General features: G+C 71.2%; 79 protein-coding genes and 6 pseudogenes. 33 read left to right on the top strand and 52 right to left on the bottom strand.

Annotation, left to right across the window (positions count from 1 at the left end; all coding sequences use genetic code 11):
• Positions 1-60: 60 nt before the first annotated feature.
• The 4 genes from ACH5AF_RS16130 to ACH5AF_RS16115 are packed head-to-tail and all read right to left on the bottom strand — an operon-like array spanning position 61 to position 4,788.
• Complete coding sequence (locus ACH5AF_RS16130) at positions 61-1,593, bottom strand: hypothetical protein (RefSeq protein WP_398902273.1); 1,533 nt, start codon at positions 1,591-1,593, stop codon at positions 61-63.
• Positions 1,594-1,638: 45 nt separating this feature from the next.
• Positions 1,639-2,781, bottom strand: a complete 1,143-nt coding sequence (locus ACH5AF_RS16125; protein ID WP_398902272.1) for a glycosyltransferase family protein — start codon at positions 2,779-2,781, stop codon at positions 1,639-1,641.
• A gap of 13 nt (positions 2,782-2,794) precedes the next feature.
• Positions 2,795-4,111 carry a N,N-dimethylformamidase beta subunit family domain-containing protein gene (locus ACH5AF_RS16120; protein ID WP_398902271.1) on the bottom strand — a complete coding sequence of 439 codons (1,317 nt, stop codon included), beginning with the start codon at positions 4,109-4,111 and terminating at the stop codon, positions 2,795-2,797.
• Positions 4,108-4,788: a class I SAM-dependent methyltransferase gene (locus tag ACH5AF_RS16115; protein ID WP_398902270.1), complete on the bottom strand. Its 681-nt coding sequence runs from the start codon at positions 4,786-4,788 to the stop codon at positions 4,108-4,110. The genes ACH5AF_RS16120 and ACH5AF_RS16115 overlap by 4 nt, the downstream gene beginning before the upstream one ends.
• A 304-nt stretch (positions 4,789-5,092) precedes the next feature.
• On the opposite strand from ACH5AF_RS16115, the gene ACH5AF_RS16110 reads away from it, so the two are divergent.
• Together ACH5AF_RS16110 and ACH5AF_RS16105 are read left to right on the top strand one after the other, a co-directional pair.
• Complete coding sequence (locus ACH5AF_RS16110) at positions 5,093-5,866, top strand: aminotransferase class IV family protein (protein WP_398902269.1); 774 nt, start codon at positions 5,093-5,095, stop codon at positions 5,864-5,866.
• A gap of 21 nt (positions 5,867-5,887) precedes the next feature.
• Complete coding sequence (locus ACH5AF_RS16105) at positions 5,888-6,874, top strand: SUMF1/EgtB/PvdO family nonheme iron enzyme (protein WP_398902268.1); 987 nt, start codon at positions 5,888-5,890, stop codon at positions 6,872-6,874.
• Positions 6,875-6,910: 36 nt separating this feature from the next.
• Here ACH5AF_RS16105 and ACH5AF_RS16100 read toward each other — a convergent pair whose 3' ends face one another.
• The 9 genes from ACH5AF_RS16100 to ACH5AF_RS16060 form a co-directional block, all read right to left on the bottom strand.
• On the bottom strand, positions 6,911-7,531 hold the full coding sequence (locus ACH5AF_RS16100; protein ID WP_398902267.1) for a hypothetical protein: 621 nt from the start codon (positions 7,529-7,531) through the stop codon (positions 6,911-6,913).
• Positions 7,528-8,160 carry an MAB_1171c family putative transporter gene (locus ACH5AF_RS16095; RefSeq protein ID WP_398902266.1) on the bottom strand — a complete coding sequence of 211 codons (633 nt, stop codon included), beginning with the start codon at positions 8,158-8,160 and terminating at the stop codon, positions 7,528-7,530. Before ACH5AF_RS16095 ends, ACH5AF_RS16100 begins: the two co-directional genes overlap by 4 nt.
• Positions 8,161-8,656: 496 nt before the next feature.
• Entirely contained in the window at positions 8,657-9,589 is a 933-nt protein-coding gene (locus ACH5AF_RS16090) for a hypothetical protein (protein WP_398902265.1), read from the bottom strand.
• Entirely contained in the window at positions 9,586-10,527 is a 942-nt protein-coding gene (locus tag ACH5AF_RS16085; protein ID WP_398902264.1) for an alpha/beta hydrolase, read from the bottom strand. Before ACH5AF_RS16085 ends, ACH5AF_RS16090 begins: the two co-directional genes overlap by 4 nt.
• Positions 10,524-12,797: a molybdopterin oxidoreductase family protein gene (locus tag ACH5AF_RS16080; RefSeq protein ID WP_398902263.1), complete on the bottom strand. Its 2,274-nt coding sequence runs from the start codon at positions 12,795-12,797 to the stop codon at positions 10,524-10,526. The genes ACH5AF_RS16085 and ACH5AF_RS16080 overlap by 4 nt, the downstream gene beginning before the upstream one ends.
• The gene (locus ACH5AF_RS16075; RefSeq protein ID WP_398902262.1) at positions 12,790-13,533 is read right to left on the bottom strand and encodes an SDR family NAD(P)-dependent oxidoreductase; all 744 of its coding nucleotides are present in this window, start codon (positions 13,531-13,533) and stop codon (positions 12,790-12,792) included. Before ACH5AF_RS16075 ends, ACH5AF_RS16080 begins: the two co-directional genes overlap by 8 nt.
• Positions 13,530-14,891, bottom strand: a complete 1,362-nt coding sequence (locus tag ACH5AF_RS16070) for a B12-binding domain-containing radical SAM protein (RefSeq protein WP_398902261.1) — start codon at positions 14,889-14,891, stop codon at positions 13,530-13,532. The genes ACH5AF_RS16075 and ACH5AF_RS16070 overlap by 4 nt, the downstream gene beginning before the upstream one ends.
• Positions 14,892-14,923: 32 nt before the next feature.
• The gene (locus tag ACH5AF_RS16065) at positions 14,924-15,193 is read right to left on the bottom strand and encodes an acyl carrier protein (RefSeq protein ID WP_398902260.1); all 270 of its coding nucleotides are present in this window, start codon (positions 15,191-15,193) and stop codon (positions 14,924-14,926) included.
• On the bottom strand, positions 15,190-17,262 hold the full coding sequence (locus tag ACH5AF_RS16060; RefSeq protein ID WP_398902259.1) for an AMP-binding protein: 2,073 nt from the start codon (positions 17,260-17,262) through the stop codon (positions 15,190-15,192). The genes ACH5AF_RS16065 and ACH5AF_RS16060 overlap by 4 nt, the downstream gene beginning before the upstream one ends.
• A 485-nt stretch (positions 17,263-17,747) precedes the next feature.
• Between ACH5AF_RS16060 and ACH5AF_RS16055 the strand changes: the two genes are divergently transcribed.
• Both ACH5AF_RS16055 and ACH5AF_RS16050 read left to right on the top strand, forming a co-directional pair.
• A complete protein-coding gene (locus ACH5AF_RS16055; protein ID WP_398902258.1) occupies positions 17,748-18,377 on the top strand; it encodes a phytanoyl-CoA dioxygenase family protein in 630 nt (209 codons plus the stop codon).
• A gap of 579 nt (positions 18,378-18,956) precedes the next feature.
• Positions 18,957-19,280, top strand: coding sequence for a nuclear transport factor 2 family protein (locus ACH5AF_RS16050; RefSeq protein WP_398902257.1), 324 nt, complete (start codon positions 18,957-18,959; stop codon positions 19,278-19,280).
• Positions 19,281-19,410: 130 nt separating this feature from the next.
• Here the strand turns inward: ACH5AF_RS16050 and ACH5AF_RS16045 are convergent, their stop codons facing one another.
• On the bottom strand, positions 19,411-20,169 hold the full coding sequence (locus tag ACH5AF_RS16045) for an SDR family oxidoreductase (protein ID WP_398902256.1): 759 nt from the start codon (positions 20,167-20,169) through the stop codon (positions 19,411-19,413).
• Between the two features lie 126 nt (positions 20,170-20,295).
• On the opposite strand from ACH5AF_RS16045, the pseudogene ACH5AF_RS16040 reads away from it, so the two are divergent.
• The 3 genes and pseudogenes from ACH5AF_RS16040 (at position 20,296) to ACH5AF_RS16030 (ending at position 24,591) form a co-directional block, all read left to right on the top strand.
• Positions 20,296-21,959: pseudogene (locus tag ACH5AF_RS16040) on the top strand (alkaline phosphatase D family protein).
• Between the two features lie 277 nt (positions 21,960-22,236).
• The gene (locus ACH5AF_RS16035; protein ID WP_398902255.1) at positions 22,237-23,550 is read left to right on the top strand and encodes a multidrug effflux MFS transporter; all 1,314 of its coding nucleotides are present in this window, start codon (positions 22,237-22,239) and stop codon (positions 23,548-23,550) included.
• A gap of 189 nt (positions 23,551-23,739) precedes the next feature.
• Entirely contained in the window at positions 23,740-24,591 is an 852-nt protein-coding gene (locus ACH5AF_RS16030) for an MBL fold metallo-hydrolase (RefSeq protein ID WP_398902254.1), read from the top strand.
• A gap of 119 nt (positions 24,592-24,710) precedes the next feature.
• Here ACH5AF_RS16030 and ACH5AF_RS16025 read toward each other — a convergent pair.
• A pseudogene (locus ACH5AF_RS16025) lies at positions 24,711-24,914 on the bottom strand (hypothetical protein); the annotation flags it as partial.
• Between the two features lie 421 nt (positions 24,915-25,335).
• Here ACH5AF_RS16025 and ACH5AF_RS16020 point away from each other — a divergent pair.
• The 3 genes from ACH5AF_RS16020 (at position 25,336) to ACH5AF_RS16010 (ending at position 28,077) form a co-directional block, all read left to right on the top strand.
• Positions 25,336-25,578 carry a Ku protein gene (locus tag ACH5AF_RS16020; protein WP_398902253.1) on the top strand — a complete coding sequence of 81 codons (243 nt, stop codon included), beginning with the start codon at positions 25,336-25,338 and terminating at the stop codon, positions 25,576-25,578.
• A complete protein-coding gene (locus ACH5AF_RS16015; RefSeq protein ID WP_398902252.1) occupies positions 25,575-26,240 on the top strand; it encodes a DUF6420 family protein in 666 nt (221 codons plus the stop codon). The genes ACH5AF_RS16020 and ACH5AF_RS16015 overlap by 4 nt, the downstream gene beginning before the upstream one ends.
• Positions 26,241-26,835: 595 nt before the next feature.
• On the top strand, positions 26,836-28,077 hold the full coding sequence (locus ACH5AF_RS16010) for a S8 family serine peptidase (protein ID WP_398902251.1): 1,242 nt from the start codon (positions 26,836-26,838) through the stop codon (positions 28,075-28,077).
• On the opposite strand, the gene ACH5AF_RS16005 is transcribed toward ACH5AF_RS16010, so the two are convergent.
• On the bottom strand, positions 27,992-28,567 hold the full coding sequence (locus ACH5AF_RS16005; protein ID WP_398902250.1) for a hypothetical protein: 576 nt from the start codon (positions 28,565-28,567) through the stop codon (positions 27,992-27,994). The two genes, ACH5AF_RS16010 and ACH5AF_RS16005, sit on opposite strands and share 86 nt — an antisense overlap.
• Before the next feature lie 27 nt (positions 28,568-28,594).
• Here ACH5AF_RS16005 and ACH5AF_RS16000 point away from each other — a divergent pair, with 27 nt between their 5' ends.
• The 3 genes from ACH5AF_RS16000 (at position 28,595) to ACH5AF_RS15990 (ending at position 31,314) form a co-directional block, all read left to right on the top strand.
• The gene (locus ACH5AF_RS16000) at positions 28,595-29,587 is read left to right on the top strand and encodes a small ribosomal subunit Rsm22 family protein (RefSeq protein WP_398902249.1); all 993 of its coding nucleotides are present in this window, start codon (positions 28,595-28,597) and stop codon (positions 29,585-29,587) included.
• A gap of 90 nt (positions 29,588-29,677) precedes the next feature.
• Complete coding sequence (locus ACH5AF_RS15995) at positions 29,678-30,295, top strand: TetR/AcrR family transcriptional regulator (protein ID WP_398902248.1); 618 nt, start codon at positions 29,678-29,680, stop codon at positions 30,293-30,295.
• A gap of 248 nt (positions 30,296-30,543) precedes the next feature.
• Entirely contained in the window at positions 30,544-31,314 is a 771-nt protein-coding gene (locus tag ACH5AF_RS15990) for a bifunctional DNA primase/polymerase (RefSeq protein WP_398902247.1), read from the top strand.
• A gap of 420 nt (positions 31,315-31,734) precedes the next feature.
• Here the strand turns inward: ACH5AF_RS15990 and ACH5AF_RS15985 are convergent, their stop codons facing one another.
• A complete protein-coding gene (locus ACH5AF_RS15985; RefSeq protein ID WP_398902290.1) occupies positions 31,735-32,682 on the bottom strand; it encodes a hypothetical protein in 948 nt (315 codons plus the stop codon).
• Complete coding sequence (gene efeU, locus ACH5AF_RS15980; RefSeq protein WP_398902246.1) at positions 32,603-33,571, bottom strand: iron uptake transporter permease EfeU; 969 nt, start codon at positions 33,569-33,571, stop codon at positions 32,603-32,605. The genes ACH5AF_RS15985 and efeU overlap by 80 nt, the downstream gene beginning before the upstream one ends.
• A gap of 351 nt (positions 33,572-33,922) precedes the next feature.
• Between efeU and ACH5AF_RS15975 the strand changes: the two genes are divergently transcribed.
• On the top strand, positions 33,923-34,717 hold the full coding sequence (locus tag ACH5AF_RS15975; protein ID WP_398902245.1) for a PhzF family phenazine biosynthesis protein: 795 nt from the start codon (positions 33,923-33,925) through the stop codon (positions 34,715-34,717).
• 508 nt (positions 34,718-35,225) lie between these two features.
• Here ACH5AF_RS15975 and ACH5AF_RS15970 read toward each other — a convergent pair.
• Together ACH5AF_RS15970 and map are read right to left on the bottom strand one after the other, a co-directional pair.
• Positions 35,226-35,885, bottom strand: a complete 660-nt coding sequence (locus ACH5AF_RS15970) for a heme oxygenase (biliverdin-producing) (protein WP_398902244.1) — start codon at positions 35,883-35,885, stop codon at positions 35,226-35,228.
• Positions 35,886-36,012: 127 nt separating this feature from the next.
• Entirely contained in the window at positions 36,013-36,870 is an 858-nt protein-coding gene (gene map, locus ACH5AF_RS15965; protein WP_398902243.1) for a type I methionyl aminopeptidase, read from the bottom strand.
• A gap of 89 nt (positions 36,871-36,959) precedes the next feature.
• On the opposite strand from map, the gene ACH5AF_RS15960 reads away from it, so the two are divergent.
• Entirely contained in the window at positions 36,960-37,187 is a 228-nt protein-coding gene (locus ACH5AF_RS15960; protein WP_398902242.1) for a hypothetical protein, read from the top strand.
• Positions 37,188-37,212: 25 nt separating this feature from the next.
• On the opposite strand, the gene ACH5AF_RS15955 is transcribed toward ACH5AF_RS15960, so the two are convergent.
• On the bottom strand, positions 37,213-38,490 hold the full coding sequence (locus ACH5AF_RS15955) for an MFS transporter (protein WP_398902241.1): 1,278 nt from the start codon (positions 38,488-38,490) through the stop codon (positions 37,213-37,215).
• Positions 38,491-39,078: 588 nt separating this feature from the next.
• Positions 39,079-39,699, bottom strand: a complete 621-nt coding sequence (locus tag ACH5AF_RS15950; RefSeq protein WP_398902240.1) for a hypothetical protein — start codon at positions 39,697-39,699, stop codon at positions 39,079-39,081.
• Positions 39,700-39,794: 95 nt separating this feature from the next.
• Here ACH5AF_RS15950 and npdG point away from each other — a divergent pair, with 95 nt between their 5' ends.
• Entirely contained in the window at positions 39,795-40,508 is a 714-nt protein-coding gene (gene npdG / locus ACH5AF_RS15945; RefSeq protein ID WP_398902239.1) for an NADPH-dependent F420 reductase, read from the top strand.
• 100 nt (positions 40,509-40,608) lie between these two features.
• Positions 40,609-40,797 carry a hypothetical protein gene (locus ACH5AF_RS15940; RefSeq protein ID WP_398902238.1) on the top strand — a complete coding sequence of 63 codons (189 nt, stop codon included), beginning with the start codon at positions 40,609-40,611 and terminating at the stop codon, positions 40,795-40,797.
• A 13-nt stretch (positions 40,798-40,810) separates the two neighbouring features.
• Here ACH5AF_RS15940 and ACH5AF_RS15935 read toward each other — a convergent pair whose 3' ends face one another.
• From ACH5AF_RS15935 to panB, 4 genes and pseudogenes are all read right to left on the bottom strand, one after another.
• Positions 40,811-41,608 carry a site-2 protease family protein gene (locus ACH5AF_RS15935; protein ID WP_398902237.1) on the bottom strand — a complete coding sequence of 266 codons (798 nt, stop codon included), beginning with the start codon at positions 41,606-41,608 and terminating at the stop codon, positions 40,811-40,813.
• A 908-nt stretch (positions 41,609-42,516) separates the two neighbouring features.
• Positions 42,517-42,690: pseudogene (locus tag ACH5AF_RS15930) on the bottom strand (daunorubicin/doxorubicin resistance ABC transporter ATP-binding protein DrrA); the annotation flags it as partial.
• A 238-nt stretch (positions 42,691-42,928) separates the two neighbouring features.
• Positions 42,929-43,297, bottom strand: coding sequence for a cupin domain-containing protein (locus ACH5AF_RS15925; protein ID WP_398902236.1), 369 nt, complete (start codon positions 43,295-43,297; stop codon positions 42,929-42,931).
• 123 nt (positions 43,298-43,420) lie between these two features.
• Positions 43,421-44,308 (bottom strand): 3-methyl-2-oxobutanoate hydroxymethyltransferase, encoded by an 888-nt coding sequence (gene panB, locus ACH5AF_RS15920; RefSeq protein ID WP_398902235.1) that lies wholly within the window; start codon positions 44,306-44,308, stop codon positions 43,421-43,423.
• 160 nt (positions 44,309-44,468) lie between these two features.
• Here panB and ACH5AF_RS15915 point away from each other — a divergent pair, with 160 nt between their 5' ends.
• The 4 genes and pseudogenes from ACH5AF_RS15915 to ACH5AF_RS15900 all read left to right on the top strand — a co-directional run.
• Positions 44,469-46,073 (top strand): MFS transporter, encoded by a 1,605-nt coding sequence (locus ACH5AF_RS15915; protein WP_398902234.1) that lies wholly within the window; start codon positions 44,469-44,471, stop codon positions 46,071-46,073.
• 227 nt (positions 46,074-46,300) lie between these two features.
• On the top strand, positions 46,301-47,077 hold the full coding sequence (locus ACH5AF_RS15910) for a TetR/AcrR family transcriptional regulator (RefSeq protein WP_398902233.1): 777 nt from the start codon (positions 46,301-46,303) through the stop codon (positions 47,075-47,077).
• Between the two features lie 286 nt (positions 47,078-47,363).
• On the top strand, positions 47,364-48,389 hold the full coding sequence (locus ACH5AF_RS15905; protein ID WP_398902232.1) for an endonuclease/exonuclease/phosphatase family protein: 1,026 nt from the start codon (positions 47,364-47,366) through the stop codon (positions 48,387-48,389).
• A gap of 208 nt (positions 48,390-48,597) precedes the next feature.
• A pseudogene (locus ACH5AF_RS15900) lies at positions 48,598-48,879 on the top strand (MFS transporter); the annotation flags it as partial.
• Here ACH5AF_RS15900 and ACH5AF_RS15895 read toward each other — a convergent pair.
• Positions 48,869-50,626 carry an NAD+ synthase gene (locus ACH5AF_RS15895; protein ID WP_398902231.1) on the bottom strand — a complete coding sequence of 586 codons (1,758 nt, stop codon included), beginning with the start codon at positions 50,624-50,626 and terminating at the stop codon, positions 48,869-48,871. The pseudogene ACH5AF_RS15900 and the gene ACH5AF_RS15895 overlap by 11 nt on opposite strands.
• 463 nt (positions 50,627-51,089) lie before the next feature.
• Between ACH5AF_RS15895 and ACH5AF_RS15890 the strand changes: the two genes are divergently transcribed.
• Positions 51,090-51,752 carry a GPP34 family phosphoprotein gene (locus tag ACH5AF_RS15890; RefSeq protein ID WP_398902230.1) on the top strand — a complete coding sequence of 221 codons (663 nt, stop codon included), beginning with the start codon at positions 51,090-51,092 and terminating at the stop codon, positions 51,750-51,752.
• A gap of 223 nt (positions 51,753-51,975) precedes the next feature.
• Here ACH5AF_RS15890 and ACH5AF_RS15885 read toward each other — a convergent pair whose 3' ends face one another.
• The 3 genes from ACH5AF_RS15885 to ACH5AF_RS15875 form a co-directional block, all read right to left on the bottom strand.
• Positions 51,976-52,647 (bottom strand): DUF305 domain-containing protein, encoded by a 672-nt coding sequence (locus tag ACH5AF_RS15885; RefSeq protein ID WP_398902229.1) that lies wholly within the window; start codon positions 52,645-52,647, stop codon positions 51,976-51,978.
• Between the two features lie 5 nt (positions 52,648-52,652).
• On the bottom strand, positions 52,653-53,300 hold the full coding sequence (locus ACH5AF_RS15880; RefSeq protein ID WP_398902228.1) for a DUF3105 domain-containing protein: 648 nt from the start codon (positions 53,298-53,300) through the stop codon (positions 52,653-52,655).
• Positions 53,301-53,364: 64 nt separating this feature from the next.
• The gene (locus ACH5AF_RS15875) at positions 53,365-53,778 is read right to left on the bottom strand and encodes a hypothetical protein (RefSeq protein WP_398902227.1); all 414 of its coding nucleotides are present in this window, start codon (positions 53,776-53,778) and stop codon (positions 53,365-53,367) included.
• A gap of 497 nt (positions 53,779-54,275) precedes the next feature.
• Between ACH5AF_RS15875 and ACH5AF_RS15870 the strand changes: the two genes are divergently transcribed.
• Positions 54,276-55,637, top strand: coding sequence for a glutamine synthetase family protein (locus tag ACH5AF_RS15870; RefSeq protein WP_398902226.1), 1,362 nt, complete (start codon positions 54,276-54,278; stop codon positions 55,635-55,637).
• A 75-nt stretch (positions 55,638-55,712) separates the two neighbouring features.
• Here the strand turns inward: ACH5AF_RS15870 and ACH5AF_RS15865 are convergent, their stop codons facing one another.
• From ACH5AF_RS15865 to ACH5AF_RS15855, 3 genes and pseudogenes are all read right to left on the bottom strand, one after another.
• The gene (locus ACH5AF_RS15865) at positions 55,713-56,090 is read right to left on the bottom strand and encodes a tyrosine-type recombinase/integrase (protein ID WP_398902225.1); all 378 of its coding nucleotides are present in this window, start codon (positions 56,088-56,090) and stop codon (positions 55,713-55,715) included.
• A gap of 304 nt (positions 56,091-56,394) precedes the next feature.
• Positions 56,395-56,738, bottom strand: a pseudogene (locus tag ACH5AF_RS15860) (transposase family protein); the annotation flags it as partial.
• Between the two features lie 85 nt (positions 56,739-56,823).
• A complete protein-coding gene (locus tag ACH5AF_RS15855; RefSeq protein WP_398902224.1) occupies positions 56,824-57,423 on the bottom strand; it encodes a hypothetical protein in 600 nt (199 codons plus the stop codon).
• Between the two features lie 726 nt (positions 57,424-58,149).
• On the opposite strand from ACH5AF_RS15855, the pseudogene ACH5AF_RS15850 reads away from it, so the two are divergent.
• Both ACH5AF_RS15850 and ACH5AF_RS15845 read left to right on the top strand, forming a co-directional pair.
• A pseudogene (locus tag ACH5AF_RS15850) lies at positions 58,150-58,236 on the top strand (glutamine synthetase); the annotation flags it as partial.
• Positions 58,237-58,431: 195 nt separating this feature from the next.
• Positions 58,432-58,650, top strand: coding sequence for an antitoxin (locus ACH5AF_RS15845; RefSeq protein WP_398902223.1), 219 nt, complete (start codon positions 58,432-58,434; stop codon positions 58,648-58,650).
• 189 nt (positions 58,651-58,839) lie between these two features.
• On the opposite strand, the gene ACH5AF_RS15840 is transcribed toward ACH5AF_RS15845, so the two are convergent.
• The 5 genes from ACH5AF_RS15840 to ACH5AF_RS15820 all read right to left on the bottom strand — a co-directional run bounded on the left by ACH5AF_RS15840 (position 58,840) and on the right by ACH5AF_RS15820 (position 63,892).
• Complete coding sequence (locus ACH5AF_RS15840; RefSeq protein ID WP_398902222.1) at positions 58,840-59,481, bottom strand: class I SAM-dependent methyltransferase; 642 nt, start codon at positions 59,479-59,481, stop codon at positions 58,840-58,842.
• The gene (locus ACH5AF_RS15835; RefSeq protein ID WP_398902221.1) at positions 59,478-60,257 is read right to left on the bottom strand and encodes a class I SAM-dependent methyltransferase; all 780 of its coding nucleotides are present in this window, start codon (positions 60,255-60,257) and stop codon (positions 59,478-59,480) included. The genes ACH5AF_RS15840 and ACH5AF_RS15835 overlap by 4 nt, the downstream gene beginning before the upstream one ends.
• Before the next feature lie 488 nt (positions 60,258-60,745).
• Positions 60,746-61,177 carry a VOC family protein gene (locus tag ACH5AF_RS15830; RefSeq protein ID WP_398902220.1) on the bottom strand — a complete coding sequence of 144 codons (432 nt, stop codon included), beginning with the start codon at positions 61,175-61,177 and terminating at the stop codon, positions 60,746-60,748.
• 23 nt (positions 61,178-61,200) lie between these two features.
• On the bottom strand, positions 61,201-61,716 hold the full coding sequence (locus ACH5AF_RS15825) for a pyridoxamine 5'-phosphate oxidase family protein (RefSeq protein WP_398902219.1): 516 nt from the start codon (positions 61,714-61,716) through the stop codon (positions 61,201-61,203).
• A gap of 79 nt (positions 61,717-61,795) precedes the next feature.
• Positions 61,796-63,892, bottom strand: a complete 2,097-nt coding sequence (locus tag ACH5AF_RS15820) for a PIG-L family deacetylase (RefSeq protein ID WP_398902218.1) — start codon at positions 63,890-63,892, stop codon at positions 61,796-61,798.
• A gap of 827 nt (positions 63,893-64,719) precedes the next feature.
• Between ACH5AF_RS15820 and ACH5AF_RS15815 the strand changes: the two genes are divergently transcribed.
• The gene (locus tag ACH5AF_RS15815) at positions 64,720-67,713 is read left to right on the top strand and encodes a bifunctional [glutamine synthetase] adenylyltransferase/[glutamine synthetase]-adenylyl-L-tyrosine phosphorylase (protein WP_398902217.1); all 2,994 of its coding nucleotides are present in this window, start codon (positions 64,720-64,722) and stop codon (positions 67,711-67,713) included.
• A gap of 36 nt (positions 67,714-67,749) precedes the next feature.
• Here the strand turns inward: ACH5AF_RS15815 and ACH5AF_RS15810 are convergent, their stop codons facing one another.
• The 6 genes from ACH5AF_RS15810 to ACH5AF_RS15785 form a co-directional block, all read right to left on the bottom strand.
• Entirely contained in the window at positions 67,750-68,643 is an 894-nt protein-coding gene (locus ACH5AF_RS15810; RefSeq protein WP_398902216.1) for a phosphatase PAP2 family protein, read from the bottom strand.
• Between the two features lie 114 nt (positions 68,644-68,757).
• Positions 68,758-69,288 (bottom strand): GNAT family N-acetyltransferase, encoded by a 531-nt coding sequence (locus ACH5AF_RS15805; RefSeq protein ID WP_398902215.1) that lies wholly within the window; start codon positions 69,286-69,288, stop codon positions 68,758-68,760.
• A 190-nt stretch (positions 69,289-69,478) separates the two neighbouring features.
• Entirely contained in the window at positions 69,479-70,213 is a 735-nt protein-coding gene (locus ACH5AF_RS15800) for a TetR/AcrR family transcriptional regulator (protein ID WP_398902214.1), read from the bottom strand.
• A 152-nt stretch (positions 70,214-70,365) separates the two neighbouring features.
• Positions 70,366-72,327, bottom strand: a complete 1,962-nt coding sequence (locus ACH5AF_RS15795) for a hypothetical protein (RefSeq protein WP_398902213.1) — start codon at positions 72,325-72,327, stop codon at positions 70,366-70,368.
• 236 nt (positions 72,328-72,563) lie between these two features.
• On the bottom strand, positions 72,564-73,364 hold the full coding sequence (locus ACH5AF_RS15790) for a tyrosine-protein phosphatase (protein WP_398902212.1): 801 nt from the start codon (positions 73,362-73,364) through the stop codon (positions 72,564-72,566).
• A gap of 25 nt (positions 73,365-73,389) precedes the next feature.
• Positions 73,390-76,548 carry an alpha-N-acetylglucosaminidase gene (locus tag ACH5AF_RS15785; protein WP_398902211.1) on the bottom strand — a complete coding sequence of 1,053 codons (3,159 nt, stop codon included), beginning with the start codon at positions 76,546-76,548 and terminating at the stop codon, positions 73,390-73,392.
• A 102-nt stretch (positions 76,549-76,650) separates the two neighbouring features.
• Here ACH5AF_RS15785 and ACH5AF_RS15780 point away from each other — a divergent pair, with 102 nt between their 5' ends.
• A complete protein-coding gene (locus ACH5AF_RS15780; RefSeq protein WP_398902210.1) occupies positions 76,651-77,157 on the top strand; it encodes a hypothetical protein in 507 nt (168 codons plus the stop codon).
• A 145-nt stretch (positions 77,158-77,302) separates the two neighbouring features.
• Here ACH5AF_RS15780 and ACH5AF_RS15775 read toward each other — a convergent pair whose 3' ends face one another.
• On the bottom strand, positions 77,303-78,862 hold the full coding sequence (locus ACH5AF_RS15775; RefSeq protein ID WP_398902209.1) for a DUF1996 domain-containing protein: 1,560 nt from the start codon (positions 78,860-78,862) through the stop codon (positions 77,303-77,305).
• Positions 78,863-79,065: 203 nt separating this feature from the next.
• Here ACH5AF_RS15775 and ACH5AF_RS15770 point away from each other — a divergent pair, with 203 nt between their 5' ends.
• On the top strand, positions 79,066-79,599 hold the full coding sequence (locus ACH5AF_RS15770; RefSeq protein WP_398902208.1) for a GNAT family N-acetyltransferase: 534 nt from the start codon (positions 79,066-79,068) through the stop codon (positions 79,597-79,599).
• Between the two features lie 72 nt (positions 79,600-79,671).
• Here ACH5AF_RS15770 and ACH5AF_RS15765 read toward each other — a convergent pair whose 3' ends face one another.
• Complete coding sequence (locus ACH5AF_RS15765) at positions 79,672-80,679, bottom strand: NAD-dependent epimerase/dehydratase family protein (protein ID WP_398902207.1); 1,008 nt, start codon at positions 80,677-80,679, stop codon at positions 79,672-79,674.
• A gap of 128 nt (positions 80,680-80,807) precedes the next feature.
• Here ACH5AF_RS15765 and ACH5AF_RS15760 point away from each other — a divergent pair, with 128 nt between their 5' ends.
• Both ACH5AF_RS15760 and ACH5AF_RS15755 read left to right on the top strand, forming a co-directional pair.
• Positions 80,808-81,455 carry a hypothetical protein gene (locus ACH5AF_RS15760; protein WP_398902206.1) on the top strand — a complete coding sequence of 216 codons (648 nt, stop codon included), beginning with the start codon at positions 80,808-80,810 and terminating at the stop codon, positions 81,453-81,455.
• 47 nt (positions 81,456-81,502) lie between these two features.
• A complete protein-coding gene (locus ACH5AF_RS15755) occupies positions 81,503-82,930 on the top strand; it encodes a PepSY-associated TM helix domain-containing protein (RefSeq protein ID WP_398902205.1) in 1,428 nt (475 codons plus the stop codon).
• 161 nt (positions 82,931-83,091) lie between these two features.
• Here ACH5AF_RS15755 and ACH5AF_RS15750 read toward each other — a convergent pair whose 3' ends face one another.
• Both ACH5AF_RS15750 and glnII read right to left on the bottom strand, forming a co-directional pair.
• Positions 83,092-83,676: a winged helix-turn-helix domain-containing protein gene (locus ACH5AF_RS15750; protein ID WP_398902204.1), complete on the bottom strand. Its 585-nt coding sequence runs from the start codon at positions 83,674-83,676 to the stop codon at positions 83,092-83,094.
• 507 nt (positions 83,677-84,183) lie between these two features.
• Positions 84,184-85,215, bottom strand: a complete 1,032-nt coding sequence (gene glnII, locus ACH5AF_RS15745; RefSeq protein WP_398902203.1) for a glutamine synthetase — start codon at positions 85,213-85,215, stop codon at positions 84,184-84,186.
• A 654-nt stretch (positions 85,216-85,869) separates the two neighbouring features.
• Between glnII and ACH5AF_RS15740 the strand changes: the two genes are divergently transcribed.
• Entirely contained in the window at positions 85,870-86,781 is a 912-nt protein-coding gene (locus ACH5AF_RS15740) for a Gfo/Idh/MocA family protein (protein WP_398902202.1), read from the top strand.
• Between the two features lie 231 nt (positions 86,782-87,012).
• Here ACH5AF_RS15740 and ACH5AF_RS15735 read toward each other — a convergent pair whose 3' ends face one another.
• Both ACH5AF_RS15735 and ACH5AF_RS15730 read right to left on the bottom strand, forming a co-directional pair.
• Positions 87,013-87,696 (bottom strand): hypothetical protein, encoded by a 684-nt coding sequence (locus tag ACH5AF_RS15735; protein ID WP_398902201.1) that lies wholly within the window; start codon positions 87,694-87,696, stop codon positions 87,013-87,015.
• A gap of 652 nt (positions 87,697-88,348) precedes the next feature.
• Complete coding sequence (locus ACH5AF_RS15730; protein WP_398902200.1) at positions 88,349-88,711, bottom strand: arsenate reductase family protein; 363 nt, start codon at positions 88,709-88,711, stop codon at positions 88,349-88,351.
• A 119-nt stretch (positions 88,712-88,830) separates the two neighbouring features.
• Here ACH5AF_RS15730 and ACH5AF_RS15725 point away from each other — a divergent pair, with 119 nt between their 5' ends.
• The gene (locus ACH5AF_RS15725; protein WP_398902199.1) at positions 88,831-89,097 is read left to right on the top strand and encodes a hypothetical protein; all 267 of its coding nucleotides are present in this window, start codon (positions 88,831-88,833) and stop codon (positions 89,095-89,097) included.
• Between the two features lie 35 nt (positions 89,098-89,132).
• On the opposite strand, the gene ACH5AF_RS15720 is transcribed toward ACH5AF_RS15725, so the two are convergent.
• Both ACH5AF_RS15720 and glnA read right to left on the bottom strand, forming a co-directional pair.
• Positions 89,133-89,996, bottom strand: a complete 864-nt coding sequence (locus ACH5AF_RS15720; protein WP_398902198.1) for an MOSC domain-containing protein — start codon at positions 89,994-89,996, stop codon at positions 89,133-89,135.
• A 364-nt stretch (positions 89,997-90,360) separates the two neighbouring features.
• A complete protein-coding gene (glnA, locus tag ACH5AF_RS15715) occupies positions 90,361-91,770 on the bottom strand; it encodes a type I glutamate--ammonia ligase (RefSeq protein WP_398902197.1) in 1,410 nt (469 codons plus the stop codon).
• Positions 91,771-91,990: 220 nt separating this feature from the next.
• Here glnA and ACH5AF_RS15710 point away from each other — a divergent pair, with 220 nt between their 5' ends.
• Entirely contained in the window at positions 91,991-92,458 is a 468-nt protein-coding gene (locus ACH5AF_RS15710) for an RDD family protein (RefSeq protein ID WP_398902196.1), read from the top strand.
• The last annotated feature ends 158 nt before the right edge of the window (positions 92,459-92,616 follow it).

The following is a 92,616-nucleotide window of genomic DNA, read 5'->3' as shown; positions in this document are numbered from 1 at the left end:
GAGCGAGCGTTCTGTGGGCACTTCTGCGTGACGGACGGGTCTTCACCTCCGCCCCGCCGGTCACGCAGGCGGCTTGACTTCGTCATTGAGACTCCCGTGGTCTGGGTTGGGTGTGAGGAGTTCGATCTCCTGCACGGTGTGATCGGTGAGCAGGACGAAGTCACCAGTGCGCGGGCGGTAGCAGCGTTCCTGGTAGCGGATGGTGATGCGGCGGACCGGCTCCTCGCCGCGGTAGGGAGGTAGGTCGCCCCATTGGTAGAGCTGGCCGCCGGGGGCCTTGAGGCGGCGCAGTGATCGAGGTAATGGGCCCTTCGGGGTGCCGGTGTTGAGGTGGGTGAACATCGAGGTCAGGAATGCGATGTGGTCGCGCGCCTGCTCCTCGTCCGCCTGCACCTGGCCGTAGGTCTGCTTGAGGGTGCGCAGTTCGTCGCGGTTGCCGTCCGCCTGGACGAGGCGATCACGTAGCTGTCGGTCCCATACGATGCCGAGGTGGCCGTGAAGGATGGGCTCCGCGGTGAGGAAGTAGCCCAGGACGCGGCCGAACTCGCGCTCGTACGGGCACATGAAGTCGTTGTAGAGACCCAGCTTCGTGCCGGAGACGGTCTCTACCTGCCAGTGCATGCGGGCGGTGAAGGGGGAGTCCCACCAGCCCAGGTGCCAGGGCTGCCACAGAAGGTCGGCGGCACTGAGCAGGAGCACCACCAGCGCGACGAAAGCAGCGGGCCAGCCGAACGCCACGTCGTAGCTCGTGTCCGGAAGCAGCGTCACAGTGATCGCCAGGGCGGTGTTGGTGATGATGTTCTCCCAGAAGAGGATCCCTGAGGCGAGCGCGACGGCGATGTTGAAGAGGACGTTCGCCATCAGGACGGCGATCAGGAGCCGGCGGTCGAGGAAGGCGATCAGTCCGGCAGACTCGACGGCCATCGTGACGAAGTTGACTGGTCGGTCGACGACCTGCGCCCTGCGCAGCAGGCGGGCCATGGTCTCGGCGGGCAGGAACCGTGCCCAGCCCCACGAGTATGCAGAGGCGATGAGGTAGTGGGTACGGTTGTGCCAGGCCCACGACCACGGGCGCGGCCCCAGGCGGACCTTGCTCCAGGCCGGTTTGACGTAGTGCGAGAGCGAGACGCAGCCGAGCACCAGCAGCAACGCTGGCACGGAGATCCGGGGGCCGAGGAGCAGCGTGGCGAGGAACCACGCTAGGTATGCCTTGAGCAGGCGTAGGGGCATCATTGAGTGATGCCTCCAGCCACGCAGTGTGCCGCAGTACACGGCGAGCCATGGCAGCAGGGCAGGCGTCCACAAGCACGAGGCGGCCGCGAGGAGCAGCAGCAGCCGCTTGTCGCGGCGCTGTGGCCCGATGGGCTGGGTCGCGTCGTAGTCGCTGGTGGTGCCCTGCCATGTGAGTAGCACGACCACGAAGACCGTGAACCAGCGGAACGGGCCGGGCTCAGGAAGCGGGCGGAACGCGAGGAACACCGCGGGCACCATGGCAGAGATCGCAGCTCGCAGAACCCTTGGCTGCTGTGTGAGGGCTCGTACGGCGGGTGAGACGACGAAGCGGTAGCAGGCGATGACTGCGACTACGGCCACCGCAGTGTCGATAGACGTATTGAGCGGAGCGATCTCCATGACCGCCTACCGGGCGGACGGGGTGAGGAGCCGCCCACTCGCCACGGGCAGACTCTCCATGTAGGAGGCGATCCGCACCCGGGGGTCGGACGTGAGGTGCTGGTCCCGGTGGCGTACGACGTTGTTGCGAAGCTCCCGGCTGCGGTTCAGGAAGTCGAGTATCGCTTCGCGGTCGATACGCGGTGCGGTGGTGCCGAGTTCTGCCTCGTGGACGACCTTGGCGCACCAGTGCTGGTCGTACGTGGGCAGTGGCACCAGATGCACCGGCTTGCCGAGGACGAAGGCTTCGCTGATGAGGTTGAAGCCGGCGTTGGAGAAGACTGCCTCGGATCGCGCCATGTCGGCGATGAATGCCTCGCGGTCGAAGGCACAGATCTCGATCTTTCCGTCGGCGTACTGACGCAGGCTCTCGATCTCGTCGGAGTGCGCGTAGATACGCAGCGCACGCTCGGGAACGTACTGACGGAAGACCTCAGCGAGGGTACGGACGGACTCCTCCGGGCCGTGGTCGAAGTAGCGCGAGAAGTAGGCTGTGGCGAGGGGCTCGGTGGTGACCGGCGTGGAGCGGACCAGGTCAGGGACGACTGGAGCGATGAACTCCAGCGTGCCGTCGTCGGCCTCCAGGGGAACGTAGGAGCAGATGAAGGATCGTTGGGCGTGGGGCGTGAAGTAGCGCAGTCGCTGCTCGTCGGCGGTGCGGGCGTATCGGCCGACGGTCGGCAGGTTGAGGTGCCGGTATTTGCTCTGCTGGTCGACGGAGATCAGCGGTTTGCCGAAGTGGTAGGCGAGGCGTGGGGTGTTGGGCTCGTAGTCGGTGATGAACACGTCCGGGATACCGGTGCGCCGGATAATCCGGCGCAGGCGCAGGTGTTGGGCGATGCCCGCGGGCGTCTGCCGGATGTTGGAGCGTACGGCGTCGCTGCCGTTTATGCGGTCGCCGCGGGCAATGAGGGTCGGCATCCACCCGTCCCACGCGGGGAAGCCGAGGTCCCGGAAGTATTCGACCCGGGCGGAGCCGTTGGTGACGATCCGCACCTGGTGCCCACGGTCGCGGAGGTACTGGGCAATCACGCTCTGTCTGACGGAGTGCCCCATACCGATGCCATTGACGCCGATGATCACGTTGAGCGGCTGTACGTACTTAGACACGACGATCCCTTCGTCAGGAGAGTCGGGTGATGACGTTGCGGGTGATGGCCTCGACCTGGGGGTCAGTGGCAAGCAGGCGAGGCCAGTCGGTGGTGGCAGCGGTGAAGACCGTGCCGGCCGCGGTGTAGAGGCCAAGGGTGGCCGCGCGACGGCAGGTCATCGGCTCCCGTGCCGCGAAGTTCCAGTCGGATGGCAGCGGGGCGATGCCGAGGATCTCGAAGTCCTTCGGTGTTCCGTCCTGGCCCGTCGGGCGGGGGCGTCCCCGCGCGTCGATCTCATAGGCGGCGCCGTCGCACTCGTAGCCGACCAGGGCACGCTCGCGGCCGAGTACGTCGCCGGTCTTCAGGCCGGTTCCGGAAAACACCCAGTGGCCCGCGTCTGTGACCGTAAAACCAAGCGGCGTGCGCGGACCGTCCCAGTGACCACCGCCGCCTCGGTAGCTCACGCCGAGCAGGGCGTTCTCAGGCTCTTGCTCCCACCAGTGGTCCGGGCAGTCGTACGAGCTGTCCGGATCAGTTCCGGCGGGGGCTCCAGGAGGGAACTTCGTGCAGTCCAGTCCGCCGCCGTCCGGGGCGACCCTCACCCGCCACCAGCAGGTATTCGCACCGAAGTTGGCGATGTTGCCACCGGCGTCCCGGAACGCGGTGACGTTCCGGCGCGTTTCAGCGCTCCAGTACTCGTCGTGTCCCGCGGAGACCAGAAGGCGGTAACCGTCGTCCAGGTGCCGGCCTTCGTGGAGGTCCAGGTCCGTGCAGTAGTCGCCCTCGATGCCGTTCCCCTCCATCCACGAGATGAAGGGCGCGTCCCAGTGCGCAAACGTCTGCCGGGGGGACGAGCTGTCGTACGGGTCGGGCAGGCCCTTGACCGGGCCTCCGACACCGCCTCCGGGGCGGCGCAGTGTCACGCGGGAGGCGCTGTAGAGGCTGCCTCCGCCTGCCGTGGTGTACGCCTGGTAGGTGAAGGTCGGGATCTTGTAGAGGACGCTTCGGCCCGAAGGAACGGCCGGTGTGACGACCAGCAGCATCCTGGCCTCACGCGAGTCCAGGGCCGGTGAGTCGGACGTCGGCTCCACGCTCAGGACCGCGATGTAGACCCCGGACTGCCAGTCGCGCGGTACGCGGAACTCGTGTACGGGCCACTGCCAGTCCGCGTCGAACCGCCCCGGCGTAGCTGCTTGTCCGGGCCACTCGACATGTCCGGTGTGTCGCGGAGTCGTTCCCCAGCGGTAGAAGTCGACGTGGAACCGGGGGGCCGATGTGGCGACATGCAGCCGGATTACTTCGCCGGCGCGGACGCTCGGTCGCGCGGGATATCCGTTGATGGCGGTCACTCGCTCTCCCTGGGGCGAGCTATGCCGCTGAAGTGGTACGGATCGACCTGCTCGATGTGGGCTTCCCAGCCCAGGTTGTTCAGCTGCTTGGTGAGACTGGCAGCGTCGTAGAGCACCTTTACGGTGAGGTGCTGAGATCCGTCGGAGAGCCTGCGGCGCACGGTGGGTACCTGAGCTTCGACCACCAGCTCTTCGATCTCCGCCTTCGCATGGGAGTCGTCGAGGAAGACCACGCAGCCACCTGGGGCCAGCGCCCACCTCAGTAGATCCCAGAACGCTTCCATCTCAGCCGGCGGCACGTGGCTGAGCCAGAAGGCGAAGAAGACGGTGTCGTACTGGCGGTCCGGCTCCCAGCTGAAGATGTCTGTCTCGATGAAGCGCGTCGTCGTGCCCTGCATTCGGCCGCGGGCGATATCCAGCATCTCCGGTGCGGCGTCCAGCGCTGTCAGGCTGCTCGCGCGGTCGGAGAGCAGCATGGTCCACTGCCCGGTACCGCACGCCATCTCCAGGACGCGGCCGGTCACGGGCAGCGTGTCGAGGACCTTCGCGAGTTGCGGTAGGTGCATCCGCTCCGCATACGAGGTGTCGTACTCGATGGCCCGTGCGCGGTAGTAGGCGATCTGGCGCCGCGACCAATCGGACTGCTCGGAGTCATGCTCTCTGGTGGTGCTGTGCATCGTGGCCTCTCTTGCGTCGCGCAGGCCGTAGACGGTCGGCGGAGAACGCGATGGAGATTTGGGGGAGGTACGCCAGCGATAGACTGATGGCCTGCGGAGCAGCTCGCTCACCGTCAGCAGGCGGTGCAGTCACCGGGCAGTGAACGCCGGCATGGGTCTCAGTGGCGCGTCACAAGACTGACCGCTTGGGTGGGGCGTGAGGAATGTCCTCTGACCGCCCCAGGACCGAACTTTCACCGAACTTAGGGGCCACACCAGGCCCTTCGTTCTTGGTGGCTCGCCCTGCGATGCCATGCTGACGGGCATGGCAGAACTGAATGGAAAACCAGTCGAGGTCGACCAGCTCAAGAACCTGGCCCTGACCAACTACGGGCACTTCACTTCGATGCGCGTCGACGACGGGCGCGTGCGTGGGCTGTCGCTGCACATGGAGCGACTCACGCGTGACTGCCAGGCACTCTTTGGGACTGAGCTGGACGTTGAGCGTGTTCGGGACCTGGCCCGGCGAGCCGTGCCATCCGGTGGATCGATCACCGTCCGAGTGACGGTCTTCGATCCGGGCCTGGACCTGGGGCATCCCAGCTCAGCCAACGACCCTCATGTGCTGGTGACTTCCAGGTCGGCGGCCCGCCTCCCGTTGCCTGCGCTCCGGGCTCAGTCGACGACGTACGTTCGAGACGTGCCGAGCGTGAAGAGCGTCGGCCTCTTCGCAAGTCTCCACCATCGCCGCACCGCGCAGCTCAACGGATTCGATGACGCGCTCTTCACCGATGCGCAGGGAGTCATCTCGGAGGGAGGCACCTGGAACATCGGCTTTTTCGACGGTGACCACGTGGTCTGGCCTGAGGCCGACTGCCTCGTCGGGGTGACGATGCAACTGCTCAAGCAAGCCCACGAGCACGACACACGGCCCGTCAGGCTCGCCGACATCCCGAGCATGAAGGCCATCTTCGCGACCAACGCTGCCGTTGGAGTCCGGGCAGTCAGCTGTGTTGACGAAAACACCATCCCCGAAACCCACACGATCGTTGACGCTCTTCGCAAGCAGTACATGGATGTGCCCGGAGAACTGCTGTAACCGCCGCGGGACCACCGCTCGGTGGATAGGCTGGCCAGCACGGATTCAGTTACGGGGAGTCGTGGGTTGGCAACAGTCGAGCAGTGGTCCGGGCTGGAGGTTCGGGCCTTACGTGAAGCGTCACGTATGAGCACCGCGGAGTTTGCTGCCCGCCTGGGCGTGAGCGACCGAATGGTCTCGAAGTGGGAGCAGCGTAAGGACACCATCAAGCTCCGTCCGGTGAACCAAGCGGCGCTGGACACCTTCCTCGCCGGATGCGCCCCGGACATCCATGAGAGATTCGCCAGCCTTGCCAGTTCGCTGGGTACCGTCCTGCCGGCGCAAGGGGCTGCGGGGCAGGGGCTGCAGCCCACGCAGGACCAAGTGCGGCATCCCAGCGATGGTAAAAAGATGGCCTTGGTGGAGGCAGGCACCTTTCTGTCCGGTGAGCAGAACAAGCCGATCTGGCTGCCCGCCTTCTACATGGATGTGTATCCGGTAACCAACAATGATTACGCCCGTTTCGTCACTGCCACTGGGCATCAGCCACCGCAGCACTGGCGCAGGGGCAGGTGTCCGGAGAGCATCCTCGACCACCCAGTCGTCTTCGTCACCTGGCACGACGCGGCGGCCTACGCTTCGTGGGCGGGCAAGGAACTCCCCAGCGCGCAGCAGTGGGAGAAGGCCGCCCGTGGCACGCGCGGCAACACGTACCCGTGGGGGAATCAGCCGACTCCGGCCAAGTGCAACTCTCGTGAGAGCGGTATCGGTTCAACGACACCGGCCAGCCGGTATCACAGCGGCGTCTCGCCCTACGGCGTCTACGATCTCTGCGGAAACACCTGGGAATGGTGCGCAACGAGATCCGGGCCGGGACGCTATGAGTTGAAGGCAGGAGCCTGGACCAGCCCCTTCTCTCGGGCCACCCCTGCCGTATTCAACGACGCCGCAGCCGAGATGCTCGACGACGACACCGGTTTTCGGTGCTGCGTAGCTGAGGCCACGGTCCGAGCGCTAGTGGGTGGCTGAGGCCGGGCGTGAAGCAGCTGGCGGTCGCGGCCACTGTCAGCGGAGCAGGGTGAAGACAACGGCGGCGACGGCGCCCAACCCCGTGCCGCAGCAGAGCTGGGCCAGGGTGTGGGCCTTGAGGACCCGACGGGACCAGCCGACGGCCAGCACGATCAGGATCGCGGGCAGCACCGCCGGGCCGAAGACCAGCAGCAGGATCATGACGGTGCCGCCAGCGACGGCGTTGTGCGCGGAGATCTGCCACCAGACGGTCACCGCGAGGGTGGACGCGAGGCCCACGAGCATGGCGACGACGAGCGCTGAGACCTCGCTGGGTGCGCCGAGGACGTACAGCAGCACGATGCCGACGACGACGGACACCAGGCTGGCGGCGAGCGGCACGATGCGCTGCTTGCGCACGCGGACGTGCTTGTCGGTCAGGCGGCCACGCCTTACACCGAGCTGCACGATGGTGATGGGGATGATGCCGCAGAACAGCGCGCCGAAGAGACCCCAGGCGACCCCGGCGAAGTTGTTGGTGCTGTGCCACCCGACGAGGAGCAGGAGTGCTATCACCAGGTTGGCGGGCGCGAGCACGTCCGTGATCAGCTTCGCTGCCTTCACCAACGTGGAGGCTTCGGAGTATTTGGGCGGGGCGGGGGGCGTGAACGTGCTCATGGCTGCGTCTCCAGCGTACGGGTGCGATCCGTCGCTTCGGCGAAGGAGTGGGTGAGGTCGGAGTGGTAGGCGGCGGACAGTTGGCTGAGGGCGCTGATCTCGCTGGCGAGATCGCGGCCGCCGCCGGCGGGCCGGTGGTGCTTGTTGGTGGGGTCCTCGCCGCGTAGCCGGGAGCGGCGGGCCACCTCCAGCCAGCAGGCTTCGACGGCGGTGTCGGCCTGGGTGCCGATCAGTCCGCTTGCGACCACGTACGACTGGGCCTGCGCCCGGATCTCCGCGGGGGCATGGTCGCTGAGGGCGAGAGCGGCGTCGCGGATCTCGATGGTGCGGCGGTAGAGGCGACCATGGGGGTTGCGGGGGTCGAGCCGTTCCACGGTTCGGCTGCGGGGCGGATCGAGTCGTACGGAGGGGACCGCGTCGGTGAGGCGGTGCCACAGCGGGTAGAGCCGGAGCAGGTTTCGGCGGTCCGCGGACCAGTTGCGGATCTTGGTCAGCGCCGGGAGAGTGCTGCCGGCCAGGATGAGCAATACAGAGACGACGAGGAAGAGCGTGCTCGTGGTGTGGTCAAGGCTCTCGCCAAGGATTGTGTGGCCGAAGTAGCGCGTACAGCCCGACTCGTCTGCCGCCACCTGCGGCTTTGCCTCGGAAAGGGCCTCTGACCTGCGTCGGAGGCCCTTTCCGATCTTTCGCGGGCTTGCTGCGTCAGGCGGCGAAAAGTCCCTCCGAAGTCCCTCAGACAGCGCTGAAAGTCCCTGAAAAGGTCCCTGGAGCGGAGGGGCGGGCGATGCCTCCGGCTGGTTCGGATGGATGAGGAACGCCCATGGGCAGCGGGCGCAGCACACAACCAGCCGCACCGCCTCCGGCGTGGCACTGCTGGGCGGAGCCGGGTTCGTCGGCGCGGCCATCCGCAGCGGCAACCAGGGCGAAAGCCGGTGCGGTGCGGAGCTGCCCCCTCCACGACAAGCCGCCGCCTGCGAATCTCCCGGGCACGCGTTCGTGGCCAGCCGGACCGTCTTCGGCGACCAGTGTCCGGTCACCTTCGCCAGCTTCTCGGCGATGTTGACGCGAGTGCCGGGCTTGGCCATGTTCTCTCCTCATCGCTCGTGCCGTGGGGGGACCGCACTCTCAGCATGCCCCTTCGACCCGTCCGAAGACGGCCGGCCGCTGCCGTGGCCCGTCGGGCCCGGCGAAGTGGATACCGACGAGGGTGACGGTCCGCTCGCCGTCGTGGAACAGGCGGCCCCGTACGACGTAGCTGTCCCCGGCGGAGAAGGGTGCCTTGAACACCGCGGCGATCCGGTCGATGGCGTGACGATCGGCCGGCAGGCCCGCGTCGGCCGCCAGCCGGGTCGCCATGTCCTCCATGGCGGCCGTGTACTCGCCGGTGTAGACGTACTGGTTCACATCAGTGTGCTGGAGCCCGAACCGGCCCTGGACCTCGGTCGGCGCGCCGGCCGCCTCGACGAAGCCGGGGTTCCGCTCGCTCAGCGACTCGACCGTCGGGTGCGGCTCCTTCAGCACGTGCAGCCGCAGGTGGCCGAGCTCCGCCTGCGGCTCACGGACGAGGCGCTCGGCGGGTGGCGCGTCAGGGTTCAGCAGGGTGAGCACGACGCGCCCCGCACCACAGTCGAGGGGCTCCGCCGACAGCTGCTCGCGGTACCGGCGCGGCTCACCCGCCCCCGGCGGCGTGGCGAAGGAGTACCGGATGTCGAAGCCCAGGCGGGTGGCGGGCCGGTCCAGCCCCACGCCCGCCAGCTCGCTGTGCCGTGTCTCGACGGTGGCGTGCACCGGCGCGGCCACCGCCGCCGCGAGGTCGCCGCGGCGGAAGTCCAGGTAGGTCACCACCGAGACCATGCCCCGGCCGCGCAGCGCCGCCACATCCACCCGGCGGCTGAAGCCCTCGTACATCAAGGGGGTGAACCAGGCGACCAGGGAGCGGACTTTGAGGCGGAACCGGGCATCGAGGTCGGGTACCTCAAGAGCCCTGGTGCTCCGGGTGACGACCGAGTCGGCCTGTTCGGCCGTCGTGTCCGTTCCGGCGGGCTGGGCGGCTGTCATCGTGGCTCCTGCGTGTTGGTGGCCCGGAGCTCGGACGGGCCGGTTCCGGTGAAGGCCGAGCGGAGAAACGTAACTATCCTGTCTCCGTAACCCTCGGGATCCACAAGGTGGTTGGTGAGGTGCCGACCCCGCCGGACGCGCCAGACCTCACGGTGCCCGGCGTAGTGCCGGTCGAGGAACCGGCAGCCCTCCTCGATGTCGAAGAACGTGTCGCGCTCACCGACGATGAGCAGCAGGTCGGTCCGGCCGAGGTTGCGCGCGGAGCGCTGGGCCTGCCGGTACAGGGCCTCGGCGCGGGTGCGCAGCACCACCGCGTGGATGACCGCGTGGTCCAGGGCGGCCCGCAGCCGGGGTGCCCGGCTGCCGCGGCGTTCGTCGCGCAGCAGCGTGCGCAGCATGTCCTGCCAGCGGACCAGCGGCGTGGAGTCGAGGATCACGGCGGGGTAGTGACGGCCGGCCGTCCCGGCGTGCGCGATCGCCATGTTGCCCCCGAAGGAGCAGCCCATGAGGGCGATCCGGTGCCGCAGCACCTCGTCGTCCCCATGCTCGCGCAGCACGTGGCGGGCGACGGCCTCCAGGTCGTGCAGCGGGGCCCGCAGACTGATCCCGGACGCCCGGGGCGGCGGATCGCTCTCCCCGCAGCCACGGAAGTCGAAGGTGACGACCGTCAGCCCGCGCGTGTGCAGCAGCGCGGCCTGCCTCAGCACTCGGGACTTGCCGGCACTGCGCGCGTGGCAGAGGATGACGACACCCCAGGGCGCGTCGGGCTCGAAGGCCCACCCCCTGATGGTCACCCGGTCCGCCGTCTCGACCTGGAACGGCCGCGGGGTCAGCCGGTGGTCCTCCGGCCGTTCGAACTCCGGCGCCCGCGCGGGCGTACGGAAGCGGCGGTAGAGGCGGAACGGGTAGCCGGGGCCCGTGGTGTGCTCCTGGTTCATGGGGCGAGGCACTCCAGATCGACCTGGGTGTCCTTGAGCAGGGGCTGCCAGGTGTGCGGGTCGCACTCCTCCGAGCTGGTCAGCAGATTCGGGTGGGTACCCGCCCGATCCGGATGAAAGGTCAGGTAGAGATGGCCCGCGGGGACGTCGGCGCTCAGCTCCGCCGGGCAGATGAGGGAGCCGATGTCATTGGTGAGCCGGACCTGCTGCGCGGTCGTGACACCAAGCCGGTCGGCATCGGCTGGGTTGACGTACACGCTGTTGGCCCTGGGCCACAGTGACTCTCCCGTGGCGGTGGCGGAGTTGAACATCGCCACATCGCGGCGGTGGGACCTCGACCCCATGCCGCCACGGCCCGTGATCAGCACGAACTCCCGGTCGTTGCGCTCGCTGAACGGGATGAGCCGCTCGGCCGGCGGGAGGTGGAACCGTGCCCGGTGGCGATCGGCGGCGAACACCCCCGGGAAGGACACCTCGTCGTCGGGGTCGGTACGGACGTAGCGGCGCTCACCGCCCCACTGGACCCCCTCGCCGGACCGGATGTCCGCCAGGGAGATCGGCCGGCCGTCGCCGTCGGCGAACTCGTTGTAGAAGCCGCGTGAGGCCGTCCGGATCTCCTCCCACACCGGCTCGCTGAGCACTTCGCCGTACTCGTCCACCGGGTAGTCGAACTCCTCGTCCAGCGCCCGGGCGGACAGGTCGCGGTTGCCCCGTGCCACGAGGTCGTCGAGCTGGTCCGCGGACAGCTCGGTGACGTCCGGCGGCTCGGCTCCGTCCAGGCGTTCGGCGATCCGGCGGGCCACGGCGGACACGATCCGCACGTCGCTCCACGCCTCGAACGGCGGCTCATCGATGCTCTCCATGTACTGCAGCCGGCGCTCCCCGTTGAGGAAGATGCCCGAGGTTTCGTGCTTGGTGCGGCACGGCAGCACGATGTCGGCGTACTCCAGCATCTCCGGGTTGTAGTACGAGTCGACGTAGATCACGCACAGGTCCATCATGCGTTCGCGCCACTGCGCGAGGTTGGGGAAGTTCCGCGCCGGGTTGGTGCCGAAGACGAAGATCGTCCGCAGCCGCTCGGACGTGGCGAATGAGGCGACCGGCAGCCCCTGCGCCGGGTTGATCTTCCAAGCGGGCAGCTTCCACAGCTCGGCCATCCTCCCGCGGTGCTTCGGATCCGACAGCCTCATCCGGAACGGCAGGAGCCGACCCGAGTAGCCCATGGCGAGCTCCGCCGAGGCGTTGGACTGTCCGGCGAGCCGTACGTGCCCCCGGCCCGGTGCGCCGAGCTGGCCGGTCAGCAGATGAAGGTTGAGGATGGAGGCCACGCCGCTGCTGCCGACCGTCTGGTTGATCCCGACCGAGCTGGTGGTGACGACCCGGTCGCTCTCCCAGAGCAGGCACGCGCGCAGCACGCGGGAGTGCATCTCCTCGAACGGCATGCCGGCGGGGGTGATGCGGGGGAGGACCTCGTCGAGGGAGAAGGGCCCGTCCGCGACCATCCGCAGGAACGCGTCGACGCTGTCGCGGTCCACCGCGCGGGAGATGTAGTCGCGGTCCACGGCGTGCCGGTCGAGCAGGTGGCGGGCGAACAGCAGGTTCAGCAGGACGTCGCTGCCGCTGCGGATCGGCAGGTGGATGTTGTCGGGGTTGTCCGCCTGGAGCTTTTCGACGGTGGCGGTGCGGCGCGGATCGATGACGACCTTCACGGCGTCGCGGTTACGCCGTACGTACCGCTGGAAGACCGTGGGGTGGTTGATCGCCGGGTTGTGCCCGTAGAAGAAGATGGCGTCGGCGCTGCGGTAGTCGTCGTAGCAGGCGAAGGGGCCTTCGTTGCCGAAGACGAGTTCATGACCGCCGGCGTTGTTCGCCAGGCACTGCTCGGCGTTGGAGCAGATGTTGTTGGTGCCCAGGTGCCCTTGGAAGAACTTCTTGGCGACCCACAGCGATTCCAGGGTCATCTGGCCCACGCCGTAGCAGGCGAGGGCGTCCCGGCCGAACTCCTGGCGGTCCGCCAGCACCGTGTCCGCCACCATGTCGATGGCGTAGTCCCAGGAGATCTGCTCCCAGCCGTACGGCGTGCGCAGCAGCGGGCTGGTGAAGCGGGCGACCTCGGTGGTGTCGGCGCTCAGGTGCTTCTGGAAGTAGTGCGCGCCCTTGACGCACACCCCGAGGCTGCCGGTCGCCTTGACCCGTCCGCCGCCGTCGATGGTGACCTGGTCCACGACTCCGCAGAAGGTGCACAGGGTCTTCCTCGCCGTCTCAGCCACGGTCCGCCTCCAGGAGGTCCCTGGCCAGGGTGGCGGAGCCCAGGGTCCAGCCGCCGTCGACGACGAACTCCTGGCCGGTGACGTACGACATGGCGGGCGAGACCAGGGCGGTGACCAGGGCGGCGACATCCGCGGGCGTTCCGAGTCGGCCGAGCGGGATGTGCTCGGCCACCGTTCGTTTCCAGGCGTCGGACCGCTGTGCCGTGGGGCCGCTGTCGATGAAGCCGGGCAGCACGGTGTTGCAGGTGATGCGGTAGCGGGCAAGCTCCGCCGCGAGAGCGCGGCCGTAGCTGGACAGCGCCCCCTTGGAGGCGGCGTACCCGCTCAGGCCCGGGACTCCGGCCCGGGACACCGCCGAGCCGACGTTGACGATGGTCCCCCCGCCGTTCTTCATCAGCCGGAAGGCGGCCGCGCGGCACACATGGGCGACGCCCTCCACGTTGACCTTGAGGAGGCGCTCGAGGTGCTCGGGCGAGGAGCCCACGAGCGGGGCCTCCTCGATCGTGCCGAAGCAGTTCACGATGGCCGAGCAGGGGCCGACGTCCTTCCAGACGGCCGCCATGAACTCCTTGCACGACCGGGAGTCGGTCACATCGACCCGGTGGCTCTTGACGCCGAGCCCGGGCAGCGCGTCCGGATCGCCCCGCAGGCCGACCACCACCTCGTGGCCCGCATCGGTCAGGGCCCGGACGACCTCCATGCCCAGGCCGCCGGGCCCGATGACGATCGCCCTCACACCATCCTCCGGCCGGCGGTGGCCAGCGCCGATTCGCGCTCGCTCTTCTTACGGACGAGGTTGCGGTAGATCGACTTGAAGTGCCGGGTCTTGGCGAGCGAGAACTCGCGGCTGTAGAAGTCCCGGTAGACGCTGAGCGTGCCCTCCTCGAGCTCCTCCGCCGTCATGTTGCGTGGCTGGAAGCAGGCGTCGAAGACGGTGTAGTACGACCAGGACTTGTCCGACAGTATCCGGCCCTCCGCCTCCATGTCGTCGCGCAGTGGAGTCCCTGGGAACGGGGTCACACAGGAGATCTGGACGCCGGCCAGGTAGTTGTCCTTGATGAACCGTGACGTCTGCTCGAAGGAGTCCTTGGTGTCCGTGTCCAGGCCGAGGGAGAAGGCGCCGTACACCCCGATCCCGTGGTCCTGAACGGTCTTGGTGGCCTCGACGTACTTGCCGAGTGCCCGGTACTTCCAGTTGCGTTCGTCGATTCCGTCGAGGGTGTCCTGGGAGACGCTCTCGAAACCGATGAGCATCGTCATGCAGCCGCTCTCGTGCATGAGGTCGAGGATCTCCGGGTCCTTGTAGAACGACACGTCGGACTGTCCGCTCCACTTGATCCCGAGTGGCTTGAGCCGCGTGAGGAGCTCCCGGGTGCGGTTGCGGTCCACAACGAAGTTGTCGTCGGAGAAGAGCACGTACGGGCTGTCCCAGCGCTCGCGGACCCCCTCGACCTCGGCGATGACCTGGTCGATCGACTTGTAGCCCAGCTTGTCGCGGTAGCGGATGGTCGCGGCGCAGAACCGGCAGCTGTGCGGGCAGCCCCGGGAGGTCTCCACCCAGATGCTGGGGTAGTAGCGCTCGTGGGCGAGCTCATACCGCGGCTGTGGCGCTGCCTGCATGTCGGTGCGCTTCGTCTGCCGGTACATGGGCTTGAGCTGCCGCTGTTCGAAGTCGTGCAGCACCTCGGGCCACACCGCCTCCGCCTCGCCGACGCACACCGCGTCGACGTGCCGCATGACCTCGTGCGGCAGCAGGTTGGCGTGCAGGCCGCCGGCGACGACGGGGATGTCCCGGGCTCGGAACTCGGCCGCTATCTCGTACATCCGGTCCGCCTGCGCGGTCATCCCGGTCAGGGCGACGAGATCGGCGTCGGCGTCGAAGTCGACCGGTTCGATGTTCTCGTCGACATAGCGGACCTCGTATGAAGGCGGGGTGAGTGCCCCGACGATCAGCAGGCCGGTGGCGAATCCCGTCCAGGTGTAGTCGAAGAACTGGAACTCGCGACACTCCCGCTTGAATTTCTGGTGGTTTGCGTTCCGGCCGAAGAAGGAGGCCGTCGGTGATATGAGGAGCAGTTTGCGCTTGCGTGCCATGAGACCACTCCGGTATCGGCTGTGTCAGTCGGTCAGGCGGTGGCCTTGCGGCAGAATGCCGCGAAGTCCCGAACGGTGTTGATGTCGAACAGGTCCTGCTCGTCGATCTCGATGCCCAGCTCCATCTCGGTCCTGACCAGGATTTCCAGCAGGAGGATGGAGTCCACGTTCCGCAGTCCGGTGACCGGACTGTCGAGTTGGATCTCGGCCGGCTCGATCTTGGCCACCTCGGAGATGACCTTCTGGATGGCGAGCAGCACCTGGTCCGGAGTTTCCGGCCGCGCGTGCGATTCCGTTGTCATGATTCCCGTCCCTCCTCGCTCCTGCCCATTTCCTGAACCGCGGGGGTCGGCTTTCTGACCGGCCGGACGGCGAACGACTTGCCGACACCGCCGCGCAGCCCGCCGAGCCCGCGGGGCATCGGCAGATAGTCCGGCTGGGGGATGTCGATCTCCATGCCGACCGCCAGCCGGGCCGCCTTGAAGCCGGGAACGTCCTTGTTGTGCAGGGCCAGCTCCTGGTGGCGCCGGGCGTCGCCGTACGCGATGAACGCGATCTCCGTGATGGTGTCGCCTGGCCGGACGACGTAGCGGCTGCCGATGGCCGGCACCGGCGAGACTCCGGCGGCCGGGACGGACCGCCTCTGCGGCGCGGCGGCGGGCCGCTCCTGCGGCGCGGCGGCCGACCGCTTCTGCGGTGCGGTGGCGGGCCGCGGCGCCGGGGTGACCTCACCCAGGGTGCCCGCTTCGAGCAGGACCGCGGTCTGTTGGCGCTGCTTCTTGCCCGAACTCGTCTTGGGCAGCGTGCCCTTGCGGACGATGGTGACATCGTGGACAGGGATGCCGAACTGCTCCCGCACCCGTCCGGCCACCCGGTCGACGAGTCCCTCGGGCGGCGGGTAGCTCCTCGCCTCGGCCACGATGCGCAGGGCCTCGGTGTCGCCGTGCCGAACCGCGACGGCGACCGATCCGTTGGGCCGTATCCCGGGGACCGATTCGACCTGCTGCTCGATGTCGTGGGGCTGGTGGTTGCGGCCGTTGACGATGATCAGGTCCCTGAGCCGACCGGTCACATGGAGTTCGCCGGCCAGCAGGAACCCGAGGTCGCCGGTGTGCAGCCGACCGTACTTCCAGGTCTGCCCGGTCAGCTCCGCGTCGGCGTAGTACCCGAGCGCCATGTGGCTGCTGCGTACCGTGACCTCACCCTCGTGGCCCTCGGGCAGCTCCTGTCCGTCCTCCGACACGATCCGCAGTTCGGTGCCCTGAAGCGGGCGCCCGCTGGAGGCGAGTTCGATGCCCTCACCCGCGGTGGCGGTGACGGGGACGGCCCTGCGCTCCTCCGCCAGGAGACGGGCGTCCACCACCGTGGTGGTGAGCCCGGTCGACGCGGGGGCGAGGGACACCGCGAGGGTGGCCTCGGCCATGCCGTAGCAGGGCCGCAGTGCCTCGGGCCGGAAGCCGCTGCTCTCGTAGGCGGCGGCGAAGCGCTTCAGCGTCTCGACGGACACCGGCTCCGCCCCGCAGCCGGCGATCCGCCAGGCCGAGAGGTCCAGACCCTGCGGCGGCGTCTTGGCGGCCTTGGCGGCGAGCAGCCCGTAGGCGAAGTTCGGGGCGAAGGAGATGGTGCCGCGCACGTCGCTCATCAGCCGTAGGAAGCCCACGGGGTCGCGGACGAAGTTCAGGGGAGGCAGGTACCAGGTGCTGGTCTGGGTGAGCATGGGGGTGAAGATCTTTCCGATCAGCCCCATGTCGTGGTGGAAGGGCAGCCACGACACGCCCCGGTCGGTGTTCGTGTCCACGGCGAGCGCTGCGGACAGGGCCCGGACGTGCGCCAGCAGTCGGCCGTGCTCGACCGCGACTCCCTTGGGCCTGCCCGTGCTGCCGCTGGTGAACTGGATCAGCGTGAGGTCCTCGGGGGCAGGCAGCGGCATCGTCGGTCCGGGCCGGGCGTCGGCCAGCGCCTCGAAGGGCAGGACTCGGCAGGGCAGCGGAAGCTCCCGCAGGAAGCTGGTGAAGACATCGCCGGTCAGGCACAGGGCAGCGCCGGACGCCCGGCAGATCTGGCGCAGGCCCTCTCGGTAGGCGTCCCCGCGACTGGTGAGCGAGGGCGGCGCGGCCGGTACGGTCACCAGCCCGGTGCGCAGCGCCGCCCCGAGAGCGAGGATGAACTGCCGGGCATCGGCCATGACCAGGACGACCCGGTCACCGGGAGAGAGGCCGAGCGAGGTCCAGCGAGACGCGAGCGCCTCCGTGCGGTCGGCCAGGTCGGCGAAGGAGATCGCCTCCTCCTGGCTGTCCCCGGGGAAATGCAGCGCACGGTCCTCGCGTGTCCATGATGCGAAGACTTCCGCGAAAGTCGAGCTTTCGGCCAACGAAATTCGCCCCCTGTCATGTGTGTGCCGTAAGGACTTTCGCCGATCAGTGAGTACTTTCTCCTGTTCACCCCGATCAATGAGTGAAGAAGGAGCATGAAGCCCCCAAGAGGCATTGCGAAGAATTTCAGTCAGCGATGAGTGGGATGGGCCCGTGGGCCCGCACCGCGAATGCCGCCAGCATCGACGCTCGATGACGGGCTGTCAACCCGCTTCCAGGCGAGGTGGATTGTTGGCGCAAAAGGTCGCGTTGCCCCACGGGGAGCCCTGTGAACCCCCGGGAAACGCCGCGAGGACACGGCGAGGACCAGGCGAGGACCGTCCCACCGAGGATAGTTCGCGGAAGGCACCAGAAGTTCCTGCAGCACTGGTCGATTCCATGATGACGCATCGGCCTCCCCCGCGTGTTCGGGCCATCTACGGCCGTGTGGCACAACGACTTCGACGAGCCTGTTCAGCAATCATTGAAAGGACGTGACGCCACGATGACCGAGACTGAGATCGGGCCGGCGGGCTCTGGTGCGGCACTTGCCGAGGGAGTGATTGTCCCCGAGGACGTCAAGGACGACATCACGCGTTTCGAGCGGGACGGATTCATCGGCCCGGTCAAGCTCTACGCGCCGGAGGAGGCCGCCGAAATCCTGCGCGAGGTACGCGTCAAGAATCAGGACACCAGCCACTCGGTGTTCCACAACAGCATGAACTACGACCGCCACCTGGACATCCCGGAGCCGTCGCGGCACGTCACGCACCCGACGATCCTCAAGTACCTGAACGCCATCCTCGGGCCGGACGTGCTGTCGTGGCGCACCGAGTTCTTCGCCAAGTTCCCCGGTTCCCGAGGCACCGAATGGCACCAGGTCCGCGACTACAGCTACGCCACGGGCAAGCCCCAGCGGCTGCCGACGGAGACGGACTGGAACGCGTACATCGACATCACAGTGTGGACGACCTTCACCCCGGCGACCAAGCGGACCGGCTGCATGAAGTTCGTCCGCGGCTCGCACCGGGAGCGCATCTTCGACGAGGCCGTCGGCCTTCCACCGCCCCGACGGTCGCCGGACCCGCGGGCTCGGATCCGCACCCTCACACAGATGGAGACCCCCTACGTATAAGTGGAGGCCTGTACTTTGCCGGCCCGCCCCGAGCCGGCGCGGCTGCCGTCGAATCCGCCCCCAGCGGATGTCCGGCTGCCACGGCGTAGCCCCGGACGGCGACATCGGTCGCGCTCACCGTCTTCTGCGGCTGACGACCTCATCGATCTCTCCGTGCCGGAGGGGCTCGGAGAGCAGTGGAGCACTGATCGTTGGGCCGCGTGTTGGAACCAGGACCGGATTCGGCTGCGTACCCTGTGGCTTGCCCGTATCGCCCTACAGACGTGGCCGAGACCGGACCGGCACCGACTGATTCGGGCAGACGGGCGTGCGGAGTGCGCGTCCCACCGGCCAGGGCCTGCTCGCCGAGTGGTCCCCTTCCGCCGAGCGGCGAGGATCTCCGCCTGAGGCGCGTCCGGCTCATGGCGGGCTTCGCCCATGCAGGCGGCGTACGTCCGGGACCACGCCGGCACCGCAGGTACGGCGATCACCGGCCCGGACCGCGTCGCCGCCCCGAGTGGCCGATGCCGGAAGGTGCCGCGCGGCGGGGCGGTGTACGGATGGAGCGACCCTCATCCCGAGCGGGAAGGACCGCCCCTCATGCCCATCGCAGTGAACAAGCTCACCGACCCCGCCGTACGTGCCTTCGTCGGTGCCCTCAACGCGCACGACCGCGAGAGCTTTAAGGCCGCGCTCGCGCCCGGCGCCACCATGTCCGACGACGGCAGCGAGCGGGACATCGGCGACTGGACCGAGCGCGAGATCTTCTCGTCGAACGGTCACATGGACGTCGAGAGGCAGACGGCCGACGGGCTCGGTCTCGTCGCCCGCTACCGCAACGACGCCTGGGGCGAGATGCGCACCGCGTGGCGGTTCACCGTGCAGGACGGCAAGGTCGAGCGTTTCGAGACCGGCCAGGCCTGAGCCGGCGCCAGGCGGCGGACAGCGGGCCCGGCCAGCGACCAGGCGTGAGCCCGCACCGGTTGGTCGGCCAGGCGTGAGCCCGCACCGGTTGGTCGGCCGGGCCCGAGACCGCACCGGCCACCGGCCCCGCTCAGCCGCGCCCGATGAACGGCATGTTCGTCGCCAGCACCGTCGCGAACTGCACGTTCGCCTCCAACGGCAGTTCCGCCATGTGCCGTACGGTCCGTGCCACATCGGCCGCGTCCATCACCGGCTCGGCCGCCAGCTCGCCGTTCGCCTGGAGCACGCCCGACTGCATGGCCCGCGTCATCTCCGTCGCCGCGTTGCCGATGTCGATCTGGCCGCAGGCGATCGAGTACGGCCGCCCGTCCAGCGAGATCGACTTCGTCAGCCCGGTCAGCGCATGCTTCGTCGCCGTGTACGGCGCCGAGTGAGGGCGCGGCACATGCGCCGAGATCGAGCCGTTGTTGATGATCCGGCCGCCCTGCGGAGTCTGCTCCTTCATCTGGCGGAACGCCGCCTGCGCGCACAGGAAGGCGCCCGTCAGATTGACGTCCACCACCTTGGTCCACGCGGAGTGGGGCAGGTCCTCGAAGGGGACGCCCCCGGGGCCGAAGGTGCCCGCGTTGTTGAAGAGCAGGTCCACCCGGCCGTAGTGCTCGCGGACCGTCGTGAACAGCGCGGCCACGGCGTCCGGGTCGGTCACGTCCGTCGGCACGGGCACCAGGTCCGCGTCCGGTCCGGCCAGGTCCGCCGTCTCCTCCAGCGCCTCCGCGCGACGGCCGGCCGACGCCACCGCCCATCCGGCGGCGGCCAACTCCAGTGCCACGCTGCGGCCGATGCCCGAGCCCGCGCCCGTCACCACCGCGATCCTCCGTGCAGCGTTCATGGGGCGCAGCGTACGTGCCGTACACGGAACTCATCCGACCGCCATGCGGACGTTGTGTCTCCGACAACGCTGATTCGTCACCGGCCACTCCAATGCGACTGACAACAGCCGTAAGGGGAGGGCCACATGACACGCGCGTCGCATCCCGACCACGCACCCGAGCTCAGAGCGGCGGCCGCACGGCACCTGGGCCGTCGCACCTTCCTCACCGTCACTTCCGCGGCAGCCGCGCTGCTTTCAGCATCGGCCTGCCCGGCACCGCGCACGCCGCCGAGGGCGACACCCGGAAGATCACCGCGGACCCGTTCACCCTGGGCGTCGCCTCCGGTGACCCCGAGCCCTCGTCCGTCGTGCTGTGGACGCGGCTCGCGGCCAGCCCGTACGAGCCCGGCAGCGGTCTGCCGCAGGTCCGCTTCCCCGTGCTGTGGGAACTCGCGCACGACGCCCGCTTCACCCGCATCGTCAAGCGCGGCAGCGCCACCGCCCACCCGGAGTTCCACCACAGCGTCCATGTGGAGGCCACCGGCCTCGACCCCGACCGCGTCTACCACTACCGCTTCCGCGCCGGGCACTGGATCAGCCCGGCGGACGCACCCGCACCGCGCCCGCCCGCGGCGCCCGGATCAGTGAGCTGAAGCTGGCCGCCGTGTCCTGCCAGGCGTACCACGACGGCTACTTCACCGCCTACCGCCACCTCGCCGACGAGGACCTCGACGTGGTCCTCCACCTCGGCGACTACCTCTACGAGTACGCCGTCAACGCCGTCGGCGGCGCCCGCAACTACACCGACCGCCGCCTGCCCGCCCACTTCAACCGCGAGACGGTCACGCTGGAGGACCACCGGCTGCGCCACGGCCTCTACAAGTCCGACCCCGACCTGATGGCCGCGCACGCGGCCCACCCGTTCGTCGTCACCTGGGACGACCACGAGACCGAGAACAACTACGCGGACGAGACGCCCGAGAACGACGTGCCGCCGGAGGAGTTCCTGCTGCGCAGGGCAGCCGCCTACCGCGCGTACTGGGAGAACCAGCCGTTGCGCGCACCTCAGCGATCCACCGGCCCCGGCATGACGCTCTACCGTCGGCTGCACTTCGGGCGGCTCGCGCAGTTCGACGTCCTCGACACCCGCCAGTACCGCTCGGACTGGGGGTACCTCCCACGCCCGCCAGGGCGTAGGGGGAAGTACGACGACAAGGCGCACGTGCCCGGACCCGAGTCCGAGGACCCGTCGCGCACCATGCTCGGCGGGACGCAGGAGCGCTGGCTCATCGACGGCTGGCGCGCCTCCGACGCCGTGTGGAACGTCGTGCCGCAGCAGGTCAACTTCGCGCAGCGCAAGCTGGATCTGAGCGAGCCGGCCAGGGTCAGCATGGACGCCTGGGACGGCTACCCGGCCTCCCGCGACCGAGTCCTCGACGGCACCGCGTCCGCCGGCATCGAGAACCTGATGGTCCTCACCGGCGACGTCCATGTCGCGTACGCCTACGACATCAAGCGCGACTACGAGACGCCCGGGGCGAAGCCCGGCGGCACCGAGATCGTCGCCACATCCGTCTCCAGCGGCAAGGACGGCGCGGACCGGCCGGCCACCTCGGAGACCTACACCAGGGACAACCCGCACATGAGGTTGCAACGGGCGGCGCGGCTATGTGACCGTCGTCCTCGGCGAGGAGCATGCCCGCGCCGACTTCCGCTCGATGGAACGCGTCACCGTGCCCGGCGGTGCGATCACCACGTCCGCGTCGTTCGTGACCGAGGCCGGCAACCCCGGCCTCCAACAGGTCTGACACTCATCCACCAGGGACATGACGGACATTGGGGACATCCGGGGTGGTGGACGCTGATGCGGTCCCGTACCGCGTCGAGCGTCCGCAGCACGGCGAGCGTGCCCGCCGGTCACCGGCACGCCCCACCGCACGGTCCCGTTCATCGCAAGCCACTCCTGTGTCATGACGCACATTCCGCGGTACCGGAAGCGGCCCAGTGACGAAGTCCACGGTCTGGGGTCTCGCCCGAACGGACGGGCTGAGAGCATAGTTCGTTGAATCCAGGAACGGAGTGGTGATGTCGGAGAGCGGTCAGAGCGAACGAGGACCCGTCCCCCGAACCGATCCGGCACCGTCTTCCCTGGCAACGCAGCCCCGTGCCGCCGCCGCCCCGGCCCGCCGGGCCGGACTCGTGATCACCCTCGTGCTGGGCGGGCTCACCGCACTGCCGCCGCTGTCCATGGACATGTACCTCCCGGCGCTGCCCGAGGTCACCGACTCCCTGCACGCACCCGCGGCGACCGTGCAGCTCACGCTGACCGCGTGCCTCGCGGGCATGGCGATGGGTCAGCTCGTCGTCGGCCCGATGAGCGACAAATGGGGACGCCGGCGTCCGCTGCTGATCGGCATGGTCGTGTACGTCGTCGCCACCGCGATCTGCGCACTCGCCCCCACCACCGAACTCCTCATCGGAGTCCGGCTGTTGCAGGGTCTCGCCGGCGCCGCCGGCATCGTCATCGCCCGCGCCGTGGTCCGCGACCTCTACGACGGCATCGAGATGGCCCGGTTCTTCTCCACCCTCATGCTGATCTCGGGGGCGGCGCCGATCATCGCACCGCTGATCGGCGGGCAGGTGCTGCGACTGACCGACTGGCGCGGCATCTTCGTCGTGCTCGCCGCCGTCGGTCTGGTGCTCACCCTCGTCGCGGTGAAGTGGCTGGGCGAGACGCTGCCTGTCGAACGGCGCCACGAGGGAGGGGTCGTCGAGGCGCTGCGCACCATGCGGGGACTGCTCGCCGACCGGGTCTTCACCGGCTACGTGCTGACGGGCGGGCTCGCGTTCGCCGCTCTGTTCGCGTACATCTCGGCGTCCCCGTTTGTGATGCAGGAGATCTACGGGGCGTCGCCGCAGATGTTCAGCCTGCTGTTCGGCGTCAACGCGGTCGGCATGATCGTGGCGGGTCAGATCAACGGCAAGGTGCTGGTCGGCCGGGTCCGTCTGGACAAGGTCGTCGCGGTGGCCCTCACGGTGATGGCACTCGCGGCGACGGCGCTGCTGCTGATGACGGCGGGCGTTCTCGGCGAGACGGGTCTGGTCCCGGTCGCGACGGGCCTGTTCGTCCTCTCGGCGGCGATGGGCTTCGTGTCTCCGAACACCAACGCGCTGGCCCTGTTGCGCACCCCGAACGCGGCGGGCTCCGCCTCCGCCCTCATCGGCACGGCGTCGTTCCTCGTCGGCGCGGTGGCGTCCCCCCTCGTCGGCATCGCGGGCGAGGCGACGGCGGTCCCGATGGCCGTCGTCCAGCTGTGCTGCGGGCTGGCGGCGATGGCCTGCTTCGTGGGTCTGTGCCGTCCGTGGCGGCGGGAGAGGTCCGAGTCGTCCGGCGTATGAGCCCCGCGGACGGTACTCAAGCGCCGGGGCGGCGTGTGAGCCCCGCGGACACGACCTGGGGCCCGCCCGGTTCACTGCGCGGACGCATCCGTCGTCAGCGCGTCTGTCCTGCGTTTGACGCAGGCGTGGCATGGGGCTGGACTGGACTAAGAGGCGCTGCGGCCGAACTCCACTCCAGGGAGAGCAGCGATGACGACTACGGAAACCTTCAATCTTCTGCAGCCGCACAGGATCGCCGAGGAGACATTCGTTATCCCGTGGGCCTTGGAGGCTCCGCCGGTCGGCCACTTCCCGATGAATTCGATGGTGATCCGGGGATCCGAACCGGTGCTCGTGGACACCGGGGCGCCGGCGGTGCGATCCCAGTGGCTGGAGGCTGCATGGTCCGTGGTAGATCCGTTGGACGTGCGGTGGATCTTCCTCACCCACGACGATCGTGATCACGCCGGCAACCTTTTGGCTGTCCTCGCCGAATGCCCGAACGCGACACTGCTGACGACCTGGTTCTCGATCGGGCGCATGGCCGAGGAGTGGGAGACACCGATCAACCGGTGCCGTTTCATGATCGACGGCGATACGGTGGACGTCGGTGACCGCACCCTGGTGGCCAAACGGCCGCCCCTGTACGACAACCCGACAACCCGCGCCCTCTTCGACACGAAGACCAACGTCTTGTGGGCGGTGGATACCTTCGCGACGAACGTGCCCACTCCCCTGCCCGAAATTGCCGGCTTGTCTGCGGATGAATTTCGCGACGGGCAATTCTTCGGCGGGCGGCTGGTTTCGCCCTGGGTCGCCTTGCTGGACGGCCAGAAGTTCCGGGCAGTGGTGGACGAGTTCCAGCGGCTGGACGCCGAGGTCATCGCCGGCTGCCACTCGCCGGTGCTCCGCCGGCCGCACATCGCGGAGGCGTTCGATCTTCTCCGCCAACTGCCTGAGATTCCGGCCTGGCCAGAGTTCACACAGGCCGACCTCGACCAGTGGATGGCGATGGCCGAAAGCTCGGTCCCGCCCGAACAGCCACGGCCATCGGCCACGTGACGGACGTCCTGGGTCGGGCTCTGCGCGGACTTCCTCGGCCGGTTGTACTGCGTAGTGCCGTCGAGGGCGGAGGACGCCGGCAGCTCCAGCCCGGCCCCCACGATTCTCTCCAGCGCGATGTTGATGAGGTCGTCCGGACGGCTCTTCGCCGCTGCTTCTCTCCGGATCGACGTCTCGGCGATCCGACGGGCCTCGGCCTGGTCGTGGACCAGGCCCACCCGTGCCGCACCGGCCCCGGTGGTTCTTGGCGTCTTCACCGCCCGGTACAGCGGCAACGTGCCCTCTGGCAGGTCCACCGCCCGCCGAACGAAGTCCACCACCATCTCCGGGACGTCCTCCAGCTTCGGGAAACACCCGAGTCGGCACGAAGAACAGATGCAGCTCCTGCGCTGTGATCAGCCGCTTGAACCGGCTGTGCCCTGAGGGCTTCAAGATCATCCCGTGGCCCCTTCGGGCTGATCTCGGCGATCCCCCTTGTGGGACCCGTCCGCAGGTCAGGTGCCGGATGGGTGGGGAGATCCACTGAGCAGGTGTGGGGTCACCCTTGAGCAGGGGGTGGCCGGTTTTCAAGGAGCGAGCACGCGGCAGACGTCTTCGGTTCGGGTGACGATGACCGGACTGATCTCGGCACCGCATGACGTCTCCCCCAACCGAAAACCTCAGTAGTGGGCTGCTCCGCCGGACTTTCCCACGCGCTCGGAGTCCTGAGATGCGCCGCGAGCAGCGGCGGCCGACGCTGAAGACATGAGGGCGACGTGGTCCGGCGTGATCCAGTTCGGGCTGGTCGCCCTGCCCGTCCGCCTGTACGCGGCGACCGAGGAGCACCCGGTACGGCTCCACGAGATCCACACCGTGGACGGCTCCCGGGTCGAGCACCGGCGCTTCTGCCGGGCCGAGGGGCCGACATCGCCCCCTCGGCACCGGTCACGGACCGGGAACTGGAGCTCGCGATCGGCCTGCCGCTGCTGCACCCGTACGGCACGGTGACCCTCGGCCGCCACCTCACACCCGGGGAAGGACGGCTCACCGTCGGGAAGTCCGGCACGTACTTCCAGATCACGCTGGACCACCTGGGGCGCCCGGCTCAGCTCGCCGAGGTGAAGAACGACGCCTTCGAGCGGCTGGCCCTGGCCGGCGAGGGGCACTGCCTGCGCGCCGGGTGCCGCCATCACATCGCCGACCCCAGAGCGGTACTGCGCAGCTTCCAGCTGCGGACCGGCAGCATCGACCTCACAGCCTTCGTGCGGGCCGCGCTCGCCGTCGAACTGGGCGACACCGCCCTGCCGAACGGCTCCTGCGAGAGGTCGAGGCGCTGGCCGGGCCGGTGCGCCCAGCGAAGACGCGGGACGAGGACCAGGCAGAGCCGGGATAAACCTGTTGGACCCAGCGGGTCTGATCAGGGCGCGGAAGGGCCGTCAGGGCCGGAGAGCCACCCACACGAAGGAGTCGATGCCGCGCAGGCCCGGGGCGGACTTCGCCAGGGTGGTCAGGCGGCCGACGCCGGTGGCGGGGCCTGCGCAGTCGGGGGCGACGCGTCCGACGAGGTGCCCAGACGGCAACGGCGTAAGACGCGGCGCGGGACAGCTGGGATCTGCTTGCCCCGCGTTGGCTTCGGTGGACGGTATCGAATCCCTGGCCCGAAGGCGTGATCGAGACCGCCTCCGAGTCCGCCCCTAGGCATGGCCGCTGCCGCTTCAGGAGATGCGCCGGATGTGGCGGACGGCGAGGTAGAGCAGGAGAGCGGTCAGCACGAGGAAGATGCCGGTCTCGATGCCCCGGAGCGCCCAGAACCTGCTCCCGGGCGGGCAGAGCTGCCAGTTGCAGGGAGCCGGGTCCCAGGACCATCTGACTCAGGCCGTGTTGCCGGCGCTGGAGGGCGGCACGCGGGTTGGAGTGCCGCAGGCGGGTCGGGCGGTACGGACTTGCCCGCCATCGGATCATTGCGGGCTGGGCCGGCAGGGTGGCTGGCGGACCTCGCCCGGAGTGGAACGCAGGTCAGGCCGCAACGGCGTCATAGGTTCCCGGTCTCGGCAGACGCGCACACAGAGCGCGCTGGTGTGACGGGAGGACGCAATGCATCCCTGGAGAGCCGTGCCCTGGACGCGTGCGGCGGGCGCGGTGGCCGCACTGGTGGTGTGCGCGCTGGTGTCCGCAGCGGTGCCGCCGGAGGCAGCGCGGGCGGCCGACGGGCCGGCGTCGCGCTGGATCGTGGTCTTGAAGAGCTCGGTGACCGACCCGGGCACCGTGGCCACCGAGCAGACCCGTCCGCACCGGGCACGGGTGCATGAAGTCCTCGACCTCAGTGCGGGCACGGGCAGTGAGGCCCTGAGGGGTTACGTGGTCGAGGCCACCCCGGAGCAGGTCGCGGCCATCCGCACCGATGCGCGGGTGGACTTCGTGGAAGCCGACGGCGTCGTACGTGCGCCCGAGCCCGTGCTTCGTCCTGCGCCGGTGCCCAGACCTCCGCAGGGAGACGCCGAGCACACGCCGCAGGCCGCCCTCCCCTGTGTGCCCAACGACCCCTATTTCGAGGAATTCCAGTGGGGGCTGGAGAAGATCGATGCTCCCAGTGGCAGCCTGTGCACCCGGGTGAGGTCCGCGGTCGCGGTGCTGGACACCGGCGTGGAGACCACCCATGAAGATCTGGCCGCCGCCGTGGCCGGTTCGGTCAACTTCTCCCAAAGCCCCACCGCCCAAGACTTCAACGGCCACGGCACCCACGTCGCGGGCATCGCCGCCGCGGTGACCGACAACGGCATCGGAGTGGCCGGCGTGGCGCGGGGCACCCGCCTGTGGAACGTCAAAATCCTCAACGACGACATGACCGGCAGCTTCGAAAGCGTCGCCAAGGGGCTGTACTGGGTGGCCCGTCACGCCAAGGCGTACAACATCCGCGTCGCCAACCTGAGCCTGACCACCCCACAGAGCAGCCAGGTCATGCGCCGGGCCGTTCGCGCGGCCATCCGCGCCGGGGTCACCGTGGTGGCCGCCGCCGGGAACCTGGGCACCACCCAGATCCTCTACCCGGCCGGCTACCCCGAAGTCATCTCCGTCGCCGCAACGGGGCAGGACGACAAACTGTCGCCTTTCTCCACCTACGGCAAGTGGGTGGACATCGCCGCTCCCGGCGCCGACATCGTCTCCACCATTATTGACAATGACTACTCGAACCTAAGCGGCACCAGTATGGCCGCACCGTTCGTCAGCGGCGCCGCCGCCGCATGCCTGACCACCCACCGGTGCCATAAAGGGAACGTCGAAGCCCAGCTCGGACGCGACACCGACCCTATCCCCGGCACCGGCACGCTCTTCCGCTACGGACGGCTCAACGCCAGCTGCTACCGCAACCGCCACCACTGGGACATCGCACTGCCTCAGTTCGGAGACCGCTGCCGACACTTCACCACCGGCCAGCAGTCGCCGCCGGGATCCGTGCGCCGCGGGCTCCCAGCAGATGGCGCTGGTCCTGCGAGTCCGTCCAGGTGAACAGGCCCACGTCCGGGACCTCCGCCTCCCGCACGCGCACATGCGCGGGCAGCGGCTCCGGTTCGGCGGCGGCCAGGTCGAGCGTCAGCGGTGTGCCGGTGCCCGCGACCGCGCCGGTCGTCCCGTAGGCGACGCCCGCGTCCGTCACCGCCGTCAGCGTCAGCGACGTCGTGCCGTCCTCCCGCTCGTGGCAGCGGCCCTTGCCGAGCGTCAGGTCGAACGCCAGGTTCCCTGCGACGAGATGCCCGCCCGGGGGCGCGCGCACCGCCTGGGGATACGTGCCCGGTTCGATCTCCGGCTTGTGGCAGCGTACGGAGACCAGGGCCCTGCCGGTCCTCGGCTCGTGCACCGACCAGATGTCGTGCGTCGCCGAGTCCTTGCCGCCCTTCGCGAGCCGCCAGCGGGCCGACACATAGCCGTCGACGACCGACGTCGGGACGCCGGAGTCGCGGTCGGCGCCGGCCGGGGCCGCTTGAGCGCCCGCTGCCACCGGGCCGGACGTGCCTAGAATCTCTTGGTGAACGCCTCCGCCCCCACCGCCGAGACTCTGCGCGGCGCCCTCGCCGGGCTGCTGGACGGACTGCCGCCCAGCCAGGCCGCACAGGCCGTCGAGCGGCTGATCGCCAATTACCGGGGCACCACCCCGACCGACGCCCCCGTGCTCCGCGATCGCTCCGACGTCGCCGCCTACGCCGCGTACCGGATGCCCGCGACCTTCGAGGCCGTACGGTCCGCGCTCGCGGCGCTGCGCGAGGCGGCGCCCTCGTGGACCCCGGTCACGCACACCGACATCGGCGGCGGTACGGGAGCGGCGAGCTGGGCGGTGGCCGATGCCTGGGAGGAGTCCGCGCCCAGGACGACGGTCCTCGACTGGGCCGGGCCCGCGCTGGCTCTCGGCCGCGAACTGGCGCTCGCGTCACCGATGCCGTCGCTGCGGACCGCGCACTGGGAGCAGGCACGGATCAGCTCGGCGCTCCGGATCGGGAGCCCTGATCTCGTGACGGTGTCGTACGTGCTCAAGGAGCTCTCCGAGGCCGATCGCGCCGCCGTCGTCGCCGAGGCGGCCCGCGCCGCGCAGGCCGTCGTGATCGTCGAGCCCGGCACCCCCGACGGATACGAGCGGATCATCGCGGCCCGCGACGCGCTCATCGCCGCCGGGCTGACGGTCGCAGCGCCCTGCCCCCACAGCGCCGCCTGCCCCATCGAGCCCGGCTCCGACTGGTGCCACTTCTCGGCCCGCGTCTCCCGGTCGTCCCTGCACCGGCAGGTCAAGGGCGGATCGCTGGCGTACGAGGACGAGAAGTTCAGTTACGTCGCGGCCGTACGCTTCCCCGCCGAGCCGGCGGAAGCCCGGGTGACGCGCAAGCCGCAGATCCGCAAGGGCCTGGTCCTGCTCGACCTGTGCACGACGGCGGACGGACTGTCCCGCGAGACCGTGACCAAGCGGCACGGCGACCGGTACCGCGCGGCCCGGGACGCGGCGTGGGGCGACGACTGGCCGCGCCCCTGAGCCGTCCGCCTCCTCGCCGGCCGGTGTGCCGCCGCCCGCGAGCCCCGGACAGCCGAGACGTCTCGTCTCCCCGGTTGGTAGCTTGGGCGCATGACGAAGGCCAAGGCACCCGACTCCTCCCGCCGCAGCGAGCGGTCCCGCCGCGCGATCTACGAGGCCGCACTCGCCCTCGTCGGCGAAGTGGGATACGGCAGGACCACCATCGAGGGCATCGCCGCCCGCGCGGGCGTCGGCAAGCAGACCATCTACCGCTGGTGGCCCTCCAAGGCCGCCGTCCTGCTGGAGGCCTTCCTCGACCTGGCCGAGCAGGCCGCCGAGGAAGCAGGCACGGGGGAGTACGAGATCCCCGACACCGGCGACCTCCAGGCCGACCTGCGGATGGTGCTGCGCGCCACCGTGGACGAGATGAACAGCCCCGCCTACGACGCCCCCGCCCGCGCCCTCACCGCCGAAGGAGTGGTGAACGCCGAGGTCGGCGCGCAGTTCGTGGAGAAGCTGCTCGAACCGCAGCTCCAGCTCTACGTCACCCGGCTGCGCTCCGCCCAGGAGTCGGGTCAGGTGCGCGCGGGCATCGACCTGCGGATCGCGCTTGAGCTGTTCACCGGCCCCCTCGCCCACCGCTGGCTGCTGCGCACCCTGCCGCTCACCCACGACTACGCGGACGCCGTTGTCGACTACGCCGTCAACGGCCTCGCGCCGCGCCCCTGAGCCGGCCGCGCCGCGCCGCGCCTCCGCCTGGCCCCGTGAGGCAGCGCGCCGCGCCTCCGCCTGGCCCCCTGAGTCGGCCGCGCCTGTCGGCCCCTGAACCGCCGTGCGCCGGGCCTGCCACGGCGCGCCCCGAGCGCGCCGGGAACACATGAGCCGGTACCCCGGTTGGGGACTGTGGCCACCGGCAGCGCAGGATGGTGGGACCATGGCAGTGTCCGGATGGGGCGAGCGCAGGTGTGAGGGGATAGATGGGCGACGGTATCGGCCGCTTCCGCGGCACGGAGGGCAGGACGTCCGGGGAGAGCAGGCTGGCCCAGTGGCTGCGCCGCCGCACCGGGAACACCGAGGCGGAGGACTCGCAGCGCGAGGCCCTGCTCCTGGCCACCGCCGCTGCCGGACTGCCGCTCGCGCCCGCCGCGTATCCCGTCGGCCCCAGCTGTTCCTGCGAGCGCATCGGCTGTCCCATCCCGGCCACCCATCCCGTCTCGTTCGCCTGGCAGACGCAGTCCACGACGGACAGGGCACAGATCGAACGCTGGGCGCGCAACCAGCCCGAGGCCAACTTCATCACAGCGACCGGCATGGTCCACGACGTCCTGGACGTTCCGTTGGAGGCCGGTCGCAGTGCTTTGGAGCGACTGCTGGCACAGGGCATCGACGTGGGCCCCGTGGCCGAGTCCGGCGGTGCCGGCGACCGGGGGCGGATGCTGTTCTTCACGGCGACCCGCGGCACGCCCGAGGACGAGGACGAGTGGTGGCCCTGCGAGCTGGACTGCCACCCCGAGACGATGGACGAGCACCCGGGGATGCGCTGGCACTGCCGGGGCAGCTATGTGCTGGTGCCGCCGGCCCGGCTGCCGGGCGAGGACGAAGTGGTCTGGGTGCGCGGTGTGGAGCATCCGCTGCCGGACCCGCTGACCCTGCTGGAGACGCTCACGGACGCGTGCGCGCGCTATGCGGCGGGCGAGGCTGAGTACGCCGGCCACCACGAGGCGGCCTGGCCGCTCGGCCGCCGCTGACCCGAGGGGACATCAGGCGCCCCGGCGCGGGGCGACTCGCCCGTAGGCCCGTAGGCCCGTAGGCCCGTAGCACCAGGGGCGTTGGCGCGCGTACCGCCGCGAGCCGCGGTTGACTGCCGTGCTGCGCGTGGGTGGTTGGCGGCCATAGCGTCGTGAGCCGCGGTTGACGGCCCTGCCGCCGCGGGGTGTTGGCGCGGGCACCGCGGCGAGCCGCGGCTGACTGCCGTGCTGCCTGCTGGTGTTCGGCGGGCATGCCGTCGTGAGCCTCGGTTGACTGCCGTAGCACCACAGGGCGTTGGCGGGCCGCTGCCGTGGGCCGCGATCGACTGCGGTGCCGACACGGGGGGTTGGCACGGCGCACTCCACCCGCACAGTCGCGCACCATCGCACTGGAGCGCCCCGCGCCGTACGCCCGTGCCGCTACGAGCCCTTGGCCGCCGTCAGGCCGGTCAGTCTGCCCAGTATGTCCGGCTGGCCGCCGCCGCTGCCCACGGGCACCGTGACCACCTGGCTGGAGATCCGCTCCTTGGTGATCGTGGACTTCACCTCGCCGGTGAGCAGCGCCTTCACATCCGGGACGATCTTCAGCTTCACGCCGTTCGCGGCGGTCTGACGCTCGAAGTTCTTCACCGCGAAGAACACCAGCGCGCCGCCGTCCTGGGTGACGAGTCCCAGCGGCGCGAACGCACCGGTGTCCAGGGGCTGGTCGATGTACTGGGTGGACATGCCCAGCACGGTGGCGTTCTTCTTGCGCATCTCGCGCCAGCCGGAAGTGTGTGGTCCCGGCTTGAAGCGCTCGGGCGTGCCGCTCTGCAGGTACGAGGCGTAGTCCTCGCTCAGGTTGCGCGGGGCGACCGCGAGCGCGGCGTCTTCCGGCGCGACCGGTTCCGCGTAGCCGTCCTGGTCCCGCTTGAGGGCCGGAATCTCCTGCGGCGACATGATGGCCAGGTACGCGGCCTTCCATGTGTCGTCGACGCCGCTGCGCACGAAGACGACGAGCCAGCGGTTGTCCAGGTCGCCGCCGTTGTCGCGGTCGCGGTTGGAGTCCGTGTCCGCGAGGAACCAGCGCGGCCAGCCCGCCTTCTTCGGGATGACGTACTTGGCGTCCGCGAGCTCCAGCGGAACGTGCTGCGGATTGCCGTTCGGGAAGTTGACCTGCCGCGCCTTGAGGCCGGCCTGGTTGATCGCGCCGAGCGCCCCGGTGACGTGCTGCGCGTCGAGGGCGGGGTCGTAGGCCTTGTCGGCCTTGTTGTACGCCGCGGTGAAGCCTGCGAGCGCCTTCGCGGCCTCAGCCTCCGTCGCCGCCGGAACGACCTCCCGTTCCCCGTGCACCGTCACGCAGGCGCTCGCCGTCAGGGACAGCACCATTGTCGCCGCGAGCCCCGTCGCCGCCCGACCCAGCCTTCTCATCGGTTGCCTTCTGCTCCTCGCCCCGCACTGACCGTCCGAACCCTACCGGGGCCAGGAACAGGCCGAGCGTCGGGACCAGATACAGCGCCCACACCGTGACCTGGAGAACGGTCGGGTTCGGCCGGAAGTTGAACACGCCCTTCAGCAGCGTCCCGTACCAGCTGTCCGGCGGGATCACGGCGCTGACGTCGAACGCCTTGGCCGCGAGGCCGTCCAGGAAACGGGCCTCCTGCAGATCCTGGACTCCCTGCGCGAGCACCCCCGCCGCCACGACGACGAGCATCCATCCCGTCCAGGTGAAGAACGTCGCCAGGTTGATCCGCAGCGCGCCGTGGTAGAACAATCGGCCCAGCGCCACGGCCGTGGCCAGGCCGAGCAGCATGAGGGTCAGCGGGGCGCTGTTGCCGCCGCCGCTGTCGGTCGCGGCACGCACGGAGGCCCACACGAACAGCGCCGTCTCCAGACCCTCGCGGCCCACCGCCAGGGCGGCGGTGGCGACCAGCGCGGCCGTACCCGTGCTCAGCGCCGCGTCCAGCCGTCCGTGCGGCTCCGCCCGCAGGTTCCGGGCCGTGCGCCGCATCCGGAAGACCACCGAGGTCACCAGGCACACCGCGGCGATCGACAGCGAGCCGCCGAGCATTTCCTGCGCCTCGAACGTCAGCTCCTGCGAGCCGTATTCGAGCGCGAAGCCGAAGCCCAGCGAGAGCGCGACGGTGACCCCGATGCCCGCCCACATGGGGCGCAGGGCGTCGCGCCGACCGGTCCTCACGAGATACGCGACGAGGATGCAGACGACAAGACTCGCCGCCAGGCCCGCACGCAGGCCGATCAGGTAGTTGCCGAACACGGCGGTCCTTCCGGGAGTCCGTTGACGAGGGTTCAGGAGAACAGTGCCCGGCCCCACCGGTCGTCCTGGTCGCGGACGCGCGGCGGGATCGCGAACAGAGCCGAACCTAGCTCGAGGGTCTTGCCGCCGGTGGCCTGGCCTCGATCCGGGGGTGGACGCGGAGCGGTCACGGCATGGCCATCACCTGCCCGTGAGGGGTCAGTCGGACGGGTCGAGCAGCGGTCCAGCAGCGGTCGAGCGGGGGTCGGGCAGGGGTCGGGCGGAGGCACTTCCCGCCTCGGCCCGCCGCGTCGCGGATTGTCTCGCAGCCGACCGCCGGTGCTCCGTGGTCCGGGGTGCTTGAATGCCCGGGTGAACGAACACGACGTGCTCGACGTGCTCCAGGTCTTCTGTGCCGGCGACGGCCGGTTCGGCAACACCCTCGGTGTCGTACGCGATGGGTGCCGCTACCCGGACCGGGCGTCCCGTCAGTCGCTCGCGGCGGAACTCGGGTACAGCGAGACGGTCTTCGTCGACGACCCCGAGCGCGGGGTCGTCGACATCTACACCCCGGGCCCGCGCCCGCCGTTCGCCGGGCACTCCCTCGTCGGGGCGGCCTGGCTGCTGGACCTCGAAGCCGTCCACCCGCCTGCCGGTGAGGTGTGGGCGCGCCACGACGGCGAGTTCACCTGGATCACGGCGTGCGCCGCATGGGCGCCGCCGGGGGAGCTGGTGCGGTACGCCTCTCCCGCCGAGGTCGACGCCCTGCCCGCGCCACCGCCTGGTGAGGGCGGGCTGTACGCCTGGGCCTGGGAGGACGAGGCGGCCGGCCGGGTACGGGCGCGTGCGTTCCCCCGGCGGGACGACGGGATCGTGGAGGACGAGGCGACCGGTGCGGCGGCCCTGCTGCTCACCGACCGGCTGGGCCGGGCCCTGAACATCACCCAGGGCCGGGGCTCGCAGATCCTCACCGCGCCCGGCCCGGACGGCATCGTCGAGATCGGCGGACGCGTACGCCTCGCGAAGGCGGCGGCCGACATGCGGCCTGCGGCCGAGTCCGAGGCCGAGTCCGTGAGCGGGAGGGGCACCCGTATCGCGCCGCTGCGACGCGACGCGAGGCCGCCCCGCCTCCCGCACGCGGTGACGATGCCGGGCCTCACGGGCTGAGCGAACGGGGCGGATGCGCTGTCCCGGGCAGTCCGCCCCCGGGCGCAGGCGCGACGCGAGGCCCCCGCCTCCCGCACGCGGTGATGATGTCGGGGCTCATGGCCTGCGAACGGGGCCCCGGCGTCGCCCCCGGCCGACCGGCCCCGTACGCGCCGACCGGGCCACGCCGCGCCCAGGCAGGCCGACCCTGTGCTCGGTGCGGACCGGGCCACACGCACCCCCCGGGCGTAGGCGCGACGCGAGGCCCCCGCCTCCGGCACGCGGTGATGATGTCGGGGCTCATGGCCTGCGAACGGGTCCCAGGCGTCGCCCCCGGCCGACCGGCCCCGTGCTCAGGCGAGCCGGGCCACGCGCGCTCCGGGCGCACCCGGGCGCTCGGGGCCGGGCCATACCCCTCCCCGGGCAGACCCCGTGCTCGGTGCGGACCGGACCACACGTGCCCCCGGGCGCAGGCGCCGACCGGGCCACGCGCGCTACGCGGCGCCCGGGCGCACCCGAGGGCCCGGGGCTACGCGCTGGCCGGGAACTCCGCGCCCAGCTCGCGGAACACCGCGCTGTTGAAGTCGAACGCCCGCCTGCACTCGTCGACGATCCGCTGCTTCTCCAGGTCATCGGCGTTCACCGCGTCCAGCAGTTCGCGGTAGGTCCGCTTGAAAGCCGCGGGGTTGGGGATCTCCTCGAAGACGTAGAACCGCACGCCGTCGCCCTTGCGGGCGAAGCCCCACGCCTTCTCCGCCCGGTCGCGGATGATCTGCCCGCCGGACAGGTCTCCGAGGTAACGCGTGTAGTGGTGGGCGACATACCCCGCCGACCAGTCGCGGGCGCACTCGGCGACCCGCGCGGCGTACGCGGCGGTCGCGGGCAGCGCGGTGAGGCCCGAGCGCCAGTGCGGACCTCGCAGGTGGGCGAGATCGCGCTCCAGCTCCGGCGTGCGCATCAGCTCGGGCCGGACGAAGGGCCCCGCGACCGGATCGTCCCTCAGCGTCCCGGCCGCGTCCTCCAGCGCGCGGTAGACGAACCACAGCTGCTCGGTATAGCGCGCGTAGGCCGCCACACCGAGTCGGCCGCCCAGCAGGCCGCTCATGAAGGAGGAGGTCTCGGCCCGGGTGTGCTGCTCGTGGGAGGCCGTGCGGATCAGCGTCGAGAAGGGCGTGCCGGTTGCGTCCAAGGCGGGCCTCCAGGGGCGATAAGGAACGGAAACAGAGCCGTTGCCACGGCCGATCCTTCTGCTTAGGCTTACCTAAGTCAACCTGTTCCCGACGGCCTGTCGGTAAAAACGCTACCGGCCCGGACGGTCACGGCAACGTGAGGATCTCCGCGCCCGTGTCCGTCACCACCAGCGTGTGCTCGAACTGCGCCGTGCGCTTGCGGTCCTTCGTGACGACCGTCCAGCCGTCCGCCCACATGTCGTACTCGTACGTGCCGAGCGTCAGCATCGGCTCGATGGTGAACGTCATTCCGGGCTGGATGACCGTGGTCGCGTGCGCCGCGTCGTAGTGCGGGACGATCAGCCCGGAGTGGAAGGACGAGTTGATGCCGTGCCCGGTGAAGTCACGGACCACGCCGTAGCCGAAGCGCTTGGCGTACGACTCGATGACCCGGCCGATGACGTTGATCTGCCGGCCCGGCTTGACGGCCTTGATGGCGCGGTTGAGCGACTCCCTGGTCCGCTCCACCAGCAGCCGCGACTCCTCGTCGACGTCACCGCACAGATAGGTGGCGTTGTTGTCGCCGTGCACGCCGTTGATGTACGCGGTCACGTCCAGGTTCACGATGTCGCCGTCGCGCAGGACGGTGGAGTCGGGGATCCCGTGGCAGATCACCTCGTTGACCGAGGAGCACAACGACTTGGGGAAACCGCGGTAGCCGAGCGTCGACGGGTACGCACCGTGGTCGCACATGAAGTCGTGGGCGACGCGGTCGAGTTCGTCCGTCGTCACGCCGGGGGAGATGTGCTTGGCGGCCTCCTCCATCGCCTGCGCGGCGATGCGCCCCGCGATGCGCATCCGCTCGATGGTGTCGGAGTCCTGGACCTCGGGCCCGGTGTACGGGGTCGGGGCGGGCTTCCCGACGTACTCGGGACGAGCGATGGAGGCGGGGACGGAACGGGTGGGGGAGACCACCCCGGGAACGAGCAGCGACTGGCCAGACATGCCGCGAGTCTAACCGCGGGGTCCCTGTCGGCCGCCGGGCGTAGGCACAGGCCCATGGGGCAGCATGGCCCTGGAGGAAGGAGCCGACGATGGCCCTGTTCAAGAAGCGCACGGTGGGCAAACCGGGCGAGTGGTACTACTGCCTGCAGCACCAGAAGGTCGAGGAAGGCCCGGAGTGCCCGGCGAAGGACCGCTTCGGGCCGTACACGACCCGCACGGAGGCGGAACACGCGATGGAGACCGCGCGTGAGCGGAACCTCGAGTGGGAGAACGACCCCCGGTGGCACGACGGGGCGTCGCGCCCCGAGGGGGAGTAGACGGGAGGCGGGGGTGCGGCCCCGGCTACACCCCCGCCGCTTCCTTCTGTGCCCGCCGGCGCACCGCGTCCTCGTCCGTCTCGGAGTCGTACGTCACGAGCTTCGGCAGCACCGCCGCCAGCAGACCCACCGACACCACGCACGCCAGACCGCCTGCCCAGATCGCGGGGCGCGTGCCCGTCCAGCCCGCCATCGCCCCCGCGCGGACCTGGCCCAGCTGAGGGCCGACGCTGTACGAGAGCACCTCGATGCCCGCGAGCCGGCCGCGCAGCTCCTCGGGGATCGTCTGGTTCCAGATCGTCGAACGCCCGAGACCGCTCAGCATGTCGCCCGCCCCCGCGAACGCCAGGCACAGCAGCACCAGCCACACGTTGCCGAACCAGCCCGCCGCGGCGATCGCCAGCCCCCAGCCCGCCGCGCCGAACACCACGAACAACCCGTGCCGCCGTACTCGCGACGTCCAGCCACTGGTCAGGCTGAGCAGCACCGAACCGACCGAGCCCGCGGCGTACATCAGCCCCAGCGACCACTCGGCGTCCAGGTCGTCGGCGAGGAACGGGAAGATCGTGTTCGGGAACGCGAAGAGCATCGCCGCCAGGTCGATCGCGTACGTCCCCAGCAGCACCGGCCTGCTCCACGCGTACCTGGCACCCTCCGCGATGCCCCGCAGCGAGGGCTTCTCCGCGTCGTGCGCTGGGGGAGCCGGGGCGAGCCGCAGGCACAGCAGCACGGAGACGCCGAACCCGGCGACGGTGATCCCGTAGGCCGTGGCATGCCCCGCGTACGCCACGACCACGCCCGCCAGCGCCGGGCCCGCGATCGCGCCGAGCTGCCAGCGCAGGGCGTTCAGCGCGGCGGCCGCGGTGAGCTGGTCGTGCGGCACGATACGGGCCATCAGCGAGTCCAGCGCCGGGCGCTGTAGTCCGGCGAGTGCCGAGACACCGGCCGCGACGACGTACAGCGGCCACAGCATGGGCGCCGGCAGCATCGCGTTGACCAGCAGCACCACGGCGAGCAGCCCGAGGGCGGCCTCGGTGCCGAGGATGAGTCGGCGCCGGTCGACCGCGTCGGCGAGTGCCCCTCCGTACAGCCCGAACACGACCAGCGGCAGGAGCTCGACAGCGCCCATGGCCCCGACCGCGAGCGGAGAGCCGGTGAGGTCCTTGATCTGCAGCGGCAGCGCGATCATCGCCATGAAGCTGCCGAAGTAGGTGACCAGCCCCTGGACCCACAGCAGCCGGAAGTCGGCCGAGGACCGCCAGGGCGAGAGGTCGGGCAGCACCGCGGAGAGCTTGGAGGTCACGGGTGACCATGGTCGACGCGCCTGACGGCCCCCGGCAACCGATTTACGTCCCGGCGGGAGCGGCGGAAGGTGCGGATCGATCAGCGCCCCGCGAGGAGCAGGGCATGGGTGCCGGCCGTCCGGGCCGCAACCGGGTCACGCCCCGGCCCGGGCGGCCCCCTGGCCCCGGGCCTCGAGTCGCCGGGGTACGTCCCGGGCGGGCGGGGGCCGGAGTCGGCGGGCAGGGAACGGCCCGGCTCGGCATGCGGGAGGCGCGGACGTGTCGCCCGGGTACGTCCCGGGCGGGCGGGGGCCGGAGTCGGCGGGCAGGGAACGGCCCGGCTCGGCATGCGGGAGGCGCGGACGTCTCAGCAGGGCGTGGGTGCCGAAGGTCCGGCGGGCGCAACCGGGTCATTTCCCGGCCCGGCGGGCGTCACCGCCCGGGCGGCTGTCCCGGCCGGGTGGACCCCGGCCCCGGGCCCAGCCGCCGGGGGACGTCCCCGCCCGACTGGGGCCGGAGTCGCGGGCAGGGCGTCCGGTCCGCTCGGCTGTCGACGCGCTCTGAGCGGGGTCGGCGGCCGCAACCGGAGCGCCGCCCGGCCCCCTCGCTCACCAGCGGGTCGGTGGGGGCTCCGTCAGCTGGTCCGCCAGCCGCGACAGCCGGTCGCGGAAGCGCAGCCGCCCCCGCCGCACCGGCACGCTGTTCTCGCCCGCCGCCGCGCTCACCAGGTGCTGCACCATGTCGATGCCGATCTCGGCAGCCGGGCCTTCCGGCTCCGCCGCCGGCACCGTCAGCGCCTCGTGCGCCAGGCCGTGCACCTCCGGTTCGCCACCGTCCAGCGCCAGCACCGTCGCACCCGCCCGCCGGGCGTCGTGCACCCGCTCCAGCAGGTCGGAGCCCGGCAGCTCCGGCGCCACCACCAGCAGCGTCTCCCCTCGGCCGGCCGCCTCCAGCCTGCCGAGACCGACGGCCAGGTGAACGGGGTCGCCGGAGCGCACCCGGTGGCGTACGAGGGTCGGTTCCAGCTCCGGCAGACCCGACCAGGCGGCTTCGTCCACCAGGTGCGCGGCCAGATGCCACGGCTCGTACTCGCGCGTCCCCACCAGCAGCAGGCCGCCGCCCCGCCGCACCGCACAGGCGCGCATCACCCCGGCGAAGTGCCGGGTCGCGGCCGGCCACTCGGTACCCGCGAGGACTTCGCGCAGCAGCGCGACGCGTACGGCATCCATGGAGCGGCATCCTGCACCACGGAGCCGCGCCCTCGGGCGGGGTCCAGGCAGGCTCACCCGTTCGGGAGCCGCTTACCAGGAAGTAGGGTCGGCCCATGACTTCGAATGACAGCGCGGGCACCGCGCCGAAGGCCCCGGCCAAGGATCCCTGGGACCTCCCCGACGTCTCCGGCCTCGTCGTCGGTGTCCTCGGCGGCACCGGCGACCAGGGCCGCGGACTCGCCTACCGGCTGGCCAAGGCGGGCCAGCAGGTGATCATCGGCTCGCGGTCCACCGAGCGGGCCGCGGCCGCCGCGACGGAACTCGGCCTCGGCATCGAGGGAGCCGACAACGCCGCGTGCGCCCGGCGCAGTGACGTCGTGATCGTGGCCGTGCCGTGGGACGGGCACGCCAAGACCCTTCAGTCGCTGCGGCAGGAGCTCGCGGGCAAGCTCGTCGTCGACTGCGTCAACCCGCTCGGTTTCGACAAGAAGGGTGCTTACGCGCTGAAGCCGGACGAGGGCAGCGCCGCCGAGCAGGCCGCCGCGCTGCTGCCGGACTCGCGGGTGACCGCGGCCTTCCACCACCTGTCGGCCGTGCTCCTCCAGGACGAGTCGATCGGCGAGATCGACACCGATGTGATGGTGCTCGGCGAGTCCCGCGCGGACACCGACACCGTGCAGGCGCTCGCAGGCCGCATCCCCGGTATGCGCGGCGTGTTCGCGGGCCGGCTGCGCAATGCCCACCAGGTCGAGTCGCTCGTCGCCAACCTGATCTCCGTGAACCGCCGCTACAAGGCGCACGCGGGGTTGCGCGTCACCGACGTGTAGCGGGGGCGGGGGCATGGGGGACACTGGGAGCGACCTCCCCGTACGCCCTGGCGGGCGTGGGGGAGCCCCCATCCGAAGGACCCGACAGGAGTCGCACCCCATGCCCCGCCTCGCTCTCTGCTCCCTCGTCGTCTGCGTGCTCTCCGTCGCCGCGGCGGTGCTGTCCTTCACGCAGGGCATGTGGCTCGGGATCGTCTGGGTGCTGCTCGCCGGCCTGTCGTCGAACATGGCCTGGTACTACACCCGCCGCGCCAGGGCGCAGCGCGAGGCCGGCACCCCGTCAGCCTGAGGTGCGCACGTCGTCAGCCTGAGACGCAGGGGTCGTTCTGCCCGTCCCAGAACATGAACAGGTCCCGCCCGCAGTAGATCTCGACCTCGTGCACGCCGAGCGCCTCCATGGCGCCGTACACGGCGTCGAAGAAGACCTGGTTGACCTCCGGGATCCAGAGGATCACGAAGACGGCGAGCAGACCGAACGGTGCGACCGGCTCCACCTGGCGGCGCACCTTGTACGGCAGCCAGGGCTCGATCACGCCGTAGCCGTCCAGTCCCGGCACCGGCAGGAAGTTCAGGATCGCGGCCGTGACCTGGAGCATGGCGAGGAACGCGAGCGCGAGCCGGAAGGGCAGGGGCACCCCGTCGAGGGCGCCCAGCCAGAACGGCGCGGTGCACACTGCGGCGAACAGCACGTTCGTCAGCGGACCCGCCGCGGAGATCAGGCTGTGCTTCCAGCGCCCCCGGACGCGGTGCATCTCGATGAAGACGGCGCCGCCAGGCAGACCGATACCGCCCAGGATCACGAAGATCACGGGCAGCACGACGCTCAGCAGGGCGTGCGTGTACTTCAGCGGGTTCAGCGTCAGATAGCCCTTGGCGCCGACCGAGATGTCCCCGCCGTGCAGCGCGGTGCGGGCGTGCGCGTACTCGTGCAGACAGAGCGAGACGATCCACGCCGAGACCACGAACAGGAAGACCGCGAGTCCGGGGCTGGCCGCGAAGTCCGTCCACACGGCCCAGCCCGTCACCGCCATCACCGCGGCGATCCCGATGAACACGGGGCTGATCATGCGGTCGCTGTGGCGCCTGGCAGCGGTGGTCATGGATACGGCTCCTGGGGACGCGGGCGGTTCGTGCGACAGGGAGGTGCGGACGCGGGCGTGCGTGTGTGCGGAGTAGACCGTACCGGTGACACGGGGACAACGTTCCCGGGCCCTCCCCGGTGTTCCTGCCTCTTCCCCGTGGGCGCGCCGCACACCGGGAACGAGGACCGGGCGACGGTTCTGTCCCGGCGCACCCAGGCCGTCCGCGCCGACGGCACGCCCGTCGCGCTCGACGGCGCACGGCCGCGTGCCCTGCCGACCGCGCTCGCGCGGGTACCCCGGGCGCACGGTCCCCGTCGCCGTACTGGTCGACGAGGTGCGGGACACGGATCCGCCGGCCGACGCGCAGGCCCTGGTCGGCCGGCTGTGTCGGCCGTCGGCACGAGGCGATCGCTCGGCCGACGGCCGACGGCGGCTACCGCCCGTGCGCCGATCCCGAAGCCGTGGACCTGCACCGCGTGGACCGGATGACGGGGGAGCGGGCGCGGGCGCTCGCGGCCGGTGACGCGACCGTGGCGATGGCATTCGACGGCACGCTCCCGCTGTGGCGCCGGCCCGCGCCGGCCGAAACCTGCCGGACCGCATCTGGGCGGCGACGCTCCCGCCGCATGCGGCCCGCCGCGGCGCTCGCGCGTGCCCCTGCCGACGCCGTCCTGCCGGAACTGGCCGCCCTGTGCGGGGCCCACGCCCCCTGGACGAGCCGCTCAAGGCCCTGCGGTTCGTGGATCCGGGCCTTGCAGGACACGGGACGGGCGGTGGGCGTCGGCCGCGTACGGGGAGGTGCGCAAGGATCCGGCGGACCGGCTCGGCGCCGGTCCGGGGCCGGAACTGGCCTCGCGGCACCGGGAGTTGCGGCCACGCCTCTGTGGCGTGCCGCAACTTCCCGTCCACGGCGGCCTACTGACGATGAGCCCGATGATGCGGCGCGGCTGCCGGGGCCGGCGTACGGCGTCGTGGTCCGCGGCGGTCGCCCGGCCGGCGTCGGGGACGACCGGGGTCGACAGGAAGCGTAGGAGGGTGGTCCTGCCGGCGCCGTTGGGGCTGAGGACGCCGAGGACGCCGAGGCCCGTGCCCGCCCTCACGGAGGTCGAGGTCCACCCCTGCGGGAACGGTGACCGCCGGGGGACGTCGACACCGTCTCGGCGGTCTGTCGGTGCACCACGGCACCGTGGGCCGCGGGATACGCGTCGACACCAACGCCGTTGAGGTCCGGGGCATCGTGAAGCACTGCGGCGAGGCCGAGGCCCCGCAGGTCAGGCGGCGGACTTCGCGTAGTCCCCGAAATCGTGAAGCACTGCGGCGAGGCCGAGGCCCCGCAGGTCAGGCGGCGGACTTCGCGTAGTCCCCGAAGCCGACCCAGTCGAGCATGACGCACGGCTCGTCGCCGACGACATAGGCGTCGTGCCCGGGTGCGACGGTGACGAACTGGCCCGGTTCCGCGTCGGCCGTCTCGCCGTCGTCCATGACGATCTTCATCCGTCCGCTGACGACGTAACCCACATGGGACGCCATGCAACTGTCCGTCTCCGCGATGGGCTTGACGTGGGTGGACCAGCGCCAGCCCGGCTCGAACACGGCCCGGCCGACCGGCCCCTGCTCCGTGTTGAGGAGGTCGAGCCTCCCCTTCCCCTCGGTGAACTCCCGTGTCTCGTCAGCTGAGTCGAACGTCCTGCTCACGATACCGGCCATGGTCATCCGCCTCCTGGCGGCGTTGCTGCGTACCCCGAGTCCACCTCTCACATTACGCGCCGACCCGTGCGGCAGCCCGCCGACGGGGGAAGATCGGCGGGCTGCCGGCCGTACCGGGAGTGGTCAGTGGAAGGTGTGCTCCTCGGTGGGGAAGGCGCCGCCGACGACGTCCTCCGCGAACGCCTTCGCCGCATCGCCCAGAACCCGGCGCAGGTCGGCGTACTGCTTGGTGAAGCGCGGCACCTTGCCGCCCGTCAGGCCCGCCATGTCGGTCCACACGAGCACCTGCGCGTCCGTGTCCGGCCCGGCGCCGATGCCGATGGTGGGGATGTGCAGGGAGCGGGTGACCTCGGCGGCGACCTCGGCCGGCACCAGCTCCAGGACCACGGCGAACGCGCCCGCGTCCTGGGCGGCCTTGGCGTCGCGGATCAGCCGGTGCGCCGCCTCGTCGCCGCGGCCCTGCACGCGGTAGCCCATGGTGTTCACGGACTGTGGGGTCAGGCCGAGGTGGGAGACGACCGGGATGCCGGACTCGACGATCAGCTCGGTCTGCGCGAGCGACCGCTCGCCGCCCTCCAGCTTGACGGCTCCGACGCCCGCCTCCTTCACCAGCCGGGTCGCGTTGCGCAGCGCCTGGACCGCGCCCTCCTGGTACGAGCCGAACGGCAGGTCGCCGACGATCAGGGCGCGCTTGGTGCCCCGTACGACGGCGGCGGAGAGCAGCGTCATCTCGTCCATCGTCACGGGCACGGTGGTCTCGTAACCGAGGTGACAGTTGCCCATCGAGTCCCCGACCAGCATGACCGGGATGCCGGCCTCGTCGAAGACGGACGCGGTCATCGCGTCGTAGGCGGTGAGCATGGCCCACTTCTCGCCCCGCTCCTTGGCGGCGGTGATGTCGTGGACGGTGATGCGGCGCCGCTGCGTCCCGCCGTAGAGCGCCTTGCTGTCGGACGGCTTGGTGTCGGACGGGCGGGCGGCGGGCTGGTTCTGCGCAGCCTGAAGCGTCATGGCTGATCGGCTCCTTGTTGTCATCTCGAGGCGTCCTTACGACGTCCCCGGACCGCCTCCATGGTGGCACTACGTGCCGCCGGGCGAAAGGGGGCCCTGTTCCGTAAAGTGTTCCTATACGAGACGGTCTCGTATCGAAATCGGTTTAGGCTGGTTGCCCATGCCCACCCCGTCCGGTGACCCCGCCACGCTGTGCATCCCTGAGGTCGTACGTCGCAGACGCTGGGCGACCCTCACCGTCCTGATGTTCAGCCTGCTCATCGTGGTGCTGGACAACTCGATCCTGAACGTCGCGGTCAGGATCATCGCCGCCCCCGAGCCCATCGGCCTCGGCGCCACCCAGAGTCAGCTGGAGTGGGCGATCAACTCCTACACGCTCGTCTTCGCCGGTCTGCTGTTCACGGCGGGCCTGCTGGGCGACCGCATCGGCCGCAAGAAGGTGCTGCTCTTCGGCGTCGCCGTGTTCGGGTCGGGCTCCGCGCTCGCCGCGTTCTCCGGCTCGCCGACCGAGCTGATCGCCTACCGGGCGATGATGGGCTTCGGCGCGGCCTTCGTGATGCCCGCGACGCTGGCCGTGCTGATGAACGTCTTCGAGCGCGACGAACAGCCCAGGGCGATCGGTGTCTGGACGGGCAGTGTCGGCCTCGCCATCGCCATCGGCCCCATCACCGGAGGGCTCCTCCTCGAACACTTCTGGTGGGGCTCGATCTTCCTGATCAACGTGCCCGTCGTGATCACCGCCCTGGTGGCCATGGCCCTGCTGGTCCCCGACTCCAAGGACCCGAACCCCGGCCGGGTCGACGCCCTGGGCGTCGTCCTGTCCGTCGTGGGTCTCGTCCTGCTGGTCTCGGGCATCATCCGCGGCGGCGAGCTCGCCGACTTCACGGCCCCCTCCGTGCTCCTCCCCATGCTCGCGGGCCTGGCGGTGCTGGCCGGCTTCGTCCTGCACGAAAGACGCAGCGACCATGCGTCGATCGACATGTCGTACTTCGCCAGGCCGGCGTTCGCCGCCGCCGTCGCCGCGATCGCCCTGGTCTTCTTCGCGCTCATGGGCGTGACCTTCTTCTCCGCGTTCTACCTCCAGAGCGTGCGGGACCACAGCGCGCTGGAGGCGGGGATGCTGATCATGCCGCTGGCGGTGACGCAGGTGGTGTTCGCGCCACGCGCCCGGCTTGTCGTGGACCGCTTCGGCGCCCGGGCCACCTGCGCGGTGGGCATGCTGATGGTCGCGGGCGGCCTCGGCGCGTTCGCGTTCTTCGACGCGTCGACGCCGGTGTGGGTGCTGGAGACCGTCTTCTTCGTGCAGGGCACGGGAATGGCGCACGTCATGCCGCCGGTGACGGTGGCCGTGATGCAGACGCTGCCGCGGGAGAAGGCCGGCTCGGGCTCGGCCATCAACAACACGTTCCGCCAGGTCGGCGGCGCCCTGGGCGTCGCGGTGCTCGGCTCGCTGCTGTCCGCGCACTACCGGGGCGAGATCGAGCCCCACCTCACCGGCCTGCCGGCCGCGGCCAGGGAGGCGGCGGGCGAGTCGATCGAGGCGACGCTCGGCGCGGCGGAGGCACTGGGTCCGGCGGGCAAGGCGCTGGTGGGCCCGGCGAACGACGCGTTCCTCAGCGCGATGCACCTGACGGCGCTGGGATCGGCGGGGGTGTGCTTCGTCGGGGCGCTGATGGTGGCGCTCTTCCTGCCGGGCCGCGACGGGACCCGGCCGGGTCGGCCACCCGCTCCTGAGCGGGCGCCGGCCAGGGCCGCCAGCCCGTGAGCGGCGGGCGCAGGGCCCGGGGTGCAGGGGGCGTGAGCAGTACGAAGAGCATGAAGAGCCTACGGGAGAATGGACAGATGGCGGCGAAAGGCGAGGCGACAGTGCCCCCGGAGCAACGGCACGACGTGCCCGGGCCGGTAAAGGCGCCCGATGCCGATGCCGATGCCGCGCCGGGCACAGGGCGCCACGCGGAGCCTGGGCCCGGCGGGGACACGCACGCTGGGCCTGTGCCCGGCCAGGACTCCCGGGCCACGTACGCGCCGGACAGGGGCACGCGCCCCGCGCACACGTCGACCGTGGCACCCCATGCCGCGGCCGCGCCGGACAGGGGCATGCGCGGGCCGGGCACCGGCCCCCACACCGCGCACGCGGCCGAGCGGGACACCCGCACCGTGCAGGACACGCGCGGGTCCGGTGCGGTGCCCCGCCGAGGTCGTCCCCGGAGCGAGGCCGTCGAGCGGTCCATCGTCGACGCCGTCGTCCGGCTCCTGGAGGAGGGCGTGTCCATCTCCGACCTCTCCATCGAGCGCATAGCCCGCACCGCAGGGGTCGGCAAGGCCACGATCTACCGCCGCTGGGAGGGCAAGGAGTCCCTCCTCGTCGACGTCGTCCGCTCCATGGAGCCCGCCGACCCGCCCCTGCCCGGCACCTCCGTGCGCGACGACCTGGTGGCCATCGTCGAGACGCTCCGCCGACGCGGCCTCGCCAAGCGCTCCTCCGCCCTCCTGCACAACGTCTTCGCGCAGATGCAGAACTATCCCAAGCTCTGGGAGATGTACCACCGCATCGCCGTCGCCCCGCGCCGTGAGCGCATGGACGCCGTCCTGCGGCGCGGCGTGGAGAACGGCGAGATCCGCGCCGACGTCGACTTCGACCTGCTCGGCGACATGTTCGTGGGGCCCATGCTCGTACGCACCGTGCAGCGCCCCGAGTGCACGCCCGGCCCGGGCAGCGCCGAGCTGATCGTGGACACCGTGCTGCGCGGAGTGCGGCCGCACGGCTGAACGGCCCCGGGACCACGTCCGGTCGGCCGGGCCGCAATGTGCGGGTTCTGTCACAGCCGTCCCACCTGAGCCGACACGCGGAACCCGGTGCGTGGACGCGTCGTCATCGAGGCAGTACGGCCGTCAAATGGACGGTGAAGTGACCACCGGTCATCCCCTAGGGTGCCGAGGGGTCAGAAGATCCCGGGGCGCCCGAAGCCCTGGGGTCTTCGAGGGGCACGGCCCGGGGCCCGGGGGAGCGGCGCTGTGCGCCACCGGTGTGACAGCAAGGCAGTGAGGACTCTTTATGGCGCAGGCGTACACGGCGGAGAAGGAGAGCGGCACGGCGGGGACGCGGCCATCGGAATCCCGTGTCCGGAGCCTGCTGGAGCGCTGGCGCGGCGACCGGGGCGTCTGGCGGCGGGGTGTCCTGCTCGCGCTGTGCGCCGTGCTGGTGGCCTTCCTGATGATCCTGCACGCGCAGATCCCCAACCGGATCGGCAACCTCGGCAGCCTGACGGAGACGTTCCTGCCCTGGCTCGGCCTGGTCGTGCCGCTGGTCCTCGCCGGTGCGCTGGTGCGTCGCTCGGCCACGGCGCTCATCGCACTGCTCCTGCCGCTGACCGTCTGGCTCAACCTGTTCGGCGACCTGCTCACGGGCAAGTCGGCGGCGGTGGGCGGCGATCTCACGGTCGCCACGCACAACGTGAACGCCGGCAACCCGGACCCGGCGGGCACCGCCAGGGACGTCGCGGCGTCGGGGGCCGACGTGATCGCGCTCCAGGAGCTGCCCGGAGGTCAGGTGGCCGCCTACGAGAAGGCGCTGGCGGAGACGTACAGGTACCACGCGGTCGAGGGCACGGTCGGGCTGTGGAGCAAGTACCCGCTCTCCGGCGCGGCACCGGTGGACATCCGGCTGGGCTGGACCCGGGCGATGCGCGCCACAGTGACGGCGCCGGGCGGCGAGGTGGCCGTGTACGTGGCGCATCTGCCGTCCGTGCGCGTGAAGGTGAACGCGGGCTTCACGGCCAACCAGCGGGACAACAGCGCTGACGCGCTGGGGGAGGCGATCGCCCGTGAGCGTCTGGACCGTGTGGCGCTGCTCGGCGACCTCAACGGCACGATGAACGACCGCTCCCTGAACGCCGTCACGTCCCAGATGCGTTCCACGCAGGGTGCCGCCGGGGACGGGTTCGGTTTCAGCTGGCCGGCGTCGTTCCCGATGGCGAGGATCGACCAGATCATGGTGCGGGGTATGGAGCCGGTCTCGTCCTGGACGCTCCCACGGACGGACAGCGACCACCTCCCGATCGCGGCACGCATCGCGCTGTGATGACTGCGGCACGTGGGCGCGTGTGGCTCGGCCGGGGCGCTGGTGATGCCTGCGGCACGTAGGGCGCGTGTGACGCGGCTGGTCATGACTGCGGTCGGCGCCCGCGGCGCGGCTGTGGCGCTCGTCATGACCGCGGCGTCGTCCTGTGACGGTGCCCGGCGTGGGGAGAATCTCGTCGCAACCCGGCGTTCACCGCCGGGAACAAAGCGTCATGGTGATGCGCGCGGCGCAGGACGCCCCGACCCTGGCGTCGGCCTCCAACCACTCGGCCTTCAACCTCGCCAACGCGGGCGGCGCCTGGCTCGGCGGCACGGCGATCGCGGCGGGCTGGGGCTGGACCTCCCCCGCCTTCGTCGGCGCGGTCCTCGCGGTGGCGGGCCTCGCGATCGCGGCGACGGCCGGGCTGCTGGACCGGGACCGTACGGCGAAGGGGACCTCCCGCGTCGTCGCGGGAAGTCCCCTCGCCCAGGAGACGACGATCAGCTCGTAGCCTCGCGCCACCGGTTCGTGATCGGCAGCCGCCGGTCCTTGCCGAAGCCCTTGGCCGAGATCTTGGTGCCCGGCGGGTACTGGCGCCGCTTGTACTCCGCCGTGTCCACCAGCCGCAGCGTCTTGGTCACCAGCGCCTCGTCGAACCCGGCCGCCACGATGGCGTCCTTGCCCTGGTCGCGGTCGACGTACAGCTCCAGCAGGCGGTCCAGCACGTCGTAGTCGGGCAGCGAGTCGGTGTCCACCTGGCCCGGGCGCAGCTCGGCGCTCGGGGGCTTGGTGATCGACGCCTCCGGGATCGGCGGGGTCTGACCGCGCTCCTCGGCGGCGCGGTTGCGCCACTTCGCGAGCCGGAACACGGTCGTCTTGTAGACGTCCTTGATCGGCCCGTACGCGCCGACCGAGTCGCCGTACAGCGTCGAATACCCCACCGCCAGCTCGGACTTGTTGCCCGGCGCGAGCACGATGTGCCCCTCCTGGTTGGAGATCGCCATCAGCATCGTGCCGCGCAGCCGCGACTGGAGGTTCTCCTCGGCCAGCCCGGTGAGCCCCAGCGAGTCCATGTACGCGTCGAACATCGGCTCGATCGGCACGGTGCGGAAGTTCAGTCCGGTCCGGCGCGCCAGCTCGGCGGCATCGCCCTTGGAGTGGTCGGAGCTGTACTTGGACGGCATGGAGACGCCGTACACGTTCTGCGCACCGAGCGCGTCGCAGGCGATGGCCGCGACGAGGGCGGAGTCTATGCCGCCGGAGAGGCCGATGAGGACGGACCGGAAACCGTTCTTGGCGGCGTACGCGCGCAGGCCGACGACCAGCGCGGAGTACACCTCCTCGTCGTCGTCGAGCCGGTCGGCGTACCCACCGGAGAGCTCGGCCTCGTACGGGGGCAGCGGCTCCTCCGACAGCACGACGCGGTCGATGCGCAGACCGTCGTCCACGACACCCGTGGGCGCCTCCGCCTCGGCGGCGGGCAGATCGAGGTCCAGGACGACGCTGCCCTCGGCGAACTGCGGGGCACGGGCGATCACATCGCCGTCCGCGCGGACGACGATCGAGTCGCCGTCGAAGACCAGCTCGTCCTGGCCGCCGATCATGGCCAGGTAGGCGGTGGTGCAGCCCGCCTCCTGGGCCCGCTTGCGCACCAGTTCCAGGCGGGTGTCGTCCTTCTCGCGCTCGTACGGCGAGGCGTTGATCGAGATCAGCAGCCCGGCCCGCGCACTGCGGGCGGCGGGCACCCGGCCGCCGTCCTGCCACAGGTCCTCGCAGATCGCGAGGGCGACATCGACGCCGTGCACGCGGATGACGGGCAGGGTGTCGCCCGGCACGAAGTAGCGGAACTCGTCGAAGACGCCGTAGTTGGGCAGATGGTGCTTGGCGAAGGTCAGCACCACCTCACCGCGGTGCAGCACGGCGCCGGCGTTGCGCGGTGCCCCGGCGGGCTGGCCGTACTTGTGGCTGCCCGTATCGGAACGGTCCAGATACCCCACGATGACGGGCAGGTCGCCGAACCCCTCGGCGGCGAGCCGCGAGGCGAGCGCGCGCAGGGCGGAGCGTGACGCGTCGACGAAGGACGACCGCAGGGCCAGGTCCTCGACGGGATACCCGGTCAGCACCATCTCGGGGAAGGCGACGAGATGCGCCCCCTGTTCGGCGGCGTGCCGGGTCCAGTGCACGATCGCCTCGGCGTTGCCGGCGAGATCGCCGACGGTCGAGTCGATCTGATTCAGGGCGAGGCGTAGTTGAGGCACGCGGCTCAGTGTAATCGTCTTTCTGACGCGATGTCCTGGGGGGTCGGGATCCGTGCGGACCACGCCCCGGGGCCGGTGATCGGACCACAGCGCTGCGCGCGGCCGCGTAGCGACCGGAGGGCCGCAACCCGGGCCGTGCAGGGTGGACGGTCGCGCCGCGCGGGGGCCGCGCGTAGCGACCGGTGGCCGCACCCGGGGCCGCGCAGGGTGGACGGTCGCGCCGCGCGGGGGGCCGCGTGTAGCGACCGGTCGCCGCAACCCGGGGCCGCGCAGGGATCGGACGGTCGCGCCGCCCCGGGTGGGCCGCGGCCCGCGGCCGTCGCGCGGGTACCGCAGCCGTACCGCGCGGTGGAACCCGCCGGTCACCTGTGGCGTCGTTCCGTACGAACGCGCGGCGTACGCGCACGCGCGACGGGCCGGCCGACCACCGGCTCGACAGCGGAACGAACGAGGGGAGCCGTGCATGACCGTCACGCTGGCCGAGGAGATCATGCTGCTGTCGCTGGACGACGAGTCGGGCGCCGCCAAGGACAAGGCGTCCGCGGCCTGGGCCGTCGCGGGCGGCATCCTGCTGGACCTGGCGCTGGCGGGGCGGGTCGCCGTCGCCGACAAGCGCCTGCGGACGGTCGACAACACGCCGACGGACGTCCCGCTGCTCGACGAACGCCTGCGGAAGATCACGGACTGGTCGGCGAACCGCCGCTCGGCGAAGGTCGCGGCCTGGCTCACCAAGGACCAGTCCAAGGCCCCGCGCGCGACGCTCGACAGCCTGGTCTCCCGCAGCCTCGTCGCCGAGGAACGCCGCCACGCCCTCGGCGTCTTTCCGGTCCGGCGCTATCCCGAGGCGGACGGTTCCGTGGAGCGTGAGCTGCGCGGGCGGCTGACCGGTGTGGTCCTCGACGGCGACACGCCCGACGACCGAACCACCGGGCTGATCGCCCTGCTGCACGGCGCCAAGCTGCACCGCATCGCCTTCCCCGACGTGCCGCGGAAGAGGGTCGAGGCCCGTATGGCGCAGATCGCCGACGGCCAGTGGGCGGGCGACGGTGTCCGGGAGGCGATCCGGGACATGCAGGCGGCGATGGTCACGGTGACCGTGGTCACGCTGGCGGCCGCGGCCGGCTGACGCTCCGCACGCGGACGGCCGGCCCGTCGTGCCGGCCCGTCGTACGGAGAGAGCAGATCCGTTCCCCGCGTGGCGAGAGCAGACCCGTCACCGTACGGACGCGGCCCGGCCCGTCACCGCGTGGTGACGGGCCGGGCCGACGGTGCTCTGTGCCGACGGTGCGCCGGGCGGCTCGCGCGACGGGCCCGGCCGCCCGGCCGGGCCCGATTGGTGTCAGGGCGGCTCAGGCGAGCGGCTCGGCTCCGCGCTTCTTCAGCAGGTCGACCATCAACTCGACCTCCGAGCGCTGCGCGTCCACCATGCCCCGCGCCAGCTCCCGCTCCACGCCGACGGTGCACAGGTCCGCACAGCCCTGGGCCATGGCCACGCCGCCGTTGTGGTGGTTGATCATCAGCTGGAGGTAGAAGACCTCCGCCTGCTTGCCGCTGAGCTCGCCCAGTCGATTCAGCTCGTCCTTCGTCGCCATGCCCGGCATCAGCCGGTCGTCCCCGGCCGCCCCGGAGCCGTGGCCGCCGTGCCCCGACCCGTGCCCGGACGCGGCGTCCGTGTCCGAACGCATCCACTCCATCGGCGCGCTGCCGGCGACGACCTTGGGCAGCCCCCACAGGTCGAGCCAGCCCAGCATCATGCCCCGCTGGTTGGCCTGCGTGTTGGCGATGTCGTACGCGAGCCTGCGCACGCCCTCGTCCTTCGTCCGGTCCCGGACGATGAACGACATCTCCACCGCCTGCTGGTGGTGGACCGACATGTCCCGGGCGAAGCCGGCGTCGGGCGAATCCGTCCCCGGCGTACGTGGGGCGGGCGTCTCACCGCCCGCGGAGGCCACCGTCGCGGCCCCCGCGAAGAGCAGCGCCAGCACGACCGCCGTGATCGCGGCCCAGTGCGTACGCGTCATGCCCCTCACTTCCCGCCCAGCCCGCCCGTGCAGGCGGCACCCGGCTCGGGCGTCTGGGGACCCTGGACGTACTTGGTGAAGAACTGGTTCACCCGCGGGTCATCGGCCGAGTCCACCGTGACCTGCTTGCCCCAGGCGCTCAGCATGATCGCGCCCTTCTGGGCCTTGTACGGGCTCATCAGCGAGTAGGGCGTCTTCTTGACCTTCTCGCCGAGCTTCTTCACATCCGCCTCGGCGGCCTTGTCGGTGTACGTCACCCACACCGCGCCGTGCTCCAGCGAGTGGACGGCGTTCACGTCCGGGACGGGCTCGGTGTAGACGTCCCCGTTGCAGTTCATCCACGCCTGGTTGTGGTCGCCGCCGACCGGCGGAGCCATTTCGTACTTCACCTGGGTGTCGACGTGATTGCGGCCCAGCTTCTTGGCGTCCCAGGTCTGCTCGTCGGTCACCGGCGCCTTGGCCGCGGCGACCTCCTGTTCCTTCTCCTCGGACTTCTTGTTGAGGACGAAGCCGCCGAAGCCGACGAGCGCGGCGACGACGAGGGTGCTGACGCTGATCGTGATGATGCGGTTCCGGCGCTCGCGCGCCTGCTCGGCGCGGCGCATCTGCTCTATTCGGGCCCGGCGGTCGTTGGTCGTGTTGCGGGAAGCCATGGTGGGGTCGTCCTTCGTGTGGTCTGCGGGGGGTGTCGTTCGGTGCGGGAGCGAGCGGGCCGGATCAGGCCCGCAGCACTTGAAGGACGTGCAGGTCGGGAGCGCGGGGCAGCGCCCCGGTCCACCGCGCCCCGCCGCCGGCGGCGGGCGGCGACGTGTACGGGCCCTGGGCGACCGCCGCGGGGGGAGCGTCCAGCGGGGGCGCCGTGAGCACGGCCGGGCTCAGCACCGGCAGCAGACGGCAGTCGCCGCGGTCGTCGGGGCAGCCCAGCACCGTCTCGGACACGGCCGGTGTCCGGTCCGTCCCGTGCGCGGCGGCAGGGGTGCCGAGGTGCGGCCGGGCTCCGGCCGCCTCATGGGGTGCCGGTCCCGACGGGCTCAGGCAGATGAAGAGCGCGCCGAGGAGCGTCGCCACGGAGCTCAGCAGAGCCGTGGGACGCTCACTGCGTCGGACGCGGTCGCTCCGCGAACCCCTCATGGCCCGAGATCGTAGTCGGCGCGCGGGCGGTGCAGGCCGGATGGGGAGGAAACCCGAGAACTGCGACGGCGGACAACTGGCGCGAATCGCCGAAAGGTCCCGTCGCGCGGAAAGCGACGGGACCTTCGCATGGCGCCCGGCTCCCTCCGCCGGTGGCCGCTTCCCGGTCGTGCCCGCCCCGCGCCCAGGCCCTGGAGAACGCGACGATCCCGGGGCCATCGCGTAACAGAGGGGCCATCGCGTAACAGCAAGGCCCCGAAGAACTTCATGGCCGTCAGTGCCGTCGGACAGCTGCAGCTCACCGCGGTGGGCCCGGCCGCCTCCAGCCGCTGGAGAGTAAGGGACCCCTCAGGGTCGTCTCGGGGTGTGCCCTGACCCACAATGGGCACAGCACGCACTGCGCAACGCGCCTGAAACCCGTCAGTGGCATGCTCGGGCGGTAGGCAGGCGGTAGGCAGGCGGTAGGCAGGCGGCGGGACCGGCAAGGATGGGTGGAAATGGATAAGCAGCAGGAATTCGTGCTCCGCACGCTCGAGGAGCGCGACATCCGCTTCGTGCGCCTGTGGTTCACCGACGTGCTCGGCTTCCTCAAGTCCGTCGCCGTGGCGCCTGCCGAGCTGGAGCAGGCCTTCGACGAGGGCATCGGCTTCGACGGCTCCGCGATCGAGGGCTTCGCGCGGGTCTACGAGTCGGACATGATCGCCAAGCCGGATCCGGGCACGTTCCAGATCCTGCCCTGGCGCGCGGAGGCCCCCGGTACGGCCCGGATGTTCTGCGACATCCTGATGCCCGACGGGTCGCCGTCCTTCGCGGACCCGCGCTTCGTGCTCAAGCGCATTCTCGCCAAGACCTCCGACCTGGGATTCACCTTCTACACCCACCCGGAGATCGAGTTCTTCCTGCTCAAGGACAAGCCGGTCGACGGCACCCGACCGACTCCCGCGGACAGCTCCGGCTACTTCGACCACACCCCGCAGAACGTGGGCATGGACTTCCGCCGCCAGGCCATCACGATGCTGGAGTCCATGGGCATCTCGGTGGAGTTCAGCCACCACGAGGGTGCGCCGGGCCAGCAGGAGATCGACCTGCGCTACGCGGACGCGCTCTCGACGGCCGACAACATCATGACCTTCCGTCTGATCATGAAGCAGGTCGCGCTGGAGCAGGGTGTCCAGGCCACGTTCATGCCCAAGCCGTTCTCGGAATACCCCGGCTCCGGCATGCACACCCACCTGTCCCTCTTCGAGGGCGACCGCAACGCCTTCTACGAGTCGGGCGCCGAGTACCAGCTCTCCAAGGTCGGCCGGTCGTTCATCGCGGGCCTGCTCCGGCACGCCGCCGAGATCTCGGCCGTGACGAACCAGTGGGTCAACTCCTACAAGCGCATCTGGGGCGGTTCGGCCCGCACGGCCGGCTCGGGCGGCGAGGCCCCCTCGTACATCTGCTGGGGTCACAACAACCGCTCGGCCCTGATCCGTGTCCCGATGTACAAGCCGGGCAAGACCGGCTCGGCCCGTATCGAAGTCCGCTCCCTGGACTCCGGCTGCAATCCCTACCTGTCCTACGCGCTCCTGCTGGCAGCGGGCCTCAGGGGCATCGAGGAGGGCTACGAACTCCCCGCCGGCGCGGACGACGACGTCTGGGCCCTCTCCGACGCCGAGCGCCGCGCGATGGGCATCGCCCCGCTCCCGCAGAACCTGGGCGAGGCGATCGACCTGATGGAGCGCAGCGAACTGGTGGCGGAAACGCTGGGCGAGCACGTCTTCGACTTCTTCCTGCGCAACAAGAAGCAGGAGTGGGAGGAGTACCGCTCCGAGGTCACGGCCTTCGAGCTGCGCAAGTCGCTGCCGGTGCTGTAAGACCAGGTCAGCCCTGGTTTCACCGCTGTACGGCACTCCGGGCCGACGGTCACCGACCGTCGGCTCGGAGGCGTCTCAGCCTCCCTGGGCCGTCTGCGGGCCGTCGGGTGTGGGAGAGGCGGCCTCGTACATGGTGTCCACGGCCTTTCGCGCCCGGCCGTCGCTGCTCGGCATCAGGTGCGTATAGACGCGCAGGGTGAACCCCGGGTCGCTGTGTCCGAGGTACGTGCTCAGCGCCTTCACGTTCTCGCCGGCGTCCAGAAGAACCGACGCGTAGAAGTGCCGGAGCGCATGCATCCCGTGCTCACGGGCGGCCTGGTGACGCTCGCCGGCCGACGGCTCCGGGATGACGCCGGCGGCCACGAGCGCGGGCTTCCACACCCGCGTGTTGAAGTCCGTGCGCCGCACGGCTCCGCCTCCGTCGATGCGGGTGAACAGCAGGTGCTTTGTCACGAGCGGGCCATCCGGGCGGAGCCACGGGAGACTGACAGCGACCGGCGGGAACTGCTCCTTGTGTCCCTTCAGGGCGTGCGCAACGCGGTCGGGGAGTGGCACATCCCTTACCTTGTTGCGCTTCGGCGGGCCGAAGACAAGGTGCCCGTTCGCCACCTTCACCTGGCACGCGACGTGGAGCCAGCCCGTGTCGAACCTGACCTGGTCGTCCGCGAGGCCGAAGATCTCGCCCTGGCGGAGACCGCACCCCGCTCCGAGGTCGACCGCGGCCTGGTACTGCGCTGGCAGTGAGCCTTTTCCAACCTCACGCTGACGCGTGGTGAAGGACGAGGACGGCCTGGACGATCGCTGTGATGCGGTTGGTGCTGCAGCGGAGCTTCCGTAGGAGACGCCAGCCCTTCAGGGTGGCCATGGCCTGCTCTCCGAGGCAGCGGATCTTGGCGTGTGTGCTGTTGTGGCGGCGCTGCCACCGCTTGAGGCGACGGCCGCGGAAGGGCACCCGGATGGGTCCGCCGGCGCCCTGGTACGCCTTGTCTGCCCAGCACTTGAGGTCGGCCTTGGCGAGCGCGTCGACGGTGCCGTGGGTGCGGGCGGCGGTCAGGTCTTGGTGGAGCCGGGCAGCGCGGGCGTCGTTCCGCAGTTCCGTCCAACACGTGTGACTGAGCGCTTCAGCTGGCCGGTTGAGCGTTGACCGGGCAGGTGCGCCGTATCCCGTGCGGGCGCCGTCCCCGTTCTACTCCACCGGCTCGCACCAGGCGGCGACGAGATCATGGAAGCGCGAGAAACGGGTGCCGGGAACAGTCTCACCACTGAACGTCTCGCCGTTGAGCCAGCAGATGTCGAAGATGTCGGTCTCGGTGTCGAGGAGGCAGCACACACCACCGGTGGTGGCGGTGAGCTCGGTGAACACCTTCCTGACGCTCGCGGACTGCACGAACATCCGGCTCATGCTTGAGGTAGCGGCTGTGAACTGCAGTGATGCAAAGTTCGGGTGCCATGCGGGGGAGAACCTGACCGTCAGGTAGATGTACCCGACCGACACCCGTCCCTGCTCGTCGACCCTGTCGGAATCGCGGAGGAAGAACTCGTGCACCGCGTCGTCGACGCCGACGACGATCGAGGTGTCCAGTTCGAGCGAGCCGCCTGCCGAACAGTCGACCGGGTCGCTCTTGAACTTCGAGGTGAACGGCACGATCAACTGCTCTCCGCCCGGCAGGGTCACCGGAAGCAGTGGCGTCTCGCGGCCTTGGGGGGCGAGCTCGGCCAGCCGGGTCAGTGCTCTCGCGACGTTCCGAGGGGGCATGAAGATCTCATAGCTGTAGTCCAGCCCCATACCGCCCCGCCTCCCCTGTCCTGAACCGTCATCCTGTCATGATCGGGATCGATCGCCCAGTTGATTCCAACGTGGCTGGCTTCGTCCGGACGCAGTCGGCAACGAAGCGCTCAGTCACAACACACGGCCACCGCCGCCAGGTTGGAAATGGCTCACTGTCATCGCCAAGCGACGTCGACGTAGCTGAAACCCGGAGTGACGCGCGTCGCAAGCGCGCAGCACCAAGGGCTGCATGGGAGCGGAACGAGCAAGGTTCCAGGCCTTGAGCAAGGGTCCCTCTGTAACGGTCCGGCAGCGCGAGGATGAGCTGCCGGCGCGGGACAGGCGCACAGGGCTGCGACGGTGACCGCAGTGAGGCTCGCCGCAAGGGCGCACAGCGGGCACTCCCGGTACAAGTCGTCGACAACAGCAAGGTTGAGCCGTCAACATCGGATCCGGCATGTTTCCGTCGGCGCCGCATCGAACCTGGTAAGGGCCGTGAAAGGTGTCTTCAGACCCTGGACTTTTGTGGACAGATCCCCGGCAACTTGACGCGATAGAGCTCCTGACCAGCACGTTGCCCATGAGGTGAAGGGCCCTCCGAAGCCGTGCCCGGTTGGAGCTGGGCCGTCTGTGGGCCGTCGAAGGGCGGCCTAGAGTGACCAACAACGACCACAGACGGCCGCCCGACTGCTGGTGGGCCGGTCTTGCCTTGGGTCCTCTGAGGTCGCATGCGAGCCGTACAAGTTCCTGCGCAACAAGAAGCAGGAGTGGGAGGAGTACCGCAGCGAGGTCACGGCCTTCGAGCTGCGCAAGAGCCTGCCGGTGCAGTAGGCGGCGTCCCGGCGGACCTGGCCGCCCGGACGCCCGGAGGCTCGGGCCCATGAGCCCATGAGCCCATGAGCCCATGAGCCCGTGGGGCCGCCCTGGGCCCGTGGGGCCCGTCCCGTCACTCCTGCGGATGCGAAGTCCGCGGGGTGCCGTGACTCTGGAGGGAACGGGGGACCCCGCGTCGAGGAGGCAGACCCCATGTCCATGATGGACAAGATCAAGAGCATGCTGAAGGGCCACCCTGAGCGGACGAACCAGGGCGTGGAGAAGGCCGGCGACTATGTGGACGACAGGACCCAGGGCAGACACCGCCGCCACGTCGACACGGCCCAGGAGAAGATGAGGGAACAGTTCGGCGGCGAGGGCGGCCGGCAGCCCGGTGCGGAGCGTGGCCCGGACGAGCCGCCGCGCGCCTGACGGCACCGGCCCGGACCTCGTCGGCCTGACGCCGACGGTCCAACCGGGCATCGCGCACAGCATCGGCCCGGACCGGGGGTGCAGCCCCGGTCCGGGGCGACGCGCGCCGGTCCGGCACAACCGTCGGGGGTGCCGCGAGCCACCGAGGCCGTGCACCCCCCTCGCGCGTCGGTTCAGGGCCCCGCGTGCTCACCCAGGTCGGCGGGCCAGGAGATGGGCCTGAGGAGTGGGCTCGTTCGCGGCCGCCTCCCGCACCATGCGCACCCGCGCCTCGAACCCGGCCGCCTCCAGCTCCCGCACGACCTGTTCGGGCATCATCCGGTGGAAGTCCAGTGAGATCTCGTGCCCGAACGCCTCGGTGTGGCGCACGGGTGCGTCACCGACCTGGAAGCCCATCAGCAGATGCCCGCCGGGCGCCAGGACCCGGTGGAACTCCGCGTACACGGCGGGCCGCCGGGCGGGCGGGACATGGATGACGGAGTACCAGGCGACGAGCCCGCCGAGAGCGCCGTCCGCGATGTCGAGTGCGGTCATCGACCCCTCGTCGAAGCGCAGTCCGGGAAACGTACGCCGCGCGAGAGCGACCATGGCGGGCGACAGGTCGATACCACGGATGTCCACGCCGAGCGCGTGGAGGTGGGCGGTCACACGGCCCGGCCCGGACCCCACCTCGACCACGCTGCCGTCCGCCACGTACTCGGCGAACGCGCCGAGCATGGCCCGGGCCAGCGGATTGGCCTCCGGCTCGGCGCGGAACATCTCGGCGTACTCAGCGGCGATGGCGTCGTAGGAGGAGCGGGTGCGGTGGAGGAAGTCGGGTTCGGTCGTCATGAGCCCGGACCGTAGCGGCCGGGTCCGACAGCGGGAGGCTGTGCCGGGGTGTCGCGGCGGAACAGGGCGGTCCACAGGAAGGCTTCACCGAAGTACGGCGATTCGGCCGGCTCGTCGCGCATGCGCCGCAGTTCGACCTCCTCCAGATCGGAGAAGATCCAGCGCAACCACTCCGGTGTGTAGGCGAGTCCGCCGTGCAGGCGGGACTGGCGGTAGAAGTCCGTGTCGGGCAGCTCCGAGCCCATGCCGCCCGCCGCGAAGCAAGTGAGGGCGAGATGGCCGCCGGGTGCCAGGAGGCGGTCGAGCAGGGAGAGATAGCTGACACGGCGGTGCGGCGGCAGATGGTGGAAGCAACCCGAGTCGTGGATCAGGTCGTACGGCCCGCCCAGCTCGTTCGCGGTGAGGGCGAAGGCGTCGCCGCAGTGGAACCGGATGTCCGCGCCCGCCTCGCGGGCACGCTCCCCGGCCCAGGCGACCGCCGTGGGCGAGAGGTCGACCGCGTCCACATCGAAGCCGGAGCGGGCGAGATGGAGCGCGTTGCGGCCGGGGCCACAGCCCAGATCGAGGGCCCGACCGGCCGGGATCAGGCCGCGGTCGATGTACGAGGCGAGGTTCTCGTCCGGCTTGGACACGAAGAACGGCACAGGCTTGGCTCGGTCGGCGTAGAAGCCGTCCCACCAGTCCGCCGCGTCAGCCGTCCAGCGGTCGGCCTCCGGCGCGAACATGTCGTCCAGGAGCTGCAACACGTCATCAACACTGCGTATGTGGCGGTCCATCAGGTCCCTTCCCCTTTACGCAAACACTAGGGTCCGAAGAGGTAAATGCCCAGGCCAGAAGGGTGTGGCAAGGGTGTGGACGGGCGTTCACGGGACTGCCGCCACCCCCGCGTGCCCGCCACCCCGCACCCGGTCCGAACGATCGCCGAGACCCCCGCCGAAGGCCGTCACGACGGCGTTCGGCGCGGCCGGCGAGCAGGTTTCGCAGAAAGATTTCCATCGGTCCACGGCGACCGCGGTCGCCGTGGACCGATGGACAAGCCGGCTCCGGGGACCCGCCCTCGATACCGGGCCGTTCGACGGCCCCGGTACCGAGGCGAGGCTGCCTCATGACCGTCTCCGAAGACCGCCGGACGTGCAGGCGTGCTCCTGGTGCCCCATGAAGGCGCCGACAGCCCCGCACGGGCGGGTTCGTCACCGCTGCGGCAGCGGCTCCGCACGGGCGGGTTCGTCACCGCTGCGGCAGCGGCTCCGCACGGGCGGGTTCGTCACCGCTCCGACAGCGGTGACGGCGCCTCCTGTACGCACCAGGTGTTGCCGTCCGGGTCCTTGAAGAACAGGAAGGAGTTCCACTCCTCGCCCGGCCCCTCCTCCCACCCCCTCTCGCCCACGTGCTGGATCGTCGACACCGGCACCCCGCGCGACATCAACTCCGCATGCGCCTTCGCGATGTCCGTGACGCACAACTGCAGGGCGTGCAGCGAGCCGGGCGGCATCGTGGGCTGCTCCGGATGGGAGGGCATGCCGCTCATCAGCGCGATGGAGCAGCGCGAACCGGGCGGCGTCAGCTGAATGATGCGCATCCCGGGGGCGACCTCCGAGTCGAGGTCGACCTTGAATCCCAGGGCCTCCCCGTAGAAGATCTTGGCGCGGTCCAGATCGGAGACCGGGACCGTGACGACTTCCAAGGTCATGTCCACGACGGGTTCCTTTCGCAGTACGGTCAGCCGGTGAAGCGCCAGCGGGTCTGGCCGAACGGCTCGCCCTTGTGGAAACCGAAAGCCGTCCGCGGCGCCACCCGGAATACCAGTGCCTCGCCGCCGTCGCCGACGAACACGCCGTCACGGACCTGGAATGTCCAGTACTCGCCGTACTTCTCGACCCACAGCCCGGCCAGCGTGCGCAGCGTCGCCTCGTCCGTGACGCGGACCGCCTCGCCTTCGACCACAACGTCCTGGCCCTCGCCCAGCGCGTTCCCGCCGGTGGTCAGGACGACCTCGCGGTTGGCGCGGAGGTTCTTCGCCTTCCGCTCGTCGGGGCCGGTGCAGAAGTGCAGGGCACCGTCGTGCCAGACCGCGATCAGCGGGGTGACGTGCGGGCGGCCCTCCGGCCGTACGGTCGTCAGCCAGAACACCTCGGCCGCGCGGATCAGCGCGAGCGCCTCGGACCAGTCGGCGGGCGACGCCTTCGGATCGCTGAACCGGGCATCGAGATCCGTACGGGGATCGCTCGTGGGCATCGTTCCGGTCCTCTCGCAAGCGCGCATCGGATGGCACCTGTGCAGACCGGCGCGACCGCCCATACTCATCGGTCCCCGCTCAGTCCACGGGCTGCCACGCCTGAGGAGCGTCCGGCCGTGACCAGTACAGCCGCCCGTCCTGCCCGACCGCGCCCACCCCCGCCGCGGCGCCCGCCGGAGCACCCGTGAACAGCGGCCCGCCCGAGCGCCACTGCCCTGCCCCCGCCGACCGGCCCGCCGTGCCCGGGCCGCCCGATGCCCGGACGTACGTCCCCGGTACGCCCGTCCCGGAGCGGACCGCCAGCAGCGTGTTGTCCGGGCCCGACGCGCTCACCGGCCCGAAGCCCGCCACCCCGCCGAGTTCGGTCACGGGGGACGCCAGCGGGCCGGAGAAGCGCACCGTGCGGACCGCGCCCGACGCGGGCTTGCGGAACCAGAGCCGTACGCCGTCGCCTTCCGGCGCCGCGCTCAGCGTCAGCGTCGTCGGCGGCAGACCCGTCGCGGTGGGGCCGCTCAGCGGCGCGCCCGGCTCGGCCTGTGTCCAGGACCAGACCGTCAGCGGTGTGCTGACGAAGACGTGCTGGCGGCCGCTCGCGTCGGACGCCACGGCGGGGTCGCCGTGCAGGTTCCGGCCGCCGCGCTCCCGCCAGGACGCCCAGGAGCCGTCGTCGTGCTGGGAGATCGAGCTGAGCGAGTAGCGGCTGTTGCGCAGGTAGACCGTGATCCGGCCCCGCCTGTCGACCGTCGCGGCAGGGGCGCTGATGTCGGAAAGGCCGGTCGCGTCGTCCGGTTCGGGCGTGCCGAGCGAGAGCCACGGCCCGAACGCGCCGCCCGGCGTGCGCTGCACCGCCGTCACCACGTCGCGGCGGTAGTCGGCGGGTGCCGCGCCCAGGGAGGTACGCGTCGCGAACACCGCGATCCGGCCGTCCGCGAGGCGCAGCGAGGTCACACCGCTGTCCAGCCCGGCCCCGGGCAGCAGCTCTGGGCCGGTCCAGTCGCCCCGCGCACCGCGGTGCCAGACGGCGAGCCGCGTGTCCAGCACGGACAACGCCCACAGTTCGCGGCCGCGCCCCGGCTGGACCCAGGACGTCGACTCGCCACGGGTGTAGCGGACGGACCGCGTCCAGCCGTGGCCGCCGGGGCGCGCCGCCACCTTGCGGTCGCCGCAGCCGGCCTCGTCGCCGCAGTAGTTCGTCTCGTCCATCCACGCGTACGTCTGCATCGTGCGCAGCTTGGCCGCCGCGGTCTCGGGGTCGAGCGTGTGCGGCAAGCCGCTGGTGAAATAGCCCAGGTAGTTCTGGACGCTGAACGGCGGATGGCCCGGCGTCGCGGCGTACCGCGCCAGCGCCGCCTGTGCGAAACGTGCGCCGAAGAGGTGGTCCTGGTGGTCGGTGGGGCGGTCCGTCCCGGCGACCAGCCCCGGCGTCGGGTCCTGCATCCGTACGTGGGTGGGCGCGAACCGCTCCAGCAGCCCCGCCACCGTGTCGACGACCTGCTTCTTGTCATAGGCGAAGTCCCGCTCCACCGGGGAGCCGGACGCCAGCTGGGAGGGCAGTTCATTCACCCGGCCGTCCCAGAGCCCGTGCAGACTGACGGGCCGGTCGCCGCTGACGGAACCCGCCTCGCGCAGCTGGACCCACACCAGCGATATCTCGGGGCGGGCCGCGAGGACGTCCAGCTCGGCGGCGCCTCCGCCCGCCGTCTCTATCGCCGTGCGACGCCACGGGCTGGTCCGGTCGCCGGTCGCCATCTCCGCGTACGCGGCGCGTATGCCGTTCTGCCGGGCCTCCGCGTAACGGGCCTTGTCGGCGGCGGGCCTGACCGAGGGAGCCAGCGGGCCGGTCCGGGCGGCGTTGACGCCGTCGGACTCGCCCGCCGTGAGGTAGAGGGACGTCAGCCGGGAGCGCGAGACGATCGACTGCCGGGTGTCGGGGTTCATGAAGAACAGGTCGTCGTCGGGGTGCGCGAGGATTTGCACCACGGAGGTGGGCGCGGGTCCCGTGGGCGCCGGGCTCTCCTGGACGGTCGCCGGCCGTGCCTTCGGTACCGGGGGCGCCTCTGAGGCATCGGCACCGAAGACCCAGCCGGCCACGGCGACCGGGGCGATCAGCAGGGCCGCCGTCGGGCCACGGCGGGAGAGCAGGGTGAAGCGGCGGCGGGGCCCGGACGAGCGCATTGCGGTGGTGCCTTCGGTGTTCAGGAATGCCGGGTGGACAAGGTTCGGGCCGGTGCGCATCGTGTTCGGGCACGAACGCGCAATGGGTTCGGGCACGAAGATCGGCACCGGCCTGCCGTGAAGACGGAACTACCGAGGATGCGGCTCGTCGCGTGCGAAGTGGGGGGAACATGGCGTATCTCACGCGTCTCCTGCGTCACTCCCACGCGTGGTGCGCATGGCCCGCGCTGTCCGTGTGGTCCGCGCCGGTGCCGTACGTGCCGCTGGCGCCGCCCGCGCTGCCCGTCCGTGTTGCCCGCCTTCCCCGCGCCGCTCGCGCACCGCCCGCGATGCCGGTGTGGCTCGCGTTGCCACCGCCCCCTGTCGCCCGACCGCGTTATCCGGTCTGCCCGCCTTCCGCCTCTTGGGCTCCCCGCGCCTTCCACGCTCTGCGTCGACCGCGGCGCCCCTGCCGCTGTCGTGGCATGCGGTGCCACCGCCCCCGCCGCTTGCGTGGCTCGCGCTGTCCGTGTGGTCCGCGTTGCCCGTGCCGTGCGCTTCCTGCGTTGTCCGCGTCCTCGCGCTGCCCATGCCGCCCGCGCCGCCGGCGCTGCCCATGCCGCCCGCGCCGCTTGGGCTGGCTGTGCTGTCGTCGTCCGCGCCGCTCGCGCACCGCCCGCGATGCCGGTGTGGCTCGCGGTGCCACCGCCGCTTGCGTGGCTCGCGCTCCCCGTCGACCGCGGCGCCCCCGCCGTCCCGGAATGCGCGTGGTTTGGCCGGTGCTGCTCGGGCGGCGGGGGCTAGTCTCGAACCGGCACGCTGGTCAGGGCGAGGACGGGAGAGACGCGATGACGGCGCCGGGGCGCAGAAGCAGCATCTTCACGCGACTCCTGCGGCACGGCTTCACCGATCCCTCCGCCGCCGAGCGGCTGCTCGAGCTCCCCGACATGGCCCCTGTCCGGGCCGACCCGGTGCTGCTCGACGCGCTCGGTGTCACCGCCGACCCCGACCTCGCCCTGCGCGGCCTCGTGCGCCTGGTGGAGGCGCACGGGGACGGCGATCGCCGCCGCTTCCTGGACACCCTCGTCACCGCCAAGCCCCTGCGTGACCGGCTGCTGGGCGTACTCGGTGCCTCCGAGGCGCTCGGCGACCATCTGACCCGCCACCCGCACGACTGGCAGGCTCTGTTCACCTACGAGTCCGCCGATCTGCACCCAGGCGTGGCCGAGTTCGAGGTCTGTCTCGCCGAGGCGGGCGACCCCGTGTCGCTGCGCGTCGCCTACCGCCGGTGCCTGCTGGCCATAGCGGCCCGCGACGTGTGCGGCACCATCGACGTCGCCGAGACCGCCGCCGAACTCGCCGATCTCGCCACCGCGACCCTGCGCGCCGCCCTCGCCATCGCCCGCGCCGCCGCACCCGGCGACGCCGCGGCCTGCCGTCTCGCCGTCATCGCCATGGGCAAGTGCGGCGGTCACGAGCTGAACTACGTCTCCGACGTCGATGTCATCTTCGTCGGTGAACCGGCGAACGGCACCGACGAGGGCAAGGCCCTCCAGGCCGCCACCCGGCTCGCCTCGCATCTGATGCGTATCTGCTCGGAGGCCACCGTCGAGGGCACCATCTGGCCCGTCGACGCCAACCTGCGTCCCGAAGGACGCAACGGCCCGCTCGTGCGCACCCTGTCCAGCCACCTCGCCTACTACCAGCGCTGGGCCAAGACCTGGGAGTTCCAGGCGCTGCTCAAGGCCCGCCCGGTCGCCGGGGACCTGTCGCTGGGCGAGGAGTACATCGACGCCGTCTCGCCGCTCGTCTGGCAGGCCGCGGAACGGGAGAACTTCGTCGCCGACGTGCAGAAGATGCGCCGCCGCGTCGTCGACAACATCCCCGTCGCCGAGATAGAGCGTGAGCTGAAGCTCGGGCCCGGCGGGCTGCGCGACGTCGAGTTCGCCGTCCAGCTCCTCCAGCTCGTGCACGGCCGCAGCGACGCCTCCCTGCACAGCGGCAAGACACTGGAGGCGCTGCAGGCGCTCGCCGCCGGCGGGTACGTCGGCCGCGCGGACGCCGCGCAGCTCGACGACGCCTACCGCTTCCTGCGCGCCATGGAGCACCGCATCCAGCTGTACCGGCTGCGCCGTACCCACCTGGTGCCCGAGCAGGAGGCCGACCTGCGCCGCCTCGGGCGCTCCCTGGGCCTGCGCACCGACCCCGTCGCCGCCCTCAACCGGGAGTGGAAGCGGCACGCCTCGGTGGTGCGCCGGCTCCACGAGAAGCTGTTCTACCGGCCGCTGCTGGACGCCGTCGCCCAGCTCGCGCCCGGCGAGATCCGGCTCAGCCCCAAGGCTGCCGGGCAGCGTCTCGAAGCGCTGGGGTACGGCGACCCCGCCGCCGCCCTGCGCCACCTGGAGGCGCTGTCGTCGGGGGTGTCCCGCAAGGCCGCCATCCAGCGCACGCTGCTGCCGGTGCTGCTCGGCTGGTTCGCGGACTCCGCCGACCCCGACGCGGGCCTGCTGGGCTTCCGCAAGGTCTCCGACGCGCTCGGCAAGACGCCCTGGTACCTGCGCCTGCTGCGGGACGAGGGCGCGGCCGCCGAGAACCTGGCACGGGTGCTGTCCGCCGGCCGGCTCGCCCCCGACCTGCTGCTGCGCGCTCCCGAGGCCGTCGCGATCCTCGGCGACCCGGAGGGGCTGCGGCCGCGCGGGCGCGACCATCTGGAACAGGAGGTGCTCGCCGCCGTCGGGCGCGCGGACAGCGCCGAGGCCGCCGTCGCCGCGGCCCGCGGAGTGCGCCGCCGGGAGCTGTTCCGTACGGTCGCCGCCGATCTCATCGCCTCCTACGGCACCGAGGACCGCCCCGCCGAGGCCGATCCCGGGGCCCTCGTCGACCGGGTCGGCACGGCGGTCACCGACCTCACCGCGGCAACGATCGCGGGCGCGCTCAGGGCGGCCGTGCGCGATCAGTGGGGCGACACGCTGCCCACCCGGTTCGCGGTCATCGGCATGGGCCGCTTCGGCGGCGGCGAACTGGCCTACGGCTCCGACGCCGACGTCCTGTTCGTGCACGAGCCGCGCGACGGCGTGGCCGAACAGGAGGCGGCACGCGCCGCCGCCGCGGTCGTCGCGGAGATGCGGCGGCTGCTGCAACTGCCGACCGCCGACCCGCCCCTGTTGATCGACGCCGATCTGCGGCCGGAGGGCAAGAGCGGGCCCATGGTGCGCACGCTCGCCTCCTACGAGGCGTACTACCGCCGCTGGGCGCTGGTGTGGGAGAGCCAGGCGCTGCTCCGCGCGCGGCCCATGGCCGGTGACGCCGAGCTGGGCGCCCGGTTCGTCGCGCTCGCCGACCCGCTGCGGTACCCGGAGAAGGGGCTGCGCGAGGACGCCGTACGGGAGATCCGCCGGCTCAAGGCGCGCATGGAGTCCGAACGCCTGCCGCGCGGCGCCGACCCGACGCTCCACGCCAAGCTGGGCCGCGGTGGGCTCAGCGATGTCGAGTGGACGGTCCAGCTGCTCCAGATGCGCCACGGCCGGGCCGAACCGGGCCTGCGCACCACCCGCACCCGTGAGGCCCTCGCGGCGGCGCGGGAGGCCGGCCTGATGTCGGCCGAGGACGCGGCGACGCTGGACGAGGCGTGGGTGCTGGCGACGCGGGTGCGTAACGGCGTGATGGTCGTACGCGGCAGGGCGGGGGACACGTTCCCCTCCGACGGCCGGGAGCTGGCGGCGGTTGGCCGCTACCTCGGCTACGGGCCCGGGCACGTCGGCGACATGCTGGAGGGCTATCGCAGGGTGACCCGGCGGGCGCGGGGCGTGGTGGAGAGGCTGTTCTACGGTTCCGGCTCCTAGGAACCGGGCGACCCGGCCGGCGGGCGTGGTCTCCGGCTAGACGCGCGTCGGCAGCTGACGGCGGAAGCGCTGGAGCCGGTTCGGGTCCTCCGGCACCAGCCGGGGCAGCCGGTGCGGCAGCGCCCGGTACCACGCGTACGAGACGCCGTAGCCGAACGCCAGGCAGATCATGCCGCCCACGGCGTCCAGCCAGAAGTGGTTCGCCGTCGCCACGATGACGACCAGCGTCAGGGTCGGGTACAGCGCACCGAGGATCTTCGCCCAGGGCGCCGTCGCGAGCGCGCAGATGATCATGCCGCTCCACAGCGACCAGCCGATGTGCATCGACGGCATGGCCGCGTACTGGTTCGACATGTTCTTGAAGTTGCCCGAGGCCATCGATCCCCAGGTCTCGTGGACGAGCACGGTGTCGATGAAGTGCTGCCCGTTCATCAACCGGGGCGGCGCGAGTGGATACAGGTAGTAACCGACCAGCGCTACACCGGTGGTGGCGAACAGGACGAGGCGGGCGGCGGCGTAGCGGCCGGGCTGTCCGCGGTACAGCCACACCAGCACACCGATGGTCACGACGAAGTGCAGCGTCGCGTAGTAGTAGTTCATGGACACGATCAGCCATGTCACCGAATTCACGGCACGGTTGACCGACTCCTCCACCGCTATGCCGAGGGTCTGCTCGGCCTCCCAGATCCAGTCCGCGTTGCGCAGGGCCTGGGTCCGCTGCTCCGGTACCGCGTTGCGGATGAGTGAGTACGTCCAGTAACTCACCGCGATCAGCAGGATCTCGAACCAAATGCGGGGGCGGCGGGGCGACCGGGGTGCGCGCCGGACATCCGCGGTGGGTCGGGCACCTTCGGAGGCGGCCTCGTCGTCCACTATGGGTGACGGGGTCGCCGTCCGGCTGTCCAGAGTCTTCACGGTCGCTTCACCCATGGGACGAGAGTCTGCCAGATGCACGGCCCACCCTGATCATCCCCCGGACAGGTTCATGCTGCATGCGCCGCCCCTGACGGACGAGATGTCCGTAATGGGCGCCTCGGGGATGCTTCAGGGGCGTGTGGTCCAGGCGCTCGGCAGGCGCTTCTCCAGCAGCAGCACCCCGTAGCGGCTGCCGTCCGCCGCCGTCTTCGCGGGCTGCTCGCCGACCACGGCGTACCCCGCGCTCTCGTAGTACGTCCGCAGCTGCGGGTTGCTGCTCAGGCAGTCGAGCCGGGCGGAGTCCCGTCCGGCGGCCGCGATCTGTGCCTCCGCGTGGGCGAGCAGCTTCCGGCCCGTACCGGGGGGAGCGGACCGATCCGTCATCAGGCGGTGCACATAGCCGGCCGACGGGGGCTGTGCACCCCACGCCTCCTCGTCTTCCCACCACAGTTCGTACGCGCCTGTCGGGCGGCCCGCGGTCCGCAGCAGCCACACCTCGCCCTCGGCGATCCTTCGGCGGAAGTGCCGAGCGTCCTTGCCGCCGGGCCGCCACTGGTCGATGCCCCGGCGCAGCATCCAGTGCGCGGCACCGTCGTACAGCGTGAGTAGGGCGTCGACGTCCGCAGGCGTCGCGAGGCGGAAGGCGGATTCGGTGATCATGCCCTCATCATGACCGGCGGCCGTCCCGGCCGGCCCGGGGGTCATCGGGAGCGTGCCGGCCTGGGTGACCTGCTGTGCTCCGGGGAAGTCACCCGCCGGGGGCCATCGGGAGCGTGCCGGCCTGGGTGGCCCGCCCGCTCCGGGGAAGTCCACGGCCAAGGGCGGCCGTCAGCCGCTCTGCCCTTGTCAGTCACGGTCCGGGTGAGGAGGGGCGCTGGCGGGGCACCTGCGTCACGGCGGGCGCGAGGGCCACCAGGCGGCCGACGAGATCGCCGAACGGGCCGTCGGCCGGCTCGTCCGCGAACATGGCCACCACGATCCCCGCCATCTCCTCGTCGTACGCCGCGCTCACCGCGGCCAGCGCCGCGAAATCGTGCACGAGCTGGAGCTCCAGCTCGGAGCGCGGGATGCTGCGCCCGTCCAGCCACAGCAGCGCAGTCGACTCGGCGAGCGAGACCCAGGAGCGTACGACCAGTTCGAGCCGCGCCGACGGCGTCGTGATCCCCAGGTGCGCGAGGATCTGGTCGAACGCGGCCTGCCGCACCTCGTCGATCACCGCGTTGGTCGTGGACGAGCCGACGGCAGGGCCGCCGCGCATCAACGCCGAGAAACCCGGGCCGTGTTCGTCCACGAAGTCGAAGAAGCGGCCCATCACCCGCAGCAGACGTGCGCCGAGCGGACCGTCGTGCGGCTCCTCGAACCGCCCGGCCAGTTCGTCGGCGGCCCGGCGCAATGCCGCCTCGTACAGGCTCTGTTTGCCGGGGAAGTAGTGGTAGACGAGCGGTCGTGAGATGCCTGCCGCCGCCGCGATCTCGTCGATGGAGACGTCGTCGGGGGAGCGGTGGCTGAACAGCTCCAGCGCCACACCGATCAGCTGCTGCCTGCGCTCCTCGACGCCCATCCTGCGTCGTACCCCGGTCGTCATGCGGCCACCCTACAGACCGGCCCGCGGCGAGCCTCGCTGCCTCCCTCTTGCGCTGCGCTCCCCCTGCCCGCCCTGGTGCTCGTGGACGAGCATGGTCACGGTCGGGCGGGCGCTGCCGGTTCTCGGGCCGGTTTCCAGCCGCCGGTTCTCGCTCAGCGCAGGGCCCCGACCTCGGTCCCGTCCGTGAGGCGCCCGTTCAGCTCCGCCCGCGCACCCTCGCGCGCCCGTACTGCCAGCACCGGGCCGGCGCCCTCGCCGGCCATCCCGCCCGAGACGGTGAGCGAGGCGAACTGCCCGCTGCCGGCCGCCAGTACGTACCACTGCCCCGCCTGCGACTTCCACAGCACACCGGACAGCACCCGGGGCTCGCGCACACCGCACGACGGTGAGTCCTCCGCCCGCGCCACCACGGTGCCCGGTGCCTCGGGACGCACGGCCTGCGCGTGGAACTGCACCATCACCCGGCCGCCGGCCCCCCGCCAGGTCTCGGCGCGTGTGCACAGCCAGGCGGCCATGCCGTTGGCCTCAGGCAGCTTCTGCCGAGCGTACTCCCAGGCGTTGACGCCTCGCACACCGTGCGAGCGCAGCCCGGACAGAGAACAGGCCGTACGCGCCCAGACGGCGCGGGCCGCGGGGTCCGTGGCGTCCTTCGGAGCGGTCGGCGGACCGAAGGTGAGCCGCGCGGGCGTCAGTTCACCGAGGTCGGTCAGCAGCCGGGCCCCACCGCCCTCGCCGATCTCAAGCGTGTGCCACGCACGGCACGCGGACGCCTGCGCCGGACTCGGCAGCGCGGTCGTCAGCCCGTCGGCGTCCCGTCCCAGCGGGCGCGGCCGGGCCGCGGGCGCGAGCAGGTCCCGTACGGACACCTCCCGCACCCACGGCGCCGTCAGATAGCGGACCCGGCCGTCCTCGCGGCCCGCGACGAGTGCCGCCGCGGAGACGGCCTCCGCGCCGTCCGTCCGCGCGAAGTCCAGCGCCTCACCGGCGGAGCCGTCCCGCGGCTCGGCGTACCGCACCACCCGCAGCCCGTCGTACAGCAGCACGACCCGGGCCTTGCCCACCTCACCCGCGAACAGCAGCTGCGGCGGCCCCATCGGCGGGCCGGGCGGCGTGCCCGGCGTCGCGGAGACCCGGCTGCTCCCGCCGGGCCGCGCCCACACCGCCAGCGCCCGTCCCAGTAGATCGCGGTCGTCCACCAGCGCGCCACGCGCTGGCCACACCGAGAAGTCCCGCCGAGTGGACTGCTGCCAGGCACCGGGCGCGACCTGCGTCAGCCTGCCCGGATCCAGCGCCGCCTCGGCCGCCGCGTCGCGGGCGTGGGGAGGGGCCGCCGGGCCGCCCGCCCCCCACCCGTTGCCCGCGCGCCCCAGCAGCGCCCCGCAGACCGCGAGCGCGGCCACGGCGACCAGAGCCGCCCTCGTGTGCTGGCGGCGGCGTATCAGATCCGTGGGGCGCACCTGGAGCGAACACGGGTCGAACTCCGGCGAACCGAGCAGCGCCGCGGCCTTCCTCCCGCCCGGCACCGCATCCGCGTCCGCGAGCGCCGCGCCCGGGTCCACCGCACCCGCGGCGACGAGGACGTCGCGCACCTGCGCGTCCGTGAGCCCTTCGAGACCGCGCAGCACATAGGCCGCGCGGGCGGGCCCGCTCAGCGCGGACAGCCGCTGGTCCAGGGCGAGTTCGTCCGCCCCGCCGGACCGGGGGAAGACCCTGAGGCCCCAGATGTGCGGCAGCAGCGGCGGGAACTGGGCCCGCCGCGGCCGGGCCGCACGCCGCAGCGGCAGTCCCGCGTCCAGAGCCTGGCGCAGCACCCGGTCCCGGACGAACACATAGCCGGGGGCGGCCGCCCCCTCCGGGCGGGCGCGCGGCACCGCGGGGGAGCCGGGGAAGGCCCCGCGGCCGCGCGGCAGCGAGCGCTGCACGAGTGCGTGCGCCGTCAGTACCCGGCGGTTGCGGCCAAGTGTCGGCGGCAGCACCAGATAGGCGATCCGGACGAGCCGCGGATAGTGCTCGACGAGCGCGGCCTCCACCTGCTCGACCCCGACACCGGCGTCAACGGCCGGGCGCGAGGAGGTGGATGGGGCAGTGTCGGTATCGGCATCCTGTGAGCGCACGTTCAGCAGAACGAGCGAATCGTCCTATGGTCACCCAGCGGCAGCCGGTCACGCAGTGGCCGGTCATCCCCGGTGGCCGGTCCCCAGCAGCCGGTCACCCCGGTGGCCGGTCGCCCAGCGGCGGCACGAGTGCGCTTCGCCCGGCCGGTCGCGCCTTCGTGACGAGGTGGCCGTGCACGTACGAACCGCCCCGGCCGGTCACCCAGCGGCGGCGCGGGTGTGGCCCGCCCGGCCGGTCACGCCGTCGTGACGAGGTGCTCGCGGAGGCGTCCGAGCGTGGCGGGCGCCACGCCCAGGCCGTCGGTCACGTACCTCTCCATCGACCCGTACCGTGCGTCGACCTCGTCCAGCGCCGCCGCCAGGTACTCCGGCGCCACACCGATGATTCCCAGTGCCGTCTCGGGACGCCCGCCCTGGAGGGTGAACCCCTCAACCATCGGTGCGAACGCCTCCCGCACCGCCGCGTTGACCGACAGGTACTCGGCCCGCACCGCCTCCGGCGACGCCCCCAGCACGGTCAGCACGATCGTCGCCGCCCAGCCCGTACGGTCCTTGCCCGCCGTGCAGTGGAACAGCAGGGGCATCGCGCCGGGTTCCGCCAGCTCGTTCAGGAACGCGCCGTAGGACGCCCGCGCCGAGTCCGTCGTCACGAACGAGCGGTAGATCGACTCGAACATCGACAGCACCCTGCCGCCGCCCAGCTCCTGCTCGGCGACGGCCGGATCGGCCAGCAGCTGACGCAGCCGGGCCGCCGCCGGCATCCGGCCGGCGGCGACCTGGTCCGCGAGCACATCGGCGAGCAGCAGCCGCCCGCCCGGTGGCACCCGGTCCGGGCGGGCGTCGCGCTCGGACCGGGTGCGGAAGTCGACCACCGTGCGCACACCGAGCGCGGCGACCGCCGGATCCGCCGCCGGGTCCAGTCGGTGCAGCTGCCCGGAACGCAGCAGCACACCGCTGCGCACCGTGCCGCCGCCGTCGAGCGGGATGCCCCCGAGATCACGGAGGTTGGCGGCAGTGGTGGACGGGATCGCGGTCATGAGCGGAATGTATGCGCCGGGGACGTCAGCCGGCGGGCGCGACACCTCCGGTGAGCGACCAGCCGCTGAACCGCACCGTGCCCCGCGCGCCGCTGCCGCCGTTCGTCGCGCTCATGAAGAACCCGGTGTCCTGACGGGCCGCCGCCCCCGCCGCGGTGACCGTGGCCACCGTCCGCCAGGTCGCCCCGCCGTCCGTGGAACAGGCGCCGGTGAACGACGCACTCACGTGCTTCGTCAGCCGCAGCAGCACCGGCGCCTTGATGCCCGTGATGCGCCGGTAGGCGTCGAGGGTGCCGTCGCCGCCTGTGTCGTACGACATCACGACACCCTGCCCCGGTGTCACGGCCAGGTTCAGGAATCCCGCGTCACCCGGCTTCGCGAGCGCGTTGCGCACCACGATGCCGGCCCGCGCCCAACTGCCCGTGTTCTCCTGCGTGTCCACCCGCAGCAGCACACTGCCGCCCTCGCCCAGCGCGCCCTCGCGGTACGCCGTGCCGAACTGCGTGGTGCCCCGCCACAGGTCGTTGCCCGAGCCGTTGATCGCCAGCCGGTCGCCGAGCTGCCCGAACACGGCCGCGTTGGACGTGAACGTGCGCCACTCCGGGTCCAGCGGCGACGCCAGGTGCACACTGCTGCGCTGGGTGACCGCCACCGGCTCCTCGCCCTCCGGTCCGTAGCGTGTCGTCAGCGCGTACGGCATCGGCACCAGCGGCTCCGTCAGGGGCTCGTCCGGGGCCGTCACCCGCCACGCCACCTCGCCGCTGCCGCCCTCCGGGACACCCGGAAGCTGTGCGGCGCCCTGCGGCTCGGCGTCCAGGCCGGTCAGCTCCAGGTCCACGGGACCTGTCGCCCTCAGCCCGTTGAGGTTGCGGAACGAGGCCGTGACCGTGCCGGTGCTGCCCGGGGTGAACGCCGCCGGTTCCACCCGCACCGAGACGAACCCCTGGTACGGCGCACGGGCCAGGGTGTCGTGCACCCGGCGGGCCGTGCGGTACGCGTCGCCCGTCGGCCGCACCGGATACGCGCGCCGGTCCTTCGTCCACGCCTCCTCCGCCGGATACCAGTCGAACGGCTTCGGCGCCCTGCCCTCCGCCATCGCGTCGGCCTGCTCGGTCAGATACGCCTCCCACTGCGGCACATGGACGTCGTCCATCAGCCCCTGCCAGTCCCGATTGGCGTAGTTGCTGAGCTGGTCGGCGGCCGCCCGGTCCGCCCAGGTGGTGATCAGCGCGCGGGCCGTGCGCTCGAGCTCCACCGCCTCCTCGGGGCTCGTGGCGAGCCGCTTGGCGTCCTCCAGCCAGGGCCCGAGCAGGAAAGAGCGGTGACAGCCCGCCATCGTGTCGCTCAGCCGCATCAGCCTCACCCACAGCGCGGCGATCGCGCGGAAGGTGTCGACGTCCTTGTCCCGGTGAGCGGCCCGCAGCGGCAGCTGGAGGATGCGCGAGCGATTCGCCAGGGCCTGCCGCGCCAGATCCGTGAGATCGTGGCGGTACGCGTCCGAGTCCCGCAGCCGCGGCCGTACGGCCAGCAGGGCGGCGAACGCCCGGTCGAAGCCCGCCGGGTCGAAGGCCGTGCCGATCGAGTAGGCGAGAGACGGCCGGCGGCAGAACAGCGAGTCGTGGGACCGGCCGTCGGTGCTGGTGAGCCGGTACGCGGTCGCGGCCAGCGCGGCGAACGCCTCGCGTGCGGAGCGGTCGTCACCGCCGTAGCGGATGTGCGCGTACTCGGCGAACCACGCGTCCCGGTCGACCTTCTCCTCGCGCCAGGCCAGTTCGCTGAACAGCTCCAGCGCCGCCGGGTCCCGCTCGGCCGCCTCCGGCATGTACGCGGTGCCCACCAGGGCGCTGCCTGGCTTGTCGCGCCAGGCGTTGAACTTCTCCGTCCACCGGTCGGTGTTCGCGCCGAGCGTCGTACGGCCGCCGAAGTTGGGGATCGTGCCGAAGGCGTACGGCGCGCCGCCCCACTCGCTCTCCCGGTCGGTGACCGTGTCCAGGTCGGACAGGCCGTCGACGATCAGGACCCGGTCGGTGTCGATGGCGTCCAGCAGCGCCGGTCGGGGATTGGCCTGCCAGCCGAGGATCACCCACGTCGCGTCCGGCCGGGCCGTGCGCAGCGCCCGCTCCACGGCCCGGCCGGCGTCCGGCACCGGTACGTCGCCCGCCGTGCCGCCCTCGTGCAGCAGGTCCATCTTGAAGTGGTGCACCTCGCCGAACAGTTCCGCCTGGTGCCGGTAGAAGGCGGCGGCGACATCGGCGAAGGCCCGGGTGCGCGGGTCGAGCCAGTCGGGGCGGCGCAGACCGTTCCAGGTGCCCTGCGGGATCACCCGCGCGTCCCCCGGATTGCGGGCGGCGAAACCGTCCGGGACGGTGCCGAAGTAGCCCGGCAGCACCGGGCGCATGCCCAGATCCCGCATCCGGCCGGCGATCCTGCGGCCCAGGTCGGTGCGGCGCTCGATGAGGGCGGTGGACATCGGGCCGCCGTACTCGCTCATGTTCTGCAGCAGCCACCACGGCTGGTGCGAGGGCGCGGGCAGCCAGGTGCGCGCCTCTGTGTCGGAGTAGCCGAAGTCCTTCAGCAGCCGGTGGTACACCGCCTCCTGGCCCGGTGTCACCAGCACCTCGTTGCATCCGTGCAGGGCGAGCACGTCCAGCAGCCGCTCCCAGCGCGGCCAGTCGGCGTAGGGGGCGGTGTAGCCGTCGTGGGTGTCGTTGTACGCGAACCGGTGGGCGACGGTCGCGGCGCGTTCCAGCGGTGCGCGGGGCGCGGGCAGGCGGCGGGGCAGATCGAGCTGGGAGCCGGACCACGAGATGTGGGCCCGGCAGACGTACTTGAGGTACCAGTGGACCCCGGTCAGCAGCACTGCCGCACTGGTGCCGGCGACCTCGACACGGCCCGTGGAGCCGGTGACGCGGAACCGCTCCGCGCCGTCGAGCAGCCGCAGCCGGAACTGCCCGGCGTGCTCGGGCAGCAGCCGCCGCAGCGCCGCGAGCGCGGCGTCGACCGGGGAATCGGCCGGGGCGTCGACCCGGGCGTCGACCGCGGCGGCGGGCGGCTGCTCCGTGCGGGCGGCGGGGAGTGCCGCGGAGCCCGCGACCGCGGTGGCCGGGGTGTGCGCGGCGAGCACCGTGCCTGCCCCGACCGCGCCTGCCGCGCCCAGCAGCGTACGTCTCGACAGCTCGTCCATCAGCGCTCCTCCATGTTGTTCCAGCGACAACAGGTGCGTGCGCAGCGCACGTTACTCGCGGTTCGTCCGCACGAAGAGAGGGTGGGAGTGCACCATGGCCGGATGCGGACAACGACGAACAGCGGCACGCGGCGGGCGGCCCGGACAGGACCGGCAGTTGTGCTCCTCCTCTTCCTGGCCGCCGCCTGCTCATCGGCAGGCGACGACGGGCGTGTCGGCGCCGACGGGGAAGCGAAGGCGCCCCGGACGGCGACCGGCAGCCTGGAGGAGATCGCGCACCGGGCCGCGTGCGAACCGAACATCCAGACCGACGCGGCGGAGCTGCGGCAGGCCAACTGCAAGACGGCCGACGGCCGGTACGTGCTGGTGACCTTCACCACCGACCGCGGCCAACGTGAATGGATCAACGAGGCGAACGACTACGGCGGCACCTATCTGGTCGGCCGCAAATGGGTCGCCGTCGGGGACGAGAAGGTGGTGGCCGCACTGCGCGACCGGCTCGGCGGCACGGTGGAGAAGGGTGAGCAGCACGGCTCGCACACCGGCGGCTCCAGCGGCCAGGGCACGGGCGGGAGCGAGGAGGAGCACACAGGTCACCACGAGGGCTGAGGCCCGCGGCATCGGCCCGGGACGGGCCGGTCCGGACCACCGGGCCGGCCCGGAAAGGCCGCTGCACGAGGACGTCCGCACACGGCGAGGCCGGGTCTGCCTGGAACACTCCAGGCAGACCCGGCCTCGTGCGTCGTTCGGCGGGTCACTGACACTTGCGCCCGTCGTTGATGCAGTCCACCACCTCCTCCATGAGGTTCTCGTCGAAGACGTTGATGAAGTCACCGTGGTCGGTCACCGGCTTGTGCAGCTGCTCGGGGAACGAGTCCACGGCGAACACCGAGGGGTTGTCCCCGTCGAACACCGGAGGCGGCACGTCGTAGACGATGCGCTGCACCAGCTGCGGAATCGCCTGGAAGCCGTTGGGGCAGCTGCCGTCCTCGTCCGCGAAGGCCACATGGGTGCGGTGGTTGGCACTGTCGATGTTCTGGCCGTCCCAGCAGCTCTGGAACTTGAAGGTACGCACCACCTGGCTGCCCTCCGGGCAGATCGGGTACTTGTCCTTCAGCTGACGGTCCTCGAAGCCGGTGCAGCTCCATGAGGCGTTGGCATTGGCGTCGCCGTTGACGAAGGCCTTCGCATCACCGGTGATGATGCGCAGGAACCTCGGCATCGCCGTCACCTCGCTGACCGGGCTGCCGACGAAGGTATTCGTGACCTGTGACGGTGTCTGGATCTCACCGACGTTCTGGTCGTTGCCGCCGCCGTCCGCATTGGCGTCGTTCTCCTGCTGCCCGTTCTGCAGGCGCAGCACCGGCCAGAAGTACGTCGACTTGTCGCCCTGGTTCTGGCACGTGGTGTCACCGGCAGCCAGGTCGTCGTCGCTGGCGAAGGCGTCGTTGGCCTGGTTGCCGACGTAGTCGTGCATATGGTGGGCGCCATTGCTCACGCCCGGGGCGACGATGACGTTGTCCGGGTTGAACTTGCCGTTGGCGTTCACACCGCAGTCCGTGGTGAACGTGCCTTGGGAGGCACCGTTCTGGTTGGGCGGCTCCTGGACGTTCGGCTGGACGTTCTGGATCTCGACGAAGTCGCCCGCCTCGGGCCCGTTGCCGGCCTGGCCGGCGTTGCCGCCCTGGTTGTCGCCGTCGTTGCCGGCACCGTCGTTCTGGCCGTCGTCCTGGTTCTGGTCGCCGTCCTGGTTCTGGCCGTCGTCGTTCTGATCGCCTCCGTTCTGGTCCCCGCCGTCGTTCTGGCCGTCGCCGTCGTTGTTGCCGTCGTCGCGCAGGGTGCACGGAGCCATCTGCTCCAGTCCCTGCGGCCGTTCGGCCGAGCGGTCGATCAGCGCGACGATCCGCTGGATGGTCACCAGGCGTTCGTTGCGCAGCGGAGCCAGAATCTGGTTCTCGGCGAAGGAGCGGTCCGACTGCACCCGCTCCCTGTTGTCGGCGAACCGCTGATAGGCCGTGGTGATCTGGGTGTCCAGTGTGGCCAGTTCGCGGTCGACCGCGAAGCGCTGCTGGTCGGGTACCTCCTGGAGCGAATTGCCGACGTCCGGACAGTCGACGGTGGACACCGGTTGGTCGCCGGCGGCGCGGGTGGTGCTGTTCCGCTGCCCGTCGTCCCGTCCGCCCGGCCACCAGCCCTCGCCTGCGGAGGCATAGGTATTGGCCGCTAGCAGCCCGCCCCCGCCCAGGATCAGTGCGGCCGAGGCGGCGATCGCCCGGTTGGCCAGCGTGGAGCGTTTTCTCGATGTGCGTCCCATGGAACTCCTCTGCTTCGTTGCCGGGGGGTGTGTGGGTTAAGGGGGGTCCCGGCAGAGGGAGAAGCGCGTCCTTCCATACGGGAGTGGCCGGTGGGGTGTTCATGGCAACGGCCGATTCATAGAAAGGTCCAGCGCCAAACCGGTGCTTTGGGCTCAACCCGGACGCGGTCGGCGCGGGCCCGCCCATTCGGCACAATGGGCGCATGACCGAGATCCTCACGCCCCGCCTCCTCCTGCGCCGCTGGACGGAGGACGACCTCGCGCCCATGGCGGAGATCAACGCCGACCCCGAGGTGATGCGCTGGATCGGCGACGGCTCCGTGCGCGACCTGGAGCAGACGGCGGAGGACATCGAGCGCTGGGAGGAGGAATGGGACGAGGAGGGTTTCGGCCTCTTCGCCGTCGAGCTCCTCGCCTCCGGAGAGCTGGCGGGATTCGCCGGGCTGTCCGTACCGGACTTCCTCCCCGAGGTGCTCCCGGACATCGAGATCGCCTGGCGGCTCGGCCGCCCCTTCTGGGGGCAGGGCTACGCCTCCGAGGCCGCCCATGCCGTCCTGGAGTTCGCCCTCCAGGACCGGGGCCTGGACCGGGTCGTCAGCATCTGCCGGGCGGGGAACACCGCGTCCGAGAACGTGATGCGCAAGCTGGGCATGACACCGGAACGCGAGACGGTTCACCCGGAGTACGGGTATCCGCTGCGGGTCCACGCGATCGACCTCACCGAGTACAGCGGCTGACGCAGGCGCGCCGGGGCCGAGGAGCCATCGCCCCGGCCGGCGGCCTCCGGTGCACCGGCCGGCACGCCCCCGCTACGCCCCCGGCCGCCCGCCCAGCAGCGCCGCTTCCAGCGCGGGCGGGAGCCCGACCTCCGGCCGGTCCGGGCGCTGGGGAGCCGGGCCGTCGAGCGACCGCAGCCACGACCACGTGTCCCGCACCGTCTCCCGCACCGGCCGGCACGTGAGGCCCGCCGCCAGCGCCCGGGACACACCCGCTCCGTGCACCGCTCCGTGCATCTCGGGGCGTTCCGCCGCCGGGACCCAGACCGGGAGGTGGGACCACGGCTCGGCACCCGCCGACAGCACCACGTCCGCCGGTGTCCACCGCAGCCGCGCCGCCGACCCGGTCGCCGCCACGCACGCGTCCAGCAGCTCACCCATCGTCGTGTGGCCTGGCTCGCTCACCACGTTGTACGGGCCGGCCAGGCCCGCTTCCACCGCGTCGAGCGTCCACTCGGCCAGGTCGCGGACGTCGATGTACTGCAACGGTGTGTCTCGCGGCCCCGGCGCGACGACGTCGCCGCCGCGCGCGATCCGCATCAGCCACCACGGCAGGCGGCCGACGTTCTCCCAGGGGCCGAGGATCAGCCCCGCCCGCACCAGCAGCGAGCGCGCGGCACCGAACGCGTCGAGGACGGCCAGCTCACCGCCCCGCTTGGCCTGCGCGTACGGCACGTCACCCGCGTCCGGGGATCCCTCCACCAGCGGCGCGCTCTCGTCGTACCCGGCCGCCGGCGGCCAGGCGTACACCGAACAGCTCGACACATGGACACAGCGATGCACCCGGCCCGCCAGCAGCCGTGCCGTGTCACGCACGGCCGCCGGCGCGGCCGACCAGGTGTCGACGACCACGTCCCAGTCGCCGTCGGCCAGCGCGGCGAGGCCGCCGGGGGCCAGCCGGTCACCGATGAGATCGACCACCCCCTCCGGCGCCGCATGCCTGCCGCGGTGGAAGACCGTGACCTGCCATCCCCGCGCGAGCGCCGCCATCACGACCGCGCGCCCCACGAACTCCGTCCCGCCCAGCACCAGAAGTCTCATGAGCACGACTCTGCCCCCGCCGCCCACCGCGGCCACAGCGATTCTGCTACCGGAAGAACGCCTGCGGAAAGGTCCGTACCGGGAGTCACTTCCCGTCCCCGCTCCGGGAATGGCAGCATGAGCCGACGATGACGAATGCCCGGTCGCCGATGCGCGCCTTACGGGCCGCACTGTTCGCGGCGGTGGCCGTCATCCTGGCAGCCATAGGGCATTTGTCCCGGTCAGCGCACGATGTACCTGCTTCCGGGCTGTTCGCCGCGCTCGGCGTGACGGCCGTCGCCGGCTGGTGCGCGGCCGGCCGCCGCCGCGGCGCCTGCTCGATAGGCGCCGGGCTGCTCGCCGTCCAGGGCACACTGCATCTGCTGTTCTCCGGCGCGGGCCGCACTCCGTCGACACCGACATCGGCACTGACACCGGCACCGCACCACCACGCGCGGCACGAGCAGTACGACACCGCGCAGACCGCCGTCGAGACCTTCGACACCGGCATGCTCGCCGTCCACCTGCTTGCCGCCGCCGGCTGCGCCCTGTGGCTGGCCCACGGCGAGGCCGCCTTCTTCCGGCTCGCGCGCGCCGCGCTCGCCTTCGCGTTCACACCGCTGCGGCTGCTGCTGGCCGTCGTACGGCTGCCCGAGCCGCGCGCCGCGACGAGCCCCGTCGTCGAGGTGTCCGGCGTACCCCGCCCCGGTGTCGTCGTCCTCGCGCACACCGTGATCCGCAGGGGCCCGCCCGCGTGCGCCCTTGCCCGCGCCACGGCCCCCGGAGCCGCTGTCTGACCTGGGGGCCCGTTTCCCCATGTCACCACCGACTCCCAGGGACCACCATGTCCGCAGACGCCCCCAGCAAGGGCACCGCACCCGAATCCGACGCGAGCACCGCTCCCGAAGCGCGCGGCGCGCTGCGCCCGCTCCTGCTCCGTCTCCACTTCTACGCGGGCCTCCTGATCGCCCCGCTCCTCCTCCTCGCCGCCGTCAGCGGCCTGCTCTACTCGCTGTCGTTCCAGGCGGAGACGTTCCTCTACCGCGATGAACTGCGCGTACCCGTCGGCGAACGTTCCGTCCCGCTGTCGGCACAGGTCGACGCCGCCCGCGCCGCCCACCCCGAAGGCACGGTGACCGCGGTGTGGCCGTCGTACGAGGACGGCGCGACCACCCGCGTACTGATGACCTCGCCCACGGTGGAGGACGGCACGTCCCTGGCGGTCTTCGTCGACCCCTACACCGCGGCCGTACGCGGCGAACTCGCCTCGTACGGCAGCTCGGGCGCGCTCCCGCTGCGCGCCTGGCTCTCCGAGTTCCACGCCGATCTGCGGCTGGGCGAACTCGGCCGGCACTACAGCGAGCTGGCCGCCAGCTGGCTGTGGGTCGTCGCGCTGGGCGGGCTGGTGCTGTGGTTCGGACGCCGACGCCGTACCAATCGCGATCTCTTCCGGCCCGAGCGCGGCACCAGGGGCCGTCGCAGGACGCTGTCCCGGCACGGCTCCGTCGGCCTGTGGGCCGTCACCGGTCTCGTCCTGCTCTCGGCTACGGGGCTGACCTGGTCCCGCTACGCGGGCGAGAACATCGACGCGGTGCAGTCCCAGCTCGGCGGGTCCACCCCGGTCGTCTCGGCCGCACTCGCGCCGGGCGGCGGCAGCGGCGGCGATCATGAAGGGCACGAGGGTCACGGCGGCGGCTCCGACGCCGGCCACGCGGGCGCGGACGTCGGCATCGACAACGCCGTGGCGGCGGCCCGCGGCTACGGCGTCGACGGCCGGATCTCCGTGATCCTGCCGGCCGACGGCGCCGGATACGTCGTCAAGGAGACCGACACCCAGTACCCGGTCCACCTCGATTCGGTCGCCGTCGACCCGGCCGACGGCAGCGTCATCGACCGACTCCGCTTCGACGACTACCCGTTGCTCGCCAAGCTGACCCGGTACGGCATCGACGGCCACATGGGCGTCCTGTTCGGCCTGGCCAACCAGCTGGCGCTCGCCGCGCTCATGGTCGCCCTGATACTGCTGATCGCGTGGGGGTACCGCATGTGGTGGCAGCGCAGGCCCACGAAGGAACGCACCCTGTCGGCGGGCCGCCCCATGCCGCGCGGCGCCTGGCGCAAGGCACCGGTGACGGTGCTGCTGCCGCTCGCCGCCGCGACGGCACTCGTCGGCTGGTTCGTGCCGATGCTCGGCATCAGCCTGCTGGTGTTCCTCGCGATCGACATCGCGCTGGGCGCCGTCTCGAAGGCCCTGGCCCGGGCCCGCGCCTAGGACCGGGAGCCACGGCCCTGACCTGGGACCGGACGGGAGCCGGATCGGGAGCCACGGCCCTGGCCTGGGACCGGACGGGAGCCCTGGCCTGGCCCTGACCCGGGGCCGGGGCCTGCGCCTATGAACCCGGAGCCCGAGCCCTGACCCGGAGGCGCGGCGTGTCAGGGCGCGTACTTGTAGCCGACCCGCCGCACGGTCTCGATCGTGCGGCGGTGCTCGGCACCCAGCTTGCGGCGCAGCCGGGCGACATGGACGTCCACGGTCCGGCCGTCGCCGACGTGACCATAGCCCCAGACGGTGGTCACCAGCTGATCGCGTGTGTGCACCCGGTGCGGGTGCGCCACCAGATGCGCCAGCAACTCGAACTCCAGGTAGGTCAGGTCCATTTCCCGCCCGTCCACCCGGGCAGTTCGGCGCACCGTGTCGATCGTCACCGGGCCCGCGCCGGCGGGGCGCTCCTGCGCGGCGGCCGGGGCGACGGGCGACTGCTGACCGGCCGGTACGAGGACGAGGTAGCCGACCATCGGGGGCCGGCCCGGCAGCGTGGGCAGGGCGTGCGGCGGCGCGGGCAGCCAGGTGGCGCCCGGCGTCAGGAGGTCCGCCACGTCCACGACCTCATCCTGGTCGATGGCACGCAGCCGGTGGTGGCGGGCCGGGGGAGCCGTCCGGTCGGCCGTGGCACGGGCGGCTTGCGGTACGGGGGACGCGACAGCGGAAGCGGTGGAGAAGGAACGGCTGTTCGCCATGAGAGATCAGCTCTTTCGCGCGGAGGAAGTCGTCGGTGCGTCGTGAGGACGGACGTACGTCGTGCGCGCTGGCCGAAGGCCGGGGAGCGGCTTTAGAGGGCCTGCGCGTTCACCGCGCGGCAACACACCCGGTCGAAGTCGTGGTGCTGCCGGGAAGGCCAGAACGGCTGGAGGTCGCTGCGACCCGTCGTGGTGTTCTGGAAGCCGGTCATGTGCCCCATTGAAGCAGACCGCCGCGAACTCAGCAGGCCCCTCCCACCCGTTGATACGTGCTCTTTCCTGCATCCGCTCCGCTCAGGCCACCTCCCCACGGAGCCTGTTGCGCCAGACGAGGCGTGACGGTGATCGCCCGGCGCCGGCTCGCAGCGCCGCCGAAAGTCGGGTCGTCGATCCCCCCAGTAGGCGAGCCACCCTACGGCGAAGGGGCGGACGCAGGCGGAAGGGGCGGACGCACGACGAAGGGGCGTCCGCCTCGTCGGCGGACGCCCCTTCGGTGGGCTCAGCGGCTCAGACCTGGCCGGCCTTCTCCAGCGCCGAGCAGCAGGTGTCCACCAGCAGGCGGGTCACCGTGTACGGGTCGACGTTGGCGTTCGGGCGGCGGTCCTCGATGTAGCCCTTGCGGTCCTTCTCCACCTGCCACGGGATGCGTACCGAGGCGCCGCGGTCGGAGACGCCGTAGCTGTACTCGTTCCACGGGGCGGTCTCGTGCAGGCCGGTCAGACGGTCGTCGATGCCCGCGCCGTAGTTCTTGACGTGGTCCATCGGCTTCGAGCCCTCGCCCAGCGACTCGCACGCGGTGATGATCGCGTCGTAGCCCTCGCGCATCGCCTTGGTCGAGAAGTTGGTGTGCGCGCCCGCGCCGTTCCAGTCGCCCTTGACCGGCTTCGGGTCCAGGGTGGCGGAGACGTCGAAGTCCTCGGCGGTGCGGTAGAGCAGCCAGCGGGCCACCCACAGCTGGTCGGAGACCTCCAGCGGCGCCAGCGGGCCGACCTGGAACTCCCACTGGCCGGGCATGACCTCGGCGTTGATGCCGGAGATGCCGAGGCCCGCCGCGAGGCAGTTCTCCAGGTGCGCCTCGACCACGTCGCGGCCGAAGATCTCGTCCGAGCCGACACCGCAGTAGTAGCCGCCCTGCGCGGCGGGGAAGCCGCCCTCGGGGAAGCCGAGCGGACGGGAGCCCTTGAAGAAGGTGTACTCCTGCTCGATGCCGAAGATCGGCTCCTGCGCGGCGAACTTCTCCGCGACCTCGGCCAGCGCCGCACGCGTGTTGGACTCGTGCGGGGTCATGTCCGTGTTGAGGACCTCGCACAGGACCAGGACGTCGTCGCCGCCGCGGATCGGGTCCGGGCAGGTGAAGACGGGCTTGAGCACGCGGTCGGAGGCGTGACCCTCTGCCTGGTTGGTGCTGGACCCGTCGAAGCCCCATATGGGCAGCTCGGCGAGGTCAGCCGAGGAGCCGGGCAGGATCTTGGTCTTCGAGCGAAGCTTGGCGGTCGGCTCGGTGCCGTCGATCCAGATGTACTCAGCCTTGAAGGTCACGGGCCTCATCCTTTGCGGGTGCAGCGGTATGCCGCGAAGCTTGGCAATTCGCGATTTCCCGGCCGTTGCCCGCTTGTGAACCCCACGTTACGCACGAAACATCCGAGGTATTCCCCGGCGTGTCATGCGTGCGCGGCGGGCTGCCGAGTGCTCGTTGAGCAGGGCTCCGGAGTCCGTGGATCCCTGATACGGCCAGGCCGTGCCCAGTGCTTTCCGGCACTTTCCGGGTGCCGTTCGTGGGCGTGGAGCACGTTCAGCGGATGCCCGCGGCGGATCCGCGCCTCCGACGGCCCGGGCGTCTTGAGACACGCGACACACTCCTGCGATCCGTGGTCCGTGATCCGGGATGCGTGATCACTCCTGCGACCCCTTTGGCGCGGTCCCGCTCTGCCACCCGGTGGCGGACGCGCACGGACGTCCGCTCCGGTGCGCCCTCGTGGGTGCTCAGCCGGGTCCCGTACGCGGCGAAGCTGTCGTCCTCGCGTCGTATACAGGAGTCGCATGCACCGCACTGGTGCGCCGTTGCCGGTGGTGCCGCGTGCATTTTCGGGTGGTGCGGCCGCCAGACACCTGGCCGCCGGCTCCCCCCGGGCGCGCCACGCGGCGTCCCTGTGGGAAGCGCTCAGCGAGGGACGCGCGGGCACACTGGTGGGCATGACCAAGCACCTGCGTATCGGACTTCTCGGCGCCGGCCCCTGGGCCGCCATGACCCAGGCACCCGCGCTCTCCGGCCACCCGGACGTCGTCCTCGGCGGGGTGTGGGGACGGCGGCCCGAGGCGGCCGCCGCGCTCGCGGACGCCCACGGCACGACGGCGTTCACCGGAGAGGACGGAATCGACGCGCTCTTCGCCTCGAACGACGCGATCGCCTTCGCCGTGCCGCCGGACGTACAGGCACCGCTCGCCGTCCGGGCCGCCGCCGCCGGCTGCCACTTGCTGCTGGACAAGCCGGTGGCGACGACGGTCGCGGCTGCCCGCGACGCCGCGCAGGCCGCTGAGGAGGCGAAGGTGGCGTCCGTGGTCTTCTGCACGCTGCGGTTCGCCACGGACACTGCGCGCTGGATCGGGGAACAGGCCGCGACCGGCGGCTGGTTCACGGCCCATGCGCAGTGGCTCGGGGCGCTGTTCTCGCCGGGCGCGGAGAGCCCGTTCGCCGCGTCGCCGTGGCGGCGCGAGAAGGGCGGTCTGTGGGACGTCGGCCCGCACGCGCTGTCCGCGCTGCTGCCGGTGCTGGGCGACGTGGTGGAGGTGACGGCGGCCCATGGCCCCTCGGACACCATGCACCTGGTGCTCCGCCACACGAGTGGAGCGTCCAGCACGGCGACCCTCGGCCTGGGCGCGCCCATGAACGCGGCGGGCGTGAGCCTGGTGCTGGTGGGGGAGCGGGGCAGGACGGAACTGCCGGACGGCTGGGGCAATCCGGTGGAGTCGTTCCGCACGGCGGTCAACGAACTCATCGGCGTGATCCGGACGGGCCGGTCGCACCCGTGCGACGTCCGTTTCGGGCTGCGGATCACGGAGATCCTCGCGGAGGCCGAGCAGAAGGCGGCCGGAACGGCGCGGTGATGCCCGCGCCTCGGAGCGGGGAGCGGGCGACAGGACCTTGCCCCCGGGAGCGGGGGAGCCGGGAAAACGGGGAAGGCAGGACGGTGCCGTCCTGCACTCCGAGTGTGCGGCTCGGAGGCGGGCGCTCGGCCCCGGGACAGCGGGGGGAGGGGAAGCGCGGAGGGCACCGTCCTGCGGGCCGGCTGCGGCCGGGCCCGCGGGGGAGTGGGGCGCGGACCCGGCCGCCCGGCGTCAGCCGACGCGCTCGATACGCGCGTTGCGGATCAGGAACTTGCCGGCCTCGCGGACCTGTTCGAAGGCAGCGTTGTTCAGCAGGGCGCAGCTGCCGGACACCGACGTGACCTCGACGGTCGTGGACTTGTTGTTGTCCAGGTTGGTCACCTTGAGCTGGGTGCCTACGGGGAACTGGTTGCTGGAGGCGGCCGGTGCGCCGCCCTCGCCGGAGAGGGTCACGGTCGAGCCGGCGCAGACGACCTCGCCCGCCGCACCGCCACCGGCCTGACCGCCACCGGCCTGGTCCCCGGCCTGGTCACCACCGGCGGCGGGAGGCGCTTCATCCGCGGGCGGTGCCTCGGCGGGCGGCGCTTCCCCGGCGGGTGGCGCCTCCTGGGCCGGCGGCTGTGCGGCTTCGCCGCCGCCCGCCCCGGCGTCGCAGCCCGCGGCCTTCTGCTGGACCCTGATCTGTGCGATCACCGCCTCCCGGTTGGCGATGCGCGCCGCCGACTGGGCGTCCGGACTGGCTTGTTGACCGGCGATGAAGTTCTCGTTGTTCTGAATCGCCTGGGTGAGCCCGTCACAGGCGGCGGAGGCCTGGCTTGTTCCGGTCATGACAACCGCAGTGCCGCCGACCAGCGCCGCCGCGCCGACGAGGAGTGCGAGCTTCTTCTTGCCGCTGAGGGTCTTCTTGCGTGACACGTAAGGGCTCCTGTCCCCGGCCGCGGGGGCGGCCGGTTGGTTCCTTGTGCCCTTACGTACGAGGACCCGTCGGCGTCTGCTCACCGTTCACGCCCGCCTCTTCCTTAACATTCCTTAAGGCAAAGGCCGTTCGCCCGCCGCCCTGCGTCGTTCACCCCGGCGGCAGTGCGGCACAGCGCGTCCGGCGCCCCCTCGTACGGGTGCTCCGGCGGCGTCGCTTTCCCCACCACCAGACCGTCCCCGCGCCGCCCCGCCACCTGGGGATGCCGGCAGTCGGCCGGCTCCCTCCACCGCGAGTCCTGCCGTGCCGCCGCCTTGGCCACGGTCCGCTCGTTCCTACACGGCAGCTCCAGCACGGCGTGCGGGCGCCCACCGCGATGCCCGACACCCGCACCCGCGGCGCCGCGTTCAGCCGGTCACGCCGCCGGCCGGTCGCGCCGTCTGCCGTGCCGCGGCGGGCATCCAGCCACTGACCGGTCCCGCCGGTCGGCGAGGACGCAGCTCCGGCGGTTGCCGACCGTTCCGTACGCCGCAGGAGGAGGTGACGCCGTACGCCGCTGGAAGACGGTGACGACGCCGTACGTCGTGGGGAGCCGTGACCGCCCTACGCGGCCGGGAGTCGCGACCGCCGTACGCCGCCCGGGTCCGCGGCTCAGCCGCGGCCCAGCGCGTCCCGGACCGCGCCCTCCGTACGGCCCACCACCGCCGTACCGTCGTCCGCCGTGATGATCGGCCGCTGGATGAGCTTGGGGTGCTGGGCCAGGGCCGAGATCCAGCGGTCCCTCGATGCGTCGTCGCGAGCCCACGCCTTGAGTCCCAGCTCCTTCGCGGCGGGCTCCTGTGTCCGCGTGATGTCCCAGGGTTCGAGGCCGAGCCTGCCCAGCACCGCCCGGATCTCGTCCTCGGTCGGCACGTCCTCCAGATAACGCCGCACTGTGTAGTCGGCGCCCTCGGCGTCGAGGAGCGTGAGGGCGCTGCGGCACTTGGAACAGGCGGGATTGATCCAGATCTCCATGCCGCACACCGTACCGCTCACCGCTTCATATGCCGTCTGGCCAGCGGCGATTGTCAGTGGCCGCCGGTAGAATGAACAGTAGTTCGGGATGGTCCCGCCACCGCGCCAGGAGGTCGCCGATGGCCGTTGCCACACTCACGACGAAGCCCCTGATCCCCCTTCAGAAGAAGCCGCTCCCGGCCGGACAGCCGCGTGAGTGGTACGTGTCGCACAACCGCCGCCTGAAGGCGATGCGCCTCGCGATCGCCCTGCTCGACGCCGGCGTCTACCACCCGGCGACAGCCGACAACCGCCGCATACGGGACGTGGCCGAGCGCGTCGGCCTGCACGTCCCGTCCGACACGACGTGCCGGATGGTCAGGGCCCTGATCCGCTACGGGCGCTGACCGGAGGAAAGGCTCAGGAGGCCCGGAGGAAAGGCTCAGGAAGCGGGGCGCTCGGGATCGGGCGCCCCGTTCTCGTACCACTGCGGTCGTACAGCGTCGCCGACCGCCAGCGCGCCGCCCCGCAGCACCGCCACCTTCGCCCCGAAGCTGATCTTGTTGTCGTACGCGGGCTCCCGCCGGTACGTCGCGAGCGTGCGCACCGGCTCGGGGCCCGCCCGCCGCCCCGTGACCTGGTCGACCAGTGGCACGGAACAACGCATCGCCCGTACGGAATGGGCGAGTTGCACGGTCCCGATCTCCAGCCGCCGCATCAGGTCCTCGTCGTGCGGCTGGGCGCACCCGTCGAGCACGATGTTCGCCCGGAAGCGGTCCATGGGCACCGGCGTCCCGCCCGACGCCTCGATCCGCGCGTTCAGCCCGTCGAGCGAGGCCTGGGAAACGACGGCCACGGCATGCGCGTCGGCGAAGGCGATCTTGCCCGGTGTCTCTCCCCACCCGTCCCGGTCGAACCCCTCGGGCACCCGCACCAGCCGCGACGCGGTTCCGAGCACCTCGGACAGCCATGCGGCGACCGCGTCCCCCTGGTCCACCGCGTCCCCGACCGGCCGGCCGAACAGGCTCACCGCACGCGGCTTGCCCTCGGGATCCACGTCCACCACGAGCTCCTCGACCCCCTCGGCCCGCAGGCGCAGGGTGCGCCCGCCGTCACCCATCCCGGGCCGTACGGCGGCCAGGGCGGGATGCGTCCGCTGACTGCGGAAGGTCCCGTCGAGGGCATCGACGACCATGAACGTCCGGTCGTGCTCGAGCCCTGTCCCGCCGGCCACAGCGGATCGCACCTCGATCCCGGCGCAGCCCTTGATCGGGTAGTACGTCAGCTTCTGCACGGTGATCCCCATGGGCATGGATCGTAGAGGCGCCCGGGCACGGCGCGCACCCAGGGGAGTGTCACACTGCCCGGTCGGGAACGCCGCGACGCCTTCTCTCGCGAGGCCCGGTCGTTCGCGCCGAGCTGCCGGCCTCAGGGGGAACGGCACGGTGCAGGCACGGTTCGGGCTCATCGCGCGTACCGCTGCCGAACAGACTTCGGGGCAGTCGCTCGGCGGGAGCACCGTCGACTGCGAGGCCAGGGACGGCGAGTCGGACGCCGGAGCAGCTGAGCGAAAAAAGGCCGTCGGCCGTGCCTTCCGGTGATGGAAGAACACGGCCGACGGTCCACACACGGCCCAGGCGAGGGGAAACCCACTCTGACCTGTGGCGTTCTTAGATGTCGAAGTACAGCTCGAACTCGTGCGGGTGCGGCCGCAGCTGGATCGGGGCGATCTCGTTCGTCCGCTTGTAGTCGATCCACGTCTCGATCAGGTCCGACGTGAAGACGCCGCCCACCTGCAGGTACTCGTTGTCCTGCTCCAGGGCGTCGAGGACCGCCGGGAGGGAGGTCGGGACCTGGGGGACGTTCGCGTGCTCGTCGGGGGCGAGCTCGTAGAGGTCCTTGTCGATCGGCTCGGCCGGCTCGATCTTGTTCTTCACGCCGTCCAGGCCCGCCAGCAGCAGGGCCGAGAAGGCCAGGTACGGGTTCGACGACGGGTCCGGAGCGCGGAACTCGACGCGCTTGGCCTTCGGGTTCGAGCCGGTGATCGGGATACGCATCGCAGCCGAGCGGTTGCGCTGCGAGTAGACCAGGTTGACCGGGGCCTCGAAGCCGGGGACCAGGCGGTGGTACGAGTTCACCGTCGGGTTGGTGAAGGCCAGCAGCGAGGGGGCGTGCTTGAGGATGCCGCCGATGTAGTAGCGGGCGGTGTCCGACAGGCCCGCGTAACCGGCCTCGTCGTAGAAGAGCGGCGAGCCGCCCTGCCACAGCGACTGGTGGACGTGCATGCCCGAGCCGTTGTCGCCGAAGATCGGCTTCGGCATGAAGGTCGCGGTCTTGCCGTTGCGCCAGGCGACGTTCTTCACGATGTACTTGAAGAGCATCAGGTCGTCGGCCGCGGCGAGCAGCGTGTTGAACTTGTAGTTGATCTCCGCCTGGCCGGCGGTGCCGACCTCGTGGTGCTGGCGTTCGACCTGGAGGCCGACGCTCTCCAGCTCCAGGGAGATCTCGGCGCGCAGGTCGGCGAAGTGGTCGACCGGCGGGGCCGGGAAGTAGCCGCCCTTGTAGCGGACCTTGTAGCCGCGGTTGTCCTCGACCGCGCCCGTGTTCCACGCACCGGCCTCGGAGTCGATGTGGTAGAAGCCCTCGTTCGCGGCGGTGTTGAAGCGCACCGAGTCGAAGACGTAGAACTCGGCCTCGGGGCCGAAGTACGCCGTGTCCGCGATGCCGGTGGAGGCGAGGTAGGCCTCGGCCTTCTTGGCGATGTTGCGCGGGTCGCGGCTGTACTGCTCACCCGTGATCGGGTCGTGGATGAAGAAGTTGATGTTCAGCGTCTTGTCGCGGCGGAACGGGTCCAGGCGGGCGGTCGACAGGTCCGCGCGCAGCGCCATGTCGGACTCGTGGATCGCCTGGAAGCCGCGGATCGACGAGCCGTCGAACGCCAGCTCGTCCGAGGGGTCGAAGGCCGTCGCCGGGATCGTGAAGTGCTGCATGACGCCAGGAAGGTCGCAGAACCGGACGTCAACCATCTTTACGTCGTTGTCAGCGATGTACTTCTTGGCCTCGTCGGCGTTCTGGAACATCCAACTCCTCCTACTCCCACCCGGGGAGGGGCGGGGTTGCAGCTCGTCCGTGCGGCCAGTGCGGTGGCACACGCTGGACCCGACCATAGGCAGGCCGGATTTCTCAAGCATGACCCATTTGTTTCGAAGAAGTTAACCGGCACGGGTGCCGGGCACCCATTGCAGGCCGCTGGGGGACCCGGGCCGAAGTGATCCAAAGCGGGCGCAGTACCGTGGTCGGGTGGACAACAGGCAAGCAATCGGATCGTGGCTCTCCGGGCCCCGCGCGGCGGCCGAGGACATGGGTGTCGACTTCGGGTACCGGGGCCAGCGGCTTGGTCTCCCGGAGACGGGACCGGGCTCTGTGGCCCCCCTCGGACGGCGCTTCGGAGCACTGTTTCTCGACTGGGGACTGTGCTGCCTGATCGCATACGGACTGTTCGCGGGCAGTGACCAGCAGGCGACGTCCAACCGCGCCCTGCTGATCTTCCTCGTCATGAGTGTGCTGACGGTCGGCACCGTCGGCTGCAGTCCCGGCAAGCGGCTCCTCGGCCTGCGCGTCGTCTCCGAGCGCGGCGGCCGCCTCGGATTCGGCTGGGCCGTCGTCCGCAGCGTGCTGCTGTGCCTGGCCGTGCCGGCACTCGTCTGGGACCGAGACGGCCGCGGTCTGCACGACCGCCTCGCCCGCGCGGTCCAGGTCAGGATCTGAACGTCGCAGGACAGAAGAACCGCTGGGCAGCAGGCGGCGGCGCAGGACACAAGGACGTGACGGAGGCGGGCCCGGCCCAAGGCCCGCCCCCCCCCGGCCCCCCCGGGGGGGGAGCGCCCCCAGCCCCCCCCCCCGCCCCCCCACCCCCGCCCCCACCC

Source organism: Streptomyces sp. NPDC018833, from assembly GCF_044390825.1.
In the GTDB taxonomy this organism is placed as follows: Bacteria; Actinomycetota; Actinomycetes; order Streptomycetales; family Streptomycetaceae; genus Streptomyces.
This window is presented reverse-complemented; position numbering and strand designations above follow the sequence as displayed.

What these genes read in the sequence shown, in the direction of transcription:
- ACH5AF_RS15840 (WP_398902222.1), bottom strand. Translation starts at nt 59,481, where the DNA reads ATGACGACCGAACCCGACTTCCTCCACCGCACCCGCTCCTCCTACGAC.
- ACH5AF_RS15880 (WP_398902228.1), bottom strand. Translation starts at nt 53,300, where the DNA reads ATGGCTTCCCGCAACACGACCAACGACCGCCGGGCCCGAATAGAGCAG.
- ACH5AF_RS16110 (WP_398902269.1), top strand. Translation starts at nt 5,093, where the DNA reads ATGGCAGAACTGAATGGAAAACCAGTCGAGGTCGACCAGCTCAAGAAC.
- ACH5AF_RS15950 (WP_398902240.1), bottom strand. Translation starts at nt 39,699, where the DNA reads ATGGATGCCGTACGCGTCGCGCTGCTGCGCGAAGTCCTCGCGGGTACC.
- ACH5AF_RS15810 (WP_398902216.1), bottom strand. Translation starts at nt 68,643, where the DNA reads ATGGGTGAAGCGACCGTGAAGACTCTGGACAGCCGGACGGCGACCCCG.
- ACH5AF_RS15855 (WP_398902224.1), bottom strand. Translation starts at nt 57,423, where the DNA reads ATGGGGCTGGACTACAGCTATGAGATCTTCATGCCCCCTCGGAACGTC.
- ACH5AF_RS15730 (WP_398902200.1), bottom strand. Translation starts at nt 88,711, where the DNA reads ATGGAGATCTGGATCAATCCCGCCTGTTCCAAGTGCCGCAGCGCCCTC.
- ACH5AF_RS15835 (WP_398902221.1), bottom strand. Translation starts at nt 60,257, where the DNA reads ATGGACCGCCACATACGCAGTGTTGATGACGTGTTGCAGCTCCTGGAC.
- panB (WP_398902235.1), bottom strand. Translation starts at nt 44,308, where the DNA reads ATGACGCTTCAGGCTGCGCAGAACCAGCCCGCCGCCCGCCCGTCCGAC.
- ACH5AF_RS16050 (WP_398902257.1), top strand. Translation starts at nt 18,957, where the DNA reads ATGCCCATCGCAGTGAACAAGCTCACCGACCCCGCCGTACGTGCCTTC.
- ACH5AF_RS15765 (WP_398902207.1), bottom strand. Translation starts at nt 80,679, where the DNA reads ATGAGACTTCTGGTGCTGGGCGGGACGGAGTTCGTGGGGCGCGCGGTC.
- ACH5AF_RS15785 (WP_398902211.1), bottom strand. Translation starts at nt 76,548, where the DNA reads ATGGACGAGCTGTCGAGACGTACGCTGCTGGGCGCGGCAGGCGCGGTC.
- ACH5AF_RS15960 (WP_398902242.1), top strand. Translation starts at nt 36,960, where the DNA reads ATGGCCCTGTTCAAGAAGCGCACGGTGGGCAAACCGGGCGAGTGGTAC.
- ACH5AF_RS15790 (WP_398902212.1), bottom strand. Translation starts at nt 73,364, where the DNA reads ATGACCGCGATCCCGTCCACCACTGCCGCCAACCTCCGTGATCTCGGG.
- ACH5AF_RS15925 (WP_398902236.1), bottom strand. Translation starts at nt 43,297, where the DNA reads ATGGCCGGTATCGTGAGCAGGACGTTCGACTCAGCTGACGAGACACGG.
- ACH5AF_RS15825 (WP_398902219.1), bottom strand. Translation starts at nt 61,716, where the DNA reads ATGCCCACGAGCGATCCCCGTACGGATCTCGATGCCCGGTTCAGCGAT.
- ACH5AF_RS15770 (WP_398902208.1), top strand. Translation starts at nt 79,066, where the DNA reads ATGACCGAGATCCTCACGCCCCGCCTCCTCCTGCGCCGCTGGACGGAG.
- ACH5AF_RS15875 (WP_398902227.1), bottom strand. Translation starts at nt 53,778, where the DNA reads ATGAGGGGTTCGCGGAGCGACCGCGTCCGACGCAGTGAGCGTCCCACG.
- ACH5AF_RS15725 (WP_398902199.1), top strand. Translation starts at nt 88,831, where the DNA reads ATGGCCGTTGCCACACTCACGACGAAGCCCCTGATCCCCCTTCAGAAG.
- ACH5AF_RS15845 (WP_398902223.1), top strand. Translation starts at nt 58,432, where the DNA reads ATGTCCATGATGGACAAGATCAAGAGCATGCTGAAGGGCCACCCTGAG.
- ACH5AF_RS15740 (WP_398902202.1), top strand. Translation starts at nt 85,870, where the DNA reads ATGACCAAGCACCTGCGTATCGGACTTCTCGGCGCCGGCCCCTGGGCC.
- ACH5AF_RS15885 (WP_398902229.1), bottom strand. Translation starts at nt 52,647, where the DNA reads ATGACGCGTACGCACTGGGCCGCGATCACGGCGGTCGTGCTGGCGCTG.
- ACH5AF_RS16035 (WP_398902255.1), top strand. Translation starts at nt 22,237, where the DNA reads ATGTCGGAGAGCGGTCAGAGCGAACGAGGACCCGTCCCCCGAACCGAT.
- ACH5AF_RS16070 (WP_398902261.1), bottom strand. Translation starts at nt 14,891, where the DNA reads ATGGCACGCAAGCGCAAACTGCTCCTCATATCACCGACGGCCTCCTTC.
- ACH5AF_RS16100 (WP_398902267.1), bottom strand. Translation starts at nt 7,531, where the DNA reads ATGAGCACGTTCACGCCCCCCGCCCCGCCCAAATACTCCGAAGCCTCC.
- ACH5AF_RS15990 (WP_398902247.1), top strand. Translation starts at nt 30,544, where the DNA reads ATGGGCGACGGTATCGGCCGCTTCCGCGGCACGGAGGGCAGGACGTCC.
- ACH5AF_RS16045 (WP_398902256.1), bottom strand. Translation starts at nt 20,169, where the DNA reads ATGAACGCTGCACGGAGGATCGCGGTGGTGACGGGCGCGGGCTCGGGC.
- ACH5AF_RS15890 (WP_398902230.1), top strand. Translation starts at nt 51,090, where the DNA reads ATGACCGTCACGCTGGCCGAGGAGATCATGCTGCTGTCGCTGGACGAC.
- ACH5AF_RS16085 (WP_398902264.1), bottom strand. Translation starts at nt 10,527, where the DNA reads ATGAACCAGGAGCACACCACGGGCCCCGGCTACCCGTTCCGCCTCTAC.
- map (WP_398902243.1), bottom strand. Translation starts at nt 36,870, where the DNA reads ATGTCTGGCCAGTCGCTGCTCGTTCCCGGGGTGGTCTCCCCCACCCGT.
- ACH5AF_RS15755 (WP_398902205.1), top strand. Translation starts at nt 81,503, where the DNA reads ATGTCCGCAGACGCCCCCAGCAAGGGCACCGCACCCGAATCCGACGCG.
- ACH5AF_RS15815 (WP_398902217.1), top strand. Translation starts at nt 64,720, where the DNA reads ATGACGGCGCCGGGGCGCAGAAGCAGCATCTTCACGCGACTCCTGCGG.
- ACH5AF_RS15775 (WP_398902209.1), bottom strand. Translation starts at nt 78,862, where the DNA reads ATGGGACGCACATCGAGAAAACGCTCCACGCTGGCCAACCGGGCGATC.
- ACH5AF_RS15905 (WP_398902232.1), top strand. Translation starts at nt 47,364, where the DNA reads ATGGCGCAGGCGTACACGGCGGAGAAGGAGAGCGGCACGGCGGGGACG.
- ACH5AF_RS15915 (WP_398902234.1), top strand. Translation starts at nt 44,469, where the DNA reads ATGCCCACCCCGTCCGGTGACCCCGCCACGCTGTGCATCCCTGAGGTC.
- ACH5AF_RS15940 (WP_398902238.1), top strand. Translation starts at nt 40,609, where the DNA reads ATGCCCCGCCTCGCTCTCTGCTCCCTCGTCGTCTGCGTGCTCTCCGTC.
- ACH5AF_RS15800 (WP_398902214.1), bottom strand. Translation starts at nt 70,213, where the DNA reads ATGACGACCGGGGTACGACGCAGGATGGGCGTCGAGGAGCGCAGGCAG.
- ACH5AF_RS16055 (WP_398902258.1), top strand. Translation starts at nt 17,748, where the DNA reads ATGACCGAGACTGAGATCGGGCCGGCGGGCTCTGGTGCGGCACTTGCC.
- ACH5AF_RS15780 (WP_398902210.1), top strand. Translation starts at nt 76,651, where the DNA reads ATGCGGACAACGACGAACAGCGGCACGCGGCGGGCGGCCCGGACAGGA.
- ACH5AF_RS16030 (WP_398902254.1), top strand. Translation starts at nt 23,740, where the DNA reads ATGACGACTACGGAAACCTTCAATCTTCTGCAGCCGCACAGGATCGCC.
- ACH5AF_RS15870 (WP_398902226.1), top strand. Translation starts at nt 54,276, where the DNA reads ATGGATAAGCAGCAGGAATTCGTGCTCCGCACGCTCGAGGAGCGCGAC.
- ACH5AF_RS15935 (WP_398902237.1), bottom strand. Translation starts at nt 41,608, where the DNA reads ATGACCACCGCTGCCAGGCGCCACAGCGACCGCATGATCAGCCCCGTG.
- ACH5AF_RS15760 (WP_398902206.1), top strand. Translation starts at nt 80,808, where the DNA reads ATGACGAATGCCCGGTCGCCGATGCGCGCCTTACGGGCCGCACTGTTC.
- npdG (WP_398902239.1), top strand. Translation starts at nt 39,795, where the DNA reads ATGACTTCGAATGACAGCGCGGGCACCGCGCCGAAGGCCCCGGCCAAG.
- ACH5AF_RS15750 (WP_398902204.1), bottom strand. Translation starts at nt 83,676, where the DNA reads ATGGCGAACAGCCGTTCCTTCTCCACCGCTTCCGCTGTCGCGTCCCCC.
- ACH5AF_RS16090 (WP_398902265.1), bottom strand. Translation starts at nt 9,589, where the DNA reads ATGACAGCCGCCCAGCCCGCCGGAACGGACACGACGGCCGAACAGGCC.
- ACH5AF_RS15995 (WP_398902248.1), top strand. Translation starts at nt 29,678, where the DNA reads ATGACGAAGGCCAAGGCACCCGACTCCTCCCGCCGCAGCGAGCGGTCC.
- ACH5AF_RS16115 (WP_398902270.1), bottom strand. Translation starts at nt 4,788, where the DNA reads ATGCACAGCACCACCAGAGAGCATGACTCCGAGCAGTCCGATTGGTCG.
- ACH5AF_RS15720 (WP_398902198.1), bottom strand. Translation starts at nt 89,996, where the DNA reads ATGGGGATCACCGTGCAGAAGCTGACGTACTACCCGATCAAGGGCTGC.
- ACH5AF_RS15820 (WP_398902218.1), bottom strand. Translation starts at nt 63,892, where the DNA reads ATGCGCTCGTCCGGGCCCCGCCGCCGCTTCACCCTGCTCTCCCGCCGT.
- ACH5AF_RS16020 (WP_398902253.1), top strand. Translation starts at nt 25,336, where the DNA reads ATGAGGGCGACGTGGTCCGGCGTGATCCAGTTCGGGCTGGTCGCCCTG.
- ACH5AF_RS15985 (WP_398902290.1), bottom strand. Translation starts at nt 32,682, where the DNA reads ATGGTGCTGTCCCTGACGGCGAGCGCCTGCGTGACGGTGCACGGGGAA.
- ACH5AF_RS15805 (WP_398902215.1), bottom strand. Translation starts at nt 69,288, where the DNA reads ATGATCACCGAATCCGCCTTCCGCCTCGCGACGCCTGCGGACGTCGAC.
- glnA (WP_398902197.1), bottom strand. Translation starts at nt 91,770, where the DNA reads ATGTTCCAGAACGCCGACGAGGCCAAGAAGTACATCGCTGACAACGAC.
- ACH5AF_RS16065 (WP_398902260.1), bottom strand. Translation starts at nt 15,193, where the DNA reads ATGACAACGGAATCGCACGCGCGGCCGGAAACTCCGGACCAGGTGCTG.